This is a genomic window from Putridiphycobacter roseus, assembly GCF_003234935.1.
Lineage (GTDB): Bacteria > Bacteroidota > Bacteroidia > Flavobacteriales_D > Crocinitomicaceae > Putridiphycobacter > Putridiphycobacter roseus.
This window is the reverse complement of record NZ_QKSB01000007.1, coordinates 1-115,343: the sequence shown is the minus strand read 5'-3', so window position 1 is coordinate 115,343 and position 115,343 is coordinate 1. Positions and strand designations below refer to the sequence as shown.

Here is a 115,343-nt window from a genome sequence, read left to right as displayed (position 1 = left end):
TTTAGGTTCTGTAAAAAAGTGAAGGGCTTCAAACCCACCTTCTCTTCCTACACCCGAAGCTTTAACCCCACCAAAAGGTGTTCTTAAATCACGCACTAACCATGAATTTATCCATACAATACCCGCGTGTACTTCATCTGCAACACGGTGCGCTCTTGTTAAGTTTTCTGTCCAAATAGTAGCAGACAAACCATATATCGTAGAATTAGCCATTTTTAATACTTCTTCTTCCGTATCAAATGGTGTAATGGTCACTACAGGACCAAAAATTTCTTCTTGATTTGTTCTGCATTTATAATCTAGCCCTTCAATTACAGTAGGCCTTAAATAATAACCATCCTTATATTCTCCATCTAAATGTACTTGTACTCCACCGGTCAATACTTTTCCACCTTCTTCTTTTGCTAATTCAATATAAGAAAGCACTTTTTCCATGTGCGGTTTAGAAACCACAGCCCCTAACTTTGCTTCTGGATCGGTTGGAAAAGAAACTTTTGTTTTAGCTACTTTTTCTACAAACGCATCTCTAAATTTTTCATAAATGGGACGTTCCACAAATATCCTTGATCCGCACAAGCAAATCTGTCCTTGATTGGCAAAACTTGAACGCAAAGTGGTAGACAAAGCAGTCTTAAAATCGCAATCTGCAAAAATTATATTAGGGTTTTTTCCGCCTAATTCTAAGGATAATTTTTTAAACATTGGTGCAGCTATTCCAGCAATTGTTTTACCTGTTTGGGTACCACCAGTAAATGATATTGCTGTAATGTCGGGATGTTTGGTAATGGCATCTCCCACGTTTTGCCCTAAACCGTGAACAATATTCAAAACACCGGCTGGCATTCCAGCATCTACACATACTTTTGACAATAAAAAGGCGGTCATTGGCGTAATTTCAGAGGGTTTTGCAACCACACAATTTCCAGCCGCTAAGGCTGGCGCTATTTTCCAAGTAAATAAATACAAAGGTAAATTCCAAGGAGAAATACAGCCAACCACACCAATTGGTTTTCTAACCGTATAATTTACACCGAGGCCTTCCATATAATGCGACTCGGAAGCAAAATGTAAAATTGCAGTAGCAAAGAATTTAAAATTACTAACCGCCCTGGGAATATCAACAGCACGTGCTAAACTCTCAGGCTTACCATTATCTAGCGATTCAGCACCAACAAATTCATCCATGCGCTCCTCAATAAGTTGCGCCACTTTAAGCATTATATCAGAACGTTGTTCCTTTGGCATATTAGACCATAAAGGAAAAGCCGCTTTTGCAGCTGCAGTAGCAACATTAATGTCTTCACTTTTAGAATCTGGAATTTTTGAATATACCTTACCCCTACTAGGGTCAATATTGTCCAAATAACTATTAGACTTAGGTGCTACCAGTTGGCCATTTATGTAATTTTGAATCTGAATCATGCTGCGGATATTATTAAAAAATAAAAGTAAACATATTATTCTAAACTCTAATTAATATATTAGCCTTCTGAAAAAGTTTATTTTGAATAAAATAAAATTCCTTCTTTTCCTTTCCTTATTGCTCTCGTGCTACACTTATGCCCAACAACCTTCTCATTTTATATTAGGTGAAGAGGAGTTTTCTGGTATAAACATTTATGATATTCATGAAGACAATCAAAATAATTATTGGATTGCCACTAATAATGGAATTTATAAATATGATTGTTATAAAATCCAACAAATCAACTGTCCTGAAATGACCAGTAGTTCAGTCTTTAGTTTTATTGAAGACTATGATCATAATGTTTATTGTCATAATTTAAGTGGACAAATATTTCAAATGAATGAAAATTCATGTCGATTATATTTCACGATACCCGATAGTATGATGACACATGAAATATCCTATGAATTTGATAATTTAAATCAATTAACTATAGCTACCAATAAATTATTTCAAGTTTCAAGTAACAACGAAATAACTAAGGTATTCAACAAGAAAATAACTTCAGCATTTAAAATCTACAAAGATATTGATAGCAATTTGGTATATTTTAGTGCTAAAAATCAAGAATTATTAACGCTAAAAAATGGTGTTATTTTCGATAAACACCTTGCCATAAATGAACTGGATTATCCACAAACTACCACACATGGAGAAAGTGTAATTGCGTATGTAAAAAGTACTGGAGAAGTTTTACCAGAACTATCATCAAATTATAAATCAAATTTTCCACAATTCAAATATCACAATGATCTATCAAGATATTATTCAGATAATACCAATTTTTGGGTCTCAAATTTGTCGGGTGGTATTTATTTACTTGATGAAAACTTAAGCGCACAAAATAATTACGAACCTTTATTTGAAAATGAAATAATTTCTATTCTTATAAAGGACAAAGAGGGCAATATCCTCTTAGGAACTTTTGGGAGTGGCATCATAATAATTCCAAATCTTGATATTCAAGACATTTTTTTTGAAAATATTTCTAGTAAAATAACAAAACTAACCTCATCTCTAGATGGTAGTATATTTTTCGGTAATCAAGAAGGAGAAATTTATAAACTATCTAAAGAAAAGAAAATTACAATATTGCAAGAAAAAGGAAATCAACAAATTGAATTTCTCGAATATTTACCTGACCTCAATAGTGTTGTATATAATGGAATAAACTATAATTTTATGAAATTAGATCCAACGGAATTAATTAAACTGATTAATGTGGGGTCAATAAAAGACATGACAAAAGTAGATGCAAATAGTTATTTATTTGCAACAAATAAAGGGGTTTCTTTATTTAAGGTACAACAACTAATAAACAGGTCAAAAAATAAAATAAAAATCAAACACATTATTTCAGGAAGGTCATATTGCATTGGATATAATCCTGAAACAAAATCAATCTATAATGGCACATCCATGGGATTAAAAATAGGGCGTCAAGACAATACAACCTTTTTCAAATTATTTGGTAAATCAATCATAGCCCATAATATATTAAACTTGGATAATAATTTAATTGTCACCACTAAAGATAATGGCGTACTTGTTTTTAAAAATGACTCCTTAATAGATAATTGGAGTTTCGAAACTGGATTATTATCCAATAATTGTAAAATTATTAAAGAATATAAAGGTAACATTTATCTATCTACTAGTCTTGGGTTAAATGTTTTAACTAAAAATGGAAAAGTGCTATATTCAATTAATAAAGCCAATGGTTTAAATTCAAATAATGTTGTTGATTTTGAAGTATTAGATGGGTTTTTATGGATATTAACAAACAAAGGAATTCAAAAAATAAGACTAGACAAAATTAGAAATGCCAACTTTAACCCTTCAATAAAAATTACGAGAATATCAGTCAACGAAAAATTAATAGATAGTACTATTCATGTTTTTGATTATAGTCAGAAAAAATTTATTTTCGAAATATCATCAAAAAGTTTAAAATATCAGAATGACATTAAGTATGAACATCAATTAGAAGGAATTGATATAGATTGGGTTTCAAGTCCCTATTTAGAAAATAAAATTGAATACAAATCATTACCTCCAAATCATTATACCTTTAAAGTAAAAGCAATTCATAAATTGAATGAAAGTAAAACAATTTACTATTCATTCACTATCAAAAAACCTTATTGGGAACGCTGGTGGTTTTACGCATTGGTTATCGCCTTGTTTTTAATAGCGACGTATATGGTATACAAAGTCCAAATTAAAAGACTACGAAAAAAAACACTCTTAGAAAACAAATTAAGTCTTACCCAATTAACCGCTTTAAAGTCACAAATGAATCCTCACTTCATTTTTAATTCCTTAAACTCAATCCAAGATTTAATTCTAAAACAAGACCGTGAAAATGCTTATGGCTACATTAGTAAATTTGCCTTACTGGTGAGAAAAATATTGAACCATTCCGACAAAGAGTTTATTGATATTGAAGAAGAGATAAATGTATTAACTGTTTATTTAGAATTAGAAGAGCTAAGGTTTAAAAAGGATTTTTCCTTTACTATTGAAGCCAACGGAATAAGTGATTTAGAAATTCCGCCCATGCTGATTCAACCATTTGTAGAAAATGCCTTAAAGCACGGACTTTTGCATAAAAAGGGCGACAAAGTATTATCCATTGTTTTTAGCTTAACAAATGAAAAGCTATTATGCGAAATTATTGATAATGGAATTGGCAGGGAAAAATCACAGGAAATCAAAAGCCGTCAAAACAAAAATCATGAATCATTTTCCGTTAAATCAATCTTCAATCGATTTGAAATTTTGAAAGATTTATATGGTAAAAACGTCAGTGTTACACTGTCTGATGTAATTTCTAATCAAAAAATTGTTGGTACAAAGGTCACTATGGAAATACCCTTTAAAAGACGTTTTTAACCACTGCTGCAATTACCACCTATCAAGTAATGAAATGCCATTGCTAAAGCCAAAGCGACTGTTAGTGAACAAGCTCTTCCTTTATTAAGGACTATTCATGCTAGTCTAAACACTAATTAATATCTTAGGCTAAAATTAATGATCATTTTGAATAAAATAAAAACAACCCTTCTCATTTTATTATGCTTAACACTTAATACATTGGCTCAACAGCCATCTCACTTTATATTGGGTGCAGATGAGCTGGCTGGTATGAATATCTATGACTTACATCAAGATCAAAATGGAAATTATTGGATAGCATCAAATTACGGACTTTTTAAATATGATACGTACAAATTTCAACTATTTAATACTACTGAAATGAAGACTAGAGCAGTTTTCAATTTTGTTGAAGACCATGACCATATCGTTTATTGTAGTAATCTCAGCGGCCAAATTTTCCAAATGAAAAACGATACTTGTAAGCTATTTTTTACTGTACCAGATAGTTTAATGAGTCGAGAAATCGATTACGAATTCGACAATAATAATAAGCTAATAATTTCGACAACAGAAGTGTTTCAAGTATCAGATAATAAAAAAATCAAATACATTATTGACAAAGATGTGGTTGGTTTATCAAATAATGGAAAAATAATAAAGCGCCTTTTTAAGGTTTACAGAAATATGGATAGCAGCTTAGTTTTTTATAGCCGCTTCTACAAAAATGTTTATCGTCTAAAAAATGACATTTTAACGCAAGAAAAAACAAATACGATCCATCCTGCATTTCTGCAGCATGTCAAACACAAAAACTCTGTAATAGTTTATAATCAGGGTTCTGGGGCAATTAACAGCGGCCAAAATAGCAGAATAAACCCTGTGATGTCCTCCAACTTGGTGTCAACTCTGCCCGACTTCAAGTATGTCAATCAAAAAACAAGGTATTTTTCGGATAACACTAACTTTTGGGCGGCCAATTTATCCGGTGGCATCTATTTGTTTGATGAAAAATTGAATGCAAAAAACAATTATGAACCACTATTCGATTCACAAGTTATTTCGGCCTTTTTGAAAGACAATGAGGGCAATATTATTCTAGGGACTTTTGGGTCTGGTTTAATTGTGATACCAAATTTGGACATCTTAGAAATAAAATTAAAATCAGTATCTAGCAATATTTCTCAGTTGACATTTTCAGAAGATGGCACTCTCTTTATTGGAACTCAAAAGGGTGAAATATTTGAAATAGACAGCTTAAATAATATAAAAAACATTAAAAAGAAAGGTGCTCAGCAAATAGAATTTTTAGCTGTTTTATCGCGCTACAACACTATAATTTTTAACGATAATAAAAACAACTTATTTAACCTTTTAACTCGGCAAAAGCATTACGTAGATATAAGTTCAATGCGAGGTATTTGTCGAAAAGATGACGGACAATATATTATTGCTACAAGTGCAGGCCTATTTCTAATGGATGAGGACCATTTCCATGGAAAGAAACCAATCCCCATTTCCACATTTAAAGAATGGTCTCAATCTGTAGGTTATAATTCTAAAACCAAATCTATCTATTCAGTAACTAATACAGGTTTAAAAATAGGCAATGAAGATAGTTCCCATTTTTTTAAACTTAACGGAGAAAAATTAGCATGTAGAGATATATTAAACATTGATAACAGAATTTATATAGCATCACGAGAAGGAGTTCTCGTTTTTGAAAACGACCTTCTTATAGACCATTGGAATAAGAAAACAGGACTTATATCTGACCGTATAACGTTAATTAAAACTTATGATAATAAATTGTTCATTTCAACTAATATCGGATTGAATATAACAGATAAAAAAGGAAAAGTGCTAACATCCATTAATAAATCAAACGGACTACTAAGTAATCTTATTCTCAACTTTGAAATGTATGATGGCCATTTGTGGATTTTGACTCACAAAGGGCTTCAAAAAATAAAACTCGATAAAATTATTAATGTCCCGTTCCAGCCTTCCATTGCTATTGGAAAGGTATTGGTTAATGAAGAAAAAGTTGACACTAGCCGTCATAATTTCGAACACAATCAGAAAAAATTTGCCTTCGAAATAGATTCTAAAAGTTTAAAATATCAAAATGACATTTATTACCACCATCAGCTAGAAGGAATCGATAAAACCTGGATTATAAGTTCGCATAAAGACCACATATTTGAGTACAAATCTCTTCCGCCGAATAAATATACCTTTAAAGTCAAATCAGTTCATAAATTGAACGAAAGTGAAACCATTTATTATTCTTTCACTATTAAAAAACCTTATTGGGAACGTTGGTGGTTTTACGCACTGGTTATCTCTTTGTTTTTAATCGCTACGTATCTGGTGTACAAGATTCAAATTAAAAGACTACAAAAAAAAGCACTATTAGAAAACCAGCTCAACTTAACCCAATTAACCGCTTTAAAGTCACAAATGAATCCTCACTTCATTTTTAATTCTTTAAACTCAATCCAAGATTTAATTCTAAAACAGGACCGCGAAAATGCTTATGGTTACATTAGTAAATTTGCCTTACTGGTGAGAAAAATATTGAACCATTCCGACAAAGAGTTTATTGATATTGAAGAAGAGATAAATGTATTAACTGTTTATTTAGAATTAGAAGAGCTAAGGTTTAAAAAGGATTTTTCCTTTACTATTGAAGTCAACGGAATAAGTGATTTAGAAATTCCGCCCATGCTGATTCAACCATTTGTAGAAAATGCCTTAAAGCACGGACTTTTGCACAAAAAGGGCGACAAAGTATTATCCATTGTTTTTAGCTTAACAAATGAAAAGCTATTATGCGAAATTATTGATAATGGAATTGGCAGGGTAAAATCACAGGAAATCAAAAACCGTCAAAACAAAAATCATGAATCATTTTCCGTTAAATCAATCATCAATCGATTTGAAATTTTGAAAGATTTATATGGTAAAAACGTCAGTGTTACACTGTCTGATGTAATTTCTGATCAAAAAATTGTTGGGACAAAAGTGATTATGGAAATACCCTTTAAAAGACGTTTTTAACAACTGCTGCCGTTAATGAAACAAAAATACCCATTAATAAACAACGACTTTGTTTATTAATTAATTAGTTCAATATTTGTAAGATGTCCAAAACGTTTAATGCTATTCTGGTTGATGATGAAGAAAGTGCTAGAGATATACTTTCAAATTTATTATTTAGGTTTTGCCCTCAGATACATATCGTGGACAAATGTGAAGATATTGAACAAGCGGTTGTATCCATAAAGCGCCACAAACCAGACTTAGTATTTCTAGACATTGAAATGCCAAATTTTGCAGGCTACGAAATCACTTCCTTTTTTGATAAAATTGATTTTGAAATCATCTTTATTACCGCATATGACCATTATGCTGTCAAAGCATTTCAAGTTTCCGCGGTAGATTATTTACTAAAACCGATTGAAATTAGTCGGTTAAAAGAGGCGGTGACTAAGTTTATATCAAAAAGAGAAATTAAAAATGCTTCCGTCAATTACGAAGTGCTTGTTAAAAGTTTACAAGAGAATAAATACAAAAGGATAATCGTTCCTTTTCAAGGAGATCAAAAGGTATTATTAATTGAAGACATCATTGCTATTGAAGCGAGTGAGTCGTACAGCTTTATTCATACTAATGATAAGCAAAAATATATTGTCAGTAAAAACTTAAAACACTTTGAAAGAATTTTAAGTGATAACCACCTTTTTTTTCGTACCCATAAATCTTGGATTATCAATACAGCATTTATAAAGGAGTATTCCAAATCGAAATTGATTATTTTACTTGAAAATAACATACAAGCAAAACTGTCTAAATACAAAGTTTCGCAGTTCGATACAGACTTCAAAAAACATTAATACAAGTCTTATACCTATTGTATTCCCTATATTTTAATAGGATTCCACGCGTAATTACCCCTTTATTATCCATTCCTAAATAAAAATGGTCTATTCCTAAAAGTTGTCTTGTAGGTCCTATAAGCATAGTATAATATTGTGCCAGAATTATAAAATCACCTATGATGAAGCATTTATTATTATTGGCAATTACCTGTATGCAAATGGTAGTTTTTTCCCAAGAGAATCAAAACATTCAATTTTCAAAAATCGAAACTGGCAGTTACGCTGTTTTTAAAACGATAAGTAAAGGATATGAAAAGTATGTGTTTGAACAAGCCAAAAAAAATTGGCCAGTTGAATTATTTAAAGAGGGAGATGTCTATCCGAAAATACTTGTAAAACGAGTTGGAATTATCGACGAGTTTTACACAGCTGACTTACCATCATACCCTGCTTATTATTTAACAAAGGCGTCCACAACTGTGGTAACGGTAATTGATAAAAAAATCTACTATTATACTTGGACCGCATCTAAAGGGGCGGTAATCACCTACATTTTAACCAATGGAAAAGTTGGTAGTTATATCGCTGAGAAAGAACAACTAGACAATTATCGTAGAGCGATTAAAAGTAAACAGTCGGGGTCAAGAGACGAAAGAAAAGAGCTCAATGCAGCCATTGCCGCAAAGGAAGCCGAAGAAAATACGCTAAAAGGAAAGTCGATTAAAGCCATTAAAGTAAAGCTCATTGACCCAAATATTGATGCAGGTATGTTTTCTATAATTCCAATTGGAATGGAGGTCACTTTAACGAACGGTAAAGTTTTAAAAACAAAAAATTTAGGCGGAAAAACACCCTATACAGATTTTGAATCTTCCACAACTGGTGGAAACTTTGCTGGTGGTGACTTCAAGGTAGATAATGATACGAGGAACATTCCTGGAGACAAAATCACTTTAAAAGTATGGTCAAAATATAATAGTTCCATCAGTGCAAAACTTGAACATCCTTTAAATTATAGAAATAACGCTTATTACAATTTCCAAGGAAATGGAGGCGCTCATGGCCGCAGTGGTGCAAGAGGTGGTCTCGGAAAAGATGGTAAAAGTGTAAACATTACCGCTGAAAAAATGACGATTAATGGTAACAATGTCACTAAGATAACCATTCGTGACGTTTCATATCGCGTATTGTATGAGGCAAAAATTAATATTGAAAATACAGTAACAATAAACGCAAAAGGAGGAAACGGTGGCAGTGGTGACAGTGGGTTTGGAAGAGGAAATGGAGCTGCTGGAGGTGACGGTGGAAACGGTGGTCAGGTGTCTGTTTCGGGGTCAGGTGCCAGTCAAATTAAGATGATAATACAAGTGCAAGGGGGAAATGGCGGTGCTGGAGGAAAGCGAGAAGAATCATATAATAAAGATGGGAGAAATGGAACCCGTGGCGCAAATGGTACTTCCAATAAATAAGAAATTAATAAAAAACAAATAAAATAAATCTATGAAAAAAGTAAATCTAATATTAGCTATTGGGCTTATGCTTGGGTCAACCAACGTTTATGCGCAAACAATGAAAGAGAAAATGCAAGCCAAGTTAGACAAGGCCAATGCAAAAATGGCTGCTGCTGCAAAAGGAAAGGCAAAGTATACAACTTATGATTATACAGATGCTACCGGTGTATCAGGAACTTATTTTACATCTGTTGTGCTAGTGGGAAATAACCGCACAATGGGCCTAGAATACAACCGAGAAGAAGGTGGTGAAATTGTAAATAAATTAGTGGTTCACGGTGGACAATTAGACGGAAAAGAGATTACTGAAAAGTATTTCTTAAAAGAAAAATACAAATCAAAATTGGACATTAATTATTTTTCATCAGGAACTGGAACACTTGTTCAAATAGCTGATAATGTGTTCGCCTCTACAAGTTCTGGGGCTGTCGTAACCGTGCTTTCTAAAGATTCTGCAGATTTTAACGATTATGATTTAGAAACGGCACAAGTGTTATATGATCAACAAATGGCAAAAATTAATGGAGCCGAAGCTGAAAAAGAAACAGCAATTTGGATGAAAAATGCACTATATGCTAACAATGTTGGTAAGATTGTTTTTGCCACTGAAGATTGGCATTTAATGAAAAGGGGGCATGGAGCAACGCCACCTATGGTAAACGGAAAAGGCTTTACCAGTGAACTAGACATGGCTGGAAATATGAATTATATGGCATTTTTTAAGGTACCACCTTCAGTTCAATTTCCTGGACAAGATATCAATATGGTATACGAAATGGGTGGTAAAACAACCGATAGAGTTGAGTATAGAGCAAAATCAGCAGCATGGAGTAAAATGATTTCAAGATGGGAAACATCAGACTTTAAATGGCGTCAGCATTCACCAAAGGCGTTGAGAACCTATAACCAATATCACAGTCAATATGTACAGGATTACGCTTTTATGCAGTGTTTATACATGAATAAAAACAGTTTTAAGGTTGGACAAAAATACAACTTAACAGTAAAAATGTATGCCAACAGAGATGGAGAGAATGGCGAATTAATTGCTGAAGGAGTAGTTTCATTATTATATTCTGAAAATGCAGACTTAATGTTTAATGGGAATCCTGACAAGCCAGAAAAAATTGCGGTTTGGTCACAGTTTGAGGAATTTTTAGACGAGTAAATAAAAAAACAAACCCAAAAACCATGTAAGGCGCAGCTTGATGAACTGCGTCTTTTAAATTTTTTTAAAAGCTTAAACAATATGAAAACACTTGTCTTTACCATTTCCATTATTTGCACAACACTTGCAATAGCACAACAAAACGTAAACATTCCAGACTATGCGTTTAAACAATATTTGCTAACAAATACAAATATTAACACAAATGCAGACACGGAAATTTCAGTTAATGAAGCGGCGGTATATACCGGCTACTTAAATATGAATGGAGCAGCTATATCGAATTTTACTGGTCTAGAAGCATTTACCAATATTGTTGGATTTAATAACACCGGAAATACAGCTGTTTCCACCTTAGATATTTCTGGCTGTTTTAACCTTGCTTATTTTGATTGTTCTGGCTCTGTAGGTCTAACTACTTTAACCATGGGTGGACACCACCAACTATCAACCATTGATGCATCAAACTGTCAAATCAGTACATTGTCACTTCCTCAAAACAATGTAGTGACTTATATAGATGTCTCTGGCAATAACATCAGTTCTATAATTACACAAAACTATCCATTGCTCACTACTTTGGATGTTTCAGATAATCCTTCGCTTACCAATCTTACCATTTTTCCGAATGCAGCCCTAAACCTCAACATAAGTGAAACCAATTTTACAGGGCTTAATTTCTCATCATTTCCTAATTTTACACATATATCGGTTTCAAATTGCCCGAATTTGGAAAGTCTAAATGTGGCAAATGGATCTAATACAAGTCTTATTTTTGAAGCTACAAACAACCCAAACCTAACTTGTATTGAAGTGGATGACGCAGCATACAGCACAACAAACTGGAACAATGTAGACGCAACAGCAAGCTTTAGTGAAAATTGTTCGGCAAGTACATCAGGTTTATCAAAAAACAATACTGCAAGCCTTTCTTTATACCCTAATCCTTCAAACGGAATTGTGAATTTAATTAGTTCAGAAACAATTGAGGCCGTGCATATTTTCAACCTAGCTGGGGCAGAAGTGTTAGAATTTAACCAAACCAACCAAATGGACATTAGCGAACTTACACAAGGTATTTATACGGCCGTAGTTAAAACACAAGACGGTAATGTAAGTACGAAGAAATTGGTAAAAAACTAAGAAAACACACAAAATCATAATCAAAAAACGCATTATTATGAAAACACTTTTACTTTCCATTGCTATTATTAGTGCAACGCTTGCAACGGCACAAAATGTAAACATACCAGATGCTAATTTTAAAGCATACTTATTAAGTAATGCAGCCATAAATACTGACGCAGACCCTTCTGAAATTTCAGTAGCTGAAGCCAGTGCTTTTACAGGCCAAATTAATTGCGGGACCATGGGTATTTCAAATTTAACTGGAATAGAGGCTTTTACCGCACTAACTGATTTAAGATGCCATTCAAACAATTTAACCGCATTAAATTTATCGAATAATACTGCGCTTACCATCCTAGGATGTGCTTACAACAACATTCAATATCTCAATTTAAACAACAATACTAATTTAACGATATTAAACTGTGCTGGAAATGCGATACCTTCACTAGATTTATCAGCATTGACTGGGTTGTATTCAATTAAATTTAGTAGCAACCAACTAGTCTATTTAAACTTAGCAAATGGAAACAATACAAATGTTACTGTTTTCGAAGGTGCTAACAATCCTAATCTAACCTGTATTCAAGTAGATGATTCTACAAACAGTGCAACAAATTGGACTAATATTGATCCCGCATCCAGTTTTAGTATTTCTTGTTCAACTTGTATTGTAACAATACCTGATTCCAATTTCAAAACCTACTTAGTTGGAAATAGTGCAATAAATACAAATGGGAATACCGAAATAGAATGCAGTGAAGCCAGTGCTTTTACAGGATCAATTCTCTGCCTAAATCAATCGATTACCAGCATGACAGGTCTTGCATCTTTTACAAACATTAGCCTGATTAATTGTGATGGAAACCAACTTACTAGTCTTGAAACTACAAATAATCCAAGTCTAGAAAATCTAAATTGCAGAAATAATCAACTGACAAGCTTGGACCTATCTCACAACACTAATTTGGTAGAACTAGACTTTACTTCGAATCAACTGTCGGATATAGATATTACTCAAAATACTGCACTTCTATCTTTTCTCTCATCACTCAACAATTTATCTAACCTCAATGTCACCGAAAACATAAATTTAACTAATTTGAGTTGCTCAGGAAATCAACTGACAGATATAGATATAAGCCAAAATATTGACCTAATATCACTGGCGTGTTATGCTAACCCCCTAACAAGTTTAAATACTACGCAAAACCCAGTACTAAGTGTATTAACTTTTGGATTAAGTCAAATAACTAATATCGATTTGTCTCAGAACACTAATTTATCTGAGTTTTATGGAAATAATAATAATTCACTTAATAGCATAGATTTATCTCAAAACCCGGCGTTGATAAATGTAGAATTTAACGATAATTCTCAACTAGCATCAGTAAATCTTAGCAATTCAAATAATACAACCATTGTTTGGTTTACAGGAACCAATAACCCAAACCTTACTTGTATTGAAGTGGATGATGCAGTATACAGCACAACAAATTGGACCAATATAGACGCCACAGCAAGCTTTAGTGAAGATTGTTCCGCGGGAACATCTGGCTTGGTAAAAAACAACACCTTAGAAATCACTACTTATCCCAATCCTACAACCGGTTTACTTACGTTCTCTACAACAGAAAACATTGAAAAAATAGCCATTTATAATCTAATGGGACAAAAAGTAAGTGAGTTTATTAACCAAAAAACCATAGATATTAGCAGTTTACAAAATGGGGTTTATACTGCAAAAATTATTATAGGGAGTAGTAATCCTATCATGAAGAGGCTAATCAAAAATTAGAAACTTTCCTTTCATTAAAAGCTAAACAACTCTGTTTTGCAAAGGTGGTGGCTAAAGTATAAAAAAATTAGATGTGTTTTTGGATGAATAACTTAATCGTTTTTTATTTACCCATAAAAGGGGGTGTTTTCCATTGAAACATCCCCTTTAATTATATCATTAAACCGCTTTAAAACTATAATTATAAGCTGCATATGATCATTTCCAATAGGATTTATTTCAAATTCATATAAAATAAACTATTTCATCAGGGATATGCATTAAAATTCATAAATTTGCACTTTATCATTTAATACATAATTAACATGGAAAATACTTTAGAAGCAGGAATGATTGGCCCTTGGCAAATTGGACTTATTGTACTTGCGCTTTTATTATTATTTGGTGGCAAAAAATTACCTGAATTAATGAAAGGTATGGGAAAAGGCATCAAAGGATTTAAAGACGAGATGGGTGGAGAAGGAGAAGATGAAAAAAAATCAAAAGGAAAATTAGAAGAATAAGTTTTGATGTATACCTCTTTCGATAAAGTAAAGTCAGCAATTGATAATGGTACAACAGTTGTTGATGTTGTTTCGCACTACCTAAAACAAATTGAAGCTAAAAAACATATCCATGCTTTTTTAGAAGTTTTTGAAGCGGAAGCGATTCAAAAAGCACAAGAAATTGATGCTAAAATAAAAAATAATACCGCTGGTAAACTAGCCGGTATGGTGATAGGTATTAAAGATAATTTGGCCTATAAAAATCACAAAGTTTCTGCCGCTTCAAAAATATTAGAAGGTTTCGAATCTATCTATACTGCAACCGCAGTAGAAAGATTGATTCAAGAAGATGCCATTATTATTGGTCGCTTAAACTGTGATGAATTTGCCATGGGTAGTTCGAATGAGAACTCCGCTTTTGGAAACGTATTAAATCCCATTCAAGAAGATAAAGTTCCAGGAGGATCTTCAGGAGGGTCTGCTGCTGCATTGGCTGCAGGTTTATGTACGGCAAGTATTGGTAGTGACACGGGTGGATCCATTCGTCAACCAGCTTCTTTTACTGGCTTAATAGGCTTTAAACCTACTTATGGTACTATTTCAAGGTATGGACTTTTGGCTTATGCTTCTTCATTTGATCAAATTGGTCCGTTTACCAATACGATTAAAGATGCTGCATTAATTACAGCTGTTATGGCTGGAAAAGATGAATACGACGGTACAGCAATTCAGGAAGATATCAATGAATTTCCAATTGAAAAAATTGAGAAAGGAAGTTTAAAAGTTGGATACATCAGTGATTGTTTAGAATCAAAAGGACTAAATCCTGAAATAAAAACGAAATTAGAACAAACGATCCAAGTATTAAAAAAAGAAGGACATACGGTTGAACCTGTTAGTTTTCCTTATTTAGATGCTATGGTACCTACTTATTACGTGCTCACAACAGCAGAAGCATCTTCCAATTTATCCAGATATACTGGTGTTCATTTTGGTCGATTAGCTGATAATGTGAAAGGAGTAGAAGAAACTTATAAAAAGTCAAGAAGTGAAGGTTTTGGAGAAGAAGTAAAGAAAAGAATTATGCTGGGTACATTTGTTCTTTCGCATGGTTATTATGATGCTTACTACACTAAAGGGCAAAAAGTGAGACGTATAATTCAAAATAAAACCAATGAATTATTATCGGAATATGATGTCTTATTGTTACCTACCACACCAGATACTGCATTTAAAATAGGCGGTGTAAAAGATGCCATTCAAATGTACTTACAAGATATTTTTACAGTGCAAGCGAATTTGGCTGGAAATCCCGCAATTTCATTACCTATGGGTACACATTCCAATGGTTTACCTTTTGGATTACAATTGATTGGTAAACACCAAAAAGAAAGTGAATTGCTTTCAATTTCAGCGTATTTGATGGATTTAAAGCAATAAGATATGTTAAAAGGAATCCTTACTTTATGGGTAGTGTTTCTTTTTTTCAATGTAAAAGGACAGCCAAAAGTCAATCAAGATATTTTCGTGGATACCTTTCAATCTGAAGCTTTTTTAGGAAACGTGGAGGCCGCTTTGTTTGATTATTACCTACAAACATTTGGAAAACCAGAAGCCTATAGTATTCTAAATGAACTTGGACGGGAAGATCGTTCTGTGGTCGAATTTCCAGATTCGGTATACGCACAAAGACTAGAATCGATTGTCAAAACTACCCCCTTTACTGCAACGAGCAATGCAACCCTGTTAAAAACCATCAATTATTTTGTAAAAAAAAGAAGTCGATACACTGCTGTGATGTTGGGACGTTCGCTTTACTACTTTCCAATGTTTGAAAACAGTTTAGCCAATTACAATTTACCCTTAGAATTAAGGTATCTACCCATTGTAGAAAGTGCATTAAAACCCACCGGTAAATCATGGGCTGGCGCAGCAGGACTTTGGCAAATTATGTACCGTACTGGTCGTTCTTTAAACTTATACGCAGATTCTTATATCGACGAAAGGTACGATCCGATTAAAGCAACGGATGCGGCTTGTCGCTACTTGTCATTTTTATTTAACCTATACGGTGATTGGGACTTGGCATTAGCTGCTTATAATTGTGGACCAGGAAACGTAAACAAAGCAATTAGACGGTCGGGAGGAAAGACTAATTATTGGTTAATCCGTCCGTATTTACCTAAAGAAACACAAATGTATGTACCTAATTTTTATGCGGTAATGTACATGATGACTTACTATAAAGAACATCAAATTATACCCATGGAAGCCAATATGTACTACCATGAAACAGATACAGTATGTTTGAGTGCTTCTGTAAAAATATCACATATAGATTCTATCATTGGACTTTCCACAGCTGACTTTAACACATTAAATCCGCAATACAAAACCGATTATATACCAGCAACAGATCCTCCACAATGTATTGTACTGCCCATTGCGTTAATGGGCGATTTTTTCAAGTATCAAGACTCACTTTACAACTATCAAAATTACCTAGACACTAGCAATCAAAACTATATCGTCCTCAATAAAAAGAAAACACATACCGTACAACCCAATGAAAGTATGTCGGACATTGCCCTATTATACGAAACCTCTAATAATGACATTAGAGAATGGAACGGATTGAGAAACTCGACATTATTTCCTGGACAAAGAATTATTGTGATGATTCCAGAAAAAAGATTCATCAATACTTATGAAAAATCAACTATTCAAGCAACCCAGGCTGCAAGTGCACCAAAGACTACAAAAAAACCAAGTATTACCTCTCCTTCTGGAGAATATAAATACTATACTTTGAAATCAGGAGAAAACCTTTGGTCCATTAGTCAAAAATTAGGCATATCTTTTGTTGACTTACAAGCATTGAACAGCGACTTAAATCCTAAAAAGATGAAGCCTGGTCAAAAAATTAAAATTGCAATTAAATAAATTTCAACCTTTATGAAAAACGTAATCATTCTAAGTCTTGTCACATTTTTATGGGTAGGCTGCGAACCGGCACCGAGCAATACTGAGGTTATAAATTCTGGTGTATCTGGTCAATTACCAAAAATTACTGGTCCCGCTGGAAGGGTATTAATATCCGTTCAAGACAATTTATGGGAAGGTACTTTAGATTCTATTTTTTATAAAGCATTTTCCAAACCAGCGCCCGGCCCTTTTATTTCTGCCGAGCCAATTTTTGATTATTTTCAACAAGATCCAAGTGAAATCAATCAATTGGGCAAAAAAAATAGAAATTTTTTAAGTATTATCTTAGAACCAACTGCCAATTTTGAAGAAACAGAAGTTGTCATCAAAAAAAATCATTTAGCGGATGGACAAATTTACATGGTAGTTAAAGACAATGATAAAGACAGATTAATCCAATTTTTTCAAGAACAGTTACCTACTTATATTGCTGTTTTTAACGACCAAGAAAACGAACGATTAATTAAAAAATACACCTATACACGACATGCAGCATTTGATAAAATTGCAAGAGAAAAATTCGGTATAGGAATTGGTGTACCGAGCACGGCTAATTTTGAAGCCGATTTAGACAGTATTATTTATGCTTTAGATAAAAATAGTAAAGAGTTTGCCGACAACCCTAAAACAAAAGCCAAAGGTGGTATTTATTGGGCTAAAAAAGGCATTTTAATTTGGGATAGTCCATATACAGATTCAACCGATATGCTACCACAAGCTTTACTCAACAATAGAGACAGCACCCTAAAATATGCCGTAAAAGGAACTATTCCTAACTCATATATGGCGACTGAGTATTATAAGACACACGCGCCCAAATTTACTGCAGTTAAGGTAGGTGAAGCCAATGCAGTTAAAATTGAAGGATTATGGAAACACGCAGGAAACGAAGCCGCTAGCGGTGGAGGCCCTTTTGTAGAAGTTGCTCTATATCATTCCACTAGAAATAGAATCATTCACGTTTCGACTTATATATATGCTTTAAATTTTGAAAAAAGAGAATTATTAAGAGAGGTAAATGCCATTTTAAGTACCGTTGAAGTAGTAGATTAATTCAATAAAAACTAAGGTGCTTGAAAGTATGGATTGGTGATAAAACTACTATCCGTTAAGGAAATCAAAAAAGCCATTAACAATGCCCTATTTTCAGAGTTCAGTTGCACGCCTCCATTTGCAACATTTTTCATTAAAGGATCAATTGTTGCTGAGTTTTTAAGCCCAAAACTATAATGATCAATTACTTGGTCTAGGGTTTGAAATCTGCCGTCGTGCATATAAGGTGCCGAGAATAACAAATTTCTTAAGGTGGGTGTTTTAAATTTTCCGTTGTCATTTGGATTTCCTGTAACAGCACCCAAACCAAGATCAGTAAACATTTCATCTAAACCATTATTGTGGAATAAATTATCGGTAAACAAGGGGTTAGTTTCATCACCGTGACAATGCGCGCAATCTCCACCACCAGACACAGCGTCGGCAAGAAAAACATAATAACCTTTAATCATATTTTGATCATCTGCATGTGAATAACCCGTTGGTTCACCGCGAAAATACCTGTCAAAAGGTGCGTCTCCCGACAAGAGTGTTCTTTGAAATTGAGCCAAGGCTTTTGCCACTAAAACAGAATCTATAATATTGGTGTTAAATGCTTTTTCAAACAAAGTAGGATAAGTAGCTGAGGCTTGCAGTTTCGCCACTGCATTCGGCCATGTTTCATGCATTTCAATAGGATTTATCACAGGTTCTAATGCTTGTAATTCTAATGTTTTTGACCTGCCATCCCAAAAGTATTCATCAGCCCAACCTAAATTGATTAAAGGCATTGAATTCCTATTGCCTAATTCACCATTAATGCCTGTACTAAATTTTTCATTATCACCAAAACTACTATTTGGAGCATGACAAGTAGCACAAGCTTGTGTTTGGTTACCCGATAGTATATTGTCATAGAATAACTTTCTTCCCAACTCCACTCCTTGCACCGTCATAGGGTTGTCCACCGGAATTTTCATGGGACCTATGCGATTCTTTAAAACTGTGGGATAATCTATAATATACGGAGTAATGCCACCGTTGACACTTGGGGTAAAATCTTTCCTACAAGAATGAAAAAATAATACCAAAAAACCCAGTATAAATATGAACTTAAGCATAAAACAAACTTAAGTATTTTTTTTTAACTTAAAAAATCGTGGTCAAAAAGCCAAAGGGATAATGCACTAAAATGCAACACTAAAACCCTATTAAGGCGCTTGAAAGTCTGGGTTAGTGGTGTAACTACTATCGGTCAACGACATTAAAAAAGCCTTTAACAATGCCCTATTTTCAGGGGTCAATTGTACCCCTCCATTTCCAACATTTTTCATCAATGGGTCAATGGTTGCAGAATACTTTAGTCCAAAACTATAATGATCAATTACATCATCTAAAGTCTTAAATCTGCCATCATGCATATAAGGCGCGGTAAACACTAAATTTCTTAAAGTTGGTGTCTTAAACTTACCATTATCGCTTGGATTACCTGTAATTTTACCTAATCCTAAATCCGTATGCACCTCATCTAAGCCATTATTATGAAACATATTATCCGTAAACAATGGGTTAAACTCATCTCCATGACAATGAAAACAATCTGCTCCACCAAATTCAGCATCCGCTAAAAAAACACTATATCCTTGTATCATTTTTATTTCTTCTGCTTGCGTATACCCGGTTGGTTCTCCTCTTAAATATTTATCGAATGGGGCATCTCCAGACAATAAAGTTCTTTCAAACTGAGCCAAGGCTTTAGCGACTAATAAGGAGTCGATTATATTGGTATTAAAAGCTTTTTCAAATAAACTTGGATAGGTAGAAGAAGCTTGTAACCTAGCCACTGCATTAGGCCATTGCTCATGCATTTCAATAGGATTTACAACTGGTTCTAAAGCTTGAATTTCTAGGGTTTCAGATCTTCCATCCCAAAAATAAGAACTCGCCCATCCAATATTAATCAATGGCATGGCATTTCTATCTCCAGCAATACCATCTATACCAATACTAAATCTTGCCGTATCTACAAAACTAGTCGACGGGGAATGACAGCTTGCACAAGCTTGTGTTTGATCACCCGATAATATTTTATCGTAAAATAACTTTCTTCCCAAAGCCACCCCTTCCACTGTCATTGGATTATCACTAGGTATAACCATTGGCGGAATACGATTTTTCAATACCGTGGGGTAATCAATACTGTAAGGCGTCATGCTCCCTTCAGCATTGGGTAAAAAATCTTTCCTACATGAATAAAATAGTAAAATAGATAAAGATGAAATGAGCAACACTTTTAGCATATAACAAAAATAAGACTTTTTTATTAAAAAAAATATGACTTATCTTTGTATTCATGATAAAAAAAGTCAACTTTATTGATTTCGGCTTAATTGATTACAAGGAAGCTTGGGACAAACAAGAAGTTTTGTTTAAGGAATCAATAGACTTAAAAATAGCCAAGAGGAAAGAGGAAACAGATTTAGATCCCACAAATCATTTAATTTTTTGTGAGCATCCGCATGTATATACCTTAGGTAAAAGTGGATCGGAGCAAAATCTATTAATCAGCGAAGCAGTACTCATTCAAAAAAAAGCCACTTATTATAAAATTAACAGGGGGGGAGATATTACTTACCATGGTCCTGGACAATTAGTTGCTTATCCAATTTTAGATTTGGAACAATTTTTCACCGACATTCATAAATACATGCGCTTTCTGGAAGAAGCTGTAATTCAAACTTTAAAAGTTTTTAATATTACGGCCGGAAGAGTAGCTGGGTTAACAGGAGTTTGGATTGATGAAAATGGGGATAATCCCAGAAAAATTTGTGCACTTGGTGTCAAAAGCTCTCGTTGGGTAACCATGCATGGTCTTGCTTTAAATGTAAATCCAGACTTAAATTACTTTAATAACATTGTACCTTGTGGTATTACTGACAAAGCAGTTACTTCTATGAGCGCTGAATTAGGAAAAGCTATTTCATTGGAAGCAGTAAAACCTGTACTCCAAGAAAAAATTGCAGAAGTCTTTGAATTCTCCTATTAAATAATACTATATTTAATGCAATGAAAAGATTGGGAAAAATTATTAAGTACATTGTCCTTAGCATTTTGGCATTATTTATCATTGCCAATTTAATCATTCTATTGTCTGGGAGAATCTATATTTATAAGGGACTTGCTTCCACGTATTTTCGGGGAGTTCCAAGACCAACAATTTATGACCAAACTATTTTTAATAATCGAAAAATAAGTCATGGTAATGGAGAACAGTGGAAACTGCAAGAGAATACACATTCTACTTCATTAAGTGAAACCGACAGCGCATTTATAACCTCTCTAAATCCTGCCTCCTTCTTGGTATTAAAAGGAGACGAAATTATTTATGAAGAATATTGGGGAAAACACGACGTAAACGCCACAGGAAATTCTTTTTCCATGGCAAAATCCATTGTTTCTTTGCTAATTGGAGTCGCTTTAAAGGAAGGCGATATTCAATCCCTTGACGAACCTGTAGCAAATTATTTACCCGAATTTAAAGGAGACAAGGAAAATATTACCATCCGACACATTTTAACCATGAGTTCTGGTCTTTCTTGGTCAGAAAATTATTACCATCCTTTTTGTGACGTAGCCGAGTTGTACTATGATACAGACGCTAGGGACTTAAGTTTAAATAGAAGGACCATAGAAGAACCACCTGGGGAAATATGGCGGTATAAAAGTGGCGACACCCAAGTACTGATGTATATCCTTGAAGCGGCAACAGGTAGAAATGTAACCACCTATGCATCCGAAAAACTATGGCGTAAAATTGGTGCAGAAAGTGATGCACTTTGGAGCTTAGTAGGAGATAAAGATTCGGAAGTAAAAGCATATTGTTGTTTCTATGCTACTAGTCGAGATTTTGCAAGACTAGGTAAACTAATTAATAATAATGGCTATTGGAATGGACAAGAAGTAATTGATAGTAGTTATTTATCTTCATTTAAATCCTTAGCACCACTAAAAAAGGCGAATGGGAAAGCAAATTTATTATATGGCTTCCAATATTGGATTTATAAAGGCCTCCCATTTGAAGTTACTTATTTTAGAGGAATGGCCGGTCAATATATTATATCCATACCTAGTAAAGATCTCGTTATAGTAAGGACAGGGGATGGCACATTGGCTAATTGGACCAATACGGCCAATGAAAAAAATGACGCACTGGAAGGACATAGGATGGAATTACCTACCTACATTAATATTGGCCTGTCTATTTTAAATCAAACAAACTAACATTATAATACAAATTCATGCGAAAAGACATTAAACTTCCCAAAGTTGAGAACGTTGGGGTGGCAGTAATTCAAGAACAAAATGAAGAAAAAACAGCCTTAGTTTACAACGTATACCTCATCAATTTTAGTGACCAAAAACTTACAAATCTTTTAATTAGTTCTAAAGGATATGGCATAAATCAAGCCAATGGAGAATCCGTTAAAACATCTGTTTTGAGACATTCCTTAGGAACTGTTGAACCGGGTGGTTTTGTTAAAATTGAACCCATTATGGACACTGTATTTGGTTTAAATAATGAGTATTGGGTAAGTTATTATATTGACTCAAAAATATTTGACAAAAAATATATCTTTCTGCCAGAAACCATCAAAGAAGAAAACTTAATTAAAGTTCCAATTATTAACGAAAAAGGGGTATTGATAAAATAATAATTCCTTCTAAGTGATCATTTAAGCGCCAAAAAACGTTTCCTATTCCCCTAATTACTGTGTGTTTTTTTAACCTACAAATAATCAAAAGGGCATAAAACACATTTTTTATCCGGCGTATTTTTCACGTGAAACACCTTTAAACTACGCTAAATCTGTATATTAATAATATTAGACCTGTTAATTTATTAAGAAATATTGGTCCGACAAAGGGTTAAATATTCACTTTATTATGTATTTTAACTGCATGAAATTATTTTATTTAGGATGTTTACTTTTAATGACAACATTAGTACATGGCCAGGTTTATCACGCCGGTACTAATAATGATTTAAATTTTGAAAGTCGTGCTGCTGGTTGTTCTCCTCCAAATTCGTCTACATTTCTTGAATTAAATAATGTAAAAGCCCTTATACATACAGCTGGTAATTTATGGCAAGTTGCCGGACAAAATAACTCTCATTATGAAGTGCCTAAAGGCTCAGGAATAATGGCTCTCTTTACGTCCTCGCTTTGGTTAGGTGGTCTTGATGCAAATGGACAATTAAAATTAGCAGCTTTAAGGTATCGAAATGGGCAAGATTACTGGACTGGTCCTTTAGTGACTAATGGTGAAGCAGAAGTGACACCTGAAACTTGTATTAAATATGACAAACACTTTTCTGTACTTCGAGAAGAAGTAGCCCAATTCGCATCTTGGTTTCAAGCAGGAATTGAAGATAAAGCCAATGGTACCAATTTTCAAAGTACCAATTTTCCTGATTATAAAATTCCCAAATCGATTTTAGAATGGCCTGCACATGGAGATGTTACATTAAATCAGCCTTACTATTTGGCCCCTTTCTACGACAACCCCAACAGTCCAAATGGATTAAATGGATTTTATGATCCCGAAGTAGATGGAGATTACCCTTGGTATGACATCAACAAAGATGTAGATTGTAGAAACAGCAGAACAGTCACTTTATTTGGAGACCAAACCCTTTGGTGGATAATGAACGACAAAGGAAATATTCATACCGAAACAGGTGGAGAACCATTGGGAATGGAAATTCGTGCTCAAGCTTTTGCCTTTGCCACGAATAATGAAATTGATAACATGACTTTTTATAATTATGAATTGATTAACCGTTCTACCCAAACCTTATATGATACTTACTTTGGTGTATTGGTAGATGTAGCATTAGGCGGACCAAATGACGATTATGTAGGTTGTGATGTTTCCCGAGGTTTGGGTTATGCTTATAACGGCGATAACTATGATGGGGATGAACAAGGCTATAAAGGTTATGGCAATAACCCACCTGCAGTTGGTGTCGATTTTTTTGAGGGACCTTATCAAGATAATGATAATTTAGACAATCCATTAACGGATAACATTGATGAAGCAATTTTAAACAAAGGAATACCATACGAAGGTTTAGGGATTGGTTATGGAGATGGATTAATAGATAATGAACGATTTGGAATGCGCAGATTTATCTACTATAACAATAGTGGATCTGCAGGAAACAGTGCACAAACGGATCCTCAAAATGCAGTAGATTATTACGCGTATCTAAAAGGATACTGGAAAGATGGCTCCCGTTTTGTTTATGGTGGTAGTGGTCACGTTTCCGACCCTGAAGCTAATCCTAATGTTCATGCTGATTTTATGTTTCCCGGCAATACGGATCCATTAGGATGGGGAACAGAAGGCACCGTTCAAGCAGAGTGGACGGAAGAAAGTTCCAACAACATTCCTTACGATAGAAGATTTGCACAGTCGGCCGGCCCATTTATTTTAAAACCAGGTGCTGTAAATAATATCACCATGGGTGTAGTGTGGGCAAGAGCCACTTCTGGTGGTCCATTTGAATCGGTAAAAAAACTTTTTGTAGCAGATGATAAAGCACAAGCCTTATTCGATAATTGTTTTAATATTTTGGAAGGACCACATGCACCAGACTTAAAAATTCAAGAAATGGAAAATCAACTGATCATCACCATTTCAAATCCTACGGGCTCCAATAATGAAAATGAATTATACCAAGAAATTGATCCAGAAATAATAAATGTAGACAATGTGAGCGACTTCGATAATGAATACCGCTTTCAAGGCTATCAAATTTATCAATTAAAATCAAAAGATATAGCTGCTAATAATTTAGATGACCTAACAAAAGCCAGGTTAGTGTTTCAATGCGATATTGAAGATAATTATAAAAATTTAATCAATTACACTTTTGATTTAGATATGAATGCTGCCATTCCTACTGTAGAGGTTAAAGCTGAAAACAAAGGAATAAAACATTCTTTATTAGTGACCGAAGACTTATTCGCCACTGGAGATCGAACATTGGTCAACTTCAAAAAATATTATTATATGGCTATAGCTTATGCCGTTAATGATTATAAAACATTCATTCCCGACGACCCCCAAACAATTGATGGACAAAAACAACCTTACATTGCGAGTAGAAAAGCTGCTTTTGGTTCTATCCAACCTGTTTTAGGTATTCCACATAACCCAAGTATAGAAGGAAACGGCACTTCCTTTGGCACTTATTATGGATGGTCGCCAAAAGTTACCCAGATAGAAGGTGTAGGAAACGGCAATAGAGTTTTAGAACTTTCTGATCAGAGTTTAAAAACTATTTTGACGGATAATAAAATAGATGAAGTAGAATATAAAGCAGGGTTTGGTCCAATTGATGTAAAGGTAATTGACCCTTTAAACTTGAAAGCTGGAAATTATACCTTAACCTTTTCAAAAGATGCTGACATTTCAAGAGGTGGTGTAAAAAATGACACCAAATGGGTATTAAATAGGGAGTATGAAGGTGTGAATGAAACCTACGCATCCTTAAACGGTGTAGGCGATAATAATGAAGAAATAATTGCCGAATGGGGACTTTCTGTAACCTTAAACCAGTATGAATATGGTGGAGAATATTCCTCTCATAAATGGACTACTGCACCCATTAGCAATAGTATTAATTTTTCCGATTCATCCAAGATATGGTTATCTGGTATTCCAGATTCAGACATTAATTTTACAACAAATTGGATTCGAGCTGGCTCTAATTTTAAACCTAATCCTGTTGACCCTACCTGCAGCCCAGCTTTATGGGTAAATAATCCTTGCTATTATTACGATAGTAATTCCAATAATGACCCTTCGCAACACTGGGAAGGTATATTAAATGGCATAATCACCTCCTTTAAGTATGTAGGTTACGAGGTTTATGGTATGCCCATGGGTAATCCTGGAGATGATCCCAATACAGCAGCGCTGGAAGGTTATTACCAATTAGAACAATCTACTTTCAATAGTTTTAGAATGGCCAACATGCATGATATTGATATACAAATTACCAAAGATCAATCTTTGTGGACCAAATGTGTTGTAATTGAAATGAATGATAATGAAAACCAAACAGTTGGTGGTGCAGATGTACTTGAATTAAGAGAACAATTATCTGTTAACAAAGATGGTATTCCGGTTAGTGATGGAGATAAAAGTATGGGATGGTTTCCTGGATATGCGATTAATATCAACACTGGTAAAAGATTAAATATGGCTTTTGGAGAAAATTCTTGGCTAGCAGGTGAAAATGGTAATGACATGATATGGAATCCATCAACAAATATTACAAACACTACCGGTGAACCTTTAATGGGAGGCATGCATTATGTTTACGTGTTTGATGCTGTAGATGATATGCCTGAATATGATCAAGGACAATATATAAAAACTAATCTTTCAAAAAAGACGGAAGAAGGACATAAAGCTGTTTTTGAATACTGTACCTGGATTGCCGCACCATTAGCAAATGAATTCCATACTATTTTGGAATCAGATGTGGCAATAAAAATAAGGTTGAGTAAACCTTATACCTATCGAGAAGAAACAAAAGCAAGCAATAAAGGCATGCCAAAATACAAGTTTACTATTACTGAAAATGAGCGCGTGCAAACTGACGTTCTGGATGAGCTTGCAGATAAACTCAACCTTATTAATATTGTTCCTAACCCTTATTATGCTTATAGCTTATATGAAGAAACAAGATTAGATAAGGTGGTGAAAATTACTAACCTTCCCAAAGTTTGTAAAATAAGAATCTTCACTGTTTCTGGACAATTTATAAGAGAGTTTAATAAAGCAAGCGACATTACTTCAATAGATTGGGACTTAACAAATACTGCTGGGATACCTATTGCAAGTGGGGTATATATAATTCATATTGAAGTACCTGGTGTGGGTGAAAAAGTATTGAAATGGTTTGGCACATCTCGAAAACCTGACTTTGATAATTTATAGACCGTAAATTTTTAAAATTTTTTCTATAATTTTACCAACAGTTATCATTAGTCTGATTATTTTAGCCAGCAAATGAATACGAACGGGGCGTTTACCATTCTTTTACCGTGTTACAATCCTATTTTAGGTTGGGAGACTACTATTGTTGCGTCTATTCATGAGATTCAAAAACAATTAAACGTTCCCATTGATTTAATCATTGTAAATGATGGATCCACCAAAAATGTAGGACCACAACAAATTGATTTTATTAAAAAAAACATTCCCCAAGTAAATTTCATCAGTTATTCCGTCAATAAAGGTAAAGGACATGCCCTTAGAACAGGTGTAAAAGCTGTAAAAACTTTTCCTATTGTTTATACCGATATTGACTTTCCATATACCACGGAAAGCTTAATTGAAATTTATCACTTTATCCTTTCCAATAAGGTGGACACAGTTTTAGGAAAAAGAGACAAATCTTATTATCAAAATATACCTACCGGTAGAAAAATCATTTCAAAATTTTTAAGGGGAACTTTTAAATACTTTTTAAAATTGCCGACTGACGATACCCAATGTGGTATTAAAGCTTTTAATGAAAAAGGGGCTGACTTATTTTTAACCACTGAAATTAACCGATTTTTATTCGATTTGGAGTTTGTAAAATTGATTAGCAAAAGAAATTTATCCTGCAAAACAGTATTGGTTAAATTAAAACCAAATGTTGTGTTTAGCAGTGTAAGTGTTAAAATTCTAGCCAAAGAATCCTTGAACTTTGTCAAGGTACTATTCAGAAAATGATTGCCTATTCATCCAATCGTTATTGTAAATAAGGTAGTCTTCTTCTCCTACCTTAGCTTCTTTAAATAAAGCAGGATCGCCAACTTTTTGTATCAGTAATTCATCTATCACAAACCATTTACTACTGTGTGTATTCGACAAAAATAGTTTGGTGCTTTCAACGGTATCTGATACTTCAAACTCAACACTTACCCTGGCCCAATCACCTACTATTAAATTGCTTTCTCGTACATCTTGTTTAGCTACCCACTTGCCTTTTCCGCTGGTAAACTTTAGCTCAACAACTACCATTTGATCCGCACGGTCAATTCTAAAATTATACCAAAAACTACAACGGTATAACCCATTGTCAAGGTCAGTTATGCCATCTTTAATCACAGTAATTTTATCTTTTTGGCCAGCAAATGCGCCCTTACCCAGCATACTATTTTTTTCCGACAGCGTTTCAAAGCCATCATACATAAACCAAACATCTGCACTGTCCGATCGCCAATCATCTTTTAAAACATGCTGTGCCTTTTTGTTTTCCACTAATTTCTCCTCAAAATAACTGTGGTTATTCCAGGTGTCGTTACTAAAATCAAATACCTTATAGTTGGCATTGGTATACAAAGTATCCATTGCCCAAACCATCCTTAGTTCATCATAATTCAAGGCACTTTTATTTTTTACCAACATAATTTTCTTGTCCTTTCCCATTACATCAAAAAGCTTTTTTTCGATATAAGCAGGAGAAAATAAATTGTGGAAAAATACCGATTCACTCACCGAAGTTCGAGAGGTAATTGTATTTAAAAGGGGTAATTGACAATGGTAACTCAACATCATGGCATCAAAATTCCCCTTTTCTGATCCCAAAATAAATATATTCTCACTGGACAAATGCGTAAAAGGAATAAACAAAATAGCATCATAGTCCTGTGTTTTTGTCCAGGTAATCAAGTCTCGTAATTCCTGACTTAAGTTTTCTTGTTGAAAAGGACTTTTACTGCGACTAATAGATTTAGAGACCCCTATGTGTGCAGGTAAAAATTCCAAAACGGTAAACACTATTCCAACCCAATAAACAGTTTTAATTAATTTATTTTTTGCAGGATAACGCTGGAGTAAAAATTGAATAAAAACAATTGATCCTACAGAAACCACATAAAAGTATACCCAAGCAAAACGACCCAATACCCGAAATTGTTTTAGGGGTCCAATGGCTTCGACAAGTGGTCGGAAAACATCAAATTTTAAAGGAAAACAAAAGGAAAATAATAGTACGATATGCCCTACTAAATAAATTTTTCCAAACGGTGATTTTAGCAACTCAACAAAACTAATTTCCTTGCGATTTAAGCCATAAAAAATGATTGCGAATAACATGGATAAAATGGTAAATAAACCCAAATAAGTCCATGTTTCCCAGTCGGGCATTTTAAAGCCAAAAGCGTTTTTTAACCACTCCATTGGCCCGTGGTGGGGAGACAAAAGGGATTTCCAACTGGCATAGTACTCAAAAAAGCCAGAAGGACTTTTCATTCTGTCCACATGCTTATCCGTTAGGTTGACCAATAACTGAAATGAAAATATCACCAATAAAATTGGTGTAACAATTTGACTCAAATACGCCCGCCATTTAGATTTTTCGAACCACCAAAATACCAAGGCATATGCCAAGCCAAAAACGGACATGATTAAGCCCAAATAGGGATGTGTAAAAAAGGCAATAAAGAGACTGAAAAACAAAATGATGGTATATTTAAAACTTTCATGAGCCGAAATTTTTAGCAATAAATACCACATTAACGGAATGGCAAATGAATAGGATAAGGATAAATGACCGGTTAGCCTGAACAATTGAGGCGCCATAAAAGTGATACAAATACTAGAAACAACTGCCCAAAGGGACTGAATTCCGTAATGCTTTAATATTTTAAAGTTAAAAATACTGGCAATTGGGAAAGCAATGAGCATTAAAAAATTCATGATACCTACCCCGTAATTCGTCAAGCCAAATACTTTGATTAAGTAGGATAGTAAAGGTTGCGCATCAGTGTAAACAATGTGTTCCTGAAATGGGTAATTCATGCCTGAAAAATCCCAAAAATTAGTATCATACTTAGCGTGATACATGTAGGTATAGTAATTTTTTATACCGTCACCACTCGGCGAAAAAACATGGTTGTTTAAATCAAAAATCATAGGTGCATAAAGTCCTATAATTAAAGTAGTGGTGACTAAAAATACAAGGCTGGTATAATTAAAAATATATTGTTTCATCAAGGATAATTATCTATTCAATTGGGTTGGGTTTTCGAGTAGTTGAAATTGAAAGTCAGCTGTATTCATAACTGCTTTAACTCCTATTGGTAAATTAAACTTGTTCACTGTATGTCCGAAACTTGCGCCCATAAAAACAGGGACGTTTATCGCCTCAAAATATTGCTTAAACACTTCCATTAATGAAAATGATTCGCTTGGAAACTCCGGTTCGCATTTTCTAAAAGAACCCAATATAATGCCATTTACTGCTTCAAAAACACCCGCCATTTTTAATTGCCAAAACATCCGATCAATGCGATATGGCTCTTCTCCAATTTCTTCCAAACACAAAATTTTATTTGTCCAATCTGGTTCAAACGCTGTCCCGATTAAGGAGCAAAGTACGGTTAAATTTCCAGCTAATATTTCACCTTCCCCCCTCCCTTTGGACAGGGTTTTTAAATTCGTTTTTTCTACTTGGGCATTTTCAAATTTTACCCTTTTACTCAACACCAAGGTATCAAACACTTGTTCAGTTGAAAAGTCATTCCAACTGGAATAGCCCATTGGTCCATGAAAAGTCACCAGTCCCGTTTTTTTATAAATCGCGATCAACAAAGCGGTAATATCACTAAAACCCATGATAATTTTTGGGTTTTGTCGAATGGTTTCATAATCGATTAAATCGAGTATACGACCACAGCCCCATCCTCCTCTCAACGTAAAAATACCGGCAATGTTTTTATCCTTAAAAAAGTTATTTATTTCTGTTGCCCTGAGTTCGTCCTTTCCTGCCAAATAACCATACTTTTCAAAAAGTGTTTTCCCTTGAACCACCTTAAAACCAAAGCTTTTTAATTTATTCGATATTTTATCAATATAAGTGGGACTGAAAATAGCCCCTGCTGGAGCGGTTAAGGCTATGGTATCTCCTTGCTTTAATGCTTTTGGAAATATTTTATCGGTAAATTCAGGTAACGAAATTGCACTAAGTCCTAATAAACTTGTACCAATTATTCCCGCCTGAACAATAAATTTTCTTCTTTCCATGACTATACTCAAGGGCTAAATTTACAATTATTTTAATGATTGTTTCCTGCTCCCATTTTCTTCTTTAACATTTGAACCTTTTTCTGTTTAAATTGTATACCCTATAAATACCAATACTATGAAAGATTTTATCGTAAAACTATTACTTTTCATCATTATTCTCCTTCCTAATTCAACTTTTGGAAAAGATAATGACAGCCTAATTTTTAAAAATGAGCATTATACTGTGCTTCAAAATACAACCAATAAAAAGTATAGCATTCATGATGCTGAACAACATGAAAAATTCACGCAGCTCAAGCACGTTACCTTATTGTACCCAAATCTTCAGGTAATCACTGCTAAAAATGAATTGCTTTATTTAGATACTGATTTGAAAAAAGTAGCAGTTTTGGATGATCCTTTTTATGGCGTTTGTGGTACAGTTCCGCATTATGCATTGACCATAGAAAAATCGGCAAACGGATTTGATATTTTGGAAGATGAAACTTTTTACGATCAAAACAATGAACCTCCAGTAATTAAAAAAAGTATTCCATTTTCAAAGGCCGACCAAGTTACATTTATCAATCAATTGACATCTTATTTGTTTACCGCTAACTATGGTTATGGTGACTATTGGATACCCGACCCAAGAACAGTAATTTATCAGCAGGGTAAATACACTTATATTCTTGATGATCCTGAAAATATGGCTTACGATAAGGTGTCGTTAAAAGACGGAAAGTTGATGGTTGAAAAAGATGGTCTGATTGGTATTTATGGATATACCGCAGTAATGTTTAAGTCGATAGAAGCATATAGCTATGATATAGCAACAGTTACTATGCCCAACGGTAAAAAAGGTTTTGTAAACTTAAAAGGCACCCTTTTTATCCAATAGAAACCACAATACTCACTGCATTTCCACCGAATCCAACCGCATTCACCATGATGTTTTTCAAAGGGCCTGTCTGTGGTTTGTTCTGATAAAATGGAGATTCAATTAATTGGTTGTTTTGGAGCATTAAAATCGCCATTTCTATACTCAATCCGCCGGAAGCACCCAAACTGTGTCCAATTTTCCATTTATTACTTGTAATTGCTGGGTGATTAGCGCCAAAAACTTTTTCTATCGCGTTCCATTCCGACTGGTCACCTTTTACAGTTCCTGGGGCATGCATGACTATGGCGTCAATATCACTTCCGTCAAATCCGGCCAATGCCATTTTCATTGATTTTTGAAAACAGGTAGCATTTGCACTGATGTCGGCACCGTGCTTTATTTTTTCTGTAGCATAACCCACACTAGTAATTTGTGCTACATCAGATGGATTGTTTGCGGGACTTAAGCAAAATACAACACTACCTTCGCCCAAAACCATACTGTTTTTGGTCTTATCAAATTGCAAAGAGTGGCAAGGGTAGTCACTGCTATCCTTTGAATAAATTTTTAAAGCTTGCATTTGCGCAATAGTAAAGGCGGTGTTTGCAGCTTCGCTTGCACCTACAATAAATTGGTCACTCATTCCTGCATTTAACCATGCAATGCCATTTAATAAAGCATGCATTGCAGTGGAACAAGTAATGGAATGACTCATTGCTGGGCCTTCAATACTTAAATCGTGCGCCAACCAAGTTGCAATGTTTCCTAAAGTGGTGGTTGGAGAAGTAAGGGCTGCTATTTTTTCTCCACGGTTAAACAATGCGTAATTCTCTTCAAATAATTGAGTCGCGCCCCTTGAAGAACCCATGTTAATGCCTGTATTACTTAAATCAGTCCAATTCGTCTGCGCCAAAGCATTTCTTCCTGCGTAAATACCCATTAGTACGGACTTATCAAGTGTCTGATATTTTTTATCATCCTGCTTTAAAACACTTAAAAGGCTTTCCGAATCCGGGGATAAATCCGCACTCAACATGGGTTGATTACTGATAAAACTTCGGGGATTCAAATAGTTATTCCATACTTGCTTTGGCGTGTTTCCCAAAGGGGAAATACTGGAATAACTTGCTATATTTATAGGTTCTTTAAGCATTTTTGCGGGGCAAAGGTATGATTTTAAAAAAGCAAATTTTAAATAAAAAAAAAGAAATATAACAAACACAGCCAACCAACACTTTAAATAAAGCGTTTGAATAAAAAACAACATTTAAAATGAAATCAGTCAATATTTATAGATACAAACTTTGCAAGACAGACTACTTTTGTCGGGGTCATCTATATTTGTTTTGATTTTTATCAGCACAGAATATATAACTTGGTCCGACAAAATTTGTCGGACTTTTTTTTTACAAAAATTTTAAGATTATCCCAAATGAAAACACTTTTTACCACATACATTAATAGCTTCAAAGGACTAAATCGGGCTGTTTGGTGGTTAGCATTAATCACCCTTATTAACCGAGCGGGAACCATGGTTATTCCCTTCATGTCGTTATACCTTACAGAAGACTTATGCTTTGACTTAAAGCAAGTGGGTTGGGTAATGAGTGCCTTTGGTGCAGGGTCGGTAATTGGCTCTTGGTTAGGGGGACAATTAACGGATAAAATTGGCTATTACAAAGTAATGTTCATCAGTCTTTTACTGTCGGGTTTTATGTTTGTGGGTTTACAATACTTACAAACCTTTGAATCGCTTTGCTTGGGTATTTTTGCCTTGATGATTATTGCCGATATGTTTCGTCCGGCCATGTTTGTCGCTTTGGGTGCATACAGTAAGCCGGAGAACCGCACCCGTTCACTCACCTTAATTCGGCTGGCCATTAACTTGGGCTTCTCAGCCGGACCAGCAGTTGGGGGATTGATTATTTTAACTTTTGGTTACCCTGGCCTTTTTTGGATTGATGGATTCACTTGTGCGATTGCTGGGTTATTATTGATCAATGTATTGAGTCCTAAAAAAGCAAAAGCAAACCCCGAAGTCAAAGTGGAAAATCCACAGTCGGCTTACAAAGACGGCCTTTTTTGGTTATTTGTCGTCAGTTTGTTCCTGTTTGCATTTGTGTTTTTACAATACTTTTCTACCGTTCCGCTTTACTATAAAGACAGTTTTGGTATGACTGAATTTGAAATTGGACTGATTTTAGGCGCAAATGGTTTCTTGATATTCATTTTTGAAATGCCCTTGATAAAATGGTTAGAAAGTAGCAAGTACAACAAAGAATGGTTGATATTTATCGGTGCATTTTTCACCATGCTCAGCTTTTTAGTCTTGAATATTAGTCCTTGGATTGGTTTTGTATTCATTGGTATGTTATTTATGACCGTAGGAGAAATGGTAGCTTTTCCTTTTGCCAATGCCTTTGCTATGGAACGTGCAAAAAAAGGAAATCAAGGCCAATACATGGCGTTTTTTAGTATTAGTTTTTCCTTTGCGCATATTTTTGGTCACAATGCCGGCATGCAATTAATTGACAATTTTGGCTATTTTAATACCTGGAATGTCATGGTGGTAATTGCTCTTTTAACCATGTTACTCGTTTATATTCTCATGAAAAAAAAGCAGAAAGAAAATTCTATAACCTAACCACTATCCGCCCTTTCAAATAACGGATGTTTTTATGGCATTCACTTTTATTAAAAGGCCTGCATTTTAGAAAGCAACCTGTAACAAAGCCTTAAAAATTAAGGTTTATTAATAATTAAAATAGTGAACCTTAACCTCATTATCGTTATTTTTGATAAAAACATCAAACAATAAAGAAATGGACATTATAAAAGAAGCAACAGCATTTGAAAATGCTAAAATGAGCCACATGTCAACAAGTGATAGAATAATGGCATCAAAAGAGGCAAAACGACTAGTATTAGCAATTAATGAAATTTATAAAAAAACAAAGTCTCCTAAATTAATGGACGTGATGAAACGAATTACATCCAAAAAAAAGAAAATAGAATTGAGGCTATACGGCCGACCAAATTTAGGACTATAAGCAAGCATTAATAATTAATACCTAAGGGAGTGGAAAGTGTTTTCACTCCCTTTTTTTATGGGTTGTAAATTCATTCTTTGAAAAAATATGGTGAATTGGGTAGGAAACGATATTTGAATTATTGAAGGTGAAAAATGACTGAATAATCATTACTTTTATGAACTCTAAGTACTTAGTTTTTATTTGTTTTGTTAATTTAGACGATTGATAGCTTATTCTATAAAATTACTGTACAACTGGTTATTTTATTAGACGCCGTTAAATGAACAATTAATGAAAAAAGTTGAAGTAGTTGCAGCAATTATAAAATACGAAGATCTCATACTTTGCGTACAAAGAGCAGAAAGTAAATTAGATTATATTTCTAAAAAATTCGAATTCCCAGGGGGAAAAATTGAGGTTGGAGAAACAAAAAAAGAAGCGCTTAAAAGGGAATTAATAGAAGAGTTAATTATCCACCCAATTATAAATGACCATTTCTTAACAGTGGTGCATCAATATCCCGATTTTGAGCTTACAATGCATAGCTTTATCTGTATTGCTGACTCAAAGCTTTTAACACTAAATGAGCATATTTCTCATCAATGGCTAAAAAAAGAAGATTTAAATAAATTAGATTGGGCTGCTGCTGATGTACCAATTGTAAATAAACTTGTAAAAAATGACTAAATTTCTTCTTGACGATTTTGAAAAAAGTTTACAAACTGGATTTATAGATAAATCAATAAATTCAGAAATACTCTATCGACCTGAACTTTTGGTAAACAGCAAAAAGCCAAAGAAAAAAGTTTTATCAACTATTATTTCAGAACTAGAAAAGTGCAATTCATTTTTTATTTCAGTAGCATTTGCAACAGCTGATGGAGTTATATCTTTAAGAAATGCCTTAGAATCTCTAGAAGAAAAAGGGATAAAAGGAAAAATTATTGTTTCACAATATTTAAACTTTACTCAACCAGAAGCATTACGAAAATTATTAAAATATAGAAATATTGAATTGCGAATTGCTACTAATTCCAATTCTCATTCAAAAGGTTATTTATTTAAAACAGATGAACATTATAATCTAATCGTTGGCAGCAGCAATTTGACTGGAAGTGCTTTATCCCAGAATAAAGAATGGAATTTGAAAGTTTCTGCAACTCATTCAAGTGAAATTGCTGAAAAAGTTCTGTCTGAATTCAATGATGACTTTAACTTAGGAATAGCTGTTAATGAAGATTTTATTGTTGAATATGAGGAGACTTATAATAAACAGAAACTCTTCTATAATGAAGCAAGTCACAAGTTGAAACCGAAAGAAATAAAGCCAAATTCAATGCAGATTGAGGCCTTAGAAAATATTAAGAAACTTAGAAGTGAAAATAAAACAAAAGCACTTTTGATTTCTGCGACTGGGACAGGGAAAACTTATTTATCTGCTTTTGATGCCAAAGCATTTCAGCCAAAAAAACTATTATTTGTTGTACATAGACGTACTATTGCTGAAAAATCATTAGAAACATTCAAATCCATCTTTGGTATCTCAAAAAGTATGGGATTGTACTCTGGGAACAAAAAGGAACTTGGTAAAGATTTTATATTTTCAACTGTACAAACTATATCTAAAAGTGAAAATTTGAGCCAATTTGCTAAGAAGCATTTCGATTATATTATCATAGATGAATCACACAGGTCAGGGGCAGATTCGTATCTAAGACTGCTTGATTATTTCACACCTAATTTCCTTCTTGGGATGACAGCTACACCCGAAAGGACTGACGGAAATGATATCTTTAGTCTTTTTGACCATAATATCGCATATGAGATAAGACTTAATAGAGCAATGGAAGAAGAAATGCTAGCTCCATTCCATTATTTTGGCGTATCCGATTTAACTGTTAATGAAGCAATTTATGAAAATGAAAAAGATTTTAATTTTCTAACTGCTGATGAAAGGGTAGACAAAATTATAACCAATGCAAACTTATATGGAAGTGATAATGGAATAACAAGAGGCCTTATTTTTTGCTCTAAAAAAGAAGAAGCCGTAGAGTTGTCAATGAAGTTTAATAGTAAGGGATTAAAAACAGTTTCATTAACTGGAGATGATGCAGAAGGGTTAAGAAAAAATGCTATTGAAAGACTGGAGTCTGATGATTTAAATGACAAACTAGATTATATTTTTACAATAGATATTTTTAATGAAGGAATTGATATTCCAAAAATTAATCAAATCATAATGTTGAGGCCAACAGACTCATCTATCATATTTATTCAACAACTTGGAAGAGGGTTAAGAAAAACAGATGGTAAAGATTATGTTACAGTTATCGACTTTATTGGTAATTATTCAAATAACTATCTAATTCCCATAGCGCTATATGGAGACAATTCTTACAATAAGGATTCCTTAAGAAAATTAATATCTGAAGGAAGTGCAATGATACCTGGCTCATCAACTATTAACTTTGATAGAATCTCAAAAGAAAAAATATTCGACGCAATTAATTCTGCTAATATGCGGAAATATTTAGATTTAAGAAATGATTACACATTGTTAAAGTATAAGTTGGGAAGAATTCCACTAATGATGGATTTTTTAGAACATGGATCTAGAGACCCATACCTATACGTGGAATCTTCTAAATCATATTACAATTTCATTCTGAAAATTGAAAAAGAATTTACCAATGAACTTTCTGATAAAGAAATAAGCTTAATGGAATTATTTTCAAAAGAGATTAATAATGCAAAAAGAATTGAAGAAAGTTTCATCTTAAAAAAATTACTTGAATCCAAGAACTTAAAAATTATTGAATTTCAAATAAATATTTTAGAAAGATATAAATATGAAATACAAAGAAAAACTATTGATTCATGCATTAGAAATATAAATTTTGATTTTGTTAGAAAGAAAGAGAATATCATCATTGAAAATAATAACGTACTATCTTTTCATCCTGACTTTCAAATTATATTAAACAATAAAACTTTTAAAGCCTTTCTTTTAGATTCAATAAACTATTCAATAGAAACTTTTGAGCATTCATTTAATAGACAAAACTATAATAATGGCCTTATTCTTTACAATAAATATAGTCGTAAAGATGTATGTCGATTGTTAAACTGGGAAAAAGATATTAGCAGTACAGTTTATGGTTACAGAACTGTGGAAAAAACTACTCCATGCTTCGTTACGTATAATAAATCAGATGATATTGAGGATTCAATAAACTATAATGACCGCTTTATTAGCCCTTCAGAGTTTGCTTGGGAATCAAGATCCAACAGAAAACTATCTAGCTCGGAAATTCAAGGAGTTATCAAATCAGAAAGAATTCTACTCTTTGTTATAAAGGAAGACGCCAAAAAAAACAAGGATAGAAATTTCTACTATATGGGAGATGTTACTGTAAAACCTGAGTCTACAAAACAAACAGTAATGCCAGATTCGTTAACTCCAATTGTTCATTTTAGATTTCAACTAGAACAACCTGTAGTTGAAAACATTTACAAGTATATCACAACAAATTTAAAAGAAACGGATAACAAAGTCAATCTTGAAACGGAACTGAATCTTGAAACACGTGGCAAAATTATAGAAAAACCAACTTGCAAAATACCGCTTTACAATTTTCATGCAGCAGCAGGTAATTTTAGTGAGATGCAGCAAGACAAAGAGTATGAACTGATTTCTGTCCCAGAAAAATATTCAAAAGATGAATATTTCGCATGTAAAGTTGTAGGCGAATCTATGAATAGAAGAATTCCTAATGGTTCAATTTGCATTTTTAAGAAGTATAGCGGTGGCACTCGTAATGGAAAAATACTTCTTATTGAAAATTATGATATACAGGACCAAGATTTTAACTCTGCATTCACAGTAAAAACATACACCAGTCAAAAAACCGTTTCGGAAGAAGGTTGGCAGCATTATGAGATTGTATTAAAACCAAATTCCACTGACTCGACATATAAAGATATCATTATTAATGCGGAAGAGTGTGAAGGGTTGGTCACTATTGGTGAGTTTGTTGAGATAATAAAGTAAATACATTATTAATCAAATACTTCCCTCCATGAGGAAGGACAGAGGGAGGTGACCTTGGAAAAAGCTTAAAAAATAGCAATGCACTCTTTTATAAAACAGGTATTAACGTTTTAATGACAGGTGATTTGCAGGAGTAAGTTGCCGACTCAAATTTAAAATTTTATAAAGTCACCCACCTCGATCCTCCCTCAAGGGAGGAAGCCAGCATAAAAAAAGTTTTCGGTAGATAACTTAGAGAAAATGAGACGGTTTTTTATAACCTATCAAAAATCCGCAACAGTGTTGCGGATTTCTTCAAATGCGATTTCCGAAACAAGGTCACGGATATCGCAAACACCGTCTTCGAATTCTGAAAACACAAAACTTAAACCCTTTTCGGTATTAATATAAGGTGACTATGCTTACAAAAAAGCATTTGAAGAAGAGCGTGTACAACAGGTAAAATACATGTCACTCAGTAAAACAGCACTTAAAAGCAACTGTTATCCATTGTTTATAATTATATTTAAATCAAGACCAACAAAATACATAAGTGTTTTATAAGTAACTTTTGGTTTATACCCACAGTTTGTAGAATATTCGAAAATAAGAATTCCAGAAACTTAGTTTTTTCTTAAAAAGTTATTTATGCCAAAATAAGGTCATTTGTTTGACTCTATTTTGTATATTTGTTTCGAAATAAGCACAAAATGATAAGAGAAATCTCCAAAGACCAAGTATTAGACCGTATTCGCTTCGAAAATCCATGGTGGATTGAAGGTGAAATTGAAGCTGATTACAATGAAATGCCTCGCAGATTATATTTTGAACTATTCAAACCATTAGTAAAAGAAAGAGATGTTAGAAGAGCTGTGGTTCTGATGGGGCCAAGAAGAGTTGGAAAAACGGTTATGCTTTATCATATGGTTCAGGAACTAATCGAAAATGGAGCAAATCCAAAAAAAATTATATTTATAACCATTGAAAACCCTATCTATAACAATATCTCTCTTGAACAACTTTTTAATTATTCAAAAGAAGCGACTGGTCTGACTGATAAATCTGATTGGCACATAATATTTGATGAAATACAGTACTGTAGAGACTGGGAAGTGCACTTAAAATCTTTGGTAGATAGTTATAGAAAAGATAAATTCATTGTCTCTGGATCAGCAGCAGCTGCCTTAAAATTTGCGAGTAATGAAAGTGGGGCGGGTCGATTTACGGACTTTTTACTCCCTCCACTAACCTTTAATGAATACATATCTTTAAAAGGTTTAGACAGATTAATTAAACCTATACAGCTCAAATGGAACAATAAACAGACTGAATTTTACTCTACAAGTCATTTAGATGAACTCAACAAGCATTTTTTGGATTATATCAATTTTGGAGGTTATCCAGAAGTAATATTATCTGAAAAAATTCAAGCCAACCCTGGTCGATATATTAGACAAGATATTGTGGATAAAGTTATACTTCGGGATTTACCAAGTCTATACGGCATAAGTGATACAAGAGAACTATATTCTTTGTTCACAACAATTGCTTATAACAGTGGCGGCGAATTTTCACTAGAGACTTTAAGCAAGCAATCTCAAGTACCTAAAAACACACTAAAAAAGTATATTGAATACTTAGAAGCTGCATTCCTTATTAAGCAAGTAAAACGAATTGATCAAAGTGGGAAAAGATTCAAACGAGATAATTTTTTTAAAATTTACCTTACAAATCCTTCATTAAGAAGTGCATTATTCACTCCTATAACATCTACTGATGAAATGATTGGCAACATGGTTGAGACAGCCATATTTGCTCAATGGATGCATAGGGACTGGTTTACCCCATATTATGCTAGATGGAGTAATGGCGAAGTAGATATGGTTGGGCTTAGTGACAATACCTTGAAGCCTCTTTGGGCTCTTGAAATAAAGTGGTCTGACCGCTATTTTGAAAAACCAAAAGAATTAAAAAGTTTAATTAAATTTTGCCTAGAAAATAACATTAAGACACCAATTGTAACGTCTATTAGTAAAGAAGGAGAAGTAGAGTATGCAGACGTTCATTTTCAGTTTTTGCCTTCATCTGCTTATGCTTACACCGTTGGAAAGAATACACTGGACATAAAAATAAATAAATAAACACACTACGTCACAAATGTAAAAAGCATTGTAAACGCCTTTTTACACTGCAGCTAAACAATCCACATTAGCATGAGCCGAAAAAAAGATATTGAGGAGCTTGTTGAAATAATTGTTCGCATGGGTAAAAAAACACATTTGAGCTTAGCTAAACAAAAAAATAAAGTACAACAACCTATTTCTTTAATTGCCAATGCTAGCCTACCTATAAAATTCAAGGGATTTTCTATTCGCTTTTTATTTACTAAATTAGTACTTAAACAAGGTAAAAGACGCATGCAGTCACAGTAAACAACAAATGATTAATAAAACTGCTCACATAAAAATTAGAATAGCAACTCAGCAAGATGCTAATTTGATTGCCTTGTTAGGCAGGGTGACTTTTACGGAGACTTTTGGACATCTTTTTACTGACAAGCAGGTATTATTGGATTATTACGATTTGACTTTTTCGGTTGATAAAATTGAAAAGAGCATTGCTAAAGCAAATAATATTTATTGGCTTGCATTTGCTGACAGATTACCCGTTGGGTATGCAAAACTGAAATTGAATTCACAAACCGAATTTATCAAAGAAAAAAGTGCCTGTCAACTTCAAAAAATATATGTTCTTAAAGATTTCCTTTCAATGAAAATTGGATTTGAATTACAAAATGTGCTTTTAAAAAAGGCCCAAGAAAAAAGTTTTAAAAAAATATGGCTATCTGTATTCGTCCATAACGAACGCGCCATTAATTTTTATTCAAAAAATGGTTTTATGCCAATTGGCAACCACGACTTTCAAATTGGAAAGGACAAATATGACTTTATTGCACTGTTTAAACAGTTAGCATAAATGCCTAGGCAAGTTGCTTGGTTATTCATGACCAGTATTGACTGGAAGGCTCAAACATCCATAAAAATATAAGTCATAAATTTACCCCCCACAACCCACTTTAAAACAGTCCATTTCAATAAATACATTAACTTAGTATCAGCAATTGAACAAACGACTATGAAAAATATAGCTGCTTCATTTTTAGTCCTTTTATTCGTGTTTCAGTCTTATGCCCAAGAAAAGCGGGTGTATTTAAACTTTTTTACGGGCGTGGCTTCATTTAAAACTGACATTACACCAGTAATGGGTGATGGATTTAAATCAACTGATTTATATTCATTGGCACCTTCTGGTATTGGTGTTGGGGTGGAAGTGCTAAAAAACACTTTTATAAATGCCCATTTTGGAACACATAGACTTTATAACGATTATTTGCGCGCTTCTAATGATAATGGGGGTTACGCAACATGGAATACCCCTGCTACTGCCAGAAATTTTGGACTTAAATTAAAATACCAATTTAATTTACCAAAGTCATTTAAAATTACACCCTTTGTTGGTTATTCTGTGAGTTATATAAGTCAGCCCGCAGTTGGATATTCTCCGTATAGACAAAGGGGAGGATCAACAAGTTCAGGCAGTATAAATGGCGTTCCTATAGCAACGGTAAGGGATTCTATATTTTCTTCTACCGAGTTTATTTCAAATACATTTTCAGGGCTTTCTGCTGGTGGTGAATTGGCTTATGAATTTAAGAATAAGCTATCCCTCTACCTTTCCTATTCCTTATTTTACAGTACTAAATACTATGCCGTGCAATATGGCGAATACCACAGCACAGCTTATCCTACTCAAAAAGCTTATACCTCTTTTGGAAAAAGTGGCTATTTTTATCAGATTGGAATTAGGTATTTAATGGCCAATTTCTAAGCTTATAAACTCCTTTATTTTTTATTTTTCCGCTGGAGTTGCAAATCGTAAGTAAAGCCCATAAAATAACTAAAATCTTGGGCTGTTATGGCAGACTCATGCAGTATTGCGCTTTCGTATATTTTTGATTCTGGTCTAAAAACGCCCTCAACCACCATATCAAAATAACGGTTATTTTTACCCATTAACCCCAGTTTAGCCCCAGTAATAAAGTTTAGCCCCTTGAGTAATTCCGCAGTGACAAATAGTTCGGGTACAATGGTGGTGCTACCCCCGCTTGCATTAATATTTAAATTATATGAGTAATTGAATTCAGTCCAAGTAGAATCTCCTGAAAAATAAGTGGCTTTACTACTTTGTCCAGTACTTATTCTACCTGAAAAGTTTGGTGTAGAAACATAAGCATCATAAATATTAAGGTTTAAGCCAAGACCAATTCTTTCAGTCAAATCATAGGCAAATTGAAAACGTAAGTTAGCTTTGTTCACCTGTATATTTAAAAAATGGGCATCTAAACTTTCTCTATGTTCATACCCATATTGATCATAATAAACATCTATAACTGCTATATCAGCTGTGTAATGATCAAAACGGCTGCCAATACCTACACCCCAGCTTATTTTGTTGTCAAATTTACGTCGGTACATTAAACCAAACTCTCCCGCCCTCAACTTTGCATAATTTGCAAGTACATTTGGACCCGAAGTTAACCCAAATTCAGTATTTGGGTCTTGAAACATATTTATCACTGGGTTTCCGTAAAATTGTAAATAGCGTTTTTTTTGTGAAAAACCATGGAATGAAATCAATCCTACAAAACACAGAATACTAAAATTTTTAAACATATTCCTAAATATAAATTTGTGTGATGAAGATATAAAATAAAATGTTCTAGCACATTCAATTTTAACTATTTATTACCACCACACCAAAAACATTTCCTCAAAACCAGCTTCGGTTTTTACCCAAAGTAAAGGGGCTTGTTTTTCTGCTATGCTTTTTGTTAAGTCGGCTTTAATGGCTTCGAAAGTTGACCAATTTGAATTTGTTTTAGGTGCTATGCCCCAAAGCTTTTTTACTGGAATGTGGTATTGTATATTACTGTGATTTGCTTTTAAAAATTCGCCATAAGGCAGGTAATAACCCTTGACAGCCCCTTGAAATTTGGGTTCAATTGCGCCTTTAAAACCCATGGGTAAAAATAAATTAGCCATAAAGCAAAGGGCTTGTTGTATTTCAGTTATCACCATTTTTTGCAAGTATGGTACAGTTGCTTTGTGGTACAGTATTGGAAACTGCTTTTCCCGCATCTTGGTAATTTTTTCTACAAAGGAATCATTCCTATTCGGTCCAATCCAACAGTGGCTTTGCGCATTAGAAAGACTGGGATCTAAGAGGTAAAATTTGTAGGCCACCTCAACATGGATAAGCTTATTTTTTTCTAAGTCTTTAACAATGAAATCCAGCTCGCCCAAAGTCCTTTTTTGGTCAATGATTTGTAGGTTTTCATATAAGATTTCAAAATTACTGGCCGCTTGGATAAAATGAGCAAAAACTTTTTCAATAATATGTCCGAGCCTTAAATTAGTGGGCAAGACTATTTCACTTGAATTTTCAATTTTTAAGGCCGTCAAATCAAAGGAATCAACTTTTTCAATGTCTACCTCCAAGGTTGCTGTGTCTAGTACTGACTGTACCCTATATTTATCCATTTCAATCACCTGTAAAAAGCAAATTTTAATTGTATACTCTCTGATTGCTGCTCTTCTTCATGGTCTAAATTACTGATGGTAATACCCAGTAACCTGACCGATTTTTTAATTTCTTCTTGGTAAAGTAGTTCTTCAATGATGGGAAAAAAATCAGCCTTTAACTGGAGGAAATGGTTTACAGTTTTACTCCTGGTTTGGGTAGTAAAATCACTAAATTTTATCTTAACCGTGACGGTTTTACCTTTGTTTTTACTTTTAATTAAACGTTTTTCAAGCTCAATACCAATGTCATTTAACTTCTCCAACATAAAGCTTTCACTGGTAATATTTTGTTCAAATGTCCTTTCGGCTCCCACTGACTTTCGTACCCTATCGGGTTTCACCGTGCTGTGTTGAATTCCCCGGACAATATTATAAAAATGCGCCCCTGACTTACCAAAATTTTGGTTTAAAAAAGGCAGGGTATGTTGCTTTAAATCTCGACCGTTAAAAATACCCCAAGCATTCATTTTTTTGGCGGTGGCTTCTCCCACCCCAAAGAATTTTCTAATGGGTAATTTTTCTAAAAAGTCCAGTACTTGTGAAGGATGAATGGTCTTTTGTCCGTTTGGCTTATTGATATCCGAAGCAATTTTAGCCGTAAACTTATTGATAGAAATACCAGCTGAAGCGGTGAGACCGGTCCGTTCAAATATTTTAGCCCTAATTTCTTTGGCAATGTCATTGGCCGACTCCATGTTTTTTTTGTTGACCGTAACGTCAATAAAAGCCTCGTCCAACGAAAGCGGTTCTACCAAGTCAGAGTACTCTAAAAATACTGCTCTAATTTGTTGAGAAACTTCTTTGTAACGTTCAAAGCGTGGTTTGACAAAAATGAGTTCAGCGCATTTTTTTTTAGCCAATACACTCGACATGGCAGAGCGTACCCCAAATTTTCTAGCTTCGTAACTGGCGGCAGCCACAACACCACGTTGCTCGCTGCCACCAACTGCTATTGGTTTTCCTCTCAGGCTTTCATCATCCAATTGCTCCACCGACGCATAAAATGCATCCATGTCCACATGAATTATTTTTTTGAAGGGCCCTTGAAGCTCCATGTAGTTAAATTACTTTTTTGTACAAGTTGCATTTGGGTCCTGACAACATCCAGGCAATTCACTAAATGCTGCTGAATTTCTTTCCATCTCATTGGCGTGATAACCTAAATTGGTCACTGCTTCTTTGATGATTTTTTCGCTGGTTTTTTTTGTTTTGTACTTAACCGTGATGAAGTTTGATTCCAAATCTAATTCAGCAAACTTAACCCCTTTGGTATAGTTCAATTCATTTTCTATACGCTCCTTACAATCGCCACAAAGGGCACTTGTTTTAATCGTTATCGTTGTTGTTGATTGTGTAAATCCTGTGCTTAAAAAAGCCACAAAAGCTAATAATAGTAAATTTCTCATTGTTTTTTATGTTTAATTGTATAATGTAATCCGATATAAATATTTGTGCCTGTAATTGGCGCCCACAGTTGGGTTGCATCAAAATACGAACCAAAGGGATCATCTGGCGAAATGATGGCATTATTTTGCGTGTAATTTAAAATGTTTTCAGCACCCAAATAAAAACTGATTTTTGGTCGCTTATAAGTAATTTGACTGTTTAACAACCAAAACTGTTTTGAGGTAGTTGCTCTTTGGTCTTCAACAGGATTACTAGCGGTGCTAGGAAGTCTTTTAATGCCCATCCAATTTCCTGTGAGGTCATACTCCCATTTTTTATTTCGCGTGTGATAGCCTACGTTAAATAAAGCCCTAAATTTTGGAGTAAATGCTTTTTGTTGCAATTCCCCATTAAACTCAGCTTTGACATCATAATACTTAAAAGCTCCTCTCAATTCTAAAGTCTCGTGTGGCTTAATGGACAATTCTGCTTGAAAACTGTTAGAGTAGGAAGTTCCACTGGCATTGTAAAAATGAATTTCATTACTGGCCATGTCCAAATCAGTTACTACTTGATTATTAAATGTAGTGTAAAAATAATCGAGCGTTAAAGTAGATACCCTTTCTTTAAAAATAAACTTTTGGGTATAGGTCAAACCAGCATTAATCGCATCTTCTGGTGCCAAGTCATTTGCCACATACCAAGTTCTGCTACTCGCCATTAAACTGCTATAATCGGCATATGGATTTGCCACACGGTACCCTCTACCCGCACTTAAACGCAAGGCATTTTGTTTACTCATGTTCCACTTTGCATGCAGTCGAGGAGAGAAAAACGGACCATATAAATTATGATAATCGCCCCTTAAGCCTGCCACCAAAGTAAATTCCTCCAAATAGTGATAAGTATATTCAAAAAATGCTCCTGGAACAATCTCGGTCTTTAAAAAACTAGAGTCATTATAGCTTTGCACATAATCGTCTAACACAAAACTTAAGCCTGTACTAAAGTTGTGGTTTGTGTTTTGAATAATGTCGCTATAAATGGTGTTGATATAAAGCTTCTTTTGTGTCCCTTCATAAGTTTTATTTCCAAAATTATTTTGCAAGTGATGGTATTTAGCTTGCACCACCGTACCTAAACTTGAAGTATTGCTATTTTTAAAAAAGAATCCATTTTTAGCAAATACTTCTAAGTGCTCTGTATTTAAATCCATTCCGTACTTCAAATTATCTGAACTATTAGGTTGATAACCAATTTGACCACCTTGTTTATTAACAATAACTCCTCTAATCCCTAATTTTGACTCCAAATATTCTCCTCTTCTTTCCCAACGGTTCATAAATGCGCCTGAAAATCCAACTGGAATATCTCTGAATCCATCTTTGTTGTCGTCGACTTCTAAAAAATTGTTGGACAAGTGTAAAAAACTCATGGTCTTCCAATTTTTTAATTTTTGAACACCATGTATGTTTAGCTCTGCCCTACCAAATCGATTGGCATAAGTGTTAATGTATAATTTCTCATCATTCGCGGGTTCTTTTAATTGTAAATTGATCATTCCAGCAATGGATTCATACCCATTGATGACTGAACCTGTTCCCTTGGTCACTTGAATAGATTCAATCCAAGTACCAGGCATTAAACCTAGTCCGTATGAAGAGGACAGTCCCCTCACCAATGGAATATTTTCAAACTGAATTTGAGAATAAACACCATCCAAACCTAACATTTGAATTTTTTTTGCTCCAGAAACGGCATCTGTTAAATTAACATCCACCGAAGCATTGGTTTCAAAAGCTTCCGATAAATTACAGCAAGCTGCCTTTCTCAATTCCCCTTGTCCAATCAATTCAGTATGTCTTGCACTAAATAAATCTATACTCTTGCCATCATTTTTTCCTTTTACAACCACAGTCGAAAGTGTATCGGCTGCTACCAATTCAATCATTAAATTTTCACTGGCTTGGTGGAGTATTTTTGTAAAAGTCGCAAATCCAATATGTTCTACAATTAAGGTATCGGGAAAACGATTGATTTCTGCCTTAAATTCTCCCTCGACATTGGTTTTTGCGTAATTCTTTTTTTGATTCCACTTGACGATTACGCCGGGAATACTTTCTTTATTTTGGTCAATAATTTTTCCAGTAACATTTTGTGCTTTAGCTTGTACCGAACAAATGATGAGACCAAATAATAGGATTATTTTCATGATTTTTATTTTAATTTATACTTCAATTTTAAAAATTAAAGCATAAATCAAATGATCCATGATTGTTTAAATTCGGGTGAGTAAGTGGTTACCTTGATGATTAAATTAGACGCTTGTAAACCAATATAATTATTTGATTTATATACTGAAAGTGTATGGAATACACTAAAGTGTCTTTGTGGTAAATTTAATGAAGGAACAGTAAGTAGCGTTCTTGACGAAATGCTGGACACTTCTTTAATTCTAATATCAACCATATTTTGGACACAGCATGCCGCATGACAAGGTTGATTATTTTTTTTAGATTCTTTTTGACAACAGCTGTGATTTTCTATATTTTTAGCCTTACAAGTATGTCCATCAAAACTTACCCCAACTGCAGAAGTTAAGGTAATAAAGAGAAAAAATATGTTGACTAAAAAATTCATTTACGCTACAAAATTAAGCAATTTTTTACTTTTACTTGAAATTAGTTTATGTGTATTGTTGAAAACCTAGTATTTTTGTACAAATAAATAATTCACACACCATGCAAGTTCCAATTACACTTTACGCAGAAATGACACCTAACCCAGCAACCATGAAATTTGTTTCCAACAAACACTTGGTATTGTCTGACCAAAACATAGTTTTTAATTCCATGGACGAAGCAAAGGGATATTCTCCTTTAGCAGAAGCTTTGTTTAACTTTCCCTTTGTGGATGGCGTTTTTATGGCATCTAATTTTGTAACAGTTACAAAAACGGATAACATTGATTGGGATTTTATTGTAATGGAATTAAGAGAGTTTATTAGAGAATGGTTAGCCAATGGTAAAGAAGCAATTATTAGAATTCCTGCGCCAGGTGCACCTAAAGCTGCTGAAAAACCTGCAACAGCTGCAGTAAACTTAAATGAAACACCAGCAGATCAACCAGCATCTTTTGAAAAATCAGATTTAGATGAACCTATTATCGCTTTATTAAACGAATATGTTCGTCCAGCTGTTGAAAATGACGGTGGTGCAATCGATTTTATCGGTTTTAACGACGGTAAAGTATACGTCATGTTAAAAGGTTCATGTGCTGGATGTCCATCCTCTACACAAACCTTAAAAGGCGGAATAGAAACTTTATTAAAAAGTAATTTAGAAGAAGTAACCGAAGTAGTGGCTTACTCTTAAATTAAATTTAAAGAATTCATCAATTCATCTTTATAAAAACCTCCTATTGGAATACGTTTATTTTCGTTTTCTAATAGTAGGTTTGGATATTCTATAGCTACTATTTTATCTATTCTTACAATGTAAGAACGGTGTACTCTAATAAATTGATCAGAAGGTAATTTTGAAGCCAAATCTTTCATACTCGTATGCACGGTATAACGATTATCAATCGTGTTTAAAGCAACATAATCTTTCAGAGCTTCAATATAAAATATATCTGAATTTTTTATTTTTACCAGTTTACTTTTTGATTTAACAAAGATAAATTCAGAAGAAGGTTCTTTATTTTCAATCAAAGAATAAAACAAATCTCTTTCTTCTTTTACTTGCTTTTCCTTAGAAAACTTATACAAAGCCATTTCAATAGTAGTATGTAAATCTACATCCTTAAATGGCTTAATAATATAACCATGTGGTTCTGTAATTTTAGCTTTTTCTAAAGTAGATTTATCCGCATATGCTGTCAAATAAATGATTGGAATGTCTTTTTCAGCCCTAATTTTTTCTACTGTTTCAATGCCATTCATTTCCCCTTTTAACATAATATCCATTAAAATGATATCAGGATTTAAGGTTATTGCTAATTCATAGGCTTTTTCTCCAGATGCTGCTGCACCAATAATAGAATAACCTAATTTTTTTAAGCTGTGCTGAATATCCTTAGAAACAATACTTTCGTCTTCTACAACCAAGACATTAATTTCAAGCATAGTGGTAATTTTGAGTTCATTTCAAAAGTAACAAAATTTATTGACAGGCAACTATATTATTCTAAATCTTCTTCAATTACAATAATCCTTTTCCCGTTTATTTTGACCAATTTACCATAATAAAATTCTAAATTTTCAATAGTTTCACCCATTTCATTATAGCTCAACCACTTCCCATTTTTTTGTCCTGCTTTATATTTTCCTTTTGTTTTCACTACACCTGTTTCATAATAAGTTAAGTGTTTTCCTTTTGGTTGATCTTCATCAAATTCACCAATAAATGAGAGTTTACCGTTTTTATAGTATTGTTTCCAAACCCCATTTTTCATTCCCAAGGTGTAAGCACCAGTTTCTTTAAAATCTCCTACATGATAAAACCATTCTCCCTCTCTCAACCCATTGTAATATTCTCCGCGGGTTAGCTCTTCTCCATTTTCATCATATTCAAGTAAGGTCCCTTCATATTTACCTTTTTTATAAAATTCCTGTGCTTGAATGGCACCACTTGGATAATATAATACCCAAGCTCCAGCAAATTCCCCTTCACTATATTTACCTTTTTGTTGAATTTTTCCATTGTTGTAATAGTAAATCCATTGGCCTGACTTTTTACCATTCACGTATTTTCCAACCACACTTACTTTTCCATCTGGATAATAATATTTCCAATCACCATCATAGGTACCATCATTTAAAATAATTCCCTCTGCCCTTAGGGTATCGTTTTTATACAAGTAACCATTCACTAAATTTCCTTCTATGTCATATTCTCTAAACAAACCATTTTTTTTGCCATTGGTTAATCCCCCGACTAATTTTTCATTTAAAGTATTTGGAAAATAAGTTCTATATAAATCTATTAAAACAATGTCTCTAGAATTATCTGAAATACTATCGTTAATCATGTAATTGATGGTTAAAAGACTCCCTTTTTTATCGTAAGTCTTATACAAACCATTTAATTTTCCATTTTTATAAGTGGATTCGGTGCGTAAAATACCATTGGGGTAATATTCTCTCCAAAAGCCAACTCTTTCTCCTGCTTCATTGATGGCATTAATTTTTTTATCTTCTATTAATTTACCATCTTTATAGTAAGCTTCTTTTATTAATTGGCCTGCATCATTAAAAACCTTGGTGTCTCCATTTACAACACCATCTTTTAATTGATCAATTCTAATAATATTCCCTTTGGCATTAAAATAAACGAGTTCTTGTTGTAAAGTATCGTTTTCATAAAATCTTTCTTCTATTTTAAATTGAAGGCTATCATAGATGGTAGTACAACCATTTTTTAAATCCTTTTCGTAAACAGAAGTTTGTTTTAATTTACCGGCATCATTATAAAATTTCCAAAGACCGGTACTTAAGCCTTCTTTTTTTAATCCGGTGGCGGTTAAAGTACCTTCTAAATTATATGCTTTCCATAAACTATCTGGCATACCATTTTTAAAATAGCCTTCGCTAGACTTTATTCCATTTTCATAATAAAAAACATTATAGCCGTTTGGATCTATCTTTTGTCCCATCAATTTTAAGCCACACCCTATTTCGAATAATATAATTAATAAATATTTTTTTTTAAAAAAGAATCTTTTATTACTATTATTAGGGCTGTTGATAAGTGTAAAAATCATTGTGTTTTTTGTAGGATTTTAAATATATTGAGTTTTATACAGTTTTATTCACATCAACATTACCCATTTTTATTGGTTTTAGCTATGTTATTAACAAATTTACTATTTTTAAATTGTTAATTAAATATTTTTTTCTCTCCAGTTTTATCTGTGTATAAGTGACATCTAAAAAGGCGAGTTATAAACAACGTTTATTGGATTTTTTTTACAAGCCAAAATAGAACGTTATAAACCTAATTTAAATTGCTGTTTTTTTCACATCTTTTCCTTATTTAATTAACACTTTATTAAAAATATAACGATCTTAGTAAAGGTTTAGTATTTAAAACAATAGTATACTTATGTTGGAGTTATGCAAAGTTATTAACAATTGCTCTCACACTTATTTATGTAGTATATGAAGTCATTTTTTAAATAACCATTACCTTTGTATCTCAAGCAACAATTATGACAAATATAATTCCAATAGGTAACGACCATGCAGGTTATGAGTTAAAAGTTTTTCTAAGTGATTATTTAACTAAAAAAGGATATTCTATACAAAATTTTGGCTGTGATTCAACTGAGAGTATTGACTATCCTGATTATGGTCATAAAGTCGCTAAATTTATTACAGAAAATACGGATGCCAAAGGAATTGTTATATGTGGAAGTGGTAATGGTATAAATATGACAGTGAATAAACACCAAGGTGTTCGATCTGCTTTATGTTGGACGGTAGAAATTGCTAAATTGGCAAGACAACATAATGATGCTAATATAATAGCATTACCTGCACGTTTTATCAGTAAGGAATTAGCAGTAGAAATGGTAGATGCTTTTTTTAATACCGAATTTGAGGGTGGTAGACACCAAAAAAGGGTAGATAAAATAGCTTTGACTTAATCTAAAGTGGCTATAAATTTATATAAGTCTTCTTTAAATGTTATGTAGTGTTCGCCAGTTGCTGGGCCACTAAATCCTGTGTGTATTTTTTGAACGTTTCCTTTTGAATCTATTATGATTAAGGTAGGAAATGAAATTATTTGGTTAAGCATTGGAAAAGCTTTTGTTGCTTCCCCTTTATTGGCATCACCACCTAATAAAATATCATATGGAATAGCAATGGATTCTTTGAATCTTTCCAATCGTTTTAATTTTTCCTCCTCTGTTTTTTCTATTTCGAAACCTATGCCATAAATTTGAATTTTATCTTGGAATTCTTGGTTTAATTCTAACAATAGGTTTGTTTCGTCTAAGCAATTCGGACACCAACTTCCAAATATTTGGATCAATGTAATTTTATCTGTTGGGTCTTCATTGGAATAATTCACCATTTTACCTGCAGTATTTTTTAAAGAAAAGGATATCGGTGCTTTATTGGTGATATAGGTTAAACTATCTGCGTTTCTTAAAGTGGCATTTTCATTTTTAAAAGCCCGCCATTCTGTTTTATAATGGTTACCTGAATAAAATTCACCTATTAATGTATCGTTTTTTAATTTTGCCGTAAATAAAAAGGCATGTGAGCCATCAAAACAAGATAGCTTTAAAGTTTGTTTTTCTACATCACCTTGTAAGTATCTATAGTCTCCAGTTTCAGATAAAAATGTTCCTCTTAATTGGTTATCTTCTAATTTAAATTCACCAATTAATTTGGTCGGTTTATCATAGTTAAATGTAGCCTCCCAACGACCAACATATTTATTAAGGTCTTTATTTATTTTTGTTTTTTTAGTCTTACTTACCCCGTAAAATGGAATTTTGTAATTTTTGCTTTTAGCATAGTTTACCCAATAACCAGTTAATTTTTTGTCGGTTATTTGGTGGAATATTAAGGAAGATTCATAATGGTTAAAGGAAACAATTACACTATCACCTTGCGAAATAACATGATTTAATTTTATTTTTTCGGCGGCATTATTTATGGTAAATACATTATTATCAATGTTTAAATCGACGGGTAAATAATGATTTTTTTTCAATTGAAAATAAACTTTGTATGATTTAGCTTGTATTTGAGTAGGTAAAATTATACAAATGGTGAGGGCAATTATAAAAAATATGTTTTTCATTTAAGGGCTTATTCTTTTATATAGACTGCACAAAATAGATTATTTAAATAATTAATGCAACTTTTAATCTTACATTTAAGTCTTAATATTGAATTGGTAAAATGACGGACAAAAAACTTATAAAAAATTGTACGGAAGGAGATTTACTGGCTCAAAAAGCGTTCTATGAAAAATTTGCTGGAAAAATGTTAGGAGTTGCTATGCGTTATATGAATGGAACGGACGAAGCACATGATGTATTGCAAGATGGTTTTATTAAGGTTTTTAAAAACTTGCCCTTGTATAAAAATAAAGGATCACTGGAAGGTTGGGTCAGACGTATTATGGTGAATACTGCGTTAGATCAAATTAGAAAGAATAAAAAGTTTATGGACCATGTAGAAGTGGATAACGTAGCTTATTTATTAGAGAGTAGTTCATTTATTCATGAGTCGCTTGAAGCGGAAGATCTGCTAAAAATTATTAATAAACTTCCAGTTGGTTATAGAGTAGTTTTCAATTTATTTGCCATTGAAGGATACTCGCATAAAGAAATAGCAGAGCAGTTAAATATTACTGAAAGTACATCAAAATCGCAATATTCTAGGGCAAGAAAAATATTGAGATCAATTTTAATAGAAAACGAATACATTGAAGAAGGTGAAAGATAAAGGGAGTATAGAAGAATTATTCAAAAGTAAATTTGAGCACTTTGAACCCAAAGTAGATGCAGGTTTATGGACGAATATTGCGGGTGGAATTAAGCCTATAGCTTCAGTAGGGAAAACGGGTGTTTCTTGGATTGCTAAAACTTTAATTATAGGAACTGCAACAGCAGGTATTGCGCTTGGAACATGGATTTATACAAAAGAAGACGGTTTTTACGCGCAGAATTCCCAAGAGAATGCGACCATAAATGGGGACAATTCCATCTTAGAAAATGATTTATCAATCTCTAATATTATTCAAATTGAAACGAAAAATGATCCAATAATTACCGCACACCAATCTGATATTGAAGAGGAATTAAATAAAAATAGAGATAGTTTTTCATCTGCGGTTAAAAAGATGGATTTAAACACGGTCGCTATTGCTAAAGCAGGACCAGATAAACAGGTTAAGGTTACCCCTATTCATGTGGAACATAAGAATGGTGTTGTGGTTAAAAATAATCCTACTACTGTAGTTGGTGAACCTAGTATAAGACCTTTGGAAACTAGTAAAGAAGACTTAAGTAATACCCAGGATCAAAAAATTGTATTTGATGGATTTAATGTACAAGTAAATCAACAAGATTATTTAACGGTAAATTGTACAGTGGATGCAAAGGATGCAGACAGTGTGGTTTGGAATTTTGATGATGGAAGTAAAGAAACCAGTAATATTGCTGTACATACTTACCATTATGAAGGTACTTATGATGTGGTTATGCAAATTTATAAACAAGGGAATGCCATTCAAAAAAATCAGTTAATAGCCATTGCCGCTAGTTCAAGTATTGCAGAAATTCCAAATGTAATTACACCGAATAATGATGGGGCAAATGATGAATTTTTAATTCATTCAGAAAACTTAAAGTCCTTTTATATTGTGATACAGACCCAAAAAGGAGAAAAATTATTTGAATCAAATGACCCTAATTTTAAATGGGCTGGTTATGCTTTAAATGGAGAGAAAGTAAATGAAGGGATTTATTTTTACCAAATTAATGCTACTGGTGAAGAAGGAAAAAAATATAGAATTCCTGGACAGTTATATATTAAGTAATTTAAATTTTAAACTGTAGGGTAACAAAGTAATTTCTGGGTTGTGCAGGTATTATGCCCGGACCAGGATAAGCAGTGGCTCTTCTTGTAAAGTATTTTTCATTTAGAAAATTATTGATACCTGTTTCTATTTGAAATCGTTTGTAGCTATACTTAAAGGAAAGGTCATGTATTTGATAAGCTGGAATAATTCCATTTACCGCATTGGCTTGACTGAGGGAATTTGTAGCATCAGAAAATTGCGCAGCCGTATAACTGTATTGGTAACTCGCTGTAAATTTATGGTGGGTAAATGTAAGTCCGGTTTTTAAGTTAATTGGGGGTACTAATTCCACTTTTTTATTTTCAAAAGCAGCCTGTTCTGATTGGTAATATATTGCATTGACATAGGATGCATTGACAAAAACATTAAGGTCGATTGCAGGGTCATTTTTGATGAATAAATCATATAAATCTGCTTCAACCACTGCTTCAATTCCTTTTGTAATAGATTTGGATATATTGGTTCTGTATTGATAGGTGGTAAATAATACGCTATCTACTTGAATGGTGGTGCCAATTCTATTGTTGTATAATAACACAAATGCTGAAATATCGTAGTTGATTTTATGCTGTATATTTCCTTTAACACCTATATCAAAATTAAAACCCTTTTCGTCTTGCAAATTTGGATCGATTTTAAAGTTAGGATTCACAATTTGCATATCGGTAAAATTGATACTTCTATAGTTTTGAGAAAAATTGGTGTACAGTTCAAGAGAATCGCTAAAATGGTAATTTAAGCCTAAACCACCAATCACAAAAGAACGTTCATTGTCTTTTGCTACTTGATAAAGAGAATCAAATATTATATTACCAGCTAGGTCTTCTATTTGTTCTCTATACACCCCATCTGCAGTTGTATTAATATATTCAAACCTTAGGCCTGGGGTAATGCTAAAACGAGGTGTTAAGTTAAAAATATGTTCAGAGAAAATGGCTAAATTTTGACTGGGAAATGTATATAAAGAACCATCAACAGTTGCTGGATTTAAAAACGAAAAATCAGCTTGATCACCGGCTGAGGTGAGACCTTGTTGGCTTTCATTATAACCTTGATAAAGTCTAAACCCAAATAAATATGCCCAGGTCATTTTTTTAACATCATATATTTTTAAAAATCGTGTTTCGTTGCCAAAGTTTTTAAATTGACCAGCAATTAAATCACGGGATTCATTTGGGTCTATTCTATTAATTTGGCCTAAATAACCTGTTGAGTTTCTTGTCGCTAATAATCCAAAGAATCGACTATTTATTCTAGTTCTTGCGTCAAATTCATAATCAAAATTAAAGGCTGCAAGGTTCCAGTCTACTTCAAACCAATTGCGTTTTCTATTAACAATACTTGGATCGTTTTCAAATTGAAAGTCTGTTAAGCCACCTGGTTGCATAGCTATATAATACATTTTTGTAAGACCTATTGAAATTTTCATTTTTTCGGATAGGTGTTTTTCAATTTTTAAACCAGCATTGTGGACTTTAAAACTGGAATAAGCTTTCCAATCGTCACCAAATTTATATTGGTAATAAGCATAATAATTCCAGGTGTTTTTACTACCACCTACACTTACAAAACTACTATTTAAGCCAAAGGATCCTAGCGTGTGTCTGGCTGTCACCTCTAAAGGTTTATTTTCATTTCCCTTTTTAAGAACAAAGTTTAATAGGCCTCCAAATTGTGTTCCAAATTGCAAAGAAGCAGCCCCCCTTATCAATTGTATTTCTTTTACTGCTTCACTGGGTGGTGTATAATAACTTTCTGGGTATCCTAATGCATCTGCACTAATGTCGTAACCATCTTGACGGGTATTAAAATTAGAGGTTCTAGTCGGGCTTAATCCTCTTCCACCAATGCCTAATTGAATGCCCGCACCATCACTTTCCCAAATATTTAATCCTGGTATTCTAGCATATATTTGTCGACCTATATTTGCCGATTTATTACCAGTAATTTTATTCATATTGATGACTTCGCTCTTTTTACCTTTACTTAAAAGTACCCCTTCAATGGCGCGTAATTTTCGGATAGCACTGGTATTTTCTCCACCATCTACTGTGACAAGTTTTAAATAATTTTTGCTTGGATTTAATGTAAAATTAAATTGTTGTGCTGTTGTATTAAATTTTACACGTTTAAGTAAGGTGTCGTATCCGTTTGCGATAATGGTAAATGAAATATTTCCTTGTTCTATTTTATTAATAGTAAAACTTCCATTTAAATCGGAAATAAAATAGCGACTGGTACCAGTAATATTTATATGTGCAAATGGCACTGCTTTTTGGGTAATGCTGTCTGTTATTTTACCAAATAATTGTCCCTCATTTTGCCCATAAGTACAAGTGATGTGTGCTAAAAACAGAAAGAATAGTAGTATTTTATTCATATTCTTTTATCCATTTTTTGTGTTGATATCCTCTTTTAATGGATCCCAAATCAATGGTTGGGTCTATAAAAGTTTGACTGCCTTTGTTAAATAAAGAGACTTGTACATTCGCATTAATAATCGGTTCCTTTATTGAAAAAGTCTTGCCGTTTTCTTCAATAATTGTGTCTTTGTAAATTGACTTTAAATAATGGGCGTACTCTAAAATCATATCTGGTTGGGTTGCCATCATTTTTTCTTGAAATGGCGTTAAATAGTCTGCGTTATTTACAATTAATTTTCCTTTACTATCTTTCGTTTTAATGGAGAATTCTGTGTAACCTACCTTTTCTATCAACATCACACGCCAACTAAACCTAAATCCTTGCTCTGTCCAAAATAGATTACCAGGATACATTAAATAGCTAAAGGGCAAAATTAATTGAATTGCAACGTAAACCATAATAAATGTTGTGATAAGTGAATTTGACTTTATGGTTGGTTTAGCTTCCTGATGTAGCGGCGGCTCTTTTTTAATGAGGTGATAAAAGGCTGTGATTAGACGAATGTGAAAGTTTGCTGAAAAAAAGATGAGTGTACTGCCTATCATAACAAATGGAAAAACACCAATTGGAAACATCATGGCAGTTAATACATGAAAAATTACTACCAACAAATAAGCCCATTTACGGGTGCGTTTAATGAGTAATAAAAAAGGAATGCAAAGATCGTATGCGGCACCAAACCAAGAAAATAGATAGGCCGTTGCTTTATAACCCATAAAATTTCCAATTAAGGGTAAGTCGGTTTGGTGTTTTAACCAATTATTTAAGGGTTCTGCTTCTACGATCCAATAGTAATTTAGTTTTGCTATACCAGCAAAAAAGTAAACGGCCCCTAACTGAAACTGAAGGATAGCAATGGTCCAAAATGGTATTTCCCTTTGTTCCTTCACTCTTTTATAATACACGTCTAAAGAGAAATAGGCATTGGCAGGCAAAAAGAGCATTAAAAAGGATACCAAACTGACAAAATAGTAATGGTTAAGGTAGGTTGTTTTATCTAGTAATTCTATATAAGTAAAGCAAAGAAAAAACAGGAGGATACTTAAGCGATACCGATACCCGAGTAGTATACCTAATGCACTAATTATTAAAAGAAAAAAAACGAGATACATGCCAGTAGCTCCGAATGGTTTTATCCATTCAAAACCATAGTAGGTAAAATGAAATTTTGGTTGAATATATAGGGTATCGACCCAGCCTTTACTTAAAAATCGGAAGGAACTATATAATGTCATCAATCCAAAAATCACCCTAAAAACGGCAAGTGGAGCTGCCGAAGTAGGACGAAATAAAAAGGCATTGATTTTGTGCATGAACCTTTTTTAATCTCCGTCGTTGTCTTGGTAAGTAATTAAAATTCCCAATGCTGAGGTAAGATCTACCTTAATGAGTGGCACTAATTTTTGCATATCTTGATACATGTCATCCAGACTTGTTTTTTGATTTGCAATAGCTTCTGCCATATTGCTATTCATGTAATTATTAGCATGGTCTTTGATAATTTCTAACTGTGCTGAAAGACTTGTAGAAAGGTTTTCATTGCCATTTTTAGCTGCCACAAAATTCATGTAATCGTCTAGGCCAAGACCGTTTATTTTAGTTTCGAATGAAAGTCCGTTTATTAGACTTTCTATTGCATCTATTGCAGTATATAACATTTCAAAGGATTGACCACCATAAGCTAATTCTGCCTTTTCAGGGAGTGTGGTTTGGGAGAATCCATTGAATACGCCTAGTGGAATGCCTAATTTTCCTTTTCTTACAAATGTTTCGTAGTGCGCACTAAGCGCATTTACTAAATCACTCACTGCTGAACCTTGTGCATTATTACTGTTGTTTTCAATAAAGGTTGTTGCGTAACTGTCCCATGCTACTTTCACGGTGTTCGCATTTGAATTAAGTTCTGTGGCTAAGGTTAATAAGTATTGACTAGCATTGGCATTGTTTACAAACGTTAATACTAGGTTAGTATCCGTTTGACTTGGTTGATTTAATAAATAATCTATGGCCTGAATTCCTTTTGCAGAAAAGTTGGATGCAGCAGCCAAGTTGTAATTGTTATTGGAAATATTACTGTTTATTTGATTGGTATCGCAAGGGTATAAGTTAGATTGACTTCTTAATCCAATGTTTTCTGCAGGACCAAATTCCAAAAATGCAATACTTTGCCATGCATTTGCTGTTGCTACTAAATTATTTCTTAATTCATTTAATGCATTGATGTTATCACTATTATTAAAGTCAGCAACGGCTTGTAATAAGTTACTGGTTTTACTGTCGTAATTTGCATATGCCGGTAAAATGTATTGTGTTGTGATGTTACTCAACATAGCTTTTCTATCGAACGCTTCTGTTTCAGAATCTTCTTTTTCTTTGTTTTTATTGCAGGCGGCTGAGATACTACCTAAACCGAATAACATAAGAAGAATACTTGTTTTAACTTTATACATAATCAATGATTAAAAAAATTCCCTGGTTTACACACCAGGGAGTTTTGAATTATTATAAGGATGCTTTTACGCTTTCTAATCCTGTGCTAACGGCAATTAAATCAATAGCAGCATTAAGGTTACTGATGCTAACCACATTAAAGTCATCACCAATATAGCCCAATGCCATATCAATTTCTGTTGAACTCATTCCTTTATTAGAAATGGCATTATAGCCGTATTTTAATCCTTCTAAAAATGCAGTTGCTTCAGATAGTACGTGGTTTCTAGCCGTGTTGTTTGTAATGTAGTCTTTTGCTGAATTTAAATAGTGAATAGCGGTACCTGCTGCAACTCTTTCTAATTCGTCATTGATAATTACAACATTCGCATCTCTTGAAGTATAGTCTTTGTTTACAATTGCAGTTCTACCTGTTTTAAATGCATTGTATATTTTGGTTGCTGAACCAATTAAATCTTCTCTTCCAAATGAATATTTACCCCAAAAACGGTCGGTTCCTGCTGTTGGAAAATTGATTTCAGATGTAAAATATCCAAAGGCTTCATCCCAATGGTGCTCCATTTCTGTGTAGTTTTTTCCAGCAGTTGCATCCACTATAGTTGTATTGTCAGAATTGTTGATTCCGCCTAAATAATTTACGGTGATTTGGTTCATAAATACCGCACACATTAATCCTTTTTCTACAAATTGTGTGTATTCTTTTCCGTTTCCGCCCATTAAATAGGGACCTTTTGAACCGTCATTTGGCCAAACTCCACTTACATTTGCCATGCCATTTTCAACAGCAGTCGTTGTCGTTGCACTAATGTTTGCGATAGAGTCAAAATAAGCCAAAAATCTGTCTTGTACTCCTGTATCAGCCGATCCTCCTGCAACAGCATAAGCTGTCTTGTTTTTTAATTGCTTAGATGAACCGGTCATTCCTAAATTGTTGACATCCGCCCAAGTAAAGTTATCGTTGGCATACATTGCTTTTAAATCATCAGCACTTACTGCTACACCTGCGGTATTTGCAGTTTTCATGTAAGCTACTAACTCACTTAACATGTCTAATCTTTCTTTTTGCCCGTCAAAGCTTACTGAACTTACACCATCTCTATTAAATGAATAAGTAGATGGAACTGCCACTGAATTGTCATAAATGCAAGATGCATCATCCTTTTTTGCTTCTTCTGAATAATTGATGGCAGAATCGTCTGTACATCCTTCTTTTCTGCAAGAAGTACTCAATGTTGCAAGGGCACCAAGGGTTAAAATTGTGGATTTAATGAACTTCATTTTATTTAGATTAATTATAAATAGCTTGTTTTTTTGGCAAATATATGCAATTAAGAATGAATATAAATAAGGTTTTAAAAAAAATTGTGCTTTATTCTGAAATCCTGATAAAAATCATATCCAACAAATAATTATTAAACACTGGCATTTAATAATTAGATGACCCAAGGGTATTCAACATTAGATAATTGTAAATACATTTGATTCATGTTGAAATGGAGTTTGTATTTTTTGTCATTGTGCCTAGTACAGAGTACGCTTAGTGCTCAGAAGTTAAAATACTACCCTACTGGCGGTAAATTTGAAGCGCCTGTGTACGTTAAACTTGTTGCTGATTCTGCTGAAAGTATCTATTATACCCTCGACGGTTCGGCACCGCATTCAGGTACCACATTATATGTCGATTCTATTTATGTTCAGGATGTTGCAGTAATTAGGGCTGTAGCTTATCAAAATGGTGTAAGGTCTAAGGTGAAAACACAGTCTTATTTTTGTGACCGTGCTTATGATTTGCCCATTATTTCAATTGTTTCTGAACCTGGAAATTTTTGGAGTTACGACAAGGGAATTTTTGAAAAAGGTTGTTGTGCAGATTCTACTATGCCTTATTACGGCGCTAATTTTTGGAAATCTTGGGAGTATGAATGTAATGTAGAACTGTATTCTAAAAAAGGAAAAAAGTGTTTTAACCAATTGGCAGGTATGAGTCTTTTTGGCGGGTACAGTAGAATGCTGCCGCAAAAATCATTGGCCATTATTGCCAGGAGTAAATATGGAAAAAAACGCTTTGAATATCCAATATTTAAGGAACGTAAAAACAAAAAGTACAAATCATTTATCATCAGAAATTCAGGAGGTGACTTTAAGCGTACCCAATTGAGAGATGCTTTTATGACCCAGTTGGCCAAACCTACTGGTGTTGCAGTTCAAGCATATGAACCAGCCATAGTTTTTATCAATGGTAGGTATTGGGGAATTCAAAATTTAAGAGAGAAAATTAGCGAACATTATTTAGCAGCTAATTTTGATGTAGATAAAGATAAGGTCGATATTTTAAGGCATAACGGCGTAAAACGACATGGGTATTCCACCCAATATAAGTTTTTATTAAAATTTTTAAGGACCCAAGATTTGACTTTAGAAACTGTAAAAGATTCTTTGGGAAAATTCATGGATTTGCACGATTACATCCGCTACAATATTTCAGAAGTATATTCCGATAATAAAGATGCTGGTGGAAATATTCGGTACTTTAAAGAGCGTAAGCCCAAAGCCAAATGGCGGTGGATTTTTTATGATTTAGACATGGGACTTTCTAATGACGATAGGACTGGTTACGCTTCTAATACACTAGGAAAATTTACGACTTTCAGTAACGAAAAATGGCCAAATCCCGGTTGGTCGACTTTTATCATTAGAACACTTTTACAGAATGAGGATTTGAAAGTACAGTACATCAATACTTTTTCTGATTATTTAAATACGTATTTCCATGCCGATACTGCACTGAGATTATGGCATAAAATGTCAAAAAAAATAGAAAATGAAATACCTTACCACCAAAAGAGATGGGGAGCCAACGTAAAAAACTGGGAAGACAATTTGGCGATAGTCGAAAAGTTTGTGCGTTTAAGACCTGAACATTTATGGCAACATTTAAAAATCAAGTTTGAACTCGATACCACTGTGCAAATTGAATTTACACATCCTGGTGATAGTGTTTGTGATGTTACATTTAATTCATTGCAATTAAAAGAATCTTATAGTGGTTTATATTTTAAAGGAATTCCACAAACCATAAAAGTCAAACCAAAACACGATTATGAATTGATTGGTTGGGAAGGCCTTGCAGAAAAAACGGAGAAGATTGTTTTTACTGCCGACCAAGCAATGCAATTAAAACCAATTATTGTTGCAAAGGATTCGAGTGAATACCGCCATCAAATTATTATCAATGAAGTTTCTTTTAATCAAGTAGATAGTGATACAACAGGAGATTGGATTGAACTGTACAATCGTTCAAATGAAAGTGTTGATTTGTACCAATGGCGAGTGACTGATCGCAGCTTTAAAAAAGGATATGTTATAGAAGAACATATTACCTTAAAACCAAATGATTTATTGGTGATAGGTTCCACTGCAGTAAATGGTTTTCAAATTACCGACTTGAATTTTGGTCTCTCTAAAAAAGGAGAACAAATAAAAGTTTATGATGCCAATGGCTTTTTGGTGGATGTGATGAAATATAACAATGAATTTGCAGTAATCGATTCTAGTTTCAGTCTTGCATTAATCCACGTCGATTCCCTAGGTTTGCGACCAGATAACTGGGTAGTTGAGGCTGTCACTCCAGGAATGGATAATAATGGTTACCTGTCCATTTTAGAGACCCTTAAATTTGAAAAGGAAGCAAAAGAACGTCAAGAAAGATGGTTGATGATTGGTGGAGTTGCTTTGACTGTTTTTGTACTGCTTTTTATTTTTATTCGACGCCGAAAAAAGAAAGTGGTTGTGGAAGAGTAAGAAGAAGGTTTTTTATATAAGGCTTAATATTGGATTACTCGTTTCACTCATGATCCGTTTTAGACGGGCTAAGTCAGCATTAAAACCCCTTTACTGACGTAAAGTGTTTTTTTGTATCAAATCAATTGTTTTCACCTAAAGGCTCACCAAAAATTTTGACACAAAAAAAGCACTACTGAAAAGTAGTGCTTTTAATTTATTGAGGTCACGGACGGATTACTCGTTTCACTCATGATCCGGTTTAGACGGGCTAAGTCAGAATTAAAAACACAGTCCACTTACGTGGTCTTATTTTTTTTGCACGATTGATTGCTTTCACCTGAAGGTTCATCAATAAATAGCACAAAAAAAAACGCCTCATGTAAACATGAAGCGTTTTTAATTTATTGAGGTCACGGACGGATTACTCGTTTCACTCGTGATCCGTTTTAGACGGGCTAAGTCAGAATTAAAAACACAGTCCACTTACGTGGCCTTATTTTTTTTGCACGATTGATTGCTTTCACCTGAAGGTTCATCAATAAATAGCACAAAAAAAAACGCCTCATGTAAACATGAAGCGTTTTTAATTTATTGAGGTCACGGACGGATTACTCGTTTCACTCATGATCCGTTTTAGACGGGCTAAGTCAGAATTAAAAACACAGTCCACTTACGTGGTCTTATTTTTTTTGCACGATTGATTGCTTTCACCTGAAGGTTCATCAATAAATAGCACAAAAAAAAACGCCTCATGTAAACATGAAGCGTTTTTAATTTATTGAGGTCACGGACGGATTCGAACCGCCGTAGATGGTGTTGCAGACCACTGCCTAGCCACTCGGCCACGTGACCCTTTTTTAGGAAGGCACAAAGATAAAAAATTAATTTAAAGTGTGCAATACTTTAAAGTTTAGATTTGATGATTATTGAAACATCTCTCACAGTGCCCTGAATTGGTGGGTTTACCTTGTGAATTTTTACGGTTGATTCAATGAAAAATTTGAATTCTTCCTTAAAACGGTTAGTAATTCTTTGTCCAACGTGCTCAATTAGCTTCGAACGAATAGCCATTTCTGCTGCTACAATCTCTTTGATGCGAACATAATCTATCGTATCGACTAATTCATCTGTTTTAGCGGCAACTGAAAAGTCAGTCTCTATGGAAACATCCACTATGTATTTACCGCCCAATACGCTTTCTTCGTTCATACACCCATGGTACGAATAACATTCAATTCCGTTTACTTCTACAAAATGCATTAGTTAGCTTTTAATGATTCAACTTTATCTATTCCTTCACTCATTCTCTTCATCACAATCGTTTTTCCTAATGTTTCGCATATTTCAAACATAGATGGTCCCATTCCTTTTCCAGTGACTAATAACCTGAATCCTGGTCCTACTTTACCAAACCCGTATTCATTTTTGGCTAAGTAATTACTGAATGCTGCTTCAATATTGGCTTCGGTAAAGTCTTCTACGTTGCTCAATACTTCCGTTAATTCTAGCATGATTTCTTTGGTATCTGCTTTCCATTTTTTTTGTACCGTTTTTGCATCATACTCGCTAATCGTAGTAAAGAAATAATCACCTTCATTTAAGATATCTGCTATAAATGTAGCGCGTTCTTTCATTAAACCACATACTTTGGCTGCATATGTTGCATCATAATCGTATTGCTTTTCTGCTAAGATTGGTTTTAACATTTCTGCCAATTGCTCATTGGATAATGCGCGTAAATATTGTTGGTTAAACCATTTTGTTTTCTCTGGATCAAATCTAGCGCCAGACTTACCTACTCTTTGTAGTGTAAAGGTTTCTTCTAATTCTTTTAAGGAGAAAATTTCTTTATTGTCACCTGGGTTCCATCCTAAAAATGCCAACATATTGATGAAGGCTTCTGGTAAGTAGCCATTTTCTTTATAACCGGAGTATTTTTCTCCTTCTACAGATAACCAGTCAATTGGAAATACAGGAAAACCTAATTTATCGCCATCACGTTTACTTAATTTTCCTTTTCCGTCCGGACGAAGTATTAAAGGTAAATGTGCGAATTTTGGTCTGTCCCATCCAAATGAATCATATAAAAATACGTGTAAAGGTGCAGATGGTAACCATTCTTCTCCACGAATTACATGGCTGATTTCCATTAAATGATCATCTACTATGTTTGCTAAATGATAAGTGGGTACGCCAGTTTCCTTAACTAAAACTTTATCATCTAGATTGTTGGTGTTTACACTTACCCAACCTCTAATTTCATCTTCGAATTTAATTTCCGTGTTACGGGGCATTTTAATTCTTATCGTATAAGGTTCCTTGTTTGCTAATCGCTTTTCAACTTCTTCCTTCGATAAAGAAAGTGAGTTTTTCATGGAAGACCTTGTTGTTGCATTGTATTGCCAATTCGCAAGTCCCATGGTTTTGGCTTGCTCACGCATTGTTTCTAAATCTTCTGAAGTATCAAAAGCTAAATAAGCATGACCATTATCAATTAATTGTTGTGCGTATTGTGGATAAATGTGTTTTCTTTCTGACTGTGTATACGGTCCTTTTTCACCACCATATCCTTCTCCTTCTGTAGGTTCAATACCACACCATTTTAGTGATTCTAAAATGTATTCTTTTGCACCAGGTACAAACCTTTTTTCGTCAGTATCCTCTATCCTTAAAATAAAAGTTCCGCCATTTTTTTTAGCGAATAAATAATTGTACAAAGCGGTTCTTACGCCACCCATATGTAAAGGTCCTGTTGGACTGGGTGCAAACCTTACTCTAATTTTTTCTGACATGCTCATTTGTTTAATAAGCGACAAAGATACATATTTTAAGGATTCTTATACCTTTTGCTTATATTTTTGCGAGTGTTAAAGGGATTTAACTTAACTTTATAGGTTGGATAAATATTATGGGAAAGTTTCAAGATTTATTATTACAAATAGAAAGCTTCATTCGTAAGTATTATAAGAATGAAATGATAAAAGGTGGATTCCTCTTTTTAAGTATTTTCCTGCTTTCTTTTTTAGTCGTTTCTACGCTTGAATATTTTGGTCGTTTTAATGGTAATATTCGTTCATTTCTTTTCTTTTCTTTTTTATTGGTCAATGGGTATGTTTTAATCCGATATATTATAATACCTTTTTTAAAATTGTTTAATCTAGGTGATCGTCTAAATGAAAATGAAGCTTCTCAATTAATTGGAAAACTCTTTCCGGATGTTGGGGATAAATTAGAAAATACGCTACAATTAAAAACGCAACTAAATACAGAGCAATATAATTATGATTTGGTGGAAGCCAGTATTAATCAAAAAGCGGATGCCTTGTCTGTTATTCCTTTTACTACTGGTATACAACTTTCTAATAATAAGAAATACCTAAAATATTTATTACCAATTCTATTTGTCATCTTTTTAATTTTACTGATTCGCCCGTCCATTTTTTCGGATGGTTCTAAACGTTTGGTTAATTATAACATGGAGTTTGTGGAAAAGGCTCCCTTTGAATTTATTTTAAAAAGTGCCGATTCTGTTATACAGGGACGTAATTATACATTAGAAATTAAATTAAATGGCAGTGAAATTCCTAAGGAGGTTAAGATTGTTTCTAGTAACGGGACTTATAATTTGACAAAACAAAATAATTTGACTTTTGTACACGATTTCGCAAATTTAGGGGAAGATTTAAATTTCTATTGTGAAGCGAATGGATTTAAATCACAGCAATTTACTGTAAATGTGTTACAAAAACCGGTATTGGATGGGGTAAAAATAAAATTGAATTATCCAAAGCATACTGGTATGGCAGCGGATGAAATTAGTGATTTGTCTGACCTTACCATTCCGGAAGGAACAAGGATTGAATGGTTATTGTCTTCCCAAAATACGGTGAAAATGGTTTCTAAATTTGAAGATACTAGCTTGTCCCTTTTACCCAATGCAAATCATGAGTTTAAGTTTAATCAAGTACTGCGTGCTAGTCAGACTTATAATTTATTGTTTAGTACAAAACAATTATTGAATGCGGATACTTTATCTAATCAAATTGTGGTGATAGCCGATCATTATCCTAGCATTGAAGTTGAAGAACAAATGGATTCATTACAACCTTTGCAAAGATTTTTTAGTGGAAATATTCAAGACGATTATGGTTTTAAAACTTTAACTGCTATAGTAAAAACACAGTATAAAGATTCGGCGGCAGTGAATAAGTATAATATTCCAATTCTGGCCCAACAAACGAATCAAACATTTGCTTATAGTTTAGATTTTAAAAGTTTGCAATTAAAACCTGGTAGTACGGTCGACTATTATTTTGTCGTGCGCGATAATGATGCACCCAATGGCTATAAGTCTACTACTTCTTCCGTATTAACTTATCGGGTGGCTGAGTTGTCGGAACTGGAAAATGATTTGTCGGAACAGTCTGAAAATTTGAAAAAGGAAATGAATGCTGCAATTAAGGATGCAAAAGCATTAAAGGAAGACATTAAGTCGATCAAAAATAATTTGATTAATAAAACTACGCCTGACTGGAAAGATAAACAAAGTATGAATAACATGTTGAATCTTCAAAAAGATTTGCAACAGAAGTTGGAACAGTTAAATCAGCAATTGGATCAAAAAGCACAACAAGAAGAAGAGTTTTTGCAAAATTCAGAAGAGCTAAAGGCCAAACAAGAAATGTTAGAGAAGTTGATGGAAGACTTAATGGATGATGAAATGAAAGCTTTGTTAGAGGAGCTAGAAAAAATGATGGAGGAGATGAATAAGGATGACATCTTAAAAAATATGGAAAAGATGGAACAAAAGTCTAATAAGTTGGAAGATGAACTAGACCGTACATTGGAAATATTTAAGAATCTAGAATTAGATAAAAAGATAGAAAGCATAGAGGAGCAATTAAGAGAATTAGCAGAAAAACAAAATGCTTTGGAAGAAGCAACTAAGGATAAAAAGGAAAGTGCAGAAAAACTGGAAGAACAACAGGAATCTTTAAACAGCGAATTTGAGGAGATTAAAAAGGACATGGAAGAGGCGAAGCAGATGAATGAGGAGTTAGAAAAGCCAAAAGATTTAGATTTTAATAAAGAGGAAGAACAGCAAATTGAAAAGGAAATGCAAGATGCCAAAGAAAATTTGGGAGATAGCAAGGAAAAAAAGGCGGCCCAAAATCAAGAAAAGGCAGCCGATATGATGGAAAAAATGGCAGATGATGTGCAGGCAATGTTATCAGCGGCCGCTGCACAGCAAGAAGGGGAAGACATGGAAAAGCTACGATTTCTTCTAGAAAACATTGTGGCTTTATCTTTTCAACAAGAAAACTTAATGGAAAATTATGATTTAATAGATCAAAAGAATCCACTATTGATTAGCTACAATAGAAAGCAATTGCAAATTAACCAGTCGACTTTAATCGTAAAAGATTCTTTATTGGCATTGGCAAAAAGACAACCTCAAATTTCTAATACTATTTTGTCACATTTAAATGATCTTGATTTTAACCAAGAAAAAGTGATGGGATATGGACATGATAGAAATTTATCCAAGGTGATGCATCACCAACAATATGCAGTCACCAGTTATAATGAGTTGGCATTATTATTAGCGGAAGCTTTAGAGCAAATGCAAGAAGCCATGAAAAATAAAATGCCTGGTTCTGGTCAATGTGATAAGCCAGGTGGTTCAGGAAAAGGAAAGCCTTCTTCTCAAATGTCCATGGAGCAAATGAAAAGTCAACTCAAAAAGCAAATGGAGCAAATGAAAAATGGAGAGAATCCAGGTGGTAAAGAAGGGAAGAAACCAGGAGAAGGAAGTGGCATGGGAACGCAAGGAGATGGACAAGGGAGTATACCGGGACTTAGCGCTAAAGAGGTTGCTAAGATGGCCATGGAGCAAGCGCAAATGCGAAAGGCTTTACAAAACATACGTCAAGAATTAAATAAGGATGGGTCTGGAGCAGGAAATGGACTAAACCCATTAATTGAAGACTTGGAAAAATTAGAGAATGATTTGTTGAATAATGGATATACCAATAATATGTTAAAACGCCAGCAAGATATTATGACACGTTTATTGGAAAATGAAAAAGCGATTATGGAACGTGGATTTAGTGAGGAGCGTGAATCAAAATCAGGAAAAAACTTAGAAGAAGGTAACCAAAATAAATTAATAGAGTATAACCAAAAGAAGGAGGCAGAAATTGAATTACTAAGAACGCTTCCGGTAGGACTAAGAGTTTACTATAAGAATATGGTGAACAATTATTTTAACACGGTAAACAATTAATAAATGCATATTTTGAAAATTAAATCAGAGATTACTAATATCAGCCAAGTGGAATCCTTAATCGATAACGTTTGTGCAGATTTAAATATTTCAGAGGATTTATATGGTAACATTCTAATTGCAGTTACTGAAGCAGCAAACAATGCCATTGTACATGGTAATGCACAAAATGCAGATAAAGGTGTGGAGTTTATTGTCGACCGATTAAATAATGAATTGGTCTTTTCGGTAACAGATGAAGGTAATGGTTTTGATTACGATCAACTACCCGACCCTACCGCTCCAGAAAATATTGAGAAGCCTGATGGCAGAGGAATATTTTTGATGAAGAATTTATCGGATAAGATAGAATTTTTGGAAAATGGTTCAAAAGTTAATATTACTTTTGCATTACATGAATAGTATTACATTTCATATGGATGATGTAACTATTCCGGATTTTAATCCGGAATTTTTGCGTTTATGGATTCAGCACATTGCGGAGAATAACCACAAAACAGTTGGTGAGCTTAGTTATATATTTTGTTCAGATGAATATATATTAAACATTAATAAGGAGCACTTAAACCATGATTATTATACCGACATTATCACTTTCAATTATAATGAAGAGGAGGTACTGTCTGGTGATATTTTTATAAGTGTAGATACGGTTGCCACTAATGCGGAAGAGTATGGTAATGGTGTTTTTAAAGATGAATTAGAACGAGTGATTATTCATGGTGTTTTACATTTGATTGGTTTCAATGATAAGACAGATGAAGATCAAAAGGAAATGACTTTAAAAGAAGATGAGGCATTGGAATTAAGAGAACGTTTCACGTGAAACAATTTCTTCCATGTTTCACGTGAAACAAATAAAAGAGATGTTACAAGAATATGATGTGATTGTTGTTGGTGGTGGACATGCAGGGTGTGAAGCAGCACATGCAGCCGCTAAAATGGGGTCTTCTACCCTGTTGGTGACCATGAATTTGGCGACTATAGCCCAAATGTCTTGTAATCCCGCCATGGGCGGAGTTGCAAAGGGACAGATTGTACGTGAGATTGATGCTTTGGGTGGCGGATCGGGAATTGTATCGGATCAAAGTGCTATTCAATTTCGGATGTTGAACCTTTCCAAAGGTCCGGCTATGTGGTCTCCAAGAACACAAAACGACAGAATGCTCTTTGCTGCTAAATGGCGGGAAAAATTAGAGCAAACCGAGAAGTTAGATTTTTGGCAAGATATGGCTACTGGCATAGTGGTGGAAAATGATAAGGTGGTAGGTGTAAAAACCTCCCTTGGTATGGTCATTAAGTGTAAATCGATTGTGTTGACCAATGGGACTTTTTTGAATGGGAAAATTCATTTGGGAGAGAAACAATTTAAGGGTGGTCGTGCTGGAGAAAGTGCGAGTTATGGTATTACTGAAAATTTAATTGATTTAGGGTTTGAGTCTGGAAGGATGAAAACAGGAACACCGCCAAGAGTGGATGGGAGATCTTTGGATTATTCAAAAATGGAAGAACAAGCAGGAGATGTTTCTCCTTTTAAGTTTTCTTATGCTAAGGAATCAGATTATTTGCAAAAACAATTGCCTTGTCATATTACCTATACAAATCCGGCTACACATGAAATGTTGAAGACAGGATTCGATCGTTCTCCTATGTTTAACGGTGCGATTAAAAGTGCTGGACCGCGATATTGTCCTTCTATCGAAGATAAAATTAATCGTTTTGCAGAACGTGATCGTCATCAAATTTTTGTAGAACCGGAAGGTTGGAATACGGTGGAAATTTATGTGAATGGATTCAGTACATCTTTACCAGAGGACGTACAATTAAATGCTTTGCGTACCATAGTCGGTTTTGAAAATGTTAAAATGTTTCGTCCGGGTTATGCAATCGAATACGATTACTTCCCCCCTACACAATTAAAACATACTTTAGAAACTAAAATTGTAGAGAATTTATATTTTGCTGGACAAATTAATGGAACAACAGGATATGAAGAAGCCGCAGCCCAAGGTTTAATGGCTGGAATAAATGCACACTTAAAATTGCGTAAAAAAGAACCCTTTATATTAAAACGATCGGATGCTTATATCGGTGTTTTGATTGATGATTTAATTACCAAAGGAACCAAAGAGCCTTATCGCATGTTTACTTCTAGAGCAGAGTTTAGAATTTTATTGCGACAAGATAATGCAGATTTAAGGTTGACCGCTTTGGGACATGAAATAGGTTTAGCAGATGAAAATAGATATATTAATGTGCTAAAAAAATCGGAAGATACACAGGCCATTAAAACGCTATTAGAAAATACAAGTGTTTCGCCAACGGAAATGAATGAATATTTACTTTCCATTAACTCCTCTCCTTTAAAACAAAAACAAAAAGCAAATGTGTTGTTGTCCCGCCCACATGTTAAATTGTCGGAAATGGAAATAAATAGTCCCCAATTGACAAAGCAATTGAGTGCGTATAAAGCGACAAGTTTTGATGCCGTGGAACAAGCGGAAATTCAAATTAAATATGATGGTTATATTTCTCGTGAACAAGAAATGGCCAATAAAATGATAAGACTGGAGAATGTTAAAATTCCATTGGATATTGATTATAGTGTTTTTTCTTCGCTTTCCGCAGAAGCGGTCGAAAAGTTGACCGCTATTCAACCTGTAACTATTGGACAAGCTAGTAGAATTAGTGGGGTGTCTCCATCCGATATTTCTGTATTATTAGTTTTTTTAGGAAGATAATTTTATGAATCAAATACAAAATTGTCCCTTGTGTGGACATCAAAAGTTTAAGCCGGTATTGTCTGCAGTTGATTATACGGTAAGTAAAGATACTTTTAATATTGTAGCTTGCGAGCAATGCAAGTTTCAATTTACTAATCCCATTCCGGAAGAAGATAAAATTGGTGCTTTTTATAAGTCTGAAAGTTATGTTTCGCACTCTTCTACCAATAAGGGGTTGATTAATAAAATATACCAAAGGGTTAGAAAACATACCTTGAAGACTAAAAGTGATTTGGTGCTAAATGTGGCCAATGGAAAAGAAGTATTGGATATTGGTGCAGGTACTGGACATTTTTTGAATCAAGTCAATCATGTAGGACTTCACGGAAAGGGATTAGAACCTGATGAAGATGCAAGAGCTTTTGCCAAGTCTAATTTTAATTTGGACCTGGCACCAATAGAAAAGTTACATGAATTAGAAGCTGGTAGTATAGACGTTATTACCATGTGGCATGTCTTAGAACATGTATATCATTTGCAAAATGATTTTACACAAATGGTAAAACTGTTAAATCAAAATGGTAAATTAATTATCGCTGTACCTAATAGAAATTCGTATGATGCTAAAATTTATAAAGCATATTGGGCTGCTTATGATTTACCAATTCACTTGTATCATTTTACACCGACAGATATTAAGGCATTGGCAAAACAACACGGAATGAAAGTAGAGCAAATTTTACCCATGAAATTTGATGCCTATTATGTTTCTATGTTGAGTGAAAAATATAAGGGAGGAAATGTATTCAAGGCCTTCTTTAATGGATGGATCTCAAATATGAAAGCAAAAAATGATTCTTACTCCTCTCAAATCTATATTTTGAGCAAAGAAAGCTAATTAACGTCTTTCTACGGGGTTTTCTATAAGTTTTGGCTCAGTGGTATTGAAAATCTGTTTTTATGCTTTAGACGTCTTTTGGTGAGGCGGATTTGTTTTAGGTCTAAAACATTGAATAACAGGTTTTTATATGCTTTTAAGGACATTTCTTTACTTTTTTATCTTTTCTACCGTTTTTACTGCTGCGGCGCAACCAGTATTTTTTAAAATTGGTTTGGGTTTGGATTTTGGTAGTCATGTTAAGCGTATTGGGTTACGTTCTGAAGTCTCCTATTCATTATACTTTGTGGAACTCAATTCTAATTTGGGATGCTATTACAATTTTAAAAGTTTTGGGGTACAAGAAAAAACGCCGGAATTACAATTTGGTTTAGGTAGTAGTTTTGGATTTGGGACTAAAGGTGAAATTCCTGAATATTTTTTCGACAGTAAATTGAATAACTCTTCTTACCCCTATGCCCTATCTTATCATTATCAAATTTATTTAGATAAGCAAAATACTTCTCAAACTACGGGGACAATTGGTTTACACATTAAGCATTTTTCAATCCTCACAGAAAATGATTTATTAGGTGCAGGTAAGGGTTGGAGAGATCGTTTTAGAACAGGTGCTTTAGCGATAAACTATCGCTACAAAGCTTATTTCTTTTCCATCAAGAATATCATGTACACGGGCGATTTTGCCTCGGCTACTAAGGTGTTAGATAGTGATTATCCAGCGCGTTTTGGTTACCGTAGTGCTGATAAAGCTATACATGCTGACAGGTCAGTAGGACTTTTAAGTTTTACATTTAGTTATGCCCTACCCTATCACCAAATTGTAGGACTGTCAGTAGGTTTGGATTCCGAGAAAATACGGCATCAATTACAAAATGAATGGATGCATGATATGATTTTTTATACGGATAAGATGGTGAAAAGGAAATTGATGCATATTCCAATGCTACAAGACAACGGAAGCCAATTTTTGTACCAAAATGGTGAAGAAATTAAACCGGGTCGTTTGTATTATAATTTGGGCATTAACCCTATGTTATTTTATTGATAGTATGGAGATTATCCAACACTTAAATGAATGGATCTTTGCAATCGGGAGCGTAAATTAATAATGTGTGTTTACTTAGCTAATCCCTTTTTTTGATCAATATAAACTAATAATTAATCTATTTTTCCCTTTTGTAAATCAGCAGTTTTAATGGCGTACATTCATAATAATGCTTGTCCGTGTGGCGTAAAGGAACCAATATCTTAGAAGAAATATTTTAAAACAAGTTGCCTATAAATCCCTGCTCTTTACAAGAATAAATTGCAAGAGAAGGGATATTATAATTGAAGATCAGAATTTTGTTCTTACCTTTTTATTTTGAATCTTGTAATGCTTGAAGCGCTTTGTCATAATTTGGTTCATCTACTATCTCCGGCACTTGTTCTGTATAAGTAATTACTCCTTCAGAATCGACAACAATCACCACTCTACTGTGTAAGTTAAATAAGGGCCCTGAGATCATTTCTAAGCCATAATCTTTTCCAAACTTACTCGTAGCATAGTCGGATAACATTACTACGTCTTCGAGTCCCTCAGCACCACAAAATCTATTTTGAGCAAAGGGTAAATCGCTAGAAATACATAAAACTTTTGTATGCTCTAATTTTGATGCTTCTTGGTTAAATCTTCTTACGGACTGTGCACAAGTACCAGTGTCTACACTTGGAAAAATATTTAATACCAATTTATTACCTTTGAAATCTGCTAATGAAATTTGACTCAAATCAGTTTTAACTAAGGTAAAATCTGGTGCTTTTGTTCCTACTTCTGGTAATTCGCCAATCGTTTTAATTGCGTTTCCTTTTAATGTTACAGTACCCATATTATTTGCTAATTGTTAAATTATTATCTTTTTGAATCATCTTCTCTGCAGCTTTGATCATGCCTTCCACATCATAGCCACATTCTGCATACAATTGATTTTGTGTACCATGCTGTATGTATTTGTCAGGTATACCTAACCTTTGAATGTGCGCAGTGTATTGATTGTCGGCCATAAACTCTAATATAGCCGACCCCATACCTCCCATTACGCAACCATCCTCAATGGTAATTATTTTATTGTATTTTGAAAACACTTCATGTAAAAGTGCCTCGTCTAATGGTTTTACAAATCGCATGTCGTAATGTGCTGCGGATATGCCTTTTTCTAATAGAGTATCACAAGCTTGAATGGTTAAATTACCTATTGGTCCGATAGTTAAAAAAGCCATGTCTTCTCCTGCTCTTAATTTTTTTCCAGTACCCACTTTAATTTCTTTAAATGGTGTTTTCCACTGCGGCATTACCCCTGCCCCTCTTGGGTACCTTATGGTAAATGGACCTTGGTCTTTTAGTTGGGCGGTATACATTAAGTTTCTTAATTCCTCTTCATTAATTGGAGAAGAAACTACCATGTTTGGAATAGACCGCATAAAGGATATATCGTACGCACCATGGTGTGTTGCACCATCTGCTCCAACAAAACCAGCCCTGTCTAAACAAAAGACAACATTTAGATTTTGTAAAGCTACATCATGCAATACTTGGTCGTATGCTCGTTGCATAAAAGAGGAATAAATGTTGCAAAATGGCACCATTCCTTGGGTTGCCAGTCCTGCTGAAAAAGTGACGGCATGCTGCTCTGCAATACCGACATCAAAAGCACGGTCGGGCATGGCAGCCATCATGATGTTTAAAGAACAACCTGAAGGCATGGCTGGTGTAACCCCCATTATTTTATCATTTTTTTCGGCTAATTCCACTATGGAGTGACCGAATACTTCTTGAAATTTAGGTGCTTGTGGCGATTTTGGCACCACTTTTATAATCTCTCCTGTTTCTTTATTAAAAACGCCTGGCGCATGCCATTTAGTAGCATTTCCTTCTTCTGCGGGTTTGTATCCCTTGCCTTTTTTCGTAAGGACATGCAATATTTTTGGACCAGGAATATCTTTTAAATCTTCCATGATATTTACCAAACCAACTACATCATGACCATCTACTGGACCAAAATAACGTAGGTTGAAGGATTCAAATAAATTACTTTGTTTGAGTAAAGTACCTTTTAAAGCATGTGATATTTTGGAAGCAATCACTTGGGCATTTGGTCCAAATTTTGAAACCTTACCCAATAATTTCCACACATCATCTTTAACTTTATTGTAAGTATGTGATGTGGTAATGTCGGTTAAATATTCTTTTAAAGCACCTACATTTGGATCAATTGACATGCAATTGTCGTTCAACACAATTAGCATATTAGAATTGGTAAAACCAGCTTGGTTAAGACCTTCAAAAGCCAAACCTGCAGTCATGGAACCATCTCCAATAACAGCAATGTGTTGTCTGTCGTTTTCGTTCTTGTATTTGCTGGCTAAAGCCATCCCTAAAGCGCCAGAGATTGAAGTAGAGGAATGTCCAACTCCAAAAGTGTCGTATTCACTCTCACTTCTTTTAGGAAAGCCAGACATGCCACCATAAAGACGGTTAGTATGAAAGATTTTCCTTCTGCCTGTTAATAATTTATGTCCGTATGCTTGGTGTCCCACATCCCAAACCAATTGGTCGTATGGTGTGTTAAAGACATAATGCAGTGCCACAGTTAACTCTACAACGCCAAGACTTGCACCAAAGTGTGAATTACCAATTTCCGAAATAACATCTACTATGTAATTCCTTACTTCATCTGATACCTGGCTCAGTTGATTGATGTCAAATTTTTCCCGCAAATCTTTTGGGAATTCGATTTGTTCCAAATATGGACCCGGTTTATAATCTGGCATAAAAAAGTAATTTAAACAAATTTACAATAAATATTGATGATATAATTGTTTGTTTATTAATTTATGTGAAAAGTTAAACAATATGACTGTTTCAGTCTTATAATATTGTCTCGTTTATTTGAAAATTCAGGGTTTTACTGATTTTTTTTAACAAGGCCAATTCCTTATCATCTACAAAAGCAATGGATAAACCTTTTCTTCCGCCTCTAGCTGTTCTACCTGATCTGTGCGTATAATAATCGATTTGATCTGGCATTTCGTAATGGATTACGTTGTCTAGGTTTTCTACGTCTATTCCTCTGGCAGATACATCTGTGGAGATTAAAAACCCTAAGCTCTCATTTTTAAATGCACGCATTACTTTTTCTCTTTCCAACTGTGTTAAATCGCCTTGAATGGCTTCGCAAACTATATTTTTTGATTTGAGTTGTTTGGTTAATAATGCAGTGGCCTTTTTCGTTTTACAGAAAAGTAATCCACGGTTTATCTGATTCTTTTTAAGGTATTGAATCAGGGTATTTAATTTTTCTGCAGTATTACAAGAAATATATTCGTGTTTAATATTTTTATTGAGGACTGTCTTTTCGGAAATAATCACCGAATGGGCATTTACTCTTAAGTGTTTTTGAATCAGTTTTTTTATGTCCTGCGGTAATGTGGCTGAAAATAGCCAAGTATTTACCTTGCCTTTTGAATAGGATAAAATTTGTTCAATATCTTCTTTAAAGCCTAGTTTTAGCATTTCATCTGCTTCGTCTAATACTACGTATTTTAAGTTTTCTAAGTTTACTTTTTGTTTGTCTAATAAATCCATTAGTCTACCTGGTGTAGCGACAATAATATGGGTATTTTTGTTTAAAAGAGACAGTTGTTTGGCCATGTTTGGTCCACCAGTAATACTTACCGAAAAAATAGGTTTATAGTATTTAGTAAATTTAAATATATTTTTAGCTATTTGTTGTACTAATTCTCTGGTTGGTGCTAGTATTAAAGCTTGAACATTGTTGTTTTTAACGTTGATATTTTGTAGTAATGGGATACTATAGGCGGCAGTTTTTCCTGTTCCAGTTTGGGACATACCAATGAAATCGGCACCTTTACTACTTAAAAAAGGGATGCTTTGTTCTTGAATTTCAGTTGGTTCAATTATGTTTAATTCTGTTAACCTTTTTATAATTCTTGCATCAACACCTAATTCCTTAAATTCACTCATGGGTTTGTAAGTTTGTAATGAATAATTTCGTTGATCAACTCGTTTTCATATCCTTTCTGATATAAATAATTTTTCAACTTACCTTTTTGCTCCCATGCATTTCCTTTTAAGCTGGGAATCTTTTTATCTATCAAGTCTTCAATCGTAGTAATATACGCTTCTTCCTCAATGTTGTTTAATCCTTTTTTTATAGAGTAATCGGATATATTCTTATGTTTTAAGTGGGCTTTAATTTTTAATCTCCCCCACTTTTTAATATTAAATTTTCCACTTGCATAAGCTTCAGCAAACCTTTCTTCATTTAAAAAATTGTTGGAAATAAGGTCTGCAATTAATATATCCTGGTCTTCTGTATGGAAGCCCCAAGTGAATAATTTTTGCGTTAATTCTTGTGCACAACGTTCCTGGTATGCACAAAGCGCCTCTAATTTAGCCTTCGCTTCTAATAAAGAATATTTTTGTGGTGTAGCCAATGTCTTTATAATTGGATACTAATTTAAGAATTCTAAATAGTGATTAATAAATTAAACCACTATTTTATTATTATCCTTATCCAGAAATGAAAATTCAAAGAAAGTATTTGCGTTTACTGGCTTCACAGAAATCCACTTTTTGTATTTGAAAAACCATTTTACCTGTTTCGATATTATGCCATTGGTAAAAAATGAAGCAATATATGGGTGTGCAAGTAAGGTCAGTTTTTTATATTTCCCACTTAAAATTAAGTGGTCAAGTGCAGATTCAATTTCGTCGGTAAACATAATAGAAGCTTGTATTTTTCCTGTTCCTTCACAAGATGGACAAACTTCGGATGTTTCAATATTAGTTTCTGGTCTTACCCTTTGACGGGTAATTTCCATTACACCAAATTTACTTGGTGGAATAATACTGTGCTTAGCTCTATCTGTTTTTAAGAGCTCTTTCATTTTTTCAAAAAGCATTTTATTATGCTCTTTTTTGTGCATGTCAATAAAGTCTACACAAATAATTCCACCCATATCTCTTAAGCGCAATACACGTGCTAGCTCTTCTGCCGACTCCATGTTTACTGCTAAAGCATTTTGTTCTTGGGTATCGCCTTTTGCGGACCTATTTCCTGAGTTTACATCTACCACGTGCATGGCTTCGGTATGCTCAATAATTAAGTAACCACCGCTAGATAAAGGTACTTTTTTACCGTAAAGTGTCTTAATTTGTTTGTGGATGTTAAAATGTTCGAAAATATTTAGCTTCCCTGTGTAAAGATGTAAGATCTTTTCTTGACCAGGAGATATAGAAGAAATGTAATCGTGCATTTCATCCATCAACTCTTTGTCATTGATGTGAATCTTAGTAAAATCGTCATTTAATAAATCTCTTAACAAAGAAGAGGCTCTATTTAATTCACCCAATACTTTTTTTGGCGGCTTAGCTGTCTTTAAATTTTCGTGAATCAACTTCCACTTATCCAATAATGTTTTTAAATCATTATCTATTTCCGAAATCTTTTTGTCTTCCGCAACTGTTCTAATAATAACCCCAAAGTTTTTTGGTAAAATATCACGCATAATATCACGTAATCTATCTCTTTCTTTACCGTTCTTTATTTTTTGGGAAATGGAAATTTTTTGCGAAAAAGGTACCAATACAATGTATCTTCCTGCTATTGTAATTTCCGCATTAAGTCTAGGTCCTTTAGTGGATATAGGCTCTTTTGCTACTTGAACTAAAACTTGTCTAGTCGAGGTTACTGCATCATCAATCTTTCCAGATTTTTCAATATCTGCTTCTGGTTTAAAATACAATAAATCAGCTACTTTTTGTCGCCCTTGAAGTGTGTTTTGTACATACTTATCTAGGGACTTGAATTGTGGGCCTAGATCTAAATAATGCAAAAAGGCATCCTTTTCATAGCCTACATCTACAAATGCAGCATTTAAACTTGGCACTACCTTACGTACTTTACCAAGGTATATATCACCTACCATAAAATCTTTATTGCCTTTTTCTTCGTGAAGTTCAATTAACTTTCCTTCTCGCATTAGGGCAATCCAAATTCCGTTGGCTCTGACGTCAACAACTAACTCAAAATTCATTCGGACTTATTTAATATGAATGATAACAAACACAGAATACTTAGCAACTTTGCAGTTACTAAGTATTCAAACTTTTCAAAAATCAAAAAAATTATTTTTTCTTTTTGTGTCTGTTTTTTCTAAGTCTCTTTTTTCTTTTGTGAGTGGCCATTTTATGTCTTTTTCTCTTTTTTCCGCTTGGCATAACTTAATATTTATTTATAATTAATTTTCTATTTACAAAAAAACTCCCTGAAATTCAGGAAGTTTTTATTAAACTCTAAATTTTAGAGCGCAAAGGTAATAAAAGTATTTTAGTTTTACAACTATTTTACTTTCACCTTTGTTTTAACGTTTTCTACAAATGTTTTTGCAGGTTTAAACGCAGGAATGTTGTGTGCTGGTATAATGATTGATTGATTTTTAGAAATGTTTCTTCCAGTTTTTTCTGCTCTCTTTTTTACAATGAAAGAACCAAAACCTCTTAAATAAACATTTTCACCACCTGCTAAAGATCCTTTAACATTTTTCATGAAAGATTCAACTGTTGCTAATACAGCTGCTTTTTCTACACCAGTTTCGTTTGCTACTTTTGTAACAATGTCTGCTTTTGTCATAACTATTTAATATTTAATCGTTTGTATTTGGTTACAAAAATAGCGGATTTTTATAAATAAAAAGAATAATTTAGACAAAAAATAAGTTAAATTCCATAAATGATTGATAAGCAGTACTTAATATTTGACTGGTATTCAGAAAATAAGCGTAATTTGCCCTGGAGAAGTGTCAAGGACCCCTATTATATTTGGCTGTCTGAGATAATATTACAACAAACTAAGGTCGATCAAGGATTGCCTTATTACTTGAAGTTTATTAAATGTTACCCTAATGTGAAATCTTTAGCAGCAGCCGATTTAGAGTCTGTACTTAAATTGTGGCAAGGTTTGGGCTATTATAGTAGGGCAAGAAATTTACACAGTGCAGCCAAGCAAGTGATGACAGATTTTGGGGGTGTTTTTCCTGATAATTATGATAGCTTGTTAAGCTTAAAGGGTGTAGGAGAATATACCGCGGCGGCTGTTAGTTCTTTTGCGTATGGTGAAGCAAAAGCGGTAGTAGATGGTAATGTATTTCGGGTTTTAAGTCGCTTATTTAAAATTGCAACACCAATCAATTCCACCAAAGGAAAAAAAGAATTTACCATTTTAGCGAATGAAATTTTAGATAAAAGTCAACCTGGAGAGCATAACCAAGCCATGATGGAATTAGGTGCTTTAGTATGTAAGCCAAAGAGTCCGCAATGTGAAATTTGTCCAGTGCAAGGAATTTGTCTTGCTTTTGCAGATAAAACCCAGTTAGATTATCCGGTGAAAGAGAAAAAATTAAAAGTGAAAGTCCGACATTTAAATTATTTGCTGTTTCTAGATCAAAATAATAATATCCTTATCCGAAAAAGAGAAGGTCAAGGGATATGGGAAGGATTATATGATTTTCCCTGTGTGGAAACAAGCGAGTCCGTGGATGAAGTAAAGGAATTTGAAGGGGTGACACTAAAAAATGTTTTCTTGGATTTGGAAGTAAAACATATTTTGACACATCAAAAATTAATGGTGAAATTCTGGGTACATCATAAGAAAGATACCCCTAAAACAAATGGTTATATGGCCATACCAATAGGCGATATCAGTAATTTTCCCTTGCCGCAATTAATTGTGAGATATGTGAATGAATCTTCCTTTTTCAAAAGATAAATCATATCTTTGTTAGTAAAATTGACAAACTTATGGCTGGTAGTGTAAACAAAGTGATTTTAATTGGAAATTTAGGAAAAGATCCTGAAGTAAGACATTTAGAAAATGGGGTGGTAGTGGCTAATTTTTCCATAGCAACTTCTGAGACGTTCACAGATAAAAACACAGGCCAAAAACGCGAAATTACCGATTGGCATAATATTGTGGTGTGGAGAGGTTTGGCCAAAGTAGTAGAAAGCTACGTGAAAAAAGGCATGAAAGTGTATGTAGAAGGGAAGTTGAAAACTCGTTCTTGGCAAGATGAACAAAAAAACACAAGATATACTACAGAAGTAGTTGCGGATAATTTGACCATGTTGACCAGGGCTGAGCCTGCGACAAATCAAAGTGAAAATCAATATCCAAAGTCAATTGAAGAAAATAAAAGTCAACCAATGACGCAAAGCATCCAACCTGAAGAGGAAGATGATTTGCCATTTTAATTTTAAAGGATGGGTACTGATTTAATACCGCTGATAGTTTCTTTTGTTATTTTAATTCTCTTGCTCGTTGGTTCGGCATTAATTTCTGGATCTGAAGTGGCTTTTTTTTCCCTAAAACCAGTCGACCTAGAAGAGTTAGAAAAGGATACTTCTAAAAAAGCTAAGTTAACTATTACATTATTAGAACGACCTAAGCGATTGTTGGCTACAATTTTAATCGCGAATAATTTTATTAACGTTTCCATCATTGTGCTTTCTTCCTTTATTTCAACCTTGCTGTTTCCAGAAAATAGCATAGAAGATTGGCTAAAGTTATTTATCGATATCGTGGTAATCACTTTTATTATCTTACTCTTTGGCGAAGTAATTCCAAAGGTATATGCTAGTAAAAATAGTAAAAGCATGACGCTTTTAATGGGGGCGCCTCTGTATAAAATTGGCAAATTTTTTCCAATTAACTATTTGGTAAAAGGATTGGTTGCAGGGACTGCAGTATTAAGTAATTTAGGAAAGAAAAAATCCATGACCGTGTCTTCAGATGATTTGGAACAAGCCATTGAGTTGACAAAAGAGTTGGAAGGTAAAGAAGATGAACATAAGATTTTAGAAGGGATTGTAAAGTTTGGCCAAACAGATGTTAAACAAATTATGAAAGCCAGAACAGATGTAGTGGCTTTTGGTATTCATGAACCTTATGAAAAGATTCACGAACATATTTTAGAACATAATTATTCTAGAATACCCGTTTTCGAAGAGTCTTTTGATAATATTAAGGGTATTTTATATATCAAAGATTTAATCCCATTTATCGATCATCCTCCAGAAAATTGGCATTCTCTGTTAAGAGAGCCTTATTATGTGCCAGAAAATAAAAAAATTGATGACTTGTTAAAAAGTTTTCAAGAACGAAAAATTCACATGGCTATCGTAGTGGATGAATATGGTGGGACTTCTGGAATTATTACTTTAGAAGATATTTTGGAAGAAATAGTTGGAGATATTTCGGAAGAATATGACGGAGAAGACCTAAATTATACCCAAATTGATGAACATACTTATTTGTTTGAAGGAAAAATGTCATTGATGGATTTCTATAAAGTAATAGATATGGATGGTTCTTTATTTGAAGAATCGAAAGGAGAGTCGGATACCTTGGCTGGTTTTATGATTGAACAGGCAGGAAAGATTTTAGTTAAAAATGAAAAAATTGTTTTTGGCAATTATACCCTAATTGTAGAAGCGGCTGATAAAAGAAAACTTAAAAAAATTAAAGTAATAATTGATGATGAAGTGGCATAAAATTCTTTTTTTTATCGGGATGACGATCATTTTTATTGGTTGCGATACGGAGGATATAACTTACCCAAAACCTCTAAGTGGGATGAAAATATCTTTTCAAGAAAAAGATTTTTCTAACCAGATTCAAGGATGTAACTTTGAATTTTTAAGTCCAACTTATGCGGTAATAGATAGTGCGACCCAAGGGTGTAATTTGAATATTAACTATATCCCTTTTGATGCAACCTTATTTTTAACCTATATTCCAGTGGACACTGGTGGTTTAATGAATCATTTAGAATATTCGAGAAAATTGGTATATGAACACAGTATTCAAGCTGATGGGATTGAAGAAAAAACCATTGTTAATCCAGCACATCATGTGTATGGAACTGCTTATAAGTTAATTGGTAACTCGGCCTCTAATTACCAGTTTTATTTGACAGATAGTTTGAATCATTTTTTAAGGGGTGCGCTGTACTTTAATGCGAAACCAAATTACGATAGTTTAAAACCATCCATTGACTATTTAATGGTAGATTTTGACACATTATTCAATTCCTTAGAATGGTCAACAATAACTGAAGAATGAGTTTAATTAAAAAACCGATACAAGTGGTACTTATTGCTTCGGCAATATTAATGGTGATGGTATTGGTAGGACTTATTGGCGTAAGTTTTGTCATGGAAGCCGATATTCACTTATGGGTGTACATTGTCTTCCCTTTATTTGTTGGCGTGGTCGCTTTATTACTTTTTTATTATTTTATTGAAAGGTTTATCAACCAAGAGATCAAGGCAATTTATCGGGTGATAAGTAAAAAGAAAAACATTAAAATAAATCCAGTTAAATTAAATGAAAATGTATTTCAAAGCCTTTCAGAAACTACTGCTGCTTGGGCAGAAACGCAACAAAAGCAAATTGAAAATTTAGAAGAACAAGCCAACTTTAGAAGGGAGTTTTTGGGTAATTTGGCCCATGAATTAAAAACACCAGTATTTAGTATTCAAGGGTATATTCTTACCTTGTTAGAAGGTGGGCTGGAAGACGAAACGGTTAACCGTGATTTCTTAATTAAAGCCAGTCGAGGGGTGGATAGAATTACTTCTGTTTTAGATGATTTAGATAATATTTCACGATATGAGTTTAATCGTTTTAATTTAAAGCTGACTAAGTTTGATATTGTAAGATTAACCAAAGAGGTTTTTGATACCACTCAATCTAGTGCAGAAGAAAAAAATATTACCTTATCCTTATTTCAAAATTACGATCCCATTATGGTTTCTGCAGATAAAGGTAAAATTGGTCAAGTTTTAATTAACTTGATTTCTAATTCTATTTCATATGGCATTGAAAATGGGCATACGCAGATTAAATTTAGTAAAGTTTCCAGAAAACAATTATCTGTCGAAATTATAGATGACGGCATAGGGATAGAGGAAGAGCATTTTAATCGCTTATTTGAACGATTTTATCGGGTAGAAAAAAGCAGGGCTAGAAATTTAGCTGGCTCTGGTTTAGGTTTACCAATCGTAAAACATATTATGGAAGCCCACCAACAAAGTATTACGGTTAACTCCACGGTAGGTGAAGGCTCCGTTTTTACATTTACATTAGACCTAGCATAAATGATTTTAAAAGTTTCAAAACGGAAAAAAACAGCATATTATACCGCTTTCCGTATTGGGTTTTCTTATCTTTTTTTAAGCTTCTTTAAAAGGTTTTATCGTGTAGGTAGTTTTGAAGAGAAACTAAGCAAACTGCACAGTAAAAATGCCCTATTATTAAAAGAGAAAATTATCGATTTAAATGGTCTCTTCATTAAAATAGGGCAACTAATTTCTGTCATGTCTAGTGTTTTGCCTAAAGCGTATGGTGAAGCCATGGAGTCTTTACAGGATAAGGCACCAGTAAGTAACTTTGAGCGCGTTAAACCGGTTTTAACGGCCGCATTAAACGAATCCATTGATAATGTTTTTAAAACCTTTGACGAAACCCCAATTGCTTCCGCTTCTATTGGTCAGGTGCACAAGGCAACGCTCTTTAGTGGAGAAACAGTAGCTGTAAAGGTGCAGCACCCGTATATATCAACCATTGCAAACCTCGACTTGGACATCATTGAAAATTTATTTAAAATGATGAATCGATTTTTCACCTTTAATGGTTTAGATACGGTTTATACGCAAGTAAAAATCATGATACTCGAAGAGTTGGATTACCAACACGAAGCAGATTCCATGGTGATTATTAAACAAAACATTGCCGATATAGAAGGGGTTAAAGTGCCTAAAGTATTTACTGCTTATAGTACTAAAAATGTTTTGGTGACGGAATTTTGTGCAGGTGTAAAAATCACAGATGCCGAAAAGATAGGAGCTTTTAATATGGACGAAATTTGTGATAAGTTGCTTTTTACTTATTGTGAAATGATGCTAAAGAATGGTTTTTATCATGCCGATCCACATCCAGGTAATCTACTTTTAAACGAAAATGGAGAAATTGTGATACTGGACTTTGGGGCGGTAGGAACTTTAAGTAAGGCGACCCGTTTCGAAATTCCAAAATTGCTTCAAGCAGTCCTGGCAAACGACGAGGAAAAAGTATTGATAAGCATGCAAAAGCTTGGATTTTTAAGTCGTGATAATAACAAGGAAAGGGTGGCAGCTAAAATAATTGCTGCTTTACAATCTTTTATTAATAGTGGCGTAAAGATGGAAGATATGGATTATCAAACCATTAAGAATTCTGAGATGGAGGATTTAAGGAAGGAGCTAAGTTTAAAAGAACTCACCGCTACTTTTGATGTACCTAAAGATTGGATTTTACTAGAAAGAACTATCTTATTATTACTAGGTGTGTGCAATACCATCCACCCAAATTATAACCCAATAGATACCGTAAAACCCTACCTCAAGAATATGATTTTATCCAAAGAATATTTGGGTGATTTTATAAAAGAAGGTATTAAAAACCAAGCAAATATTATTTTTTCTTTACCAAGTAGATTAGATACAGTGCTTCGAAAAGCAAATAAAGGGGAAATTGAATTCGAAATTAAAAGTCTACCTAAAAGTGCCCAAAAACTATACTTGGTCATCCAACAATTTATTTTTGGTTTGTTTGGAATTCTCGCTTTTGTAATGGCCTATAATAGCAATGAAAATGGTAATAAAGCTTACGAAAAATGGTTTTTGGTTATTGCTATGGTTTCGCTTTTATTATTTATATATGTGTTGTTTAAAGGACGGACTAATAGATAAGTTGTACGCAATAAGTTTATATTTGGCAAACATACACCGTTAACAATTTACTGTTTTTTATTTAACGTTTCCTTTTATTTTACTTAACATTTTGAGCCAAAATAAGCCGTTAATTTGTTTATTCTATGCAACGACTTAACCTTTTTCGATTAATTGTATTCATCTCCGTGATACTTGCCGCTTCTTTATATGAATTGAATAAAGATTATAAAAAACTTCAAGCTAAGGAAATCGAAAAAATGGAACAACAAAAACATTCATTGGTGCATCAAAACGAATAGTATAAAGTGTTGTTTAATTGATGAGATTTACCCCTTCTTTTGCGACTGTTAAATGGGACACTTTGCTAAACAATATGCTTCGGTTGTCATCAATATGTCCCGCAGGAAAGTTGAAACAAATTGGAATGTTTAACTTTTCAAAATGACTTAATATCACTTCATCTACTGAAATACCAAAGGGTACCTCTGTGTCTTTTATGTCAGAAAAACTACCGACAATTAATCCCTTCAAACCTTTTAATTTTCCAGCTTTTTGAAAAGCCCACAACATGCGGTCAATGGCGTAAATATATTCTCCAACTTCTTCTAAAAATAATATTTTCCCATTTGTGTCAATGTCAGAATTTGTACCAATTAAGGTGTGTAAAATGGCCAAATTACCACCAATTATTTCTCCCGAAGCCTTTCCCTGTGCATTGAGCGGATGAGCTGGAATCTGGTATTGATTTTCTATTCCGTTTAAAAGGTTTTGAAGGGAAGACAAACTCGCTGCCGTATTGGTTTCAAAATTCAAAGGCATGCTACAGTGGGCAGTTTTCAGGCCTAAATTTTGAAAATGAGCGTGAAATACTGTCACATCACTAAATCCTAAAATTAATTTAGGGTGCTTTTTTAAAGGGGAATAGTCTAAAGCATCTACAATTTGAATGCAACCGTAACCGCCTCGTGCGCAAAGTATAATTTCAATTTCACTTTCGTTAATGGCAGATTGAAAATCATGAATCCGTTGCGCAACGGTTCCGGAAAAATAGTAGTGATTGCCTAAGGTGAACTCACCTACACTCACATGGTGCCCCATTTCCGTTAATTTATCAATCGCAGCTTCAACTAATACTGCCGAAATGGCCTTTGCAGGTGCTAAAATTCTAATATTTTTACCCATGAGGGCTAAAAATACAATTTGGAATTGAATTGCACCAATTCCTTTTACTATTTTTGTGCAAAGTTCAAGAATAATTAGATGAGTGAAAAATTTACAGTAACCGCAGCTTTACCATACGCAAACGGACCTTTACATTTAGGTCATATCGCAGGGGTTTATCTTCCTGCCGATATTTTTGTGCGTTTTTTAAGAATGAAACAAGAGGATGTTTTGTTTGTATGTGGCAGTGACGAACACGGTGCAGCTATTACTTTACGTGCTAAAAAAGAAGGTATTAGTCCGCAAGATATTGTAAACAAATACCATCAAATTAATTCTAAAGCATTTAAAGACTTTGATATCGATTTTGATATTTATTCAAGAACTTCCAACGAAATTCACCACCAAACGGCACAAGATTATTTTAAAGTATTAAATGATAACGGTACTTTTACCAAACAAACTACGGAGCAGTTTTATGATGATGAATACAATCAGTTTTTAGCTGATCGTTATGTGACAGGAGAATGTCCGAATTGTCATAACCCAAATGCATATGGCGACCAATGTGAAAAATGTGGTTCTGCTTTAAGTCCAACTGAATTGATTAACCCTGTTTCTACCTTGAGTGGCAAAACACCAGTACTTAAAGAAACAACCCATTGGTTCTTACCTATGGAACGTCATGAAGAATGGTTAAAGGAGTGGATTACGGATGGAACGATTGATGGTGTGCAACAGCACGATCCAAAAACATGGAGAAACCAAGTCAATGGCCAATCTTTAAGTTGGATTAATGGTGGTTTACATCCTCGTGCCATGACTAGAGATTTGGATTGGGGGGTGAAAGTACCTGTTGAAGGCGCAGATGGCAAAGTATTATACGTATGGTTAGATGCACCAATTGGATATATTTCTGCCACCAAAGAATGGGCACAAGCCAACAATAAAGACTGGAAAGAATACTGGACAGGTGATAGAAAATTAGTACACTTTATCGGAAAAGATAACATTGTTTTTCACGCCATTATTTTCCCAATTTTATTAAAGCAACACGGTGGTTTGGTATTGCCAGACAACGTGCCTGCTTATGAGTTTTTAAACTTGGAAGGCGATAAGTTTTCAACCTCAAGAAATTGGGCAGTTTGGTTGCACGAATTCATGGCTGAAAATCCAGATAAAAAGGATGAGCTAAAATACGTTTTAACCGCTATTGCACCTGAGAGTAGAGACAGTGAATTTACTTGGGCAGAATTTCAAGCAAGGGTAAACAACGAATTGGCAGATGTTTTTGGAAACTTTGTCAACCGTTCAATTGTATTGACACATAAATATTTTGAAGGAAAAGTTCCTGCAAGGGGAGCAACTGACGAATACGATCAAGAAGTATTGGCTGAATTAGCGACTTATAATACTAAAATAGAAAATTTAATACGCGCTTATAAATTGAGAGAAGCCCAAGCAGAAGCTATGAATTTAGCCCGTTTAGGAAATAAATATTTGGCAGAAACTGAACCATGGAAATTGGCAAAAACCGACATGAAAAGGGTAGAGACGATTTTAAATATCGCCTTGCAGATTACAGCCAATTTAACGGTTGTATTTCAACCATTTTTACCTGCAAAAGCAAAAACTTTAGCGCAGTTTTTAAACATTGATTTATTGGATTGGTCGGCTGTTGGTAAAGATGATATCTTAAGTGACGGTCACTCATTAAATAAGCCGAGTATTTTAATCACTAAAATTGATGATGATTTTGTGGCAAAACAAATAGAAAAATTAGAAGCTTCTAAAGTAGAAGAGGTTGTATCTTCATTTGAGCCTCAAAAAGAAAACATTACTTTCGACGAATTTACAAAGTTAGACATTCGTGTAGGTGAGATTTTAGAAGCGGAAAAAGTGCCAAAGGCCGATAAATTATTGAAATTATTAGTGGACACTGGTTTGGATAAAAGGGTAGTGGTTTCGGGAATTGCTGAACACTATAAAGCGGAAGAAATTATTGGTAAAAAAGTATCTATTCTCATGAACTTAGCCCCGAGAAAAATTCGTGGTGTGGAATCACAAGGGATGATATTGATGGCGGAAGACAAGGACGGAAAACTGAGTTTTGTGTCACCCGAAAAGGATTTTGAAGCCGGGGGAGAAGTAAGGTAGTTTACTTATTGCTCACAATTACCTTTTTACTGGTTGTACTTTGTTTGTTATTACTTATTTTAATGATGTAGGTACCGACATCAAAATCACCAAGACTTATTTGGGTGATATTTGTTGCTTGCGCTAATGGATACGATTTAAGTAATTGACCTTGCATATTATAAATGCTGGCTTTGCCAATTGCATTCATGGCATGCTGAATGTTTAAAAATTCGCTGGTAGGGTTTGGATAAAAGTGGATTGCTGTCGCCACAATTTCGTCAATTTGCACATTTGTAATTGCCTGCTTTTCCTGAATTTTAATCACAGGTAAGTTAGACTGAAATTTCCCTAATTTCTGTAAATGATAACTCCCCAGTTCATCTGTTTTTAATAAGGTAGTACAGTCTACCCAATGATTTATTTTTCGATAGAAATAGGTATACCTTGTCGTATCTAAAAGGGTACTGTTAAGATACCAGTCAACGCCATATGTAGGCATAATATTCTCTGGAGTAAAGTATTCATCATTGTGAAAACGCCATTGAAATACTACATATTGGTTTGTTTCTATTTCGATAAAGAAAGTATCCTTTTTAATGGGATTAAAATTAGAAGGATATTCTTGGTAAAATGTAAATACGGTTTCTTCTATATTTAAGGTGTCAAATATGTTACCTAAAAAATAAATTGGTGCAAGCGTTCCGATAGTATCACTTTTATTGGCTATATAAACTAAAAACTTTCCATTATAATATCCACTACGATCATCCTGACTAAATATAGAATTTGCTTTAAAAGCAAACAGTATGATTAAAATTAAATAACGCATGTATTTTAATTTTTAGGTTCTATTTATTAACGTGTTGAAAAATAATTTATTGCATATCAACGCTGACAAGTCTTAATATATAAAACGCACACTCATCAAAGATGAGCGCGAGTGATAAGATTGAACTCGCGCTCGTTTAGCGCAGCGCAATGCGTGTGTTTTTCATTGTGACACGTCAACAAAGCATTTGCAATGCGGTTACTACAAATAGTACTTCTATTGGAACGTTTAGCATTTTACAATTGTTGTTTTCGTAAGCCAAATAACTGCTGTTGAGAAAGTCACGCACCTGTTTGACTATTAATAATGCGGACAAGCTTGAATTTATTAAAGTATGCACTCATTACAGATGAGCGCGGGTGAGATTCCATAGTTTATACCGCTTTAATAATAATGTGTATTTTTGACTTAGCTGGGCTTGCTTTTGGAATGGTCAGGCGATTCAAAACTAGATGAAATTTTTTTGGTCCTTAATATTGATATTTTGTTGTTTGCAACCACAGTTGTTTAGTCAGCAATCCGCACCTACATTTCAAACCGGACATTATTCCAAGGTCAACGAACTCCTTTTTCATCCCAATAACCAGCACCTGATCAGTTGTGGTGATGATGGAAAAATTATTGTTTGGGATATTCAATTGGGGCTGCAAAGGGCTGAAGTTTTAGGCCATAAAAACGGACTGAAAGACATTGATTTTTTGAACGATTCTGTGCTGATTAGTCTGGGTGCCGATAACGATCTAAAAACTTGGTCCCTTCCGAATTTACATCCTTTAAGTCAATTAAAAATTAAGACAGATTCATTGCAAGCTTTTGCGGTAATGGATGCGCATCAATTATGCCTGGTTGGTCGAAAAGTTCATTTTTACGATTTAAATACCAAGCGACTAAGACCCACAAACTACCAGTCAAAAAGTCTATTTAACAGTGTAGATTATAAACAATTGAACAATGAATTAGTGGTAACCGGACCACAGGACAATTATGCGGTTACCATCAATATAAACGAACCACTTCAGTTTTATAAATATTTTGTTGGCAACATACACAAAGCAGTTTACGGCGATAATTTATTGTTGATGGCAACCAATAAAGGGGGCTTGATTTATTATAGCCACGCCAGGGACAAAAAAAATGTTTTTACCCTCAACGACGATTTGAACTACGTGACCGATATGGCTACAAAAAATGGTGTTATTGCCATTGGAACCGCCTTCGGTTTTACCAGTATTTTAGATGTAAAAACCAATACCATTCATACAAGTATAGGTATGAACGGCGTTGCCATTGCTTCGCTTGCTTACAGTGATGATGGAAAATGGCTCGCCTTGGCAAATACCAAAGGAATTATTTACTTGTACGATACAGAAAACTATAAACTCAATAAAATATTAAAAGGAGCAGCGGCCAGTATTTTAGACTTAAAAGTTTTTGGTGATGACATATTAATCGGTTATTCTGATGGGGTAATTAGGTACATGAACTTGCCGAATAATCAACTTAAAAGTAATTCGATTAAATTGGATAAAGTGCAAGAACAAAACGGGGAGAATTATAGTATCCTATCGATTGACAGCATGCAAGCCAATGCCGTTTATTTTACCGTATTGAAAACAAATCGACACCACATCAAGACCAGCTTATTGAAAAAGGCTGAAAAAATGAAGGGGGTTTGGAATTTGAGGAACAATGAAATTATACTGTCCCGAAAGCTAAGAGATGCAGCCCTCAACAAACTAGTCAATAAAAATTTTAAAAGGCAGAAAGCTTTTGTTTATAGCGACTATTACCAGCATGGACAAAAGTATAGGTTTAAGGATGAGGTCTATACCCTCGACTCAAACAAGTATACATTCTATAAGGGTGAAGTTCAAAACAAAATTGAATATCCAATCAAGCACAGTGCGCCGATTACTGGGCTGAGGTATTTGTCGAATCATGAATTAATTCTCTCTTTTTCTCAGGATGGTAGCATTCGTTTTTGGAATAGAAATGGGGAATACCTTGCCGTTTTATACCTTGCTGGACAATACAGTTTTTTCTATTTAAATAAGGACAATTACTACTTTGCTTCCAAGGAGGTATTGGATCAAATTGGGTTTTTAAATAAGGACAAACTATATGGTTATGAACAATACGACCAATACTATAACCGACCAAATGAGGTGATGGAAGACTTGCGTTTTTTTGACAGTACGGACATTGTGGATTATAAAAAAGCTTATTTAAAACGATTAGAAAAATTGGGTGTATTGGTCAATACGCTCAATATTTCGGAGAAACTACCTGAAATTGTGGTCGACTATTTTGGGGATTATAGTACTAAAAAAGATACTGTAAATTTTTCCTTGACTATGGCCGATATAGATGGCCATATTAGTGCCTATGCTTATTTAATTAATGGCATTGAAAAAAGGTGTGAATTGAAAGATTCCAAACAGCATTATGTGCAGGAAATAAGTATAGTTTTAAGCGCTGGAATTAATCAAATAGAGTTTTATTGTATCAATGATAATGGGATTCGTTCCTTGCGTAAAAAGAAAATTATTACCTGCGAGAAAAGCTTTGAAAAACCAAACCTTTATCTCCTTTCTATTGGGATGAGTGATTATCTAAATAAAGATTTTAATCTCAAGTATGCGCAAAAGGATGCCACAGAAATTGCTGCCCTATTATCCGGAGGAAAAGCCTATGGTGAGGTCTTTAAAATGGAATTATACAACGCCGAATTTACCCTTGATACGCAACAATCCATTGCCAGTTTTTTACAAGCTGCAAATATCAATGATGTCATTTTGTTTTATTATGCCGGTCATGGCGTTTTAGACAGTGACTTTAATTATTATTTGGCAACCCATAACATGGATTTTGATGCACCGGGTAAGCTAGGGATGGCCTTTGATGATATAGAACAGCTTTTTGAAGGTTTGGCTTGTAGAAATAAGTTGATGATGATTGATGCCTGTTTTAGTGGAGAAATTGACAAGTCGAGTTTAAAGGCTAATAAAAATAATGTTGAGGGTTTGGATGAAATACAATTTAGGAGTGCACAAGCTGCTGCTTTTGATGGCAATGGTGACATGGGGATTTTTGAATTGTCGAAACTGGTGTTTGCCGATTTGAGGTTGAGTAAAGGCACCAATATTTTATCTTCTTCTTCGGGCATTGAATACGCTTTAGAGGGAGATAAGTGGGGCAATGGACTATTTACCTACGTACTCAAAAACGGACTCTTAAAAAAGGAGGCAGACCTTAATGACGATAAACAAATCCGCATTATGGAACTGCAGGTCTATTTGCGTGAAACAGTTGCTGTTTTATCGGAGGGAAATCAAAACCCTATTTTAAGAAAAGAAAATATTAAAAATAACTTTGTATTATGGTAAGGGTAATTGTTTTATCAATAATGGTTATGTTCTCGTTTATGGTTATTAGCCAGAACTTAAGTCTTGGTGTAGGCGGAAGGGCGAGTAGTCATTGGGTGGAGAATGACACGGCATTTAATTTTTACATACTCAGTACGAATGCCGACACTTTGGTATTGAATACGGAGCGGAATAGTGTGAGTTTAATCAATGGCCTTAGCTTTCCTATTTATGTGAGGTACACCGCCAAACAAAACTGGTGGGTGCAAGTTAATTATGGATATGAAACTTGGCGATTGGGAATTACTGGCACGACAACACCGACAAATTATGCCGTTGAAACGGCCTTGCAAGAAAAGTTAGATGGGAATACCTCTACAGGCGATATGGATGATGTCATTGAAGCTTACAGAGAAGATATATTGGATGAAAAAACGTATGATTTTGAAAGTTTTGAGCGCGTTCAATACAATCGTTTAACTTTTTCTTTCGGTTCCTCTTTAAATAAAAGGGGACTGGTAACTTTTTATTATGGAGCAGGGTTTGATTTGTATTCCCGCAGCACGCTTGAACCTTATCAAGGATTATTGTACGAGAAAAAAGAAGTGGCTTTAACACATCATATTTTGGAAGCCATGCCCAAGTTAAATGCCATGCTGTTTGCGCCTTTTTTTAACCTTGGTATTGAAAAACAAAACATCCGACTCGGGCTCGATTTTTCATTTTTTCCAAATCCAGTTTTTGGGCAACATAATGCGCTTAACGATAATATTTATGGTGGGAATCAAAGTACACAAGCGAATACAAATTCAAGTCAATTGGTTAGAAATATAGCTTCTGCCGGAGTGAGTTTAAACTATACTTTGTTCAATCAAAATTTTAACCAAGCCATTAGTGATGATAAAAAAAACGTGTTGGATCCACTGGTGATTGGTAGGTACCGCCAAAAACCAAAACTGATTCAATTTGGTGCTGCAATTAATTTCCCCAATTTTCACAATTCAGGATTGTCGATCATTGATGATTTTGAAACGAAAAACGAAGACATAAATTATGGGGACAGTTTGAAAAAGAAGGGTGATACCTACTTGTCTGGTGTGCTTTTTAACGAATCTACTAATGTTTTAGATTATTTGTACTTAGAAAAAGTAGATGATGAACAACGTGTAATTGATGATGAATTGCAGACTGTTGAGCTCGTTACAACTGTGTTTTTAGATTGGGGAAATATCAACTCCATTGTAAAGTCTCCAAAATTAAGCGCTTTTGTAAGGGTAAATCCCCATGAATTATTTTCAGTAGACCTTAACGTGGGTTATCAAAACCATACTTATGGTATTCGGGGATATGAAACAATTGCAGAAACCATTAATGACGAAACAACGGTTCAAACCAAGAAGGTATTTTATCAAGAGAACTTTCACGAAATATCCCTTGGACTAAATGCGTATACACAAATGCAAATCAATAATATCAGTCGCTTAGGTTTTCATGTGGGTATTAACTATAATTTATGGTTAAATGGTAGGTTTGATACAGAAGCAGGTGGGATTAATGACAGTGAATTGTTACAAGATTTCCATGATTATAACACGGGACAAGAAGATGGAGAGAACGATCCGAACTTTAATGAAGCAACGGAATGGAAAGGACTTTCAAACGCTGAGGATGCCGATAAAGCTGTTTTTACCAAGGCAGATTATTACAATTATAATTATTACAATAAGGCGGGAGCTGATAACTATTACACCGATTATTCACCTTATCTTTTTAGCACCATTGCTGCGAGAAGTTATTTCGAACTGCGCTTCGGAATCGATTATTACATTGAAAATTTAAAGTTCAATGTTTACGCCGAACGATCGCTAGGAAGAAATCAAACCATGTATAATAATTTATTCTCCGTGGGTATGGGTGTCGCCTTGTTTATGAATTAATAATGGTGCTACTACTATATCTGATTTTCTCTCCTCAAGGAAGACCAAAAGAGGTGATTTTTCAAAGCTAGTAATAAGTATATATCACCAAGTCCCAGCAGGGGCAAATAATAAGTCTGTAGGATTGTCTATTTCATATAGGTATCGGTGACTGATGGTTTCTTTTGTGCAGAATGGTTCAATCCGTCTGAGCATTTCTTCGTAACCAGATAAGGTCAAAGCGCAATAAAAAGTCTGACTATCCAAGGTGAAAATACCCTCGTCTTCTTTAAATAGTCCCATGATTAAATGGCAATTTCTAGGTGCAATGAAGTCGACTTCCGCTAAGTTTAATTTTGCCTTTTTTTCAATTACCACGGTTTGTATTAAATCCCGAAATAGTATGGCTTCTGCCATGTCGAAATTGTATAATCTGACCATGTTCTCGCCAAATTCATTGACATTATCTATAAAATCTAACTCCATGTTTTGTCTCGGTGATTGCGCAATAAAAGAAAGCAAAATTACGGAATAATTAGTCGGAACTTTTAAAGCAGCGTATTTTATTTAATTAAAGCGATTTTAAAATGTATTATGGTCGCTTGATCTCTTGAATATTACCTTGTTGAAAATGAACAATTTTACCTTTAATGATGGCGCTACCATAAATAATTTTATTTTCAAAATTGATCAATAAAGTAACATAGTCACCATAACCGGGTTCAAACCAAGAAACAAAGTGCTCATTTTTTCGAGTGAGCAGGTGGTTGTACTCAAATTTACCCCACCATTTGTCCGGATTTTTACCGCTTCTAAATTGGTAACTGAGGCCATCCGATTCAAATTTTACCGCATAGGTATTTCCTCCTGTATAAGTGTAAAGGATTTCCATGTCGGTAAGCTTATCGGGAAAGTTTTCCGTTTTTTCCGAACAAGACATTAAACCTAAAGCGACTGAAATTACTATAATTAAGTTTTTCATGACTTGGTAGTTTTTAGGATCATTGTCTTTTCATGCATCATGGTCCTCCATTTTATATTATGACTATTAAAGTATGAAAATTTATCCAATGAAGCAACAATATATTCGTGTTCAATGAACTATTTTTTTCTCTAAATACAGCATAAAAGACTATTTTTCCCCTTAGGGCATATTCTTCCGTGGCGTTTAACACAAAATTACCTGCTGCAATAAGGACTTTATCTTTATTACTTTTCTGGTAATTTGATACGAGAAATGTTTGCTTTATGGAATAATACATTGTGTCTTTCTCCTATAATAGCACTTCCATAAAGCGTCCTATCCTCTAAATTAATGAGTTGGGTGACATGGTCGCCATAGCCGTCTTCAAACCATGATAAAAAATGCTCTCCCTTGTCAGTGACTAAATACTCGTAGGGAAAAGGCCCCCACCATTTATCCGGACTTTTACCTTTTTTATATTGATAGTAAACGCCTTCGGCAGTATAGCGAATGGCAAATTCGACCCCGTGCTCGTAGGTGTATTGCATTTCAACGCCTTCTAAACGTTCGGGAGCATCAACCTTCCCTTTACAAGCGATAAATAATGGCAGTATGGCCAATAGAACTAATTTTTTCATTGCATTAAAATTAAACTGTTTATTGATTTTTAAAGTTTTCCATCATGGCGATAGGCGATAAATGTGCTCTTCCTGCTGCTTTTGAAAAGTCGGATGAAACATCATTTGCACCTTTCTGTATGCCCTCATAAATACCAGCAATTACAGTACCAATAAAGTCGCCTAATGCCGCTTTTCTTTCTGCAGCATAGGCTTCAACTGAAAGAGAGGTATAAGTTAAGTTTGTACCGAATACTTGATTGATGTCGTCAGCCAATTGTTGCTGGGTGATGCCTTCTCCTACTAAATTATAGGTTTGCCCATTGTGCTTATCTTCCAGCAACATTTTAGCATAAGCAAAACCTAATTCTTCACGACTGGTATAAGTACAAATTCCTGTTCCAGCGCAGTTTTTAATGCCCCCTTCTTTTACATAAGTGTCTATGTACTCTAAATCTGGTTCAATGTAAATGCCGTTTCTTCCAATTACCCAATCTAATCCTGAATTTTTGACATCCATTTCTGTTTGTCGGTTCGTTTGAACAATTGGACTGAAAGCGTTGTCTTTTTCTGCACCAACAATACTGGTGTAAACAATTTTCTTTACCCCATTGCTTTTTGCAGCTTCAATTACATTTCTATGTTGTTCAATTCTTTTGTCTGGTGCATCCATTCCCGACACTAATAATACAGCGTCAACTCCCTTTAAAGCAGCTTCAAAGTCTGGGCGACTGTTGTAATCTCCCTTTCTGACTTCAACGCCTAAATGTGTTGCTTTTTCAGTGGTGCGTGCAATGGCAATTACATTTTCCTTTCCGATTAATTGTACTAAGTTTTTTACGATTGAAGCGCCTAATTTTCCGCTTGCTGAGGTTACTGCTATTTTCATATGCTCTATGGATTCGTTGTTTTTATTTGATGGTACAAATCTCAGAAATATTCCACTGGGACTGTATATCAATCTTCGGTTAAAAATGGTAAATCTGCGCGATTACTTAAGATTTTTCAATCCATGGTAATTTGCCTTTATTATTTAGGTTCTATTGAGGATGTAATCAGCAAAATATGCTTTGCTATCCATAATTTTTCTTGCTAAACTGAAATCTGTATCTGCAATGATTTTTTGAATTAATTTATCATTGTATTTTCTTGAAATCTCTGTATGAATTTTTTCTCCCGCTTTAAATTGAAATGATTTACCAATTGCTTTTATCTCAACTGTTTGTTTGGTTGTACTGGTGATGAAGCTTTTTGCAATGCCTTCATCTTCATTGTATTCAGGTTGATGCTCGAATTGGTTTAGATTAAAATTTGCTTCCAATTGTTTATTAATTCTTTCCAATAAATTGATATTGAATGCCGCAGTAATTCCTTTACTATCGTTGTAAGCAGGTCCCACTATTTCTTTAGCTTTTATCAAATCTACCCCCAATAGTAATTTATCACCAGGATTGAGATTTGTCCCTAATTTGTAAATAAATTTCGTTGCTAATTCATCAGTCAGATTTCCTATGTTGGAGCCTAAAAACAGGATGATTTTTGGATTTTTATTGGCTTTTAAAGTATCCAATACTTCAAAATAATCTCCTTGTTGGGTTTTTACCGATAGGTCGGCTATTTCAGTTTTTAGATCTTGTTCCAGTAGCGCCAAAGCATTGGCTGAAATATCAATAGGAAAGTAGTCGAAATTATAGTTTTCATGGACTAGTTTTTTTAATAATTCTTTGGTTTTGGTGCCATCACCTGCTCCTAATTCTATTAATTCAAAATAGCTTCCTTTATTTAGGTCAAGTGCTTGGATTAATTCTTCTGTTTTATTTTTAAAGATATCTAACTCGCTTCGGGTTAAATAATATTCGGCCATATTCATTATTTCCACAAAAAGCGCGTCACCTTTTTTGTCGTAGAAATATTTCGACGGTAATGTTTTTGGGTTTGCTTCTAGCCCTTGCTGAACTTCTTTTTTGAATGTATTCATGTTATTTTTTTGCTAATCTAATTCCTGTGTATTGCCATCTTTCAACGGGGTTAAAAAAGTTTCGGTAAGTAGGTCGACTGTGATCTGGTGAGGTTGCCACAGATGCACCTCTCAATACCATTTTATTACTCATGAATTTGCCATTATATTCACCCACTGCACCATTTTCTTTTTCGAATTTTGGGTATGGCAAATAAGCACTATTGGTCCATTCCCATCTTTTTCCCCAATTCAATTGCTTTGAAGCTATTTCCCATTCAAATTCTGTTGGCAATCGCATGCCTTGCCATTCTGCAAAGGCAGTTGCTTCGTAATAATTAATATGGCAAAGTATAGCTTCTTTTTCTACTTTTTGCAATCCGGCGAGGGTATAATAGTGCCATTCTCCATCTATTTTGTGCCAATACATTGGTGAGTTAATTTCATTTTTATTGACCCAATTCCAGCCTTCGTCTAACCAAATATTAAAATCTGTGTAGCCTCCGTCTTCCATAAACGCCATGTAATCGCCATTGGTGACAAGGAAATTGTTGATGGTAAAATCGTCCACATACACTTTGTGCACTCCTAATTCATTGTCGTAACAAAACGCATCAGTTGGATGCCCAATTTCGTAAATTCCGGCATCAATTTTTAAGCTTTCTGTACTTTCGTTTTTGTCGTTAACTAAATTATAGGCTGAATTAAATTCAGGAAAAATGGGGTTGTGTCCCAGCATGTATTTTACATCTGTTTTTAATAATTCCTGATGCTGCTGCTCGTGATTTAGACCTAAAATTACTAAATCAATCTTTTTTTTGTCTGCTGTGCTTTGGAGAAATCCCATCATTTTTTCATCCACATATTTTCTGTATTCCAATACTTTATCGGTACTTGGACGCGACATATTTCCTCTGTTGTTTTGTAAAATCCTATCGCCTACATTATTGTAATAACTATTGAAAAGGTAATTAAAATGTACGTCAAACTCCTTGTAATCTGTTACATATTTTTTCAATAGAAATGTTTCAAAAAACCAGGTGGTATGTGCCAAATGCCATTTTGCGGGACTTGCAAATTGGACGACCTGAATGGCATAGTCTTCAATTTTTAAATGGTCACAAAAGGCCATTGTTTCTTGTCGTACTTGCTTGTATTTGTCTTTTATGGTCATCTTATTCTAAGCCTTTCTTTTCAGGGTTCCAAAACGGCTTTGTTTTTATTTGTTTGGTATTCCAGTTTAATTCTTTTCTAAAATATTGATTCAATGCAATACAAACACGACTATCTCCAGCAATGTAAACCATCTTGTTTCCTTTCATTTGGGGTACAATTTCTTTTACTTTTTTTAAGATGGTACTGATCGCGTTTTGTTCGAGTTCATAGTAATTAAAAGGTTTTGATCCATCTACATCAGCAAATATATCTTCTTTGCCTTGGCTGTAAATTATACTTTCAGTTTGTTTGTCTTTTGACAAGTGTCTGTTCAGTATGTATAAATGTGATAAGGCAGATAAATCGCCAATAAACAAATAACTATCCGCGGTTTTGTCTATAATAAAGTTTCCTTTTTTCCATTTGGAATAAACTGTTTCTCCTACTTTACAATTTTCAACCCATTGACTACCTACTCCTTTGCTTTCAGTGGCAATAGCAATATCAAAATAACCTTCCTTTTTATTGATGTCCCAAACGGAATAGCTCCTCACTTTATCTTTAGTGGATAAATCATCATTTCCCAGTCCAATGCCCAACCGCAAAAAATAGCCAGGTTTAAAGTCTGCTTTTTTTATGCTTTCATCCGATAACCTTATTTTATATACAGTCTCAGCTATTTTTTCTTTTTGGGTGATGATGACGGGATCCATTACCACCTTTTTAATAATCCCATTATTTTTTTGATTTAGATTTTTTTCTAGCCTTGCGCATTTCAAAGAATTTTTTCTTAACGGTCGGAATTCTTACGATAAAACCAAGACCTACGATTATTCCATAAATGAGCCAGGTTTTATCTAGTAAAATAATATGCAGTAGGCTCAATATTATGACGATATAAACTAAGCTTTGTAATTTTTTCCAATTGGCCTTTAAAATTGCCATAGACTTTCGATTTGAAGTCAATAACATTGGAATTAAGATTACAATGGCGATAAATCCTGCTATGTAATTTACTTGTGTAAAAGTTTCTAAAAATCCTTCTGCCCAAATAAATAGAATAAAGTGTAATAAGCTCCAGATTGCTGTTGCAATTCCCATGGCTTGTCTAACATATAAATTCGTGACACCAAAAATGATGAATATAGGCGTTAAAGTCAGTACTGCGGTCATCCACCGTATGGCAAATTCACCCGAAACATGATAAAGCATTTATAAGGTTGTTCTTTCGCTAGCTCCTTTCCCTTCAATAATTGCAAAACCATTTGAAAAATCAAAACTAATCATGCTAAATATGACCAGTAAAGGCAATGCTGCAAGTATTGCAACAATCATCCATCCGTAATTTTTCTTTATGAAATTCATTATTTATACATTGTATTATCGTTCAAAGATGCTTTGGGTACTTGTTGGATACTGTCCCAATGTTCTACTATTTTTCCGTTTTCGTTAAAACGAAAGAAATCCATAGTAACATATTCATCATTGCCTGGCCAAACTTGGTGTGTATGTAAAGCCACCAAATCTCCTTCGGAAATGGCACGGACAAATTCAATCGTTTTAACAGGATACTCTTGGTGCATTCTATTGAAATAATCAATAAATGATTGTGGACCATTTGCAACTAAAGGGTTATGCTGTATGTATTCATTTCCTACGTATTGTGCTACAGCTTTTGCTGGGTTTCCTTCGTATGCCATCTTATAAAAGTTGATGGCATTTTGTTTGTTTAGTTTGGTGTTCATTACGCTTATATTAAATGGGGTTTGTCTTATGCTATCTATGAATAGGTACTTTACTAGAATTTTTTGAAATAATGCAATTTCGCTTTTTGAAAATGCACTTTTTTTCCATGGACAAGGGCACTGCCTATGACGGTTTTCTTTTCTAAGTTGATTATTAAAGTTACAAAGTCTCCATTGCCTTTTTCATGCCATGATATGATGTGTTCATTGCCATCAGACAACATGTAATTATAAGGGTTTGGTCCCCACCATTTGTCTGGCTTCGACCCTGAACGGAATTGATACGTTAACCCTTCCTCGCTAAACCGGTTTACATATTCGTTGCCACCAGAGTAGGAGTAATTTAGTTCCATGCCAATTAGTTTGTCAGGATATTTTGTATGTGTTTCAGTTTTGTTCTGTCCGCATGCTAATAAAAGTAGGGTCAAAGGAAGTATCAGTAATAAATGTTTCATCTGTTAGTCAAAAAATGTTTATTTAGGTACAAATATCCTTGTTTTTCAGCTGCTATGAAAGGTGAATCTTAGGTGATAAATGGTTAATGTGCGCATGTCAGCTTTTTTATGATAGTCTATTGCAACCATTAATAACTTTTAGGTGAATAATGGAATCTTTTACAAAGCATAAAGCTTTATTTAAAATGAAGGGAAATTACAAATCTCATAAACCCCTTGAAATTAGGATAAAGTGGCTGGTATAATTTTTTTATTCCTCTTGTTTGGATTTTAGTTCTGCCAATTCCTTTTCTAACGCTTCTGCTTTTTCTTTGAATTTTTGCATTGCTTTTTTCAGTTGACCTACTTTTTTTAAAAGCATTTCATCTTGAAGGGCTTGATAGGTAATTACCCCTTTATTTTCTTTTATTGTTGATTTGCCGCCACAAGTGGGACAGTTTGCTACTTGACTCATATTGTTTTTATTTATTTTAAATTAGATTGTTTGATTAATGGTAAATGTGCACCTTGTTTTTTGATTGTAATTAACATTGCCTTTCCCCCAAATAATGATGTTATTTTGTACTTGCCAGGGTTAATATTTTTTAAAAATGTTTTAGATTCCGGCATGTCGGCATTGTCAACATAAATATTAGTTTCCTTTGTGAAATTGGGTTCTAGCATTTTAAATAATGGTAGGTATAGATTTTTCCATCCATCCAGGAGTAATAAATCGATTGGGTTGTTGTGTTTTTTTAAGGTTTCCATTGCGTCTCCGGTTCTCACTTCAATGAGATCACTGACTCCTGCTTTTTTAAAATTTAAAATGGCTTGTTCCGCTTTTGATGCCAGCAGTTCCGTGGTGATTATCTTGCCATTAGTTTTCATTGCTCCTCTAGCTAAAAAAAGTGTAGAAATTCCGAAAGAAGTGCCGAATTCAATAATGTTTTTAAATTTTTGGTTCACTATTAAATCTGTCAGGTATTCTCCCTGTTCCTGGTTGATGGAAAGATAAGCATCTTCAAAATCGCTTGGCTGCATGGACCTGCTCATACTTTTGGCTAGTCCCTTCATTATTTTTAGTTTGTCAAATCTGGCATGCTTGTACAATGCTCTAATGGTTGTATCAATCTGTTCTGTTTTACTGCTTATCATAGGTAGAATTTATTAATACGGCATGCCAATTCAATTGACATACCGTATTTTATGGTGGATTATTATTTATTTTAAATCAATCGTGAAAGAAGCCCCAGGTTGAAAATTAAATCCAGCTCCAACTTCAACAACAATGGATGTTTCACTGTCAATTCTTAAGTTAACGGCATCATTTGAACTTTCGAAACCATCAATTTTATGAGGTTCATCAAAAGTAAAATAGTATCTGTCGAATGTTCCTTCTTCCAATACTCTAAAGTTTGAATCCCAAAATGCGTCTTCACCTTTAATGCTTCAGGAAACTCAATGTCATCATTGGAGATGGTTGCTTTTACATCTAAAGCATCCTCAGCTAGTCCAAAGAATAAAGAATATGCTATTTCAGGTTGTGATACATCTTCAAAAGTATTCCTCACGGTTACTGTGCTGTCTTTTGAAATTTTCTTGCAGGATGCCAATACTATTAATCCGAATAATACCAAGCTTAATTGTTTTGCGTACTTCATAATTTTTTGCTTTTAAATTGTTTTTTTTGTTGGCACAAAGGTGTGGCAATTCAAAAAGTAAAAGCTTATCAAAATGAGGTCAAAAATGGTAAATGTGGGAATTATAGCAGTTGTTTGTTCCTAAAAGCTCTGGGGGTGATACCACTGTGTTTTTTAAAGAATTTTGTAAAGTTAGTTACTTCGTCAAAGCCCATGTCATAGGCTATTTCCTTTAAACTCTTATGGGTACTTACAATCTCTCTTTTGGCTTCGAGTAACACAAAATCATCAATAAAGTTTTTGGCAGTATTTATGGTAAATTCTTTTATCACTGTATTTAGATACTTGGTAGTGACAAACATTTTATCCGCGTAGTCTTTTACATTACGTGTCAAAGTATACTCGGTTTCTACTAAGTTTTTAAACTGTACAAAACTGTCGTGTAATTTAGGCTCCTTGATTTGAATGCCCTTTGCATTAGCGCTGCGTTCTAATTTTAATAAATACAGATCTAAATGTGCGGCAATGATGTTGTTTTGGGCGAAGGCATTCTTGCTTTTAAGTTCTGTACTCAAATTATCAATCAATTTTTTATTACCATCTTGGTCAAACGCAATTGGAGAGGATAGGTGATAATTGTATAAATGAGAGATGAGTTTAAAGGAAGATTTTGAAAAATAGTTGATCACAAACTCTTCTGTAAAAAGGATTAAATATCCTTCGTAAGTGGGGTCCTGCTGAAAGGCGTGTACTTGACCTTTGGCAATTTTAAGGACTGTTCCTGCTTTTAAATCGTATTCTTTTAAATCTATTTGATGCTTGCCGGTTCCCTTGGTGACTATCAAGAGGGCAAAAAAGTATATTCTGTGTGGTAACCTTGGGTCGTGGTCTTTAAAAGTATCTAATTTTTCAAACAATTTGGCAAGGTTTAGCAATTCAAAATCCTTGTTTTTTGCCTCACTTTGGAACGATATATTAGGTATTGCCTTCAATAATTGCTTTTTTCGAAAATTAAAGCTTTTTTTTGACTTCGGACATACCACCGTTCATAACAATTATTTTTCCTTGGTTTTAGAAAATACTTTCGCCAGCATAGTGACCAACACCAGGGAGCGTGAAGGAAGTTAGAATTATTTTTTTTAAGCCAATCCACATCTACTTGAACATCTACAATAGTTAAAATATCTCTTCCTAATTTGTTCATAACGAGTCACTATTACTGAAGGTTTGCAGTGTAGTCGGTGTTTTTATCGTCATTGGTAATGCCATAAACCTGACAAGCGGATGCAAGGGTCAATGGTTTCGCCTGTGTTTTTTAATTTTCATCAAATTTTAATTCCTTATTCTTCATTGCAGCCTGCCATTTGTATGGGAAAATCCCATGATCGTTCTCAGTAATGCTTTCCATGATGTCATGAACCCTATTTTGTATACCGATTGGCAGTTCGTAATATTTTTCGTCTACCTGGGTATTTCTTTCAAAGTCAAGCGTGCCGTTTTGATGTCTAATTGCGCTTTTAGTACCGTTGAAATAAACTAATATTTTTATTCTTCCATCTCCAGTATCATTCATTCCGTAGGTTCCGTAAACCATTATAGGGTCAACAATACCATCCCCATTGCAGTCTTTTAGCGCAAAGTATTTGGTCCAAAAAGAGATTGAATACTCTTCAGAAACGGCATTACCTTTGGATGATATAAAGTCTTTTAACTGCCATTCAGATTTGAATGATCCTTTCTCAAAGGTGTAGGCATATGCCTTTATGGTGTCAAAGCACGCTTCCATTTCATCACATTCAAATTGATTTTTAGTCATTACAAGGTAATGTTTTCCCAGTTTATCCTTGTATTCGTAAATGCGATAAATAGCATATTCTATTTGAAGCTTTTGCTTTAAACTATCTGTAAAAATCGAATCTACCTCTTGCTGATTCAGCTGTTTACTTGTAATTATCATGTCTTGGCTAAATCCAAGGTTGGTAAAGAGTAGCGTAATGAATATTGCTAAGGTTATTTTCATCTTGTTATAGCGTTTTTGTTCACCTAAAATTAGCCATTTACTTGGTTTACTCATCTTTAATTTGACAAACATTTTTTAAGTAGTTTATCCAATAATTGATTTCTAATGCTTTTAATGAACCCTGCCACCTTTCAATCTCAAAATTTAAATATAAGCGCGCATTTTTTTCAAAATATGCGTACAAAATTAAATTTGTTACAAAACTACGAGGTTTATCATTTATTGCGGCGAGCCAATAATGGTAGGATAGTGAATCAAAAACAATTTTTGGTAGTTCATTTTTTACCAAAATGATGTATTTCGCAGGCTTTATGGTATTACTATCTAAGTTATAATCTGATGAAATACGAAACAAAGACCAGTCCATATTTTCAATGGTAATTAGTGCTAAGGAGTCCTTCCAGTTTTCTTGAGCAATCAAATTCTTGGTAATAAAAAAGGATACAGCTATAATAAAAATATAAAATCTCATTTTTTTGTTTTAAAATTACACTCAATTTTTATTTCACAATCTTAGCTTCTATGTTGAAAAATAGGGTGCACATTAAATAAGGAGCGATAAATAATAGAAATGAATGATAAGAAATACCTGTGTAGCAAAGGAAACCTGCAAATATTGTCACTACAATTGCAAAAATATAAACAAATTTATGTAACCTTAATTTTAAGCTAATTTGGGTACTATAATCATTATTTGATTTAATTACACCGGTTACAATGGGAATAAATGAATTCCTTCCACTTTTTAAATACGTCGCATCTTAAAAGTTTCCTGGTCTCTAAAACCTTCGTAATTTCTAAATGAATTTTTAGAAAAGTTCATCCCTAAATCGGTGGTCCAAATCATGTGATAGGAAATGTATTACACAACAATTTACAAGGCCAAACTCCACCCTTTACAAGAAGTAATTAAATACTGGTCAATAAAATACAAAATGTTTATTATTTATTAGAAAAATTGTATGTTCCTACTTTTATTATAGAGTCAATTATGCATTTTGAAATATATGGTTGAAAATGTTTTCCATCTGGGTAATTGTATTCATTAGCAGTATATTCGTTTATTCCAGAAAAATCAAAAACTCTATCGCCAAATAATTCAACTAATTTTATTTGATCAGAAATATTAAACTTTTTTTGGTCATAAAGTGGTGTTATTACAAAATAATAATTGGTGGAATGTTTTTTTAAAAGTTCTCTTATTTTTATTAGCATACTTTTTTCAGAATCAGAAATTTGCTCTTCAAGATACTCTTCATGTAGCTGCCTATTAAAAAGTATATTGGATGACTTTAATGAGTCAATCTTTGCGCTTAATATTTCTGAATCATCATATAATGAGTAATTTAAAATTGTCTTTGGATCATTACAATTGTGATTTGGATCATTTGTTTTTAGGTCTGAATGCCAATTTGGAAAATCTGTACCGTCAATTTTAAAACCATATAATATTTTTAATTTTTTTAAAGTTAAATTACTATAAAAACTTGTAAAGTGAGTTTTTAAATAATTAAATTTTGATTGTTTTGATATTAAATAGTGATCTGAAATGTGGCTTTTCCCTTCTCCTTTAAAAGTGTAATCGGTATCAAGATATATTAATACATTTTCAATTTTATATCCTAATGAATCAATTAATTGAAGCTTATTATATATTCCACCTATTGTTTCATTCCAGTTTCCATAATGATAAAAAGATGAGTTCGGTATTGATTGATTCAAGTAACAAGCATAAATACCTGTAGTTCTGCTGCTTCCAAAAACAAATGAATTATATTCCTGCGTTGAGTTTATTAGTTTTTTTGTTGAGATGTCTCCAAGCTGTTGAAAAAAATATGTCCAAGAATAATTCTCTTTTTTACCGTAATCCAAATATGGATCTTTGATAAAATAAGGAACAATTATAAAAAGTAGAACAATGGTTGGAACTATAATAAATATTAATATGTTCCGTATAAAATTAGTCATAATTAAAATTGAAAATAAATAAACTCTTGTTCTTTCCCACTAAAAAGATAAATTAAAGCAATTAAAGCATAATACATTAAAAACCTAAGCGGGCGTTTCCACTTAACTCCTAAATTTTGTATTGCGAATTGTTGCTCCCTTCCCAACCATTCAATTAATACAAAAATCATTGTCAACAATATTATATTACTGGGTCGTATTTCTGGAATTGTAAACGTAGATAATGAAAATATCTCTGAAATATAACTAAAAGCATGATTGATATTTTCCGCTCTAAAAAATATCCAAGCGAAAACAGTCAACCCAAAAGTAAATAACATTAAAGCGAGTTCTTTTATACTTGGTAAAAATTTGCCTTGCGCAACTGTCTCTAAATTATTACGATTATTGTTAGTTAATAAAAGGGGTAAAAAGTAAATAGCATTCAATGCACCCCATACTATAAAAGTCCAATTAGCACCGTGCCAAAAGCCACTGACTATAAAAATAATAAATGTATTCCGCACTTTCATCCAAGTGCCACCACGACTTCCACCTAAAGGAATGTATAGATAATCTCGAAACCATGTAGAAAGCGATATATGCCAGCGCCTCCAAAATTCAGCTATATCCCTTGAAAAGTAAGGGAAATTAAAATTTCTCATTAAGTCAAAACCGAAAAGACGAGAAGTACCAATTGCTATATCCGAATAGCCAGAAAAATCACCATAAATTTGAAAAGTAAAAAATAAAGCACCAAGCACTAATGTACTACCGTTTAAATCACCAGAATTATTGAATATTTGGTTTGCATATTCTGCACAATTATCTGCAATAACTATTTTTTTAAATAAGCCCCAAAGTATTTGCCGCATTCCATCAACGGCTTTTGAATATTCAAAAACTCGCTTTTTATAGAATTGTGGTAGTAAATGGCTTGCTCGTTCAATTGGACCAGCAACTAATTGAGGAAAAAAACTAACAAAAGCCGAAAATGCAATAAAATCTTTTGTTGGTTCTAGTTTTCTTTTATATACATCAATTGTATAGCTCAATGTTTGAAAAGTATAAAAGCTTATTCCTACTGGCAAAATTATGTTAAGTGAATTTGCTTTTATGTTAGTCCCAAAGAAGGAAAAAGCAGCAATAAAATTGTCTAAAAAGAAGTTATAATATTTAAAGAAACCCAGAAACCCAAGATTAACTGCAATACTGGTCCATAATAAAATCTTTCTTTTCGTTTGATTTTCTACTACCCTTAGTTTTCGACCAATAAGATAGTCAACAATGGTACTGAAAAAAATAAGCGACAAAAATCTCCAGTCCCACCAACCGTAAAATATATAACTTGCCACAACTATTAAAAAATTTTGCAGTTTCAAATTATTGTTTGTCACAAACCAATATAGAATAAAAAATATAGGTAAGAATATTGCAAAATCGATTGAGTTAAAAAGCATAATTACTGTAGTTTCCTTAAAAAAAAGATATTAGCATTGGCATTTATCTTAACATAAAGCACAACGAATGAACATGATAAGTGAAAATAGTTTGCAGTCTGCCTTTAAATACATTAAAGGCAAATATATACATTTGATTTTATTTTTCAATTACTTAAAAAAAATTATACACTTACTAATGTTTTGATTTTATATAATACAATCTTTGGAACTAATACATCATCAATCAAGATATAATTGATTTTTATATTTGGCTTAACAATAAGTCATTTTTTCATTGAGTCCTCCTTCCCAGATGTCTATTTAGCCATCTATACCCCTATCTTTTATTTGATTTTTTCAAAGCATTCACTAAACCACCATTCACAGTCTCCTTTTTTACCCAGAAAACTTTTAAAAGCAGTTAAAATTCATTTTTTACCAAAATGATGTATTTCGCAGGCTTTATGGTATTACTATCTAAGTTATAATCTGATGAAATACGAAACAAAGACCAGTCCATATTTTCCATCAGTAGCTTGTGAATCATTCGCTACTAACATGTTGCTATTATAATAAATATAATGTACATTTTAAGTGTGTTCAAGCTCCTGAAAAAGCATAGTTTTTATAAGCTTGCCATTTGTTCTTTCACATTTTTACTTTATGTTTTCACAATATTTAAGAAAAAATAGGCGTTTATTATCCATGCGATCAAAAACATTTTTATTTCTTTTATTGTCATTTTTATTTTCAATAACACGTTCTTTTTCACAAGAAAAGAAGGAGGATAAGCTAAAATTTGGTGTCTTATTGGAGTCCAATTATTCTAAGCTGTATGCCAAAGGACTTACGCCATCTCTAACCCTTAAATACAAAAAAAATGAACTGAATATTGGCCCAAGAATTCCTTATTCACTGTTTGTAAATAATAATAAAAATATCAATATTTACGGTGTAGACTTAGTTTATAAAAGATATTTATTTGATTTTGAAAGAATACATTTATTTACAGGAATTCATTCTGAAATTATACAAACCCGTTTCAATGATACATGGTATTATGAGTATCAGCCGTTAATTTCTACACCTGCCACTGGTCTTTACCTTGGACCGGACCCTAAGAATGTTAGAAGTGAATTTAAAAAGTTAGATTTCACCCTTAATCTAATCGTAGGTATGGATTATAATTTGACTAAACATTTATACTTATCAACTTCATTCGGATTTGGATTCAGAGCCGATTCAAAATATTCCAATTATTTCAATTCAGATACAGGAGAATTATTTTACAATATTAATAATGAAATGCATGTCTACGCATTAAATTGGATAGGTTCCGCAGGAATTGGTTATAGGTTTGGAAAGTAAAACTAAGGTAGTTTATCAATGAAACAATTATTTCTAATATGTCTTTTGAAATTATAAAACTTTCACTAACATTTTTCACCATCCTGGCTGTCTTTCATAATGCAATTTTTTGTTGAGAATTGCCAACCTCAATTTTTCAAATGAAGGGTGTCTATCGATTAGTGAATCAACTGTAGCTGACATAGTCTCTAATTGCTTTTTTTTCAGGTGCACATTATAGGCCAATTCCAGCCCGACAGTTTTCATCAATTCATAGTTTTTTTTATCCACAGCATTTTCAAACAATATCCAATCTGCATCCAAGCGTGCTGCTTGCATTTTCCGCCCACGCCTGCGCCAATTAAAGCCTAAAATTCCTATGATTGTTGTAATGAGCATGGCTACTATAAATGTAATGCCTGTTTCGTCCATTATGGGTTTTTTGTTCACGTAAAATTAGCCATTTACTAGAATACTATCAAATATATTTAATGACTTATTAGTTGCTTTTTTTGTAATAAAGATAAATTATAGTATGCTACTTTATTTATTGGGAGTACGTTACTTTTTAAACTGCATTTTTTTTAGTAGTTTCGAGCATTAGGTTAAAATTTAAGTGTTTATGAAGTTTTTGGTTTTGTTCCTGTCGTTTTTTTTGTTAACGCATTCTTTCTGTCAATCAGATAATGGCTATTTTGCTAAAACGGCAGAGGTTGGCTCTTCAATAACTTATATTTGGAATGATTATAACAAACCAGCAGGAGATTTTCTATACAGTGAATTAACTTGGAATATAAATGTAAAAATGAAGCTCCATAATCGATTTTGGTTGGGAGTTCAAGCTGCGCCAATTTATGCTTGGATACGGGATATGGATCAAATTACCACAGAAAATTACCACTTATTTGGCCTAATAACACAGTTTGATATAGTGTCTAAAAAGAAGTTCCAATTATATGTAGATGGAATATTTAATCGATCTAATTTATTGATTTTAGAAGAGTACAATACGAAGCAAGCCGGAATTTATTACCTTGGTTTTGGTGCTGGGACTAACTTTTTGTTGAATAATAAAGGTAGACAGAATTTATTTTTGGAAATCGGATTTAATAATTCCTTTATTCTAAATAAAATTGAAAAGAAATCTTTCTACACGCAATATATTTTTGGCGTAAATTATCGATTCGGAAAAAAGTAAAAAAATTGCACTATTCGCATTTTCTAAAAGTAGAATTCCATAAGACAGAAAACAGTCCACGCAACACAATACCGCTATAATTTTGCATTTAAAAGTGCTATGGGTTACTGTGTTTTTTTAAAAAAAGTGGGCGAACAATTGAATGTAACGTTTAATATAAGAAACGTAGGGTAGCGGTTAGCAGTTCGTTTTAGGTTTCTTCTAGTCAAATATAAACATTTTATAATTTAAAAGCTTCGCAATCTCTTGCGAAGCCATTAAAATCAATCCAATAAAATTTTTTTGAGCCAACTTAAGTTTTTGACCTACTTAAGCCTTATTCTCTTTTGCTACGTTCTGGTTTTGGTGCATTTTCATATTCGGTTTCCGAAATAAAACCATCTTTGTCGGTGTCTATTTTATCAAAATTATCTTTTAGACGTCCTTTAACTTCGTCTTTTGAGATTTTGCCGTCTTCATTAGCATCTAATTTTTCTAAAAGCTCACTAAATGTTGATGGTTTTGCTCCTCTTTCTTTTTTTGACGATTGTGCATTTGCACTAAACGCGAATAATAATGTTATCATTACAATTCCTGTTTTAATCTTTTTACTATTCATCTTCTTTAAGTTTTAAATAATTAATATTTGTTCTTGTTAATCCTTAACGCTATTAAGCGTTATAGGTTAAATCTATTCATATTATTCGTAACATAAAAAGCAAATCGACACTTCCCCAAATTGTATCTACCAACACAATTATTTTATAGATATTAACTTTTAATCATGCTTAGAATTTAAAATAAAAAAAAGGCATACTATAAATAGTACACCTCATTCAGCTATTAATCTAGGGGTCACTCTTTCTATTTTAATCACGTTGTCAAGACTGATAACGAATTTCTCAACCATATTTTTCGTACTTCTGAAATCTTTTTGAAGAACAATACCACTCTTTACAGAATTAAGAAATTTGACTTTATGTCCAACTAAGTTTTTATTCATTGTGGGTGGCTTAATTGTGACTAACGCCTGGCTATGTTTCTGTTTGCTTTACTTAGCACAAATGTAATTAGATAACCGCCAAGACATTGTTTAGCTAA

97 protein-coding genes and 1 tRNA gene (1 of these 98 running past the window's edge) are annotated in these 115,343 nt (G+C 33.7%); 47 read left to right on the top strand and 51 right to left on the bottom strand.

Annotated elements, in window-relative coordinates:
• Nucleotides 1–1,422, bottom strand: the 5' portion of a protein-coding gene (locus DNU06_RS12170; protein WP_111063619.1) for an aldehyde dehydrogenase. 36 nt of this gene lie to the left of the window's left edge; the window shows 1,422 of its 1,458 coding nt (coding positions 1–1,422); it begins with the start codon at nt 1,420–1,422; its stop codon lies beyond the left edge, outside the window.
• Between the two features lie 82 nt (nt 1,423–1,504).
• Here DNU06_RS12170 and DNU06_RS12165 point away from each other — a divergent pair, with 82 nt between their 5' ends.
• The 11 genes from DNU06_RS12165 to DNU06_RS12115 all read left to right on the top strand — a co-directional run bounded on the left by DNU06_RS12165 (nt 1,505) and on the right by DNU06_RS12115 (nt 18,357).
• Nucleotides 1,505–4,363 carry a sensor histidine kinase gene (locus DNU06_RS12165; RefSeq protein WP_111063618.1) on the top strand — a complete coding sequence of 953 codons (2,859 nt, stop codon included), beginning with the start codon at nt 1,505–1,507 and terminating at the stop codon, nt 4,361–4,363.
• Nucleotides 4,364–4,564: 201 nt separating this feature from the next.
• Nucleotides 4,565–7,408 (top strand): sensor histidine kinase, encoded by a 2,844-nt coding sequence (locus tag DNU06_RS12160; RefSeq protein WP_158526886.1) that lies wholly within the window; start codon nt 4,565–4,567, stop codon nt 7,406–7,408.
• A gap of 83 nt (nt 7,409–7,491) precedes the next feature.
• Nucleotides 7,492–8,244 carry a LytR/AlgR family response regulator transcription factor gene (locus DNU06_RS12155; protein ID WP_111063616.1) on the top strand — a complete coding sequence of 251 codons (753 nt, stop codon included), beginning with the start codon at nt 7,492–7,494 and terminating at the stop codon, nt 8,242–8,244.
• A 164-nt stretch (nt 8,245–8,408) separates the two neighbouring features.
• On the top strand, nt 8,409–9,698 hold the full coding sequence (locus tag DNU06_RS12150; RefSeq protein ID WP_111063615.1) for a hypothetical protein: 1,290 nt from the start codon (nt 8,409–8,411) through the stop codon (nt 9,696–9,698).
• 31 nt (nt 9,699–9,729) lie between these two features.
• On the top strand, nt 9,730–10,908 hold the full coding sequence (locus tag DNU06_RS12145) for a hypothetical protein (RefSeq protein WP_111063614.1): 1,179 nt from the start codon (nt 9,730–9,732) through the stop codon (nt 10,906–10,908).
• 81 nt (nt 10,909–10,989) lie between these two features.
• Complete coding sequence (locus DNU06_RS12140; protein ID WP_111063613.1) at nt 10,990–12,051, top strand: T9SS type A sorting domain-containing protein; 1,062 nt, start codon at nt 10,990–10,992, stop codon at nt 12,049–12,051.
• A gap of 37 nt (nt 12,052–12,088) precedes the next feature.
• Nucleotides 12,089–13,834, top strand: a complete 1,746-nt coding sequence (locus DNU06_RS12135) for a T9SS type A sorting domain-containing protein (RefSeq protein ID WP_111063612.1) — start codon at nt 12,089–12,091, stop codon at nt 13,832–13,834.
• Between the two features lie 305 nt (nt 13,835–14,139).
• Nucleotides 14,140–14,337 carry a twin-arginine translocase TatA/TatE family subunit gene (locus DNU06_RS12130; protein WP_111063611.1) on the top strand — a complete coding sequence of 66 codons (198 nt, stop codon included), beginning with the start codon at nt 14,140–14,142 and terminating at the stop codon, nt 14,335–14,337.
• Between the two features lie 6 nt (nt 14,338–14,343).
• Nucleotides 14,344–15,759: an Asp-tRNA(Asn)/Glu-tRNA(Gln) amidotransferase subunit GatA gene (gatA, locus tag DNU06_RS12125; RefSeq protein WP_111063610.1), complete on the top strand. Its 1,416-nt coding sequence runs from the start codon at nt 14,344–14,346 to the stop codon at nt 15,757–15,759.
• 3 nt (nt 15,760–15,762) lie between these two features.
• Nucleotides 15,763–17,262, top strand: a complete 1,500-nt coding sequence (locus DNU06_RS12120; RefSeq protein WP_111063609.1) for a lytic transglycosylase domain-containing protein — start codon at nt 15,763–15,765, stop codon at nt 17,260–17,262.
• A gap of 12 nt (nt 17,263–17,274) precedes the next feature.
• Complete coding sequence (locus DNU06_RS12115; protein ID WP_111063608.1) at nt 17,275–18,357, top strand: DUF4837 family protein; 1,083 nt, start codon at nt 17,275–17,277, stop codon at nt 18,355–18,357.
• Nucleotides 18,358–18,368: 11 nt separating this feature from the next.
• Here DNU06_RS12115 and DNU06_RS12110 read toward each other — a convergent pair whose 3' ends face one another.
• Both DNU06_RS12110 and DNU06_RS12105 read right to left on the bottom strand, forming a co-directional pair.
• Entirely contained in the window at nt 18,369–19,457 is a 1,089-nt protein-coding gene (locus DNU06_RS12110; RefSeq protein WP_111063607.1) for a cytochrome-c peroxidase, read from the bottom strand.
• A 90-nt stretch (nt 19,458–19,547) separates the two neighbouring features.
• The gene (locus DNU06_RS12105; RefSeq protein WP_111063606.1) at nt 19,548–20,636 is read right to left on the bottom strand and encodes a cytochrome-c peroxidase; all 1,089 of its coding nucleotides are present in this window, start codon (nt 20,634–20,636) and stop codon (nt 19,548–19,550) included.
• A 53-nt stretch (nt 20,637–20,689) separates the two neighbouring features.
• Between DNU06_RS12105 and lipB the strand changes: the two genes are divergently transcribed.
• The 5 genes from lipB (at nt 20,690) to DNU06_RS12080 (ending at nt 28,134) form a co-directional block, all read left to right on the top strand.
• The gene (gene lipB / locus DNU06_RS12100) at nt 20,690–21,382 is read left to right on the top strand and encodes a lipoyl(octanoyl) transferase LipB (protein ID WP_111063605.1); all 693 of its coding nucleotides are present in this window, start codon (nt 20,690–20,692) and stop codon (nt 21,380–21,382) included.
• 20 nt (nt 21,383–21,402) lie between these two features.
• Nucleotides 21,403–22,617, top strand: a complete 1,215-nt coding sequence (locus DNU06_RS12095) for a serine hydrolase domain-containing protein (protein ID WP_111063604.1) — start codon at nt 21,403–21,405, stop codon at nt 22,615–22,617.
• Nucleotides 22,618–22,634: 17 nt separating this feature from the next.
• Nucleotides 22,635–23,048, top strand: a complete 414-nt coding sequence (locus tag DNU06_RS12090; RefSeq protein ID WP_111063603.1) for a hypothetical protein — start codon at nt 22,635–22,637, stop codon at nt 23,046–23,048.
• A 247-nt stretch (nt 23,049–23,295) separates the two neighbouring features.
• A complete protein-coding gene (locus DNU06_RS12085; RefSeq protein WP_111063602.1) occupies nt 23,296–27,351 on the top strand; it encodes a T9SS C-terminal target domain-containing protein in 4,056 nt (1,351 codons plus the stop codon).
• 72 nt (nt 27,352–27,423) lie between these two features.
• Nucleotides 27,424–28,134, top strand: a complete 711-nt coding sequence (locus DNU06_RS12080; protein WP_111063601.1) for a glycosyltransferase family 2 protein — start codon at nt 27,424–27,426, stop codon at nt 28,132–28,134.
• Here the strand turns inward: DNU06_RS12080 and DNU06_RS12075 are convergent.
• Both DNU06_RS12075 and DNU06_RS12070 read right to left on the bottom strand, forming a co-directional pair.
• Nucleotides 28,120–30,399, bottom strand: a complete 2,280-nt coding sequence (locus DNU06_RS12075; protein WP_111063600.1) for a glycosyltransferase family protein — start codon at nt 30,397–30,399, stop codon at nt 28,120–28,122. The two genes, DNU06_RS12080 and DNU06_RS12075, sit on opposite strands and share 15 nt — an antisense overlap.
• A gap of 9 nt (nt 30,400–30,408) precedes the next feature.
• A complete protein-coding gene (locus DNU06_RS12070) occupies nt 30,409–31,431 on the bottom strand; it encodes a S66 peptidase family protein (protein ID WP_111063599.1) in 1,023 nt (340 codons plus the stop codon).
• A gap of 118 nt (nt 31,432–31,549) precedes the next feature.
• Here DNU06_RS12070 and DNU06_RS12065 point away from each other — a divergent pair, with 118 nt between their 5' ends.
• A complete protein-coding gene (locus DNU06_RS12065; protein ID WP_111063598.1) occupies nt 31,550–32,314 on the top strand; it encodes a hypothetical protein in 765 nt (254 codons plus the stop codon).
• On the opposite strand, the gene DNU06_RS12060 is transcribed toward DNU06_RS12065, so the two are convergent.
• Nucleotides 32,304–33,449, bottom strand: a complete 1,146-nt coding sequence (locus DNU06_RS12060) for a beta-ketoacyl synthase N-terminal-like domain-containing protein (RefSeq protein WP_111063749.1) — start codon at nt 33,447–33,449, stop codon at nt 32,304–32,306. The two genes, DNU06_RS12065 and DNU06_RS12060, sit on opposite strands and share 11 nt — an antisense overlap.
• A gap of 279 nt (nt 33,450–33,728) precedes the next feature.
• Between DNU06_RS12060 and DNU06_RS12055 the strand changes: the two genes are divergently transcribed.
• The 8 genes from DNU06_RS12055 (at nt 33,729) to DNU06_RS12020 (ending at nt 43,246) form a co-directional block, all read left to right on the top strand.
• Nucleotides 33,729–34,940, top strand: coding sequence for an MDR family MFS transporter (locus DNU06_RS12055; RefSeq protein ID WP_111063597.1), 1,212 nt, complete (start codon nt 33,729–33,731; stop codon nt 34,938–34,940).
• A gap of 178 nt (nt 34,941–35,118) precedes the next feature.
• Nucleotides 35,119–35,346 (top strand): hypothetical protein, encoded by a 228-nt coding sequence (locus tag DNU06_RS12050; RefSeq protein WP_111063596.1) that lies wholly within the window; start codon nt 35,119–35,121, stop codon nt 35,344–35,346.
• A gap of 273 nt (nt 35,347–35,619) precedes the next feature.
• Nucleotides 35,620–36,015 (top strand): (deoxy)nucleoside triphosphate pyrophosphohydrolase, encoded by a 396-nt coding sequence (locus tag DNU06_RS12045; protein WP_111063595.1) that lies wholly within the window; start codon nt 35,620–35,622, stop codon nt 36,013–36,015.
• Nucleotides 36,008–39,379 (top strand): DUF3427 domain-containing protein, encoded by a 3,372-nt coding sequence (locus tag DNU06_RS12040; RefSeq protein WP_111063594.1) that lies wholly within the window; start codon nt 36,008–36,010, stop codon nt 39,377–39,379. The genes DNU06_RS12045 and DNU06_RS12040 overlap by 8 nt, the downstream gene beginning before the upstream one ends.
• Before the next feature lie 689 nt (nt 39,380–40,068).
• Nucleotides 40,069–41,499, top strand: coding sequence for an ATP-binding protein (locus tag DNU06_RS12035; RefSeq protein ID WP_111063593.1), 1,431 nt, complete (start codon nt 40,069–40,071; stop codon nt 41,497–41,499).
• Between the two features lie 72 nt (nt 41,500–41,571).
• On the top strand, nt 41,572–41,790 hold the full coding sequence (locus DNU06_RS12030) for a hypothetical protein (RefSeq protein WP_111063592.1): 219 nt from the start codon (nt 41,572–41,574) through the stop codon (nt 41,788–41,790).
• 7 nt (nt 41,791–41,797) lie between these two features.
• Entirely contained in the window at nt 41,798–42,334 is a 537-nt protein-coding gene (locus DNU06_RS12025) for a GNAT family N-acetyltransferase (RefSeq protein ID WP_111063591.1), read from the top strand.
• A gap of 159 nt (nt 42,335–42,493) precedes the next feature.
• On the top strand, nt 42,494–43,246 hold the full coding sequence (locus DNU06_RS12020; RefSeq protein WP_111063590.1) for an outer membrane beta-barrel protein: 753 nt from the start codon (nt 42,494–42,496) through the stop codon (nt 43,244–43,246).
• Between the two features lie 14 nt (nt 43,247–43,260).
• On the opposite strand, the gene DNU06_RS12015 is transcribed toward DNU06_RS12020, so the two are convergent.
• From DNU06_RS12015 to DNU06_RS11990, 6 genes are all read right to left on the bottom strand, one after another.
• Nucleotides 43,261–43,986 (bottom strand): hypothetical protein, encoded by a 726-nt coding sequence (locus DNU06_RS12015; RefSeq protein WP_146239231.1) that lies wholly within the window; start codon nt 43,984–43,986, stop codon nt 43,261–43,263.
• Nucleotides 43,987–44,163: 177 nt separating this feature from the next.
• On the bottom strand, nt 44,164–44,958 hold the full coding sequence (locus tag DNU06_RS12010; RefSeq protein ID WP_111063588.1) for a DUF1853 family protein: 795 nt from the start codon (nt 44,956–44,958) through the stop codon (nt 44,164–44,166).
• Between the two features lie 5 nt (nt 44,959–44,963).
• Nucleotides 44,964–46,055 (bottom strand): DNA polymerase IV, encoded by a 1,092-nt coding sequence (gene dinB / locus DNU06_RS12005; RefSeq protein WP_111063587.1) that lies wholly within the window; start codon nt 46,053–46,055, stop codon nt 44,964–44,966.
• A 9-nt stretch (nt 46,056–46,064) separates the two neighbouring features.
• Nucleotides 46,065–46,406 carry a heavy-metal-associated domain-containing protein gene (locus DNU06_RS12000; RefSeq protein WP_111063586.1) on the bottom strand — a complete coding sequence of 114 codons (342 nt, stop codon included), beginning with the start codon at nt 46,404–46,406 and terminating at the stop codon, nt 46,065–46,067.
• Entirely contained in the window at nt 46,403–48,598 is a 2,196-nt protein-coding gene (locus tag DNU06_RS11995) for a TonB-dependent receptor (RefSeq protein WP_111063585.1), read from the bottom strand. The genes DNU06_RS12000 and DNU06_RS11995 overlap by 4 nt, the downstream gene beginning before the upstream one ends.
• 47 nt (nt 48,599–48,645) lie before the next feature.
• Nucleotides 48,646–49,026: a hypothetical protein gene (locus tag DNU06_RS11990; RefSeq protein ID WP_111063584.1), complete on the bottom strand. Its 381-nt coding sequence runs from the start codon at nt 49,024–49,026 to the stop codon at nt 48,646–48,648.
• Between the two features lie 101 nt (nt 49,027–49,127).
• On the opposite strand from DNU06_RS11990, the gene DNU06_RS11985 reads away from it, so the two are divergent.
• Nucleotides 49,128–49,760 (top strand): NifU family protein, encoded by a 633-nt coding sequence (locus tag DNU06_RS11985; RefSeq protein WP_111063583.1) that lies wholly within the window; start codon nt 49,128–49,130, stop codon nt 49,758–49,760.
• On the opposite strand, the gene DNU06_RS11980 is transcribed toward DNU06_RS11985, so the two are convergent.
• Together DNU06_RS11980 and DNU06_RS11975 are read right to left on the bottom strand one after the other, a co-directional pair.
• Nucleotides 49,757–50,512: a response regulator gene (locus DNU06_RS11980; RefSeq protein ID WP_111063582.1), complete on the bottom strand. Its 756-nt coding sequence runs from the start codon at nt 50,510–50,512 to the stop codon at nt 49,757–49,759. The genes DNU06_RS11985 and DNU06_RS11980 overlap by 4 nt on opposite strands.
• A 56-nt stretch (nt 50,513–50,568) precedes the next feature.
• Nucleotides 50,569–52,041 (bottom strand): toxin-antitoxin system YwqK family antitoxin, encoded by a 1,473-nt coding sequence (locus DNU06_RS11975; RefSeq protein ID WP_158526885.1) that lies wholly within the window; start codon nt 52,039–52,041, stop codon nt 50,569–50,571.
• A gap of 555 nt (nt 52,042–52,596) precedes the next feature.
• Here DNU06_RS11975 and rpiB point away from each other — a divergent pair.
• Nucleotides 52,597–53,034: a ribose 5-phosphate isomerase B gene (gene rpiB, locus DNU06_RS11970; RefSeq protein WP_111063580.1), complete on the top strand. Its 438-nt coding sequence runs from the start codon at nt 52,597–52,599 to the stop codon at nt 53,032–53,034.
• Here the strand turns inward: rpiB and DNU06_RS11965 are convergent.
• On the bottom strand, nt 53,031–54,203 hold the full coding sequence (locus DNU06_RS11965; protein WP_111063579.1) for a peroxiredoxin family protein: 1,173 nt from the start codon (nt 54,201–54,203) through the stop codon (nt 53,031–53,033). The two genes, rpiB and DNU06_RS11965, sit on opposite strands and share 4 nt — an antisense overlap.
• A gap of 101 nt (nt 54,204–54,304) precedes the next feature.
• Here DNU06_RS11965 and DNU06_RS11960 point away from each other — a divergent pair, with 101 nt between their 5' ends.
• Both DNU06_RS11960 and DNU06_RS11955 read left to right on the top strand, forming a co-directional pair.
• A complete protein-coding gene (locus DNU06_RS11960; protein ID WP_111063578.1) occupies nt 54,305–54,853 on the top strand; it encodes an RNA polymerase sigma factor in 549 nt (182 codons plus the stop codon).
• The gene (locus DNU06_RS11955) at nt 54,843–55,949 is read left to right on the top strand and encodes a T9SS type B sorting domain-containing protein (RefSeq protein WP_111063577.1); all 1,107 of its coding nucleotides are present in this window, start codon (nt 54,843–54,845) and stop codon (nt 55,947–55,949) included. The genes DNU06_RS11960 and DNU06_RS11955 overlap by 11 nt, the downstream gene beginning before the upstream one ends.
• A 1-nt stretch (nt 55,950) precedes the next feature.
• On the opposite strand, the gene DNU06_RS11950 is transcribed toward DNU06_RS11955, so the two are convergent.
• Genes DNU06_RS11950 through DNU06_RS11935 form a run of 4 tightly spaced genes read right to left on the bottom strand, consistent with a single transcriptional unit; the run spans nt 55,951 to nt 62,144 of the window.
• On the bottom strand, nt 55,951–58,371 hold the full coding sequence (locus DNU06_RS11950) for a TonB-dependent receptor domain-containing protein (protein ID WP_111063576.1): 2,421 nt from the start codon (nt 58,369–58,371) through the stop codon (nt 55,951–55,953).
• The gene (locus DNU06_RS11945; RefSeq protein WP_111063575.1) at nt 58,364–59,728 is read right to left on the bottom strand and encodes an HTTM domain-containing protein; all 1,365 of its coding nucleotides are present in this window, start codon (nt 59,726–59,728) and stop codon (nt 58,364–58,366) included. The genes DNU06_RS11950 and DNU06_RS11945 overlap by 8 nt, the downstream gene beginning before the upstream one ends.
• Nucleotides 59,729–59,737: 9 nt before the next feature.
• Nucleotides 59,738–60,865 carry an imelysin family protein gene (locus DNU06_RS11940; RefSeq protein WP_111063574.1) on the bottom strand — a complete coding sequence of 376 codons (1,128 nt, stop codon included), beginning with the start codon at nt 60,863–60,865 and terminating at the stop codon, nt 59,738–59,740.
• Between the two features lie 52 nt (nt 60,866–60,917).
• Entirely contained in the window at nt 60,918–62,144 is a 1,227-nt protein-coding gene (locus DNU06_RS11935) for a DUF4856 domain-containing protein (RefSeq protein WP_111063573.1), read from the bottom strand.
• 207 nt (nt 62,145–62,351) lie between these two features.
• Here DNU06_RS11935 and DNU06_RS11930 point away from each other — a divergent pair, with 207 nt between their 5' ends.
• The gene (locus DNU06_RS11930) at nt 62,352–64,667 is read left to right on the top strand and encodes a CotH kinase family protein (RefSeq protein ID WP_111063572.1); all 2,316 of its coding nucleotides are present in this window, start codon (nt 62,352–62,354) and stop codon (nt 64,665–64,667) included.
• 763 nt (nt 64,668–65,430) lie between these two features.
• Here DNU06_RS11930 and DNU06_RS11925 read toward each other — a convergent pair.
• The 3 genes from DNU06_RS11925 to gltX all read right to left on the bottom strand — a co-directional run bounded on the left by DNU06_RS11925 (nt 65,431) and on the right by gltX (nt 67,441).
• Nucleotides 65,431–65,501: transfer RNA gene (locus DNU06_RS11925), tRNA-Cys, on the bottom strand.
• A gap of 51 nt (nt 65,502–65,552) precedes the next feature.
• Nucleotides 65,553–65,909 carry a dihydroneopterin aldolase gene (gene folB / locus DNU06_RS11920; protein WP_111063571.1) on the bottom strand — a complete coding sequence of 119 codons (357 nt, stop codon included), beginning with the start codon at nt 65,907–65,909 and terminating at the stop codon, nt 65,553–65,555.
• Nucleotides 65,909–67,441, bottom strand: a complete 1,533-nt coding sequence (gene gltX, locus DNU06_RS11915) for a glutamate--tRNA ligase (RefSeq protein ID WP_111063570.1) — start codon at nt 67,439–67,441, stop codon at nt 65,909–65,911. The genes folB and gltX overlap by 1 nt, the downstream gene beginning before the upstream one ends.
• 116 nt (nt 67,442–67,557) lie before the next feature.
• On the opposite strand from gltX, the gene DNU06_RS11910 reads away from it, so the two are divergent.
• The 6 genes from DNU06_RS11910 (at nt 67,558) to DNU06_RS11885 (ending at nt 75,601) form a co-directional block, all read left to right on the top strand.
• Complete coding sequence (locus DNU06_RS11910; RefSeq protein WP_111063569.1) at nt 67,558–70,935, top strand: DUF4175 family protein; 3,378 nt, start codon at nt 67,558–67,560, stop codon at nt 70,933–70,935.
• A 3-nt stretch (nt 70,936–70,938) separates the two neighbouring features.
• Nucleotides 70,939–71,337 (top strand): ATP-binding protein, encoded by a 399-nt coding sequence (locus DNU06_RS11905; protein ID WP_111063568.1) that lies wholly within the window; start codon nt 70,939–70,941, stop codon nt 71,335–71,337.
• Complete coding sequence (ybeY, locus tag DNU06_RS11900) at nt 71,330–71,761, top strand: rRNA maturation RNase YbeY (protein WP_233503028.1); 432 nt, start codon at nt 71,330–71,332, stop codon at nt 71,759–71,761. Before DNU06_RS11905 ends, ybeY begins: the two co-directional genes overlap by 8 nt.
• Nucleotides 71,762–71,774: 13 nt before the next feature.
• A complete protein-coding gene (gene mnmG, locus DNU06_RS11895; RefSeq protein ID WP_379659550.1) occupies nt 71,775–73,676 on the top strand; it encodes a tRNA uridine-5-carboxymethylaminomethyl(34) synthesis enzyme MnmG in 1,902 nt (633 codons plus the stop codon).
• Nucleotides 73,677–73,680: 4 nt separating this feature from the next.
• Nucleotides 73,681–74,556, top strand: coding sequence for a class I SAM-dependent methyltransferase (locus DNU06_RS11890; protein WP_111063567.1), 876 nt, complete (start codon nt 73,681–73,683; stop codon nt 74,554–74,556).
• A 130-nt stretch (nt 74,557–74,686) separates the two neighbouring features.
• Nucleotides 74,687–75,601, top strand: a complete 915-nt coding sequence (locus DNU06_RS11885) for a polymorphic toxin type 23 domain-containing protein (protein WP_111063566.1) — start codon at nt 74,687–74,689, stop codon at nt 75,599–75,601.
• A gap of 313 nt (nt 75,602–75,914) precedes the next feature.
• Here DNU06_RS11885 and tpx read toward each other — a convergent pair whose 3' ends face one another.
• From tpx to DNU06_RS11855, 6 genes are all read right to left on the bottom strand, one after another.
• A complete protein-coding gene (gene tpx, locus DNU06_RS11880) occupies nt 75,915–76,424 on the bottom strand; it encodes a thiol peroxidase (RefSeq protein WP_111063565.1) in 510 nt (169 codons plus the stop codon).
• Nucleotide 76,425: 1 nt separating this feature from the next.
• Entirely contained in the window at nt 76,426–78,366 is a 1,941-nt protein-coding gene (gene dxs / locus DNU06_RS11875; protein WP_111063564.1) for a 1-deoxy-D-xylulose-5-phosphate synthase, read from the bottom strand.
• 97 nt (nt 78,367–78,463) lie between these two features.
• Entirely contained in the window at nt 78,464–79,579 is a 1,116-nt protein-coding gene (locus DNU06_RS11870; protein WP_111063563.1) for a DEAD/DEAH box helicase, read from the bottom strand.
• The gene (locus DNU06_RS11865; protein WP_111063562.1) at nt 79,576–80,052 is read right to left on the bottom strand and encodes a regulatory protein RecX; all 477 of its coding nucleotides are present in this window, start codon (nt 80,050–80,052) and stop codon (nt 79,576–79,578) included. Before DNU06_RS11865 ends, DNU06_RS11870 begins: the two co-directional genes overlap by 4 nt.
• Before the next feature lie 51 nt (nt 80,053–80,103).
• Nucleotides 80,104–81,654, bottom strand: coding sequence for an Rne/Rng family ribonuclease (locus DNU06_RS11860; RefSeq protein ID WP_111063561.1), 1,551 nt, complete (start codon nt 81,652–81,654; stop codon nt 80,104–80,106).
• 305 nt (nt 81,655–81,959) lie between these two features.
• A complete protein-coding gene (locus tag DNU06_RS11855) occupies nt 81,960–82,250 on the bottom strand; it encodes an HU family DNA-binding protein (protein ID WP_111063560.1) in 291 nt (96 codons plus the stop codon).
• Between the two features lie 99 nt (nt 82,251–82,349).
• Here DNU06_RS11855 and mutY point away from each other — a divergent pair, with 99 nt between their 5' ends.
• From mutY to DNU06_RS11825, 6 genes are read left to right on the top strand one after another with little or no spacing between them, the layout of a single operon-like run.
• The gene (gene mutY / locus DNU06_RS11850) at nt 82,350–83,384 is read left to right on the top strand and encodes an A/G-specific adenine glycosylase (RefSeq protein ID WP_111063559.1); all 1,035 of its coding nucleotides are present in this window, start codon (nt 82,350–82,352) and stop codon (nt 83,382–83,384) included.
• A 32-nt stretch (nt 83,385–83,416) separates the two neighbouring features.
• Nucleotides 83,417–83,866: a single-stranded DNA-binding protein gene (ssb, locus tag DNU06_RS11845; protein ID WP_111063558.1), complete on the top strand. Its 450-nt coding sequence runs from the start codon at nt 83,417–83,419 to the stop codon at nt 83,864–83,866.
• Between the two features lie 9 nt (nt 83,867–83,875).
• Nucleotides 83,876–85,165, top strand: a complete 1,290-nt coding sequence (gldE, locus tag DNU06_RS11840; protein WP_111063557.1) for a gliding motility-associated protein GldE — start codon at nt 83,876–83,878, stop codon at nt 85,163–85,165.
• Nucleotides 85,149–85,736: a gliding motility lipoprotein GldD gene (gldD, locus tag DNU06_RS11835; RefSeq protein ID WP_146239229.1), complete on the top strand. Its 588-nt coding sequence runs from the start codon at nt 85,149–85,151 to the stop codon at nt 85,734–85,736. The genes gldE and gldD overlap by 17 nt, the downstream gene beginning before the upstream one ends.
• Nucleotides 85,733–86,773, top strand: a complete 1,041-nt coding sequence (locus DNU06_RS11830; protein WP_111063555.1) for a sensor histidine kinase — start codon at nt 85,733–85,735, stop codon at nt 86,771–86,773. Before gldD ends, DNU06_RS11830 begins: the two co-directional genes overlap by 4 nt.
• Nucleotides 86,774–88,405 carry an ABC1 kinase family protein gene (locus tag DNU06_RS11825; RefSeq protein ID WP_111063554.1) on the top strand — a complete coding sequence of 544 codons (1,632 nt, stop codon included), beginning with the start codon at nt 86,774–86,776 and terminating at the stop codon, nt 88,403–88,405.
• A gap of 294 nt (nt 88,406–88,699) precedes the next feature.
• Here DNU06_RS11825 and DNU06_RS11820 read toward each other — a convergent pair whose 3' ends face one another.
• The gene (locus tag DNU06_RS11820; RefSeq protein ID WP_111063553.1) at nt 88,700–89,569 is read right to left on the bottom strand and encodes a S66 peptidase family protein; all 870 of its coding nucleotides are present in this window, start codon (nt 89,567–89,569) and stop codon (nt 88,700–88,702) included.
• 78 nt (nt 89,570–89,647) lie between these two features.
• Between DNU06_RS11820 and metG the strand changes: the two genes are divergently transcribed.
• Complete coding sequence (gene metG / locus DNU06_RS11815; protein ID WP_111063552.1) at nt 89,648–91,705, top strand: methionine--tRNA ligase; 2,058 nt, start codon at nt 89,648–89,650, stop codon at nt 91,703–91,705.
• 1 nt (nt 91,706) lies between these two features.
• Here the strand turns inward: metG and DNU06_RS11810 are convergent, their stop codons facing one another.
• On the bottom strand, nt 91,707–92,516 hold the full coding sequence (locus tag DNU06_RS11810) for a T9SS type A sorting domain-containing protein (protein WP_111063551.1): 810 nt from the start codon (nt 92,514–92,516) through the stop codon (nt 91,707–91,709).
• Nucleotides 92,517–92,968: 452 nt separating this feature from the next.
• Here DNU06_RS11810 and DNU06_RS11805 point away from each other — a divergent pair, with 452 nt between their 5' ends.
• A complete protein-coding gene (locus DNU06_RS11805) occupies nt 92,969–95,902 on the top strand; it encodes a caspase family protein (protein ID WP_111063550.1) in 2,934 nt (977 codons plus the stop codon).
• Complete coding sequence (locus DNU06_RS11800; RefSeq protein WP_111063549.1) at nt 95,896–97,818, top strand: hypothetical protein; 1,923 nt, start codon at nt 95,896–95,898, stop codon at nt 97,816–97,818. The genes DNU06_RS11805 and DNU06_RS11800 overlap by 7 nt, the downstream gene beginning before the upstream one ends.
• A gap of 84 nt (nt 97,819–97,902) precedes the next feature.
• On the opposite strand, the gene DNU06_RS11795 is transcribed toward DNU06_RS11800, so the two are convergent.
• The 19 genes from DNU06_RS11795 to DNU06_RS11710 form a co-directional block, all read right to left on the bottom strand.
• Nucleotides 97,903–98,283, bottom strand: a complete 381-nt coding sequence (locus DNU06_RS11795; RefSeq protein ID WP_111063548.1) for a hypothetical protein — start codon at nt 98,281–98,283, stop codon at nt 97,903–97,905.
• Between the two features lie 106 nt (nt 98,284–98,389).
• On the bottom strand, nt 98,390–98,779 hold the full coding sequence (locus DNU06_RS11790; RefSeq protein ID WP_146239228.1) for a hypothetical protein: 390 nt from the start codon (nt 98,777–98,779) through the stop codon (nt 98,390–98,392).
• A 227-nt stretch (nt 98,780–99,006) separates the two neighbouring features.
• The gene (locus tag DNU06_RS11785) at nt 99,007–99,399 is read right to left on the bottom strand and encodes a hypothetical protein (RefSeq protein WP_111063546.1); all 393 of its coding nucleotides are present in this window, start codon (nt 99,397–99,399) and stop codon (nt 99,007–99,009) included.
• A 19-nt stretch (nt 99,400–99,418) separates the two neighbouring features.
• The gene (locus tag DNU06_RS11780) at nt 99,419–100,267 is read right to left on the bottom strand and encodes an SDR family oxidoreductase (protein WP_111063545.1); all 849 of its coding nucleotides are present in this window, start codon (nt 100,265–100,267) and stop codon (nt 99,419–99,421) included.
• A gap of 144 nt (nt 100,268–100,411) precedes the next feature.
• A complete protein-coding gene (locus tag DNU06_RS11775) occupies nt 100,412–101,356 on the bottom strand; it encodes an L-histidine N(alpha)-methyltransferase (RefSeq protein ID WP_111063544.1) in 945 nt (314 codons plus the stop codon).
• Nucleotide 101,357: 1 nt separating this feature from the next.
• Nucleotides 101,358–102,509, bottom strand: coding sequence for an ergothioneine biosynthesis protein EgtB (egtB, locus tag DNU06_RS11770; RefSeq protein ID WP_111063543.1), 1,152 nt, complete (start codon nt 102,507–102,509; stop codon nt 101,358–101,360).
• Between the two features lies 1 nt (nt 102,510).
• A complete protein-coding gene (locus tag DNU06_RS11765; protein WP_111063742.1) occupies nt 102,511–103,203 on the bottom strand; it encodes an SIP domain-containing protein in 693 nt (230 codons plus the stop codon).
• Nucleotides 103,204–103,225: 22 nt separating this feature from the next.
• Nucleotides 103,226–103,702 (bottom strand): ferric reductase-like transmembrane domain-containing protein, encoded by a 477-nt coding sequence (locus DNU06_RS11760; protein ID WP_199399024.1) that lies wholly within the window; start codon nt 103,700–103,702, stop codon nt 103,226–103,228.
• Nucleotides 103,703–103,855: a hypothetical protein gene (locus tag DNU06_RS17950; protein WP_199399023.1), complete on the bottom strand. Its 153-nt coding sequence runs from the start codon at nt 103,853–103,855 to the stop codon at nt 103,703–103,705.
• Nucleotides 103,855–104,235, bottom strand: a complete 381-nt coding sequence (locus tag DNU06_RS11755) for a nuclear transport factor 2 family protein (protein WP_111063542.1) — start codon at nt 104,233–104,235, stop codon at nt 103,855–103,857. Before DNU06_RS11755 ends, DNU06_RS17950 begins: the two co-directional genes overlap by 1 nt.
• A gap of 53 nt (nt 104,236–104,288) precedes the next feature.
• Nucleotides 104,289–104,690, bottom strand: coding sequence for a hypothetical protein (locus tag DNU06_RS11750; protein ID WP_111063541.1), 402 nt, complete (start codon nt 104,688–104,690; stop codon nt 104,289–104,291).
• 250 nt (nt 104,691–104,940) lie between these two features.
• Nucleotides 104,941–105,144: a hypothetical protein gene (locus tag DNU06_RS11745; RefSeq protein ID WP_111063540.1), complete on the bottom strand. Its 204-nt coding sequence runs from the start codon at nt 105,142–105,144 to the stop codon at nt 104,941–104,943.
• Nucleotides 105,145–105,155: 11 nt separating this feature from the next.
• On the bottom strand, nt 105,156–105,824 hold the full coding sequence (locus tag DNU06_RS11740) for an O-methyltransferase (RefSeq protein ID WP_111063539.1): 669 nt from the start codon (nt 105,822–105,824) through the stop codon (nt 105,156–105,158).
• Nucleotides 105,825–105,979: 155 nt separating this feature from the next.
• On the bottom strand, nt 105,980–106,330 hold the full coding sequence (locus DNU06_RS11735) for a hypothetical protein (RefSeq protein WP_111063538.1): 351 nt from the start codon (nt 106,328–106,330) through the stop codon (nt 105,980–105,982).
• 101 nt (nt 106,331–106,431) lie between these two features.
• Entirely contained in the window at nt 106,432–107,301 is an 870-nt protein-coding gene (locus DNU06_RS11730) for an AraC family transcriptional regulator (protein ID WP_111063740.1), read from the bottom strand.
• Nucleotides 107,302–107,624: 323 nt separating this feature from the next.
• Complete coding sequence (locus DNU06_RS11725) at nt 107,625–108,329, bottom strand: M949_RS01915 family surface polysaccharide biosynthesis protein (RefSeq protein WP_146239227.1); 705 nt, start codon at nt 108,327–108,329, stop codon at nt 107,625–107,627.
• Nucleotides 108,330–108,375: 46 nt separating this feature from the next.
• Nucleotides 108,376–108,801, bottom strand: coding sequence for a hypothetical protein (locus DNU06_RS11720; protein WP_111063536.1), 426 nt, complete (start codon nt 108,799–108,801; stop codon nt 108,376–108,378).
• A 470-nt stretch (nt 108,802–109,271) separates the two neighbouring features.
• The gene (locus tag DNU06_RS11715; RefSeq protein WP_111063535.1) at nt 109,272–110,297 is read right to left on the bottom strand and encodes a hypothetical protein; all 1,026 of its coding nucleotides are present in this window, start codon (nt 110,295–110,297) and stop codon (nt 109,272–109,274) included.
• A 2-nt stretch (nt 110,298–110,299) separates the two neighbouring features.
• Complete coding sequence (locus tag DNU06_RS11710) at nt 110,300–111,736, bottom strand: MBOAT family O-acyltransferase (RefSeq protein ID WP_111063534.1); 1,437 nt, start codon at nt 111,734–111,736, stop codon at nt 110,300–110,302.
• A gap of 687 nt (nt 111,737–112,423) precedes the next feature.
• Here DNU06_RS11710 and DNU06_RS11705 point away from each other — a divergent pair.
• A complete protein-coding gene (locus tag DNU06_RS11705) occupies nt 112,424–113,086 on the top strand; it encodes a hypothetical protein (RefSeq protein ID WP_146239226.1) in 663 nt (220 codons plus the stop codon).
• Nucleotides 113,087–113,161: 75 nt separating this feature from the next.
• Here DNU06_RS11705 and DNU06_RS11700 read toward each other — a convergent pair whose 3' ends face one another.
• Nucleotides 113,162–113,497: a hypothetical protein gene (locus DNU06_RS11700; RefSeq protein ID WP_111063532.1), complete on the bottom strand. Its 336-nt coding sequence runs from the start codon at nt 113,495–113,497 to the stop codon at nt 113,162–113,164.
• Nucleotides 113,498–113,687: 190 nt separating this feature from the next.
• Between DNU06_RS11700 and DNU06_RS11695 the strand changes: the two genes are divergently transcribed.
• On the top strand, nt 113,688–114,263 hold the full coding sequence (locus DNU06_RS11695; protein ID WP_111063531.1) for a hypothetical protein: 576 nt from the start codon (nt 113,688–113,690) through the stop codon (nt 114,261–114,263).
• Between the two features lie 316 nt (nt 114,264–114,579).
• On the opposite strand, the gene DNU06_RS11690 is transcribed toward DNU06_RS11695, so the two are convergent.
• Nucleotides 114,580–114,861: a CREC-EF hand family protein gene (locus DNU06_RS11690; RefSeq protein ID WP_199399021.1), complete on the bottom strand. Its 282-nt coding sequence runs from the start codon at nt 114,859–114,861 to the stop codon at nt 114,580–114,582.
• Nucleotides 114,862–115,343 lie beyond the last annotated feature (482 nt).

What these genes read in the sequence shown, in the direction of transcription:
- lipB (WP_111063605.1), top strand. Translation starts at nt 20,690, where the DNA reads ATGATAAAAAAAGTCAACTTTATTGATTTCGGCTTAATTGATTACAAG.
- DNU06_RS12090 (WP_111063603.1), top strand. Translation starts at nt 22,635, where the DNA reads ATGCGAAAAGACATTAAACTTCCCAAAGTTGAGAACGTTGGGGTGGCA.
- DNU06_RS11830 (WP_111063555.1), top strand. Translation starts at nt 85,733, where the DNA reads ATGAGTTTAATTAAAAAACCGATACAAGTGGTACTTATTGCTTCGGCA.
- gltX (WP_111063570.1), bottom strand. Translation starts at nt 67,441, where the DNA reads ATGTCAGAAAAAATTAGAGTAAGGTTTGCACCCAGTCCAACAGGACCT.
- DNU06_RS11950 (WP_111063576.1), bottom strand. Translation starts at nt 58,371, where the DNA reads ATGAATAAAATACTACTATTCTTTCTGTTTTTAGCACACATCACTTGT.
- DNU06_RS11910 (WP_111063569.1), top strand. Translation starts at nt 67,558, where the DNA reads ATGGGAAAGTTTCAAGATTTATTATTACAAATAGAAAGCTTCATTCGT.
- DNU06_RS12095 (WP_111063604.1), top strand. Translation starts at nt 21,403, where the DNA reads ATGAAAAGATTGGGAAAAATTATTAAGTACATTGTCCTTAGCATTTTG.
- DNU06_RS12150 (WP_111063615.1), top strand. Translation starts at nt 8,409, where the DNA reads ATGAAGCATTTATTATTATTGGCAATTACCTGTATGCAAATGGTAGTT.
- folB (WP_111063571.1), bottom strand. Translation starts at nt 65,909, where the DNA reads ATGCATTTTGTAGAAGTAAACGGAATTGAATGTTATTCGTACCATGGG.
- DNU06_RS11855 (WP_111063560.1), bottom strand. Translation starts at nt 82,250, where the DNA reads ATGACAAAAGCAGACATTGTTACAAAAGTAGCAAACGAAACTGGTGTA.
- DNU06_RS12145 (WP_111063614.1), top strand. Translation starts at nt 9,730, where the DNA reads ATGAAAAAAGTAAATCTAATATTAGCTATTGGGCTTATGCTTGGGTCA.
- DNU06_RS11940 (WP_111063574.1), bottom strand. Translation starts at nt 60,865, where the DNA reads ATGTATAAAGTTAAAACAAGTATTCTTCTTATGTTATTCGGTTTAGGT.
- DNU06_RS11905 (WP_111063568.1), top strand. Translation starts at nt 70,939, where the DNA reads ATGCATATTTTGAAAATTAAATCAGAGATTACTAATATCAGCCAAGTG.
- metG (WP_111063552.1), top strand. Translation starts at nt 89,648, where the DNA reads ATGAGTGAAAAATTTACAGTAACCGCAGCTTTACCATACGCAAACGGA.
- DNU06_RS12035 (WP_111063593.1), top strand. Translation starts at nt 40,069, where the DNA reads ATGATAAGAGAAATCTCCAAAGACCAAGTATTAGACCGTATTCGCTTC.
- DNU06_RS12080 (WP_111063601.1), top strand. Translation starts at nt 27,424, where the DNA reads ATGAATACGAACGGGGCGTTTACCATTCTTTTACCGTGTTACAATCCT.
- DNU06_RS11785 (WP_111063546.1), bottom strand. Translation starts at nt 99,399, where the DNA reads ATGAAAAAATTAGTTCTATTGGCCATACTGCCATTATTTATCGCTTGT.
- DNU06_RS12105 (WP_111063606.1), bottom strand. Translation starts at nt 20,636, where the DNA reads ATGCTAAAAGTGTTGCTCATTTCATCTTTATCTATTTTACTATTTTAT.
- DNU06_RS11760 (WP_199399024.1), bottom strand. Translation starts at nt 103,702, where the DNA reads ATGCTTTATCATGTTTCGGGTGAATTTGCCATACGGTGGATGACCGCA.
- DNU06_RS11965 (WP_111063579.1), bottom strand. Translation starts at nt 54,203, where the DNA reads ATGAAAAACATATTTTTTATAATTGCCCTCACCATTTGTATAATTTTA.
- DNU06_RS11930 (WP_111063572.1), top strand. Translation starts at nt 62,352, where the DNA reads ATGTTGAAATGGAGTTTGTATTTTTTGTCATTGTGCCTAGTACAGAGT.
- mutY (WP_111063559.1), top strand. Translation starts at nt 82,350, where the DNA reads ATGATTGATAAGCAGTACTTAATATTTGACTGGTATTCAGAAAATAAG.
- DNU06_RS11960 (WP_111063578.1), top strand. Translation starts at nt 54,305, where the DNA reads ATGACGGACAAAAAACTTATAAAAAATTGTACGGAAGGAGATTTACTG.
- DNU06_RS11795 (WP_111063548.1), bottom strand. Translation starts at nt 98,283, where the DNA reads ATGGAGTTAGATTTTATAGATAATGTCAATGAATTTGGCGAGAACATG.
- DNU06_RS11790 (WP_146239228.1), bottom strand. Translation starts at nt 98,779, where the DNA reads ATGAAAAACTTAATTATAGTAATTTCAGTCGCTTTAGGTTTAATGTCT.
- DNU06_RS11860 (WP_111063561.1), bottom strand. Translation starts at nt 81,654, where the DNA reads ATGAATTTTGAGTTAGTTGTTGACGTCAGAGCCAACGGAATTTGGATT.
- DNU06_RS11775 (WP_111063544.1), bottom strand. Translation starts at nt 101,356, where the DNA reads ATGAATACATTCAAAAAAGAAGTTCAGCAAGGGCTAGAAGCAAACCCA.
- DNU06_RS12030 (WP_111063592.1), top strand. Translation starts at nt 41,572, where the DNA reads ATGAGCCGAAAAAAAGATATTGAGGAGCTTGTTGAAATAATTGTTCGC.
- DNU06_RS12000 (WP_111063586.1), bottom strand. Translation starts at nt 46,406, where the DNA reads ATGAGAAATTTACTATTATTAGCTTTTGTGGCTTTTTTAAGCACAGGA.
- DNU06_RS11990 (WP_111063584.1), bottom strand. Translation starts at nt 49,026, where the DNA reads ATGAATTTTTTAGTCAACATATTTTTTCTCTTTATTACCTTAACTTCT.
- DNU06_RS12040 (WP_111063594.1), top strand. Translation starts at nt 36,008, where the DNA reads ATGACTAAATTTCTTCTTGACGATTTTGAAAAAAGTTTACAAACTGGA.
- DNU06_RS11870 (WP_111063563.1), bottom strand. Translation starts at nt 79,579, where the DNA reads ATGAGTGAATTTAAGGAATTAGGTGTTGATGCAAGAATTATAAAAAGG.
- dinB (WP_111063587.1), bottom strand. Translation starts at nt 46,055, where the DNA reads ATGGAGCTTCAAGGGCCCTTCAAAAAAATAATTCATGTGGACATGGAT.
- DNU06_RS11740 (WP_111063539.1), bottom strand. Translation starts at nt 105,824, where the DNA reads ATGATAAGCAGTAAAACAGAACAGATTGATACAACCATTAGAGCATTG.
- DNU06_RS12025 (WP_111063591.1), top strand. Translation starts at nt 41,798, where the DNA reads ATGATTAATAAAACTGCTCACATAAAAATTAGAATAGCAACTCAGCAA.
- gldD (WP_146239229.1), top strand. Translation starts at nt 85,149, where the DNA reads ATGATGAAGTGGCATAAAATTCTTTTTTTTATCGGGATGACGATCATT.
- DNU06_RS12010 (WP_111063588.1), bottom strand. Translation starts at nt 44,958, where the DNA reads ATGGATAAATATAGGGTACAGTCAGTACTAGACACAGCAACCTTGGAG.
- DNU06_RS11935 (WP_111063573.1), bottom strand. Translation starts at nt 62,144, where the DNA reads ATGAAGTTCATTAAATCCACAATTTTAACCCTTGGTGCCCTTGCAACA.
- DNU06_RS11735 (WP_111063538.1), bottom strand. Translation starts at nt 106,330, where the DNA reads ATGAAGTACGCAAAACAATTAAGCTTGGTATTATTCGGATTAATAGTA.
- egtB (WP_111063543.1), bottom strand. Translation starts at nt 102,509, where the DNA reads ATGACCATAAAAGACAAATACAAGCAAGTACGACAAGAAACAATGGCC.
- gatA (WP_111063610.1), top strand. Translation starts at nt 14,344, where the DNA reads ATGTATACCTCTTTCGATAAAGTAAAGTCAGCAATTGATAATGGTACA.
- gldE (WP_111063557.1), top strand. Translation starts at nt 83,876, where the DNA reads ATGGGTACTGATTTAATACCGCTGATAGTTTCTTTTGTTATTTTAATT.
- DNU06_RS11890 (WP_111063567.1), top strand. Translation starts at nt 73,681, where the DNA reads ATGAATCAAATACAAAATTGTCCCTTGTGTGGACATCAAAAGTTTAAG.
- DNU06_RS12140 (WP_111063613.1), top strand. Translation starts at nt 10,990, where the DNA reads ATGAAAACACTTGTCTTTACCATTTCCATTATTTGCACAACACTTGCA.
- DNU06_RS11720 (WP_111063536.1), bottom strand. Translation starts at nt 108,801, where the DNA reads ATGAGATTTTATATTTTTATTATAGCTGTATCCTTTTTTATTACCAAG.
- DNU06_RS11700 (WP_111063532.1), bottom strand. Translation starts at nt 113,497, where the DNA reads ATGGACGAAACAGGCATTACATTTATAGTAGCCATGCTCATTACAACA.
- DNU06_RS12060 (WP_111063749.1), bottom strand. Translation starts at nt 33,449, where the DNA reads ATGCTTAAAGAACCTATAAATATAGCAAGTTATTCCAGTATTTCCCCT.
- DNU06_RS11820 (WP_111063553.1), bottom strand. Translation starts at nt 89,569, where the DNA reads ATGGGTAAAAATATTAGAATTTTAGCACCTGCAAAGGCCATTTCGGCA.
- DNU06_RS12065 (WP_111063598.1), top strand. Translation starts at nt 31,550, where the DNA reads ATGAAAGATTTTATCGTAAAACTATTACTTTTCATCATTATTCTCCTT.
- DNU06_RS12050 (WP_111063596.1), top strand. Translation starts at nt 35,119, where the DNA reads ATGGACATTATAAAAGAAGCAACAGCATTTGAAAATGCTAAAATGAGC.
- DNU06_RS12020 (WP_111063590.1), top strand. Translation starts at nt 42,494, where the DNA reads ATGAAAAATATAGCTGCTTCATTTTTAGTCCTTTTATTCGTGTTTCAG.
- DNU06_RS12015 (WP_146239231.1), bottom strand. Translation starts at nt 43,986, where the DNA reads ATGTTTCAAGACCCAAATACTGAATTTGGGTTAACTTCGGGTCCAAAT.
- dxs (WP_111063564.1), bottom strand. Translation starts at nt 78,366, where the DNA reads ATGCCAGATTATAAACCGGGTCCATATTTGGAACAAATCGAATTCCCA.
- DNU06_RS11825 (WP_111063554.1), top strand. Translation starts at nt 86,774, where the DNA reads ATGATTTTAAAAGTTTCAAAACGGAAAAAAACAGCATATTATACCGCT.
- DNU06_RS12110 (WP_111063607.1), bottom strand. Translation starts at nt 19,457, where the DNA reads ATGCTTAAGTTCATATTTATACTGGGTTTTTTGGTATTATTTTTTCAT.
- DNU06_RS11715 (WP_111063535.1), bottom strand. Translation starts at nt 110,297, where the DNA reads ATGACTAATTTTATACGGAACATATTAATATTTATTATAGTTCCAACC.
- DNU06_RS12075 (WP_111063600.1), bottom strand. Translation starts at nt 30,399, where the DNA reads ATGAAACAATATATTTTTAATTATACCAGCCTTGTATTTTTAGTCACC.
- DNU06_RS12115 (WP_111063608.1), top strand. Translation starts at nt 17,275, where the DNA reads ATGAAAAACGTAATCATTCTAAGTCTTGTCACATTTTTATGGGTAGGC.
- DNU06_RS11800 (WP_111063549.1), top strand. Translation starts at nt 95,896, where the DNA reads ATGGTAAGGGTAATTGTTTTATCAATAATGGTTATGTTCTCGTTTATG.
- DNU06_RS11980 (WP_111063582.1), bottom strand. Translation starts at nt 50,512, where the DNA reads ATGCTTGAAATTAATGTCTTGGTTGTAGAAGACGAAAGTATTGTTTCT.
- DNU06_RS11945 (WP_111063575.1), bottom strand. Translation starts at nt 59,728, where the DNA reads ATGCACAAAATCAATGCCTTTTTATTTCGTCCTACTTCGGCAGCTCCA.
- DNU06_RS12135 (WP_111063612.1), top strand. Translation starts at nt 12,089, where the DNA reads ATGAAAACACTTTTACTTTCCATTGCTATTATTAGTGCAACGCTTGCA.
- DNU06_RS11805 (WP_111063550.1), top strand. Translation starts at nt 92,969, where the DNA reads ATGAAATTTTTTTGGTCCTTAATATTGATATTTTGTTGTTTGCAACCA.
- DNU06_RS12155 (WP_111063616.1), top strand. Translation starts at nt 7,492, where the DNA reads ATGTCCAAAACGTTTAATGCTATTCTGGTTGATGATGAAGAAAGTGCT.
- DNU06_RS11765 (WP_111063742.1), bottom strand. Translation starts at nt 103,203, where the DNA reads ATGGATCCCGTCATCATCACCCAAAAAGAAAAAATAGCTGAGACTGTA.
- DNU06_RS11750 (WP_111063541.1), bottom strand. Translation starts at nt 104,690, where the DNA reads ATGAAACATTTATTACTGATACTTCCTTTGACCCTACTTTTATTAGCA.
- DNU06_RS17950 (WP_199399023.1), bottom strand. Translation starts at nt 103,855, where the DNA reads ATGAATTTCATAAAGAAAAATTACGGATGGATGATTGTTGCAATACTT.
- DNU06_RS11985 (WP_111063583.1), top strand. Translation starts at nt 49,128, where the DNA reads ATGCAAGTTCCAATTACACTTTACGCAGAAATGACACCTAACCCAGCA.
- DNU06_RS12130 (WP_111063611.1), top strand. Translation starts at nt 14,140, where the DNA reads ATGGAAAATACTTTAGAAGCAGGAATGATTGGCCCTTGGCAAATTGGA.
- DNU06_RS11975 (WP_158526885.1), bottom strand. Translation starts at nt 52,041, where the DNA reads ATGGGACAAAAGATAGATCCAAACGGCTATAATGTTTTTTATTATGAA.
- DNU06_RS11710 (WP_111063534.1), bottom strand. Translation starts at nt 111,736, where the DNA reads ATGCTTTTTAACTCAATCGATTTTGCAATATTCTTACCTATATTTTTT.
- DNU06_RS11780 (WP_111063545.1), bottom strand. Translation starts at nt 100,267, where the DNA reads ATGAAAATAGCAGTAACCTCAGCAAGCGGAAAATTAGGCGCTTCAATC.
- DNU06_RS11745 (WP_111063540.1), bottom strand. Translation starts at nt 105,144, where the DNA reads ATGAGTCAAGTAGCAAACTGTCCCACTTGTGGCGGCAAATCAACAATA.
- ybeY (WP_233503028.1), top strand. Translation starts at nt 71,330, where the DNA reads ATGAATAGTATTACATTTCATATGGATGATGTAACTATTCCGGATTTT.
- tpx (WP_111063565.1), bottom strand. Translation starts at nt 76,424, where the DNA reads ATGGGTACTGTAACATTAAAAGGAAACGCAATTAAAACGATTGGCGAA.
- DNU06_RS11995 (WP_111063585.1), bottom strand. Translation starts at nt 48,598, where the DNA reads ATGAAAATAATCCTATTATTTGGTCTCATCATTTGTTCGGTACAAGCT.
- DNU06_RS12120 (WP_111063609.1), top strand. Translation starts at nt 15,763, where the DNA reads ATGTTAAAAGGAATCCTTACTTTATGGGTAGTGTTTCTTTTTTTCAAT.
- DNU06_RS11885 (WP_111063566.1), top strand. Translation starts at nt 74,687, where the DNA reads ATGCTTTTAAGGACATTTCTTTACTTTTTTATCTTTTCTACCGTTTTT.
- rpiB (WP_111063580.1), top strand. Translation starts at nt 52,597, where the DNA reads ATGACAAATATAATTCCAATAGGTAACGACCATGCAGGTTATGAGTTA.
- DNU06_RS12045 (WP_111063595.1), top strand. Translation starts at nt 35,620, where the DNA reads ATGAAAAAAGTTGAAGTAGTTGCAGCAATTATAAAATACGAAGATCTC.
- DNU06_RS12055 (WP_111063597.1), top strand. Translation starts at nt 33,729, where the DNA reads ATGAAAACACTTTTTACCACATACATTAATAGCTTCAAAGGACTAAAT.
- DNU06_RS11695 (WP_111063531.1), top strand. Translation starts at nt 113,688, where the DNA reads ATGAAGTTTTTGGTTTTGTTCCTGTCGTTTTTTTTGTTAACGCATTCT.
- DNU06_RS11690 (WP_199399021.1), bottom strand. Translation starts at nt 114,861, where the DNA reads ATGAATAGTAAAAAGATTAAAACAGGAATTGTAATGATAACATTATTA.
- DNU06_RS11755 (WP_111063542.1), bottom strand. Translation starts at nt 104,235, where the DNA reads ATGAACACCAAACTAAACAAACAAAATGCCATCAACTTTTATAAGATG.
- DNU06_RS11725 (WP_146239227.1), bottom strand. Translation starts at nt 108,329, where the DNA reads ATGAAAATAACCTTAGCAATATTCATTACGCTACTCTTTACCAACCTT.
- mnmG (WP_379659550.1), top strand. Translation starts at nt 71,775, where the DNA reads ATGTTTCACGTGAAACAAATAAAAGAGATGTTACAAGAATATGATGTG.
- DNU06_RS12085 (WP_111063602.1), top strand. Translation starts at nt 23,296, where the DNA reads ATGAAATTATTTTATTTAGGATGTTTACTTTTAATGACAACATTAGTA.
- DNU06_RS11810 (WP_111063551.1), bottom strand. Translation starts at nt 92,516, where the DNA reads ATGCGTTATTTAATTTTAATCATACTGTTTGCTTTTAAAGCAAATTCT.
- DNU06_RS12070 (WP_111063599.1), bottom strand. Translation starts at nt 31,431, where the DNA reads ATGGAAAGAAGAAAATTTATTGTTCAGGCGGGAATAATTGGTACAAGT.
- ssb (WP_111063558.1), top strand. Translation starts at nt 83,417, where the DNA reads ATGGCTGGTAGTGTAAACAAAGTGATTTTAATTGGAAATTTAGGAAAA.
- DNU06_RS11705 (WP_146239226.1), top strand. Translation starts at nt 112,424, where the DNA reads ATGCGATCAAAAACATTTTTATTTCTTTTATTGTCATTTTTATTTTCA.